Genomic DNA, 111,533 nt, shown 5'->3' with positions numbered 1-111,533 from the left:
CATCCGCGTGGAATCATAGACATTCATCTGACAGCCGTAGGTCTTGATGAAAACCTTGCGGCTGTTGGAGCCATCGCGGGGGCCGAGCTGCAAAGCGTCGGCCGCCGGGGCATCGAGGGTTAGGCTGTCCTTGGTCATGGGCCGCTATGTAGTGGCTTTTGCCGTCGGAGAAAATGGAAAAGTTGGAATCACCTGGAAATCAAGCGATCTCGCGGCCGAGCAGGCGGCTTGCGAGCATATTGCGGATGCGCCGCGCGATGGTGGCGCTGACTTCCTTGCGGTTGGTGCCAGCACGATAATCGACCGCCTCGCCAAAGCAGACGTCGACATCGATGGCACCACACTGGATGATGCCCTTCAAGTGCGGCACGAGCTCGATATCGCCGGGCCACGCCGTCAGCGGGCGATAATAGCGGCCCATGGCGGTGCCGTGGACGCGGGTATAGGCGACCGCGACCGGCTGGACATGCACGACGGCATCCGGCGCCTTCGGCAAGGCAGCGGCAGCGGCGCCGAACAGCGACGACTTAACTTCGAGCAGGCGATTACCGTCGGAAGTCGTGCCTTCGGGAAACAGCACCATGATCTCGCCATCGGCCATGCGGTCCGCGATCTCATTCACCTGATCGCCGGTCTTGCGCTTTTGCTCGCGCTCGACGAAGACGCTCTTCTGCCACTGCGCGAATTGACCGAAGATCGGCCAGTCCCGAACTTCCGATTTGGCGATGAAGGCAACATCGGCGACTGCCGATAGAACGAGAATATCCAGCCAGGATGAGTGATTGGCCGCCAGCATCAAGGGTCGGCTCGTCTCGATCTTGCCGATCACATGGATGCGCACGCCAAGCCAGTAGCAGACGATGCGATGCCAGTAGCGCGGCAGATAGCGCCTGAGCCTCCAGTCGAAACGCAGGCAAAGGATCTGCATCGGCAGCATCACCGCGCTGACGACGCCAATGACCACGGCGGCACAGCCGATGCGCAGCCAGGTCATCAAATCATTCGCTCCTGCATGAAAACCGTCACGTCAACCTTCGTCCTTCTTCAGCGGGATGCCGTAAAGCTCCAGCCGGTGGTCGACGAGTTTGAAGCCGTGTTCGCGGGCGATGCGCTCCTGCAGCGCCTCGATCTCCGGCGAATGGAATTCGATCACCTGACCGCTTTTCAGGTCGATCAGGTGATCGTGATGCTCTTCGGGTACGGTCTCGTAGCGGGAGCGGCCGTCGCGGAAATCGTGGCGGGCGAGAAGGCCGGCATCCTCGAACAGTTTTACCGTGCGATAGACCGTCGAGATGGAGATCTTCGCATCCACCTGAACGGAGCGGCGATAGAGCTCCTCGACATCGGGGTGATCGCCGGAGCTTTCGATGATGCGCGCAATGACCCGGCGCTGGTCCGTCATGCGCATACCGCGCTCGGCGCAGAGCTCCTCCAGGGATTTTACGGCATCATCCATCGATCGCTGTCTTCGGTCTGTCGGTTTGGTCTATTGGACTGTGACAACGGACTAGCGAAGAACGCGGCGCATGACAAGCGCCGTCGACTTCTGGCCGTTTTCACCGACATAATAGGCCTTGCGCTCGCCGACCGTTTCGAAACCGAGCTTGCGATAGAGGCCGAGGGCTGGCTGATTGCCGCCGTCGACCTCCAGAAACATGGTTTCGCCGCCGCGATTGCGGGCTTCGCGAAGAGCTGCCTGCATCAGCCGCCAGCCGAGACCGGAGCGCCCGAGCTTGGCGTTGACGGCGATCGTCAGGATTTCACCCTCACCCGCCACATGTCGCGCCAGCACGAAGCCTGGAAGCGCCTTTTTCAGGATGGCGTTGGTCTGGCGGGCGACGAAGCCGAAGGTGGTCTCCTGTCCGAGGAGTCCCTGAAATTCACTCTCGTCCCAAACCCTGGGGAACCGCTCCCCATGCAGAAGCGCCACCTCGGCGCAATCCTTGAGCTCCATCGGGACGATTTCGTATTCGGCTTTCAAAGTCAGGTAGGATTCGAGCATGTCTATTGCCTGGCAACTGCGTATCCGGCCTGCGGTCTGGCATCGGGTCCGCGAAGATAAAGCGGCTTCGGCTTTTCGCCGGCAGGCTTGCCAGCGCCCAGCCGGGCGACGATGGCAATCGGAAATGCGTCTGGCCGCTCCGCCGGCGGCGCGTCGCTTAACCGGGCGACAGCCGTTCCGGTGACGATGCCATCGAAGGAGCCGGCGATTGCCCGCGCTTCATCGATCGTCACGGCCCGAGCCTCGTCCAGCGGGCTGCCATTGGCATCGAACGTCTGGAGATAGATCTCCTCGCGCTTGGCATCGATGGCAGCCAGAACCGACTTACCCGGATTCTGTTGTCGCGCCGTTGCTGCCATGACCTCGAGGGTCGTGACGCCAACGGCTGGAACATTGAGGGAAAGTGCAAAACCGCGTGCGGCTGCGACGCCGATGCGGATGCCGGTGAAGGAACCGGGGCCGACGGTCACGACGACACGCTCGATCGCCGAAAGCGCTACACCGGCTTTCGCCAGCGTCGCGTCGACCACGTGCATCAAATGCTCGGCATGCCCCCGTCCGATCGTTTCCGTGACCTCCCCCATCACAGAATCACTGCCGCTATCATACACAGCGGCAGCGCAATCCACACCTGCCGTGTCGAGCGCCAGTACGATCATGTCAATTTTTCCGAAAGCCTAGATATTAAACGGCTTCGACTTCCTGCACTTCCGGGACGAAATGGCGCAGCAAGTTCTGCACACCATGCTTCAGCGTCGCAGTCGAAGACGGGCAGCCGGCGCAGGAACCCTTCATGTTCAGATAGACCTTGCCGTCACGGAAGCCGCGGAACGTGATATCGCCGCCATCCTGGGCAACGGCCGGACGGACGCGGGTATCCAGCAGCTCCTTGATGGTCAGCACGATCGCCTCGTCACCCTCATCGAAGAACTCACCGCCGGCATCCTGCACTTCCGAGGACACGGAAGAGGAGCCCATGACCGGCTTGCCGGACATGAAATGCTCCATGATCGAACCGAGGATGGCGGGCTTCAGGTGCTGCCATTCCTGACTCTCCTTGGAGACGGAGATGAAGTCGTAGCCGAAATAAACGCCGGTTACACCCGGGACTTCGAAAAGGCGGGCAGCAAGCGGCGAAGCCTCAGCCTCTTCGGCGCTGCGGAACTCGGCCGTGCCGCTTTCCATCACCACTTTGCCCGGCAGAAACTTGAGGGTGGCGGGGTTCGGCGTCGCTTCGGTCTGAATGAACATCTTGATCTCCATGCGGCGGGCAGACGCCCGGTCCCGACTTTAGAATATTTCAAAAGAAAATAGGCCTTTTGGCCATTCTATTCAAGAGAGTGTTTCTCAAGAAATGGCACACGCGATCAACTCAGCGCGTCGATTTCCTCATTGCTCAGCGTATCTGGCAGCACCGTCACCGGGATCGGGAAGGCAGCGGCGCGACCGGCGATGGACGAGACGAGCGGGCCTGGGCCTTCCTTGGCGGAACCTGCGGCCAGAACCAGAAGCGCGATATCGCGATCCTCTTCGATGACAGCATTGATCTGCTCGGCAGCCGCCCCCTCGCGAATGACGATTTCCGCATCGATGCCGATATTCTCGCGGATGGTCTGCGCCGCCTTTGCCGTCACCGCTTCGGCTTCTTCACGCGCTTCCGCCCGCATGATCTCCTCGACGCCGAGCCATTGCTGGAAGTCGCCGTCGGGGATCACATAGAGCAGCACGAGGCCACCATTGGAATTCTTGGCGCGCCGGCCGGCGTAATGGACGGCGCGCTGGCATTCAGGCGTATCGTCGATGATCGCCATGAACTTGCGGCGATGCCCTTCGAGCCGTGAGAGACGTTTTGAAACCATGCGGCGACTCTGACACCCGAAGGCGGCGTTTTGCAAGCCCCCGTTTTGCCAGCTGTGACTGTCTGGGCCTCGTAAACTTACGCGGTCATGAGCCTTGCGGAACCCGATACTCGAATAGAGCTTCCGAGTGTCTGCGGAATATCGGCGTGAAGGCTGGATCGCATGCCCATATCCTCGCCCTGGATGATATCGATCGACCCACCATGCGGCCAACCGAGATCACGCAGATAGCCCGCGAACGCTGCCGTTGCAGCCCCGGTTGCTGGGTCTTCATAGACGCCGCCAGAGGCAAACGGATTGCGCGTGTGGAACAATCGGGGCGTTTCAGCAAAGGCGAGTATGATTGTGACCCAACCCTCGCGGATCATCAGCGACCGCCCTGCGCTCAGATCATATTGCATCGAAGCAAGAGCGCTGCGAGAATTGAGGGTCAGTGCGAAATGCTGCGCGCCACCGTTTACGAGCGCGGGCGGGATCGTTGGATCAAGGTCATCAGCCGAATATCCGAACAACGCCATGACTTCGGATATCAGTTCGGGTGCCGGCGATTGACTGCTTGTCGGAGGCGATTGGAGCGCAGCCGTCAAAGCATCACTATTTCGATGCCCTTCGACCGTGATGTTCGCGTGGTTGAGCACCAGCGGAAAAATGCCATCACCTTCTCGCAAGGCAAGCGCTGCTCCGAGAGCGATCGTCGCGTGACCACAGAAGGGAACTTCCGACTCGGGCGAAAAATAGCGCACCCGCCAGGCCTCGCCATCACGGCATGCGAAAGCCGTTTCGGAGAAGCCCACGTCGGCAGCAATCTGCTGCATTTCAGCGGGATCGGGCAAGCTCTCCGTAATTAACACGCCAGCCGGATTGCCGCCGGTCTCACCTTGCGAAAAAGAGGCAATCCGCAAGATATTCAGTTTCGACACCATTTATCCTCCCGCAGAAATATTGCCTCTCGACCGAATCTACCGATCGCCGAAGATCAAAAAAGCCTCCTGTGGTACATCACCACAAGAGGCTCCTGTCTAGCAGATTTGCGTTCGCAGCTTCCGCCGCAAGGCATCAATAAATAAAGCCGATAATGTCGCGAACCTGCTTCATGGTGACGTCGGCACGGGCACGGGCACGGGCGCTGCCATCGCGCAGAACGGCGTCGATATGGCCGGGATCGGCCATCAGGCGGCGCATTTCCATCGTGATCGGCGAGAGCACATGCACGGCGAGATCGACCAGCGCCGGCTTGAAGACCGAGAACTGTTGGCCGCCGAATTCGGAGAGAACGTCGGCCTTCGACTTATCGGCGAGCGCCGCATAGATGCCGACCAGATTGTCCGCTTCCGGGCGGCCGGCGAGACCGGCGATTTCGCTCGGCAAGCCATCCGGATCGGTCTTGGCTTTGCGGATCTTCTTCGAGATGTTTTCCTCGTCGTCGAGCAGATTGATGCGCGAGAGGTCCGAAGCATCGGATTTCGACATCTTCTTGGTGCCGTCACGCAGAGACATGACGCGCGGCGCCGGGCCATCGATCAGCGGCTCGACCATCGGGAAATAGGCATGCACCGGCTCGTCGCCGACGGTGATATCGATGCCGTAGCCCGTGCGACGGATATGCTCCATGTAGTCCAGATTGAACTTCATGGCGATATCGCGGGTCAGCTCCAGATGCTGCTTCTGGTCGTCGCCGACCGGAACATGCGTGGCGCGGTAGAGCAGGATGTCGGCAGCCATCAGGCTCGGATAGGCGTAAAGGCCGAGCGAGGCCTGCTCGCGGTCCTTGCCGGCCTTGTCCTTGAACTGCGTCATGCGGTTCATCCAGCCGATACGGGCGACGCAGTTGAAGATCCAGGCAAGTTCGGCATGCCCCGGCACGGCCGACTGGTTGAAGACGATATGCTTTTCCGGGTCGATGCCGGCGGCAAGAAAGGCCGCGGTGATCGAGCGCGTCTGGTTCGGCATGTCCTCATGCACCAGCTGCGCCGTCAGCGCATGCATGTCGACGACGCAGTAGATGCAGTCATTGTTGGCCTGCAGGGCCACGAACTTGCGGATTGCGCCGAGATAGTTGCCGAGGTGGAGATTGCCTGTGGGCTGAACGCCGGAGAATACGAGCGGCTTGAATTCGGTCATGTCGTCCTCAAAAGGCTTGTGGAGGGCCCGGGCGAGCTCACGCTCGACCCTTGGTTTCGAGCGGCTTATGCACGGCGGATAGGTTGGGATCAAGAGGCTATGTGGGACGGCCTCAGGAAGAATGTTGAATCAAATCCCAGGTGTTGCCATAGGGATCGGCAAAGACCGCCACCGTGCCATAGACCTCGTGGCGCGGCTCTTCCATGAACCGCACGCCCTTTGCCTTCATCGCCGCATGATCGCGGGCGAAATCATCGGTCTTCAGGAAGAAGCCGACGCGGCCGCCCGTCTGGTTGCCGATCGCGGCACGCTGGCTTTCGCTTGCGGCTTGAGCGAGCAGGAGTGCCGCTCCCTCCCCGCCTTTCGGCTTGATGACCACCCAGCGCTTGCCCTCCGGCTGCACCTCGTCCTGGAGGCATTCGAAGTCGAGGCTATCGCAATAGAAGGCTTTGGCACGATCGCAATCATCGACAACGAGGGCAACGAGGAAGAGGGATTGGGACATGAGGGGCTCCGAGAGCAAATAGATTTTGAATATGCGGAGAGTGCGCACCCCCCTCTGTCCCTATCGGGACATCTCCCCCACAAGGGGGGAGATCGTTGGGAGTTTGCCGCAGATCCTGCAAAAACAATAGGCTCAGATTCCGCAGATACGACGCTAGTTGATTGCGAGAGGCTGCCACATGTTACCAATCTCCCCCCTTCTGGGGGAGATGTCACGACAGTGACAGAGGGGGGTACCGTAGTTGAGGCATAAGCCGTCCTCTGATTTGCCCCTACTCCCCATTCACCGTCTCCGCATCCGGTGCCGCCGATGCTGCCGGCTTGCGCTTCAATTTGCGGCGTATCATGCCCAAATCCACGCCGCCGATCAGGAAGGCGACAACGAAATACACCACCATCGCAATCAATATGAGCAAGCCCAGGACGCCGGTTTTGGTGAGCAGCGACGAGCTCCCTCCCAGAAGCGGCTCCCAGCGATCAGACAAATATACGATAACGCCGCCCATGACGGCGGAGGAGATGAGCAGCATCACAGTGCGGCGCGCCAGCGACCACTCCCAGGAAAGATGTCCCCGGCGATAAAGCGTGACGAAGAGCTGTACAGCGTTCAGCCAGCCGGCAACCGCCTCGGCGAGCGCAATGCCTCGTTCGGCCAGTACCGGGAAAAGCAGGATGGACAGCGCCGAATTGACGGCGACGGCGACCGCCGTGTAGCGCATTGGCGATTTCGTATCTTCGCGGGCATAAAAGCCGGGCTGCAGTGCCTTGATCAACACGAAAGCCGGCAGGCCAAGGCCGAAGATTGCGAGGATGGAGCCGACCAGCTTTGTATTTTCCGCGTTAAAGGCGCCGCGCTCGTAAAGCACGCGGATGATATCGTCAGAGAGAAGCCAGAGGGCAACAGCGGCCGGCAGGGTCAGGAACAGCACGAATTCGATCGAGCGGTTCTGGATATTGGCGGCTTCCTCGATATGGCCTGACTTCAGCGAGCGGGCCAGTTCCGGCAGAAGCACGATTCCAACCGCGACACCGACGACGCCGAGCGGCAGCTGGTAGATGCGGTCTGCATATTGCAGGGCGGCGATCGCGCCTTCCTTGCCCGAGGCGATCGCCTGGCCGATCACCAGATTGATCTGGGTGACGCCGCCGGTGATGGCAGCCGGGATGGCAAGAAGCAGGAGTCGTTTGACATTCGGCGTGAAGCGCGGAAAACGCAGGCCGATATTGATGCCGGCATGGCGCACGCCGATATAGACGACGGCGAGCTGCAGCACGCCCGCCACCAGCACCGACCAGGACAGGTACCACGCGGTGGTCAGCGGGTCGGCGCCGTAATAGATTGCGTAAAACAGGGCGCTGATCATCACCAGATTGAGGAAGATCGGAGCCACGGCGGCGGCGAAGAAATGATGCAGCGAATTCAGCATGCCGCTCATCATCGCCGTCAGCGACATCGACATCAGATAGGGGAACATGACGGCGGCCAACCGGACCGTCAGGTCGAATTTCTCGGCATCGTCGGCGAACCCGGGCGCGATGACCCAACGCACCAGGAGCGGCATGGCCAGTTCCATGACGATGGTGATCAGCAGCAGGACGGAGAAGAGAACGCCGAACACTTCCTCCGAAAAGCGCTTGGCGCCTTCGATGCCGTTCGCCTCGATCTCCTTGGCGAAGAGCGGCACGAAGGCAGCGTTGAAGGCGCCTTCAGCGAACAGCCGTCGGAAGAGGTTCGGAAAGCGGAAAGCGGCGTAGAAGACGTCGGCCATCGGCCCGGTGCCAAGCGCGGCCGCCATCAGCGTTTCGCGAGCAAAGCCGAAGATGCGGCTGCCGAGCGTCGCGCCACCGACCGTGATGAATTTCTTGACTAGGCTCATGCGGCGGAACCGGCTTTCTTCTCAGTGTCTGACTTTTCGACGGCGACGCCGCGCGTGGCGGCGGGTGCGATGATGCCGGAGGGCATGCGCTCGCGCATTTCATCCTCCTCGCCGGCCATGACGGCTTTCAGGCGTGCGGTGATATAGGCTCGCCTGTTCTCGTTGGAAATCTTCTGGCCCACCAGGTCGGCGACATAGAAGGTATCGATGACCTTTTCGCCGAAAGTGGTGATGCGGGCCGACTGAATATCGAGCGACAGGTCCGAAAGAACGGCCGTGATTTCCGATAGCAGGCCGGGGCGGTCGAGGCATTCGACCTCGATGACCGTGAACTTGTTGGAGAGGCTGTTGGTGATGATGACCGACGGCGGGATGACGAAAGCCTTGTTCTTGCGGCGGTTCTTCGTCCGCGTCGCGATGACCTCCGGCAACCGCTTGCGGCCGGCCAGCACGTCCTCGATCATCTTGCCGATGGTGCCGGCGCGGCGCAGTTCGTCGGCATCGTCGGGAAATTCGCGGCTGACATGGATGGTATCGAGCGCGCGACCGTCCGATGTCGTGAAGATCTGCGCATCGGCGATATTGGCGCCAGCGGCGGCACAGGCACCGGCGATCACGGTCAAAAGACGCGGATGGTCGGGCGAGAGCACGGTGATTTCGGTGATGGCGTGGAAGCTGTCGGTGCGTACCATCGTGGCGAGCACCTTGCCCGCCTTGTCAGATTCACGCATGAACTGCGTATGGCGGATCTGGTCTTCCAGCGGCACGGACAGCAGATAGGGCTGATAGTGCAGCTTGACATAGGCCTTGCGCTCTTTTGGATTCCAGTCCGCAAGTGCGTGTTCCAGCGCCTCGGCTGCAGCCTCCGCCCGCTCCTTGCGCGACACTTCGGAGAACCCGCCTGACAGCAGCAGCTCGGTTTCATAGTAGAGGGTGCGCAGCAGCTGGCCCTTCCAGCCGTTCCAGACACCGGGGCCGACGGCGCGGATATCGCAGACCGTCAGGATCAGCAGCATCTTCAACCGGTCGAGCGACTGCACCCGGTCGGCGAAATCGATAATGGTCTTGCGGTCGGTCAGATCGCGCGTCTGGGCGACCATCGACATGGTCAGGTGCTCGGCGATCAGCCAGACCACCAGCTCCGTCTGCTTCGGCGAGAGGCCGAAGCGCGGGCAGAGCTTGCGGGCGACCTTGGCGCCGGCCTCCGAGTGATCCTCCTCGCGGCCTTTGGCGATGTCGTGCAGGAGCACGGCGACATAGAGCGCATCGCGATCCTCGATGTTCGGCATCAGCTTGTTGGTGAGCGGATGGATATCTTCGGCCTTGCCCTTGTCGATTTCCGACAGCACCTCGACGGCGCGGATCAGATGCTCGTCCACCGTATAGTGGTGATACATGTTGAACTGCATCATCGAGACGATCTTGCCGAATTCCGGGATGAAACGGCCGAGCACGCCGGCCTCGTTCATGCGGCGCAGGATCAGCGCGGGATCGCGCTTCGAGGTCAGGATCGCCAGGAACAGTCGGTTCGCTTCCTCGTTCTCACGCAGATCGTTGTCGATCAGGTTCAGCGAGCGGGTGACGCGCTTCAGGGCATCCGGATGGAATTCCAGGCCGTTGATATCGGCGACGAAGAACAGCCGGATGAGGCTCACCGGATCGCGCTTGAAGACATCGGGATTGGCAAGAGCGATGCGGCCGCGGTCCTCGACGAATTCGACGGTGCCGGGGATCTTGCGCGAGCGGTTGGCAAAGCGGCTGATGACACCAGTGAGCCCCGGTGTCGCCTTGGCCTGCTGGTCCTCCAGTGCCGCGCAGAGAATGCGGGTGAGATCGCCCACATCCTTGGCGACGAGGAAATAGTGCTTCATGAAGCGCTCGACCGCCGAAAGGCCGGGGCGAGCATGATAGTCGAGGGCTGCCGCGATATCGCGCTGGATATCGAAGGAAAGCCGCTCTTCCGCCTTGCCCGTCAGGAAATGCATGTGGCAGCGCACGGCCCAGAGGAAATCCTCGGCCTTCTCGAAAAGACGGTATTCCTGCTTCGAGAGTACGCCGAGCTTCACCAGCTCGGCGGGATCGCGGACGTGATAATAATATTTCGAGATCCAGAACAGCGTATGCAGGTCGCGCAGGCCGCCCTTGCCTTCCTTGACGTTGGGCTCGACAAGGTAACGGGTATCGCCGGCCTTGCGGTGGCGCTCGTCACGCTCGGCGAGCTTGGCGGCGATGAATTCCGGGCCGGTATTGGTGACGATTTCCTTGTCGAAGCGCGCCTCCAATTCCTTGGCAAGCGGCGCGTTGCCACAAATATAGCGGGTCTCGAGAATGGCGGTGCGCACCGTCATGTCGGACTTGGCTTCACGGATGCACTCCTCAACCGTGCGTGTCGCGTGGCCGACTTTGAAGCCCATGTCCCAGAGCATGTAGAGAATGAATTCAACGGCCTTATGCGTCTCACTCTCAGGCTTGGGCCGGAAGAGGAAGAGCAGGTCGATATCGGAACCAGGCGCCAGCGTATCGCGACCGTAGCCGCCGACGGCTGTAACGGAGAAGGCGCCTGCCTGCTTCGGATAGACGTGACGAACAGTGAAATCGTAGAGGATGGTGATGATCTGGTCCTGCAGCCAGGAAATCCGATGCGCGCAATCGAGCCCGCTGCCATCGGCTATCAGCGACCGCCGCGCCTCTTCACGCCCTTCCTGGCTCGCCTTCTTCAACAGAACGAGCAGAGCGGAGCGTTCTTCATTCTTGTCCAGACCGCGTTTGGCAAGAGCCTCGCACTCCGCCCTCAGCGCGGATACATCGAGAATGGTCGAAAAATCGATATGATGCGTTTCCATGCTCTGCCGATCGGCTTTCTCTTCGCTGACCGCGGCCCGTTGCCGGCGCGCCTGTCTTTTCGTCTGCATGCGCTATAGCCTCTTTGGCCTACGATTGACACAGGCATTCTATGCCCGGTTCCTCGACGCCAGCCTCAGCCGACCATGGCGAATCGACGAACCTCAAGATTTTTATCGGGCCAAAGTTGACGAAGCGTGACGGCAATCGCCGCAGAAATCGGCAGTTTTAGGGCCTTGCCGGCTCAAGCGCCCGTCTGAGCTCGTTCAAACTATACAATATGTTTCGCGACTGGGCGCCGATCTGTGTCACCATCTCGCGCTCGCATTCCCAATAGCCAGCCTTTGCGATCTTCGAGCAGATGTCGGAAATGCGGCTGCAGGACAGCGTGATGTCGAGCAGGCCCCGATCGGATTCACAGTCCGGGGCTTCGCCCTCGCCGCAGATCTTGCCGCGCGCGGCGATTGGAGAGAAGCGCTCACCCAGAATGCGGACTTCGGCGAGAAGAACTTCGAGATACATCATGCTGTCCTTGGAATATCGCCTGTGTCAGCCGGTCTTGTTGAGGGTTTTCTTCAGCTCGTAAAGCACGTCAAGGGCGGCGCGCGGCGTGAGATCGTCGAGATCGAGAGTCTTCAGCCGTTCCTCGACCTTGGAGGGCTCCCGTTTGCCGATCACCTCTTCCCGGCGGACCGCCACCTGGAAGAGCGGCAGATCGTCAATGAGCTGGCTCGCCGGATTCTTGCGATCGGCATCTTCAAGCCGCGTCAGGACATCGCGGGCGCGCGCCACGACGGAAGCCGGCAGGCCGGCGAGACGCGCCACCTGAATGCCATAGGAGCGATCGGCAGCACCCGGCCCGACCTCGTGCAGGAAGATGACATCGCCATCCCATTCCTTGACGCGCATGGTGGCATTGGAAAGCCGCCCGAGCTTTTCCGAAAGTACGGTCAGCTCATGGAAATGCGTGGCGAAGAGGCCGCGGCATCGATTGGCTTCGTGCAGATGCTCGACGGCGGCCCAGGCAATGGACAGGCCGTCGAAAGTCGCGGTGCCCCGGCCGATCTCGTCGAGGATGACGAGGGAACGTTCGGTCGCCTGGTTGAGGATCGCCGCCGTCTCGACCATTTCGACCATGAAAGTGGAGCGTCCCCGCGCCAGATCGTCGGACGCGCCGACGCGCGAGAACAGCCGGTCGACAATGCCGATATGGGCCGACGCAGCAGGCACGAAGGAGCCCATTTGCGCGAGAATGGCGATCAAAGCATTCTGACGCAGGAAGGTGGATTTACCGCCCATGTTCGGACCGGTCAGAAGCCAGATGGCGCCATCCTTACCGTCGGACTTCGGCGAGAGGTCGCAATTGTTGGCGACGAAGGGTCCGCCGGCCTGACGGCGGAGCGCTTGCTCGACGACCGGATGGCGGCCGCCTTCGATGGCAAACATCCGGCTGCCATCGACGACAGGCCGGCAATAGGCCTGCTCTTCGGCCAGCAGCGCAAGCCCGGCTGCGACATCGATTACGGACAGCGCGCGAGCGCCAGCCTTGATCGCTTCGGCAGCGGCCACAACAGCCGCGACCATGCGGTCGAAGGCTTCCAGCTCGATCGCCAGCGCCTTGTCGGCGGCATTGGCGATGCGGCTTTCGAGGTCGGCAAGCTCGGTCGTCGTAAAGCGCATGGCGTTCGCCATGGTCTGGCGATGGATGAAGCGCGCCTTGGCTTCGCTCGTGTCCGTCATCGGACCGGCATTGCCGGCCGTGACCTCGATGAAATAGCCGAGCACATTGTTGTGCTTGATCTTCAGCGACTTGATGCCGGTTTCATCGGCATATTGCAGCTGCAGGCCGGCGATGACGCGGCGGGACTGATCGCGCAAGGCGCGTACTTCGTCGAGCTCGGCATTCGCACCCTCGCGCAGGAAGCCGCCATCACGCTTCAGCAGGGGCAGTTCTTCGGCAAGGGTTGCGGCAAGCATCGCTTCAAGATCGGCCGGCAAAGCCTGCAGGCTGGCCAAGGCAGCGGCAAGCTCTTCCGGCAGAAGTGCGGCACCGAGCATACGGGCGAGATCAGCGGCAGCGGCCAGTCCCTGTCGGATCGCCCAGAGATCGCGCGGGCCGCCGCGATCGAGCGCGAGGCGCGACAGGGCGCGCGGCATGTCGGGCACATGCTTCAATGCCGAACGCAGATCGCTCGAAAGCGATGGCTCCTCTGCGAGAAAACCGATCGAATCCAGGCGCTCGTTGATGCGAGCGGGATCAGTGAGCGGCGACATCAGCCGTTCGGCGAGAAGACGGGCGCCGCCGCCGGTCACGGTGCGATCGATCGCTTTCAGGAGCGAACCATTGCGATCGCCCGAAAGCGTGCGCACCAGTTCGAGATTGGCGCGGGTGGCGGGATCGATGAAAAGCGTCGAGGCGCCGCTTTCGCGCTCCGGCAGCCCGAGCGGCGGGCGCTCGGCAAGCTGGGTCTTTTCGACATAGGCGATCGCGGCAGCAGCGGCGGCAAGCTCGGCACGGCTGAAGGTGCCGAAACCATCGAGCGTCGACACGCCGAAATAGCGGGTAATCCGGCCTTCGGCGCTGGCGCTGTCGAAGAGGACAGCCGGCTGTGGGACGGCGGTGCGGCCGAGTATATCGAAAACCGGCTTCAGCTCGGGATCGTGGAACATCGTATCCGGCAGGATCAGCTCTCTCGGATCGATGCGCAGGATATCGGCGAGCAGCCTCGAGGCTTCCGTCTCGGCAAGGCGGAAGACGCCCGTCGAGATATCGATCCAGGCAAGCGCCAGCTGCGGCTCGGCGCCGCCGCGAATGCGGGTCAACGTCATCAGATAATTGGATTCCGAAGGCGAAAGCAGCTTTTCTTCGGTGATCGTGCCCGGCGTCACCAGACGCACGACATCGCGCCGCACCACCGATTTGCCACCGCGCTTCTTCGCCTCTGAAGGATCTTCCACCTGTTCGCAGACGGCGACACGGAAACCCAGGGAGATCAGCTTCTGCAGATAGTCGTCGGCGGCGTGAACAGGTACGCCGCACATCGGGATATCCTGCCCCATGTGCTGGCCGCGCTTCGTCAGCGTGATGCCGAGCGCGCGCGAGGCGTCGATGGCGTCCTCAAAAAACAATTCGTAGAAATCGCCCATGCGATAGAACAGCAGCGAACCGGGATTGTTCGCCTTGATCTCGATATATTGCTCCATCATCGGAGTGGCCGAGGCGCGGCTCTCCTCCGAGGCAAGCTCGGCGGCCGAGAAAGCATCGATGCTGGCGTTAATACGTTCGTTCACGGAGGTGCAGTTTTTCCAAAAAAATGAGGTGCCACCCTATCCGCGCGCCGCTATAGAAGACAACAGCTATCGGACAAGAGGGACCGGTCGCCCACAGGAGGTTTGGAGGAACAATGGCTGACAGCAAGAGCAAGTCGCGTCCGGGAGCCGGGATCACCGATCAGGAAGCACTGGACTTCCACAAGAACGGCCGCCCCGGCAAGCTTGAGATCAACCCGACCAAGCCGATGGCGACTCAGCGCGATCTTTCCCTTGCCTATTCGCCCGGCGTTGCCGTTCCGGTGAAAGCGATCGCGGCCGATCCGGCCACCGCCTATGACTATACCTCGCGCGGCAACATGGTCGCGGTCATCTCCAACGGCACGGCTATTCTCGGCCTCGGCAATCTCGGCGCACTCGCCTCAAAGCCGGTCATGGAAGGCAAGTCGGTTCTCTTCAAGCGCTTCGCCGACGTGGATTCGATCGACCTCGAGATCGATACCGAGAATGTCGACGAATTCATCAATTGCGTGCGCTATCTCGGCCCCTCCTTCGGCGGCATCAATCTGGAAGACATCAAGGCGCCCGACTGCTTTATCATCGAGCAGCGGCTGCGCGAGCTCATGGATATCCCGGTGTTCCATGATGACCAGCATGGCACCGCCATCATCGCCGCCGCCGGCCTCATCAACGCGCTCGAACTGACCGGCCGCGACCTGAAGACCACCAAGCTCGTCTGCAACGGCGCCGGTGCCGCCGCCATCGCCTGCATCGAACTCATCAAGGCCATGGGCTTCAACCCGGAAAACATCATCCTTTGCGATACCAAGGGCGTGATCTACCAGGGCCGCAGCGAGGGCATGAACCAGTGGAAGTCGGCGCATGCGGTCAAGACAGACAAGCGCACGCTGGCGGAAGCGATGAAGGGTGCCGACGTAGTTCTCGGCCTTTCGCAGAAAGATGCCTTCTCCGAAGACATGATCCGCTCCCTGGCGGACAAGCCGATCATCTTCGCCATGGCCAATCCCGATCCGGAAATCACGCCGGAAGAAGTTGCCCGCATCCGCGACGACGCCATCATGGCGACGGGCCGCTCGGATTATCCCAACCAGGTCAACAACGTTCTCGGCTTCCCTTATATCTTCCGCGGTGCGCTCGACGTTCGCGCCAGCACCATCAATGACGAGATGAAGATCGCCGCCGTCAACGCGCTGGCGAGCCTGGCGCGCGAGGACGTGCCTGACGACGTGGTCGCCGCCTACCAGGGCGCACGGCCGCGCTTTGGCGCGCAGTACATCATCCCCGTGCCCTTCGACCCGCGCCTGATCTCGGCCATTCCGGTGGCTGTCGCCAAGGCGGCGATCGAAAGCGGCGTCGCCCGTCGCGACATGCCCGATATGGACGCCTATGCGCGCGAACTGTCGGCCCGGCGCGATCCGATCGCCTCAACGCTGTCGCAGCTCTACGAGCGCGTACGCCGGCATCAGAAGCGCATCGTCTTTGCCGAGGCGGAAGAAGAGCAGGTCATGCGCGCCGCTCTCTCCTACGCCAACCAGGGGCTCGGCACGGCAATCCTGCTCGGCCGCGAAGACCTGATCGAAGCGACGGCCGAACGTGCCGGCATCGATCTCAACCGCCCAGGTCTCGAGATCGTCAATGCCCGCATCTCGAAGAGGGGCGATGCCTATATCGACTATCTCTATGCCCGGCTGCAGCGCCAGGGCTATCTGCATCGCGATGTGACGCGCCTGATCCACAATGACCGCAATCACTTCGCCGCCTGCATGGTGGCGCTGGGCGATGCCGATGGCATGGTGACGGGCGTGACGCGCAATTATTCGACGGCGCTGGGCGACGTGCGGCGCTGCATCGACGCCAAGCCCGGGCATCGGGTTATCGGCGTGTCGATCGTGCTTGCCCGCGGTCGCACCGTCTTCGTCGCCGATACCGCCGTGCACGACATGCCGTCCGCCGAGGAGCTGGCCGATATCGCCGAAGAGGCCGCCGGCTTCGCGCGGCGCATGGGCTATGAGCCGCGCGTCGCCATGCTTGCCTATTCCACCTTCGGCCATCCCTCGGGCGAACGTTCCGAGCGCGTGCGCGAGGCCGTAAACATCCTCGACAAGCGCTATGTGAATTTCGAATTCGACGGTGAAATGGCAGCCGACGTGGCGCTGAACCGCAAGGTCATGGAGAGCCTCTATCCGTTCTCGCGGCTTTCCGGACCGGCAAACGTGCTGATCATGCCGGCTTTCCACTCGGCGGCGATTTCCACCAAGATGCTGCAGGAGCTCGGTGGCTCCACGGTGATCGGGCCGCTGCTCGTCGGCCTCGACAAGCCGGTGCAGATCACCTCGATGGGCGCCAAGGATTCCGATATCGTCAACATGGCCGCCATCGCGGCCTATGGCGCGGGTTCGTGACCACTACCCCATAAGACTGAGCCGGCGACCCAACAAAGGTGATGGGCTGCCGTATCAATTCGGTGTAAAATGGGGGGATGAGTGAAGCTCAGGTCCTGTTTGGAGTGCTGCGCCATTCAGCGCAGCCTGACATTGTCGATGCTATCGAGCGGCTCGTTCTTGAGGCGCCCGACCGCAAGCTCAACCGTGTGAATGCACTCGCCTTCGCAGCCAGCCACGGCTTCGATGATGAACCGACCGTCAACGCCTTCCTGCACGCCTCGCGCCTCGGCCTGTTCGAGATGTCGTGGAATGTTCTTTGTCCCGGCTGCGGCGGGGTGCTGGATGCCAATACCTCGCTGAAAACGGTACAAAGCGAAACCTATAACTGCACGCTTTGCGCAGCCGGCTACGAGCCGACGCTCGACGAGATGGTCGAAGTCACCTTCACCGTCAGTCCGCGCGTGCGCCACATTGAAGCGCATAATCCGCACGACCTGCCGCCGCTCGAATATTTCCGCCAGATCTATTGGGGCTCGGGCATCGACCTTCCCGATGAGGGTTACGAAGAGAAGGTCGATCAGTTCGTGCTGGAATCCCTGGAACTGCCGCCCGGCGAGAAAGCGGTTATATCGCTTCAATTGCCGGCGGAATTCACCATCATCTTCGAGCCGGTCACGCATGCCGCGCAATTCCTCGATGTGAAGGGGGAGCCATCGAAGGAACGGCAAGCTCTCTCACTCGTTTTCGATCGCATGCACCGCCACAGCGAGGCCATCGAATTGCGACCCGGCCCTTTGCGCGTTCAAATGGAGAACCACACGGACCTTCGGGTGCTGCCATCGATCTGCGTGGCCAACGACGCTCTTCATACCCTGCTTGGACAACGCAGGCCATTTCTGACTGCCAAGCACCTGCTCTCCAACCAGACGTTCCGCGACATCTACCGCACCGATACGATCGACATCGACCAGAGGCTGAAAATCACCAGCCTCACCTTTCTGTTCACCGATCTGCGCGGTTCGACGGAATTATACGAAAGGGTCGGCGATCTCGCAGCCTTCGATCTGGTCAAGACGCATTTCGGCATCCTGCACGAAATCGTAGCGGCGGAAGCGGGTGCCGTCGTCAAAACCATCGGCGATGCCGTCATGGCCACCTTTCCGACGCCGGACCGCGCACTGATAGCGGCAATGCGGATGCGCGAGGCCATGCTCAGCCTCAACAATGAGCGCGGCAACGACGATCTTCTCCTGAAAATCGGCATTCACGAGGGGCCGTGCATCGCCGTAAGCCTGAATGAACGGCAGGATTATTTCGGGCAGACGGTCAATATCGCGTCCCGCGTCCAGCATCTCGCCACATCACGCGAAATATTCGCCACCAGCTCGGTGCTCGATCATCCTCGTGCTGCCGAGCTGATGACAAGGCGCGGCCTGACGCCGCAATCGCATCATGTCGCATTGCGCGGCATCACGGATGCGATCGATATTTTCGCGATCCCTTAGAGCGGTTCAGCTCTCCACGGAATCTCCGAACCGCTCTATCTCTTTGTTTTCACACAACTCGTCAGCTGGCAAAGCGACCGGCATCCGCGCCGTAATAATTCACGTAGCGGTTGGAGATACTGGCAATCGGCAGGACGATCAGAACATCCGTCGTATTGAACGCCTGATCGACCACGGCTGTCGAGCCGACCATGGCGCCGAGACGCAGATAGCCCTTGATCAAGGGCGGCAGCGACATCAGCGCCTTCTTCGGATTGACGGCCTCGACCGGCATCAAATCCATGTTGCGGGCGAGCGACGGCAGCGCGCCGACGGCCCATTCGTCCTTGGCAAGGACATTGTGGTAGAGGAAGGAAAGCGCCAGCGCATGCTGCTCCGGCAGAATGCCAGGGAAGGATGCGCAACCGAACATGGCGCCCATGCCATGCTTCAGCGCATAGGCCCAGTTGCCCTGCCAGAGCAGTTCCACCGTGCGCTTGTTGCGGTAATCCGGCAGCACGCAGGAACGGCCGAGCTCCATGAAGCGCTTGTCGGGATGACGGGCAAGCAGCGCATCAATGTCGAATTCCGACGAGGAATAGAAGCCGCCATTGGCCATGGCCACTTCCTGGCGCAGCAGGCGATAGGTACCGACGATCTGGTCTTCCGGATCGCCCTCGAGCGAACGGTCCAGCACCAGAAGATGGTCGCAAATGGCGTCCCAGCTATCAACATCGCGCTGACGACGCATGGCGTCGGCCGGCAGTTGCGCGTTCATCTCTTCGACGAAAACGCGGTAGCGGACGGCCTGAGCGGCATCGATTTCGCGCGCCGTGCGGGCAAGGCGCGTTTCTAGATTTCCGATGCGTCCGAGCACATCGCTGGCAACCGGCTCAACCGTTGCCTTTGAAGACTGAACCATTTCGCCCTGAGCTTCGCGATTCAAAATTTCGATGGACATGGCGATTCTCCCCCTACGGGCCGATATAGCGCCATAAACCAAATTCGTGCGACAGGAAAGTGACACGCAGCTTGGCTAAAAGCAAGAACCGTGCCCATTGCAATTTTTCGAATGGACGCGCCGTCCCCAACTTAGCGATGACAATTGCCGTAAGTTGAGCCATATCACCGGCCTCTATCGGGCATTGATGAGCCGGCTTTGCAATTTCCATCCGCAGATCACGGATAATTTCTAGGCGCGTTCGAAGACCGACCTCGACAGGCCGCGTAGCGCGGTCGTCAGCTTTTCGGGATCGACCGGCTTGACGATGACGGCATCAGCTCCGGCCAGCAATGCCTGACGACGGATCGAATCGCGGCTGTCTGCGGTGAGCACGATGATCGGAAGCGGCGGCAGGCCATGCCTGCGCTCATGAGCGCGCAATTGGGCAAGCACAGCCGCACCCGTACCACCCGGCATGTTGAAATCCGTCACCAGCACCTCCGGCCGCGCTTCGGCGTCTTCGGTGCGGGCTCGAAGGCCATCGAAATCCTCGACGAGGCGAACCCTGTGACCAGCCTTGGAGAGCATGGCCCGAACCAGCATCGCATTGACCGGATCATCTTCGCCGAGCAGAATATCGAGCGTGCGGTCTTCCTCCGCCTCAGGCGTCGTGATGCCGATCTCGGAAACGGCCTCGATCAAGGCTTCGCGCTTTTCCATGCCGCGCATGCGGCCTCTGAGCACATCGATCAGCGACTGTTCGCGCAGCGGCCGGATGAGCCAGGCGTCGAAAAGGTCGAGCGGATGGGTGTTGCGCTCCTCGGGATTGACCAGGAAGATCTTGCGCAGCCGAGGCACCGCAAGCGCATTTCCCTCGCTGAAGTACCAGGGTGCCATGCGATGGTCGACGATGAGATCCGTCCAGACCCCGCCCTCGCCCATCGGAAACGAAGGCAGCAGGTCGTCCATGTCGCCCGGGCCAATCAGCCGGCAATGGCCGCCAAGGGTCTGGATGGTTCGCATGATGGCCGTGCTTGCCGCCCCTTCGGGAGCCAGCAGCAGGATACGGGATCCCCTGAGCATGGTATTGCGCCGATCGTATCCTTCCTCCCCGGCACTCAGGCCGACCGGGAAGGAGATGACGAATTCGCTGCCCTTGCCGCGCTCGCTGGCAACGCTGAGCCCGCCGCCGAATTCGCGCAGGATGCGGGCGGAGATGGCAAGGCCAAGGCCGGTGCCGGCGCTTCTCTCCACCGTGGTACCGGCCTGCTCGAACTCGCCGAAGACGCGGGCCTGTTCTTCCTCGGTCATACCGGGACCACTATCGCGCACCGATATCGTCAAATCCCGGCCGTTGAGGTCGACGCTGACAAGAACACCGCCGGTCTGGGTGAACTTCACCGCATTGCCGATGACGTTGAACAGGATCTGGCGCAAACGGGCAGGATCGAATTCCATGCTCTCGGGAACATCGGCCGCAACGCTCGCGGCAATTTCGATGCCCTTCTCATGGGCTCGATGCGCGAGCATCTCGATGACGCCTTCCAGCAGCGGCCGCAAAGGCTCCGTGCGCGGATGCAACTGGAAGCGACCGACTTCGATCGTGGAGAAATCGAGGAGATCTTCGACCAGCTGCACCAGCGCGTGACCCGATTGGCGAATGCCGGTCAGGTAATTTGCCTGCTCCAGGGTCAATGGCGTCTGGGCAAGCAGATGGTTCATGCCGAGAATGCCCGACAGCGGCGTGCGGATCTCGTGGCTGACTGTGGCGAGCAGCCGTGATTTGGCGGCACTGTTGTATTCGGCTTTCAGCCGCGCGTCTTCGCGCAGGCGGGCCGTCTGTCGCTCCTCCGTCACGTCGCGCGCGATGCTCTGTATGCATAATTGCCCGGTCGTCGCATCGCGGAACATGACATCGTGCCAGGCGAAGATGCGCCGGCCCTCGGGCGTTGCAATTTCCGCATCCTGATGCTTCGCATCGGTGACGGCACGGAATACGAGGCCAGCCTCTTCCAGCGTCAGGCCCTCGGGGTGCGACCTGCCGGTCAATCTGCTGAAGGTAGCGTTGGCGTGCAGAATCCGGCGGTCGATGCTGCGCGTGACCGCGATGTCCCCGAGCGCATCGTGGACCGTGGCAAGGAGGCTAGTGCTTTCCTTGTGCTCCCATAGGCGATCGTGATCGCTCTCGCTGAAATCGGCGGCGGCAACCTCGGGCTCGCGGGCGGCGTTTCGGGCTTCGACAATGCCGACGGCTGCGAACGTAAGGGCTGCGAGGCCAAGAAAGCCTACAAGCACCAATGGACCTCCGGCAAAGCCGATCGCAAGAAAGGCGCCCCCCGCCGCAAGACCGCCGCCATTCAGCCAATGGCTTTGCAGCCACCAAGCTTGCGCAGGCAGCGCCGAGTGCTGGCTTGCCTCACGCGGCGCGGTCGATTTTGCAAGCAACGACTCGTCGGCGGCCGGCCCTTCGATCGGTCCCGTTTGGTCGTGAACTGCCGCCGCGGCAAGCTTTTCCTGCAAATCTGCCAGAGTGCTCATGCAGTCTGGCTAACATGGGCATTCTTCCTGATGCCTTCAGGGATTCGCTAGAATTTTAAGCTTTTGCCTTTTTCGGCATCAGAAGCTCGTCGAGAATGACGCAGCCCGCCCCGACCGTGATGAAACTGTCGGCAAGATTGAAAACGGCGAAAGACCATGTCTGCGTATGGAACAGGATATAATCGATCACGTGACCATAGAGGAAGCGGTCGAGCAGATTGCCGAGCGCGCCGGCAATGATGAGGGCAAAGCCCGTATGAGCAAGCCAGCGATGATCGGGCGTGCGCCGCCAGAGCCACAGCACGAAGGCGACGATAACGAGGCGCATCCCGACGATGAACCAGCCGTCCATGCCAGAGAGCATCGAGAAGGCGACCCCGAGATTGTAGGTGCGATAGAGCGCCAGCATCGGGATGACAGGCACCATTTCCTGCAGCGGCAACCAGTGATCGACCATGATCTTGATGGCCTGATCGAGAACAACGGCGACCACGATGAAAATCAGGATGGGCAGGGGCCGTGAAAACAGGGCTGGCTTTGCAGTCGGCTGTTCGTGGGTCTCGCTTTCGGTCATCTGGTCTCGCTAGATAAGTGTCAGAATCAGGTGAGTGTCAGGATATGGCGGCGGGCTTCGAACAGCATGACTGCCGTCGCAACCGCCAGATTGAGGCTATCGGCACGGCCGGCCTGCGGGATGCGGGCAAGCGCGTCGGCCTCTTTTGCCAGAGCATCCGGCAGGCCGGATTGCTCGTTGCCCATCAGGATGACGACGGGCTTCTTCTTGTAATCGATGGTGCGGTAATCGACGGCGCCGGCCAGATGGGTGGCGACGACGGCAACACCAGCCGTCTTCTTCCAGGCCAGAAACTCCTCCGGCGTCGCCTTGACGACCGGAACGGCAAAGACCGAGCCCATGGTGGCACGCACGGTTTCCAGCGAAAACGGATCCGTCGTCTCGCCGACGAGGATAACGCCGGAAGCGCCGGCCGCATCGGCGGTGCGGATGATGGTGCCGAGATTGCCGGGATCGCGCACGCGGTCGAGCGCCACCCAGGTTTCGCCTGCCTTCGGCCTGACGTCCCGAAGCGGCCGCCAGCGCTGCTCGAAGACTCCGACCACCATTTGAGGGTTGTCGCGACGGGTAATCGAGCCGATGACCTTTTCGCTGACCTCGAGCACCAGCCCGCCGGCGGCGACCGTCTTTGCGGCCACCTGCTCGACGAGCGGCTTGCCCTTGGCGGCCTTGGCGTAAACGAGCGTGCGGATCGTCCAGCCGAGTTCCAGCGCATCGATGACGAGCTTCAGCCCTTCGGCCAGGAAGGCGCCGCTTTCCTCGCGGGACTTCTTGACGGTCAGCGCCTTGATGTCCTTGACGATCGGATTGGCAAGCGAGGTGACCTCCTTGACCTGTCCGACCTTGCGCGGGCCGTCATTGCGGAAATCCTGGTTCATTTCGGCACCCAGCGGCTGAAGAGAGAAGTGGAAAGCGCCCTGCCCGGCGTGCGGCCATCAAGGCCAGCTTCGCGGATGACCAGTTCGCCGGATTCGACCACGCCGCCGGCGCCGCGCATGGTCTCGCGCATCAGCTCATGGATCGAGTAGAAGCTGGCGCGGATGGAATAGGCCGTGAGCACCAGGCCGAGCGCCTTCGGCGACAGGATCTCGCGGCAGATATCGAGCATCAGCGGCAGGTGCTCGAAAAGATGCCAGACCTCGCCATTCGGGCCGCGGCCGAACTTCGGCGGGTCGGTCAGGATAATATCGTATTTGCTGCCACGCCGCTCTTCGCGCAGGATGAACTTCATGGCATCCTCGCAGATCCAGCGGATCGGCAGCTTTTCCATGCGGCCCAGCGCCTGGTTTTCGCGTGCCCAGCCGATCGCCTTCTTGGAGGCATCTACATGGGTCACTTCTGCGCCGGCAGCCGCGGCGACGAGCGACGCCACACCGGTATAGCCGAAGAGGTTCAGGACCTTCAGCGGCCGTTTCGCCGCCTCGACCTGCTCCTTCATCCAGGCCCAATGCACGATCTGCTCCGGGAAGACGCCGACATGGCGAAACGCAGTGAAGCGGCCGAGAAAATCGACGCCGAGCAATTGCAGCGGCCAGGTCTCGCCAAGCGCTTCGCGCGGAAAGCGCCAGCGGCCCATGCCGTCCTCGTCCGTATCGCCGGTAAAGACGGCATCGGCATTGTCCCAGATATGCGCGGCAAGCGACGGCGGCCACAGCGCCTGTGCCTCAGGCCGAACGATGCGGTAGGGACCGTATTGTTCGAGCTTCAGGCCATTACCGCTGTCGATCAGGTGAAAATCGCCGGCGCCGAGCGACTCGAGGATCACGGGCACGCGCTCGGCCGGCCGCTCGCCGGTGCGGGCGATCAGCGGGCGTTCGGGCGCGGAGGCAGCAGATACTGCGGCACGCGGCTCGGCAACGCGCTCGCTATGATCGCGCGAAGGCTTGGCTGGCCTTGAGGCATGCGCAGGCTTTGCCGGCGACTTGCCGGGCATATCACGCCGGGGTTTTGCCCCTGGACCGCTCGCAGCCTTCTGGCCGGGCCGGCTTTCCCTATGTTTCACCATGCTTGTCTCAAAATTGATATGTGCGTGCAAATAGCATCTGGCCGCCACTTGGCAAAGCGCTTTCCGATCTGCGATGATCCATGCACAAAATGTCACATTGGGAGGATTGCGCATGGACATGACCGGTGAGGAGCGGATCGCAGCACCCAGAGATGCCGTTTGGGCCGCGCTGAACAATTCCGAAATCCTCAAGCAATGCATTCCCGGCTGCCAGAGCCTCGACTGGGTCTCCCCGACGGAGCTGACGGCAACCGTAAAGCTGAAGATCGGCCCCGTTTCGGCTTCCTTCAATGGCGAGGTCAAGCTTTCCAACATCAATGCGCCGGAAAGCTATACGATCTCGGGCGAAGGAAAGGGCGGCATTGCCGGCTTTGCCAAGGGCGGCGCGGATGTCGTGCTGAAGGAAGACGGCAACGAGACGATCCTGCAATATGAGGCAAAGGCGCAGGTCGGTGGCAAGATCGCGCAGCTCGGCTCCCGCCTGGTCGATTCCAGCGCCAAGAAGCTGGCTCAGCAGTTTTTTGCCGATTTCACCACTGCCATCAACGGCCAGGCGAGCGCCTGATTGTCAGCGGAATATTTCGGCCCCATATAGTCGATCATGACATCGACATTCGAGATCTGGGCCATCCGGCCTGCACGCGAACAGGACATGCAGCAGCTTGCGGAGATCTACCTCCACGTCCGTCGCGAAACATTCCTATGGGTCGATCCCGGCCATTTCGCCCTCGAGGATTTCGCCATTCATACCAATGGCGAACGCTTGTTCGTCTGCGAGGACGGGCATGGCGAGATTGTCGGCTTTGCCGCGATCTGGGAGCCGGATGACTTTGTCCATATGCTTTATGTTCTGCCGGCCTTCCAGGGACGCGGCGTCGGCAAGGCACTGCTTACCGGCCTGCCGGAATGGCCTCAGCGTCGCTACCGGCTGAAATGCCTGGTCAAAAACATCCGCGCCATGGCCTTCTATAGGAGGCTCGGCTTCGAGATCATCGGCGATGGCGCCTCGCCGGAGGGTGACTATAAAGAGATGCGGCTCGCCGACCTCTCCTCACTTTGACGGCAGCTGCCCGGCGATCTCTTCGGCGCGCGTGCGATGCTTATCGGCCTCGGCCTGCCAGCGCACCGCTTCCCGCGACTGATTGCGGGCACGTTTGCGATGCTTTCCCTGAGCAAACCAGGTGACGGCGGCACCGACGATCATGCCGAGGATCAGGGCGACAAACAGCAAAACGAACAGCGGCGCACTCAGCGACAGCACCTGATCTTCCGGCCGGAATGGATTGAGGGCCAATGTCACGGCTTGCCTGTTGGCGACGCAGAATATGATGAGGATGATGCCGAGCGGCAGCAATATCAGCAGATTGACGATCTTCTTGGCCATTGCGCAGCTCCTTTGTCCGCAGCCATGGATGCCTCGCACCCAAGCCGCCATCAGCCGCAGAATAGAAAAGAGGCGGCTGAATTCAAGTGCCACCGCGTCGCGGCACAATCATGTCCGATAACTATTTCCGTCGGCGCATTTGGGGAAACTCGGCCGGAATGGCCCGATCAGTTGTCGTCTTCCTCGTCGTCGCCGGCGCCCGGATTCAGGCGCTCGCGCAATTCCTTGCCCGTCTTGAAGAAGGGAACCCATTTTTCTTCGACGAAGACCGTATCGCCCGTGCGCGGGTTGCGACCAGAGCGCGAAGGCCGGTTCTTGACGGAAAACGCGCCAAAGCCGCGAAGCTCAACCCGGTTTCCCGCGGCGAGCGCATCGGTGATCTCATCCAGGACTGCATTGACGATATTTTCGACGTCGCGGTGATAGAGATGCGGGTTGCGGGCGGCAACAATCTGCACCAGTTCCGACTTGATCACAGCTATCCCCTTAAATCATTGATTTATCAATTGGCTGCACCCTGCCAAACAGAAAGCAGGCCGTCAAGAAACAACTTATCGGTCATGATTTTCTGGAGACTCTCTCCTTTAATAAAATCATCATAACCGAGACGATTTAGCAACCAGGAAGCGGCACCCGGCCAAAAGAAGGATGAAGTTTTGTCTTCCCGCTTCCAATCAACGATCGGCAGGTCCTTCTTGACCTTGCGCGTTTCGAGATAAGCGAGGATTTCGTCCTCGCCGCCGAGCGTGTCGATCAGCTTGTTCTGAAGCGCCTGGCGGCCGGTGAAGATGCTGCCGTCGGCAAGCTTCAGCACCTCGTCGCGCGGCAGCTTGCGGCGATCCGCCACCAGATCGACGAACCAGCCATAGCTATCCATGACCATGTTGCGGATCATGTTCTTGGCGTCTTCGCTTGCCGGATGGAAGGGCGAAGGCTCAGCCTTCAGCGGCGCCGACTTGATCTCGTCGAGGGACACGCCGACCTTGTCGAGCAGATCCTTGACTTGCGGATACTGGAAGATGACGCCGATCGACCCGGTGATCGAGGTATCACCTGCGACGATATCGTCGCCGGCTGTCGCGATCATGTAGCCGGCAGAGGCGGCGACGGTGCGGATGTCCGATACGACCGGCTTTTTGGCGGCGACGGCGCGGATCGCCTTGAAGATGCGCTCGCCGCCATAGGTCGTTCCGCCCGTCGACGAGATCGAGACGATCAGCGCTTTGACCTGGTCGTTGTCGCGGATCTTCTTCAGCCGCTCCAGGAGTTCCGTATCATCCTGAATGAGCCCGGAGATGGTGACGCGGGCGATTTGCGGACCACGCGTATCCGGCAGGTCGGCGGAAACAAAACGGTAAAGCGCGAAACCCAGTGCCACGAGGAGCAAAACGGCAACAATGCGCCAGAAACCAAGTTTGCGGCGCAATTGTCGCCGATCCGCGATTGCAGAACTGTCCATCACGCCTTATTTCTCCCTGCAACAAATTGAAAGCGCTACAAACCGGATGTATGACACCTTGAAACGGGCACAATCCTTAGAGAAAAGCGTTTCCCGTTTTCGATGTCGTCGGCGGGACGTCGCTCTGCTGGTTCATGAGATAGGACATCGCCCAACCTGATGAAACCGGCTTATGGCATATTTTTCTGCTAAATTTCGCCCACCGCAGAAAAAAATCCATATTGGCAAGCCAGTGCAATAATGCGAAACGATCCGATAGGCTTTTTGGCACAGCCTCGCATAGCGTGAATGCGGTTCTTCGGATCATAAAAGACGGACCTGTTGCATGCTCAATACGATCGAGTCCCCCGGCGAGACAATACGCTCGGTGCCGGAACGGAGCGCGTATAAAGACGCGATTTTCCACTCTAACCGCGTAAAGCGGCTCAGGGTGCTGCTGCCGCTTGCCGCCATCATCATCTCGCTCCTCTTTATTGTCGTCTCCGTCATCCGCGCCTATCTGCCGGCAGACATCCAGATCGAGGGCGCCAAGATCGAGGACGGCAAGGTCGTCATGGAACGCCCCGCCATTGCCGGCCGCAACAAGGACGGCATCAACTACTCGCTGCTTGCCGAAAAGGCGCTTCAGGATATCAAGAACCCCAACATGATCACGCTCAAGACCATCAAGGCATCGATGCCGGTCAATACCGACGTGATCGCCCACGTGACGGCCCAGAGCGCGGACTTCGATCGCCAAGCCGACACGCTGAAATTGACCGAGCCCTTCACCATCATTATGGACAATGGTCTGCACGCCGAATTCAAGACCGCCTTCCTTGATGTGAAGAAGGGTGACCTTTCCAGCCAGGACGAGGTTGCCATCACCCGAGGTGGTATGTCGGTTGTTGCGCGTTCGCTCAAGATGACGGATAAGGGTAGCGTAATCGAATTCGACGGGCAGGTTCGGATGAACATCGAACCTGCCGCTCTCCATAATTCAGATAGCCAACAGAAGCCGGGCGGTTCATGATAAAGTATTGGCCTAATTCAATTTTCAATTCCGGCTTGCGCAAGGCCGGCCTTCTCTGTGCTTTTGGCGCAGTCGCCTTCTTTGCAGCCGCGGATGCTGGTGCGCAGTCGACGACCAGCTCAATGCCGGGTCTTGCCCTCTCCAAGGATCAGCCGATCCAGATCGAAAGCGACAAGCTCGAGATCCACGACCAGGAGAGCCAGGCCGTCTTCACCGGCAACGTCAAGGTGGTCCAAGGCACCACGACCATGCAGGCCGGCAAGATGACGGTCTTCTACAAGAAGAAGCAGGCAGGGGATGCCAAGCAGCCCGACAATCCGGTCGCCAAGGCTGCCAAGGAGCAGAACCAGTCGCTCGTGTCGGGCGATGCCAACATCGACCACATTCTGGTCACCGACAAGGTTTACCTCGTTTCCGGAACGCAGACGGCGACGGCGGAGGACGGCTCCTTCGACATGGCCAACCAGCTTGCGATCCTCAAGGGCAAGAAAGTGGTTCTGACCGACGGACCGAATGTTTTCACGGGCTGCCAGCTCACCGTGCATATGGCGACGGGTGAAGCGCAGCTGGATTCCTGTGGCGGCCGCGTCCAGATTCAGCTCGATCCGAAGTCGCAGCAAGTGCAGCAGCAACAACAAAAGAAAAACTGATACTGGCCCCCTCGTGACGACATCGACCACTTCCACTTTGCCCGGCGTGCCCGGGCCGTCTTCTGCGGCATCCAGCGCACCGGCCGCGGATAAGGCACGCTATAAGGGCACGCTGATCGCCCGTGGCCTCACCAAGACCTACCGGACGCGACGTGTCGTCAACGGTGTTTCGCTGGTGGTGCGCCGCGGCGAGGCAGTCGGACTGCTCGGGCCGAACGGCGCCGGCAAGACGACGTGCTTCTACATGATCACCGGGCTGGTGCCGGTCGATGAAGGCACGATCGAGATCGACGGCAACAATGTTACCTCGATGCCGATGTATCGCCGCGCACGGCTCGGTGTCGGCTACCTGCCGCAGGAAGCCTCGATCTTCCGCGGCCTGACCGTCGAAGAAAACATCCGCGCCGTGCTCGAAGTCCACGAAAGGGACAAGACGAAGCGGGAGCGCAAGATCGACGAATTGCTGGAGGAATTCCACATTCGCAATCTGCGTAGCGTGCCGGCGATCGCACTCTCGGGCGGCGAACGGCGGCGCCTGGAAATCGCCCGCGCACTGGCGACCGACCCGACCTTCATGCTGCTCGACGAGCCTTTTGCCGGTGTCGACCCGATTTCGGTCGCGGACATTCAGAACCTCGTGCATCACCTGACGGCGCGCGGCATCGGCGTGTTGATCACGGACCACAATGTGCGCGAAACACTGGGCCTGATCGACCGTGCCTATATCATTCATGCGGGCGAAGTCCTGACCCACGGCAGGGCGAACGATATCGTCAGCAATCCTGAAGTACGCAAGCTGTATCTGGGTGACAATTTCAGCCTCTGATAGGCTGAAATCCCATCCTCTCATCCGCCAATATTAGCGGATGCTACCGCGTGCCGGAAATTTACTTCGGCATCACAGTTCCGCTTGACCAAATCCAATAAAAAAGCAATTTTTGGGCCAGTTGGAATTTCGCGAGAATTTTAGTGAAAAGAGGCGCGGATTCCCGAGGAGTTCAAGGGGAGTCCCGCGTCCGCCATGGCACTATCGGCCAATCTTTTCCTGCGCCAAAGCCAGAGCCTGGTGATGACACCGCAACTGATGCAATCCATCCAGTTGCTGCAGATGACCCATTTCGAGCTCACGCAGTTCATCGCGCAGGAAGTCGAAAAGAATCCGCTGCTGGAATTTGCGTCAAATGACGAGGATATAGGCAGCGGTGGCGATCGCGAGACCAAGGACGAGCGCTTCGAGACCATGGAAGAAGCCCATGGCGAGGATGGCTCCGAACGCAATGCCGGCGATCTTGCGAGCGACTGGTACGAGAGCGATAATACCGGCAACGCCAACCGGCTGAGCGACGAGCTCGACACCAACTTCAGCGACGTCTTTCCCGATGACGGCAACCCGCAGCGCGCCGATGCGCCGGAGCTGCTCAGCCAGTGGAAGTCCATGCCTGGCGGTGAGGCCGGCGAAGGCTACGATCTGGACGATTTCGTCGCAGGCCAGGTGTCGCTGCGCGATCATCTTAACGAACAGATCCCCTTCTCGCTTCCGGCCATGGGCGACCGGCTGATTGCCCAGCATCTCGTCGATCAGCTCGATGACTGTGGCTATCTGCGCGGCGAGCTCGGTGAGACGGCCGAACGCCTCGGTGCGACGCTTGCCGACGTCGAGCGTGTGCTGGAGGCTCTGCAGCAACTCGATCCGCCCGGCGTCTTTGCCCGTTCCCTCAGCGAATGCCTGGCAATCCAGCTCCGGCAGAAGGATCGCTTCGATCCCGCCATGGAGCGGTTGATAGAAAATCTCGAACTGTTGGCACGCCGCGATTTCGCCACGCTGAAGCGGCTCTGCGGCGTCGATGAGGAAGACCTGCTCGACATGATGGCGGAGATCCGCCAACTCAACCCCAAGCCCGGCAGCGGTTTCGAAACCGACATATCGGAGGCCATCATGCCCGATATCGTCGTGCGTCCCTCCGCGGACGGGAGCTGGCTGGTGGAGCTTAATCCCGATGCGCTGCCGCGGGTATTGGTGAGCCAGTCCTATTTCGCCTCCGTCTCCAAGACCAGCCAGGACCATGCCTTCCTGTCGGAATGCCTGCAGAATGCCAACTGGCTGACCCGCAGCCTGGACCAGCGCGCCAAGACGATCATGAAGGTGGCAAGCGAGATCGTGCGGCAACAGGACGCGTTCCTGCTGCATGGTGTCGACCATTTGCGGCCACTCAACCTGAAAACCGTGGCGGACGCCATCAAGATGCATGAATCGACGGTCAGCCGCGTGACCTCGAACAAGTACATGCTGACGCCGCGCGGGCTATTCGAACTCAAATATTTTTTCACGGTTTCGATCGGCGCCGTCGAGGGCGGCGACAGTCATTCGGCGGAGGCCGTGCGCCACAAGATCCGACTGCTGATCTCGAACGAGAGCCCGGATGCGGTCCTCTCCGACGACGATATCGTCGATACTCTGAAGAAGGGCGGCATAGAGCTTGCTCGCCGCACGGTTGCAAAGTACCGCGAAGCCATGAATATCCCCTCCTCCGTGCAACGGCGCCGGGAGAAGCGGGCTCTAGCCAAAGTTTCTGGTTTCTGACGGCCGACGTCCTTCAACCACAGGATGCTAAACCCCTAACGGTCCGTTAAGATGCAGTTGACTTTCGTATGAGGCAGGGCTAGAAGCCCGCCGCAATCGCTGCAGGACAGCACGCCCATGAAACTTATCCCCACCATCCAAAAGGCGGTCGATATACGCAATTTGCCTTTGACTGCGTGAAGTGCTTGGATGAGCTTGAGGCTTGGCGTAAACTGATACGCGCAATAACCACTACAAGAAGGGAAACTCCATGAGTGTGCGTGTCTCCGGTAAACATATGGAAATTGGTGACTCCTTCCGTCAGCGGATCGAGGACCAGATCGGTATGGCCGTGACCAAATACTTCGACGGGGGGTATTCGGGTCAGGTAACTGTGCACAAGTCCAGTTCGCGCTTTGCGGCCGATTGCAAGCTTCACCTCGACAGCGGTGTCGTGTTGCATGCTGCCGGCGAAGCCATGGACCCGCAACTTGCTTTCGACGCTGCGTCCGAGCGCATCGAAAAGCGCCTGCGTCGTTACAAGCGCAAACTCAAGGACCATCAGGCGGGCAACCATGTGAACGGGCAGGCGGAAGTCGCCTATACCGTCATGGACGGCGTTCCCGATGATGACGAAGAGATCCCTGCCGATTTCGCACCTGTCATCGTCGCAGAGAGCACGAAACAACTGAAGACCATGTCGGTTGCGACTGCCGTGATGGCACTCGACATGACCGACGAGCCGCTGCTGCTCTTCCGCAGCCCAGGCAACGAACACTTGAACATCGTCTACCGCCGTCAGGACGGCAACATTGGCTGGATCGACGCAGCCAATATCAAAGGCTGAGAATAGAAGATAAGCGGCGGCTGCGCATCATCGCAGCTGGCCGCCGCTTGCCCGTCATCGGTTCTCGGCGACACGAAGGATAAAGAGAATGGCATTGGCAGATTTGCTACAGCAAGATGCGATCATCCCCGCCTTGAAGGCAAATTCCAAAAAACAACTGCTTCAGGAGCTGGCCGCCAAAGCCTCCAAGCTCACCGGACTGCCCGAGCGCGAAATCTTCGACGTCGTGCTGCAGCGCGAGCGCCTCGGCTCCACCGGCGTCGGCAACGGCATCGCCATTCCGCACGGCAAGCTTGCCAGCATCAAGTCCATCGCCGGCATTTTCGCGCGCCTTGAAGCGCCTGTCGATTTCGAGGCACTGGACGATCAGCCCGTCGATCTCGTCTTCCTTCTGCTCGCGCCGGAAGGCGCCGGCGCGGACCACCTGAAGGCGCTTTCGCGCATCGCCCGCGTTCTGCGGGACCAGGATCTCGTCGCGAAGCTCCGCGCCACCGAATCCTCCTCCGCCATCTACGCCTTCCTCAATGAGGAGCAGGCATCCAACGCTGCCTAAAGCGCGTCGTAGCAAAACCGCTGCAGATTTTTGCGCGACATGCTTTGACGGACTGGATTACATCGGACCAAGGCAAAAATAAGAGCCGGATGATCTGAAAATCATCCGGCTCTTTTCTTTTGCGAGTGCCTTGAAAATCAGGCGTCTTTTTCGTCCAGCGGGCTGTTGGCGCCCTGCTCGGCATTTTCCACGATCTTCGGGCCACCTTTGGCGACGCCGACCATGGCCGGACGCAGAACGCGGTCGCCGATGACGAAGCCTGCCTGGACGACCTGGACGACCGTGTTGTTCGGCACCTCGGGATTGGGCACTTCGAACATGGCCTGATGGAAATTGGGATCGAACTTCTGTCCGATCGGCTCGAGCTGGCGCACGCCGTGACGCTCGAGAGCCGACAGCATGGAACGCTCGGTCATCTCGACGCCTTCGATCAGCGTCTTCAGGCCGGCATCGCCGCCAGCGCGGGATTCAGCCGGAATGGCGTCCAGCGTGCGGCGCAGATTGTCCGCCACCGAGAGCATGTCGCGGGCGAAGCTTGCCACGGAATAGGACTTTGCATCCTTCACGTCGCGCTCGGTGCGGCGACGGAGGTTGTCCATCTCGGCAGCGAGGCGAAGGTAGCGATCGCGCAGTTCGCCGTTCTCGGCCTTCAGCAGCTCAACCGGATCTGGCTGAGACGGCTCGGCTGCATCAACGGTTTCCGCTGCATCCTGCGCGAAATCCGCTGACGTATCAGCCGCCGTGGCGTCAGGTCCGGTTTTTGTTGTTTCGTCGGTCATGACGGTCTCCGAATTGCTTGGTCTTTGGATGTGCCCGATATCGAGGTTTGGCCGGAAAAAATCAAGGCTTTGTCGAGAAGAACAGCCAATTCCCAGCATTAGGGCGGCAGCGATATGCCCGGCTGCTCCCGGCTACGGTTCGAGACGTCGACTATTCAGCCCTCCTTCCCGGTGATATTCTGAAATGCATCTCAGCACAGCGTGGGGTGACATCAATGTCTAATGGCAAATCCCTTTCAGGCAAGTGTTTCTGTGGCGCAGTGGAAATTGCAGTCAACGGCGAGCCCATGGCGATGGGCTACTGTCATTGCGACTCCTGCCGGGAATGGTCGGCAGGGCCGGTCAATGCCTTCTCGCTCTGGCCGCCGGAAGCCGTCCACATCACCAAGGGCGCGGACAAGATCGGCAGCTATCAGAAAACCGAAAAGAGCGTGCGCAAGTGGTGCACGGTCTGCGGTGGCCATCTTCTGACCGAGCATCCGCCCTGGGGCGTCACCGACGTCTATGCCGCGGTCCTTCCCGGCCTCGATTTTCAGCCTGTCGTGCATGTCAATTACGAGACGACGGTGCTGCACCTGAAGGACGGGCTGCCGAAACAGAAGGATTTTCCGGCCGAGATGGGCGGATCGGGAACCTTGCTTCCCGATTGACCGCAGCCGTCAGATTCCCGCTCGTCAAATACCGGGCCGCGTCAGCCGCGAAATCAGCTGCGCGGTATAATCGACCATGGGCACGATGCGGGCATAGTTCAGCCGCGTCGGGCCGATGACGCCGACGGCACCGACGATGCGATCGTCCTCGTCGCGATAGGGCGCGACGATGAGCGAGGAGCCGGACAGCGAGAAAAGCTTGTTCTCCGAGCCGATGAAGATGCGCACGCCCGGCCCGCTCTCGGCGAGGTTGAGGATCTCGATCAGGCTGTCCTTTTTCTCCAGATCGTCGAAAAGCAGGCGCAGACGATCCAGATCCTCGGCGCCGCCTATCTCGGCGAGCAGGTTGGAGTGGCCGCGCACGATCAGCTGCGTCGGTTTGCCGTCGTCGTCCCCGCCGGACCAGACGGCAATGCCGCGCTCGACCAGCTGATGGGACAGGCTGTCCAGCTCCTGGCGCACATTTTCCTTGAGGCTCTGCAACTGCCGCCGCAATTCCGGCATCGTCTGCCCGGTCATGTGGGCATTGAGAAAATTGGCGGCTTCCATGAGCTGCGACGAGGTCGTGCCGGCCGGCAGCTCGATGATGCGGTTTTCGACCTGATCATGATCGCCGACGAGCACGGCAAGCGCCTTGGTCGGTTCCAGACGAATGAATTCCACGTGCTTCAGCACCGGATCGCTCTTGGAAGTGATGACGAGGCCGGCGCCGCGCGAAATGCCCGAGAGCACGCGGCTTGCCTCCGACATCATCGATTCCATCGGCTGGTCGCGATTGCTGCCGCGCACCTGCCGGTCAATATTGGCCCGATCCTCGGCAGAGAGATCGCCGACCTGCATGAAGGCATCGACGAAAAAGCGCAGACCCACCTGGGTCGGCAAGCGCCCGGCGCTCACATGTGGCGAATAGATCAGCCCGAGTTCTTCCAGATCGCTCATGACATTGCGCACCGAGGCCGGTGACAAGGACATGGGCAGCAACCGTGAGATATTGCGCGAACCAAGGGGCTCGCCAGTTTCAAGATAGCCTTCGACGATGCGTCGGAAAATCTCCTTGGAGCGTTCGTCCAGTGCAGCAATGACATCCGAGACCGACGATGTCGTGAATACCATTTCGCTGTCAGATCCATTCCGTTGAGCCTTAGCCAAAATATAATCATTCGGTTAGCAATGGCAAAAGGGAAAAATGTCACCGCTGCCGCCGAGCGGCTTTGTGGCCTGCTTTTCCTTTGCAAAAGCGGCCTGTGGGTCGTAGAAGCGGTCAACGAACTTTCAGGAGAGTGGAATGCGGCCTTCAGGCAGAAAAACCGACCAGATGCGCAAGGTATCGTTCGAGCGCAATTTTTCCAAGCACGCGGAAGGCTCCTGCCTGGTGAAGTTCGGCGATACACATGTGCTCTGCACGGCAAGCCTGGAAGACAAGACGCCGCCATGGCTGCGCAACAGCGGCAAGGGCTGGGTGACGGCCGAATACGGCATGTTGCCGCGCGCGACCGGCGAGCGCATGAAGCGTGAAGCTGCCGCCGGCAAGCAGGGCGGCCGCACGCAGGAAATCCAGCGCCTCATCGGCCGCTCGCTGCGCGCCGTCGTCGACCTCAAGGAATTGGGCGAACGCCAGATCACCGTCGACTGCGACGTCATCCAGGCCGATGGTGGCACGCGCACGGCCTCAATCACCGGTGGCTGGATCGCGCTTTATGACTGCCTGAAGTGGATGGAAAGCCGCAACATGGTGAAGGTCGAGCGCGTCCTGAAGGATCACATCGCCGCCATCTCCTGCGGCATCTTCGCCAACCAGCCGGTCATCGATCTCGACTATCTTGAGGACTCCTCCGCCGAAACTGACGCCAATTTCGTCATGACGGGCAAGGGCGGCATCGTCGAGATCCAGGGCACGGCTGAGGGCGCACCCTTCAGCGAAGAGGAATTCGCCACGCTGATGCACCTTGCCAAGAACGGCATTGCCGAACTGGTGGAGCTGCAGAAGCAGGCCATCGCCTGAGGATATTAACCAATGCGGAGCGTGCAGCCTGCCTCCCATCCGGCCTATCGGCCACCTTCTCCCCGTCGAGACGGGGGAGAAGGGGCAAGGCGCACCTTCTGTTATCCCTCTTCACTATGCTGGAACCGGAGGACGATCGATATCGAGGTCGTCCCCTCTCCCCGCCTGCGGGGAGAGGGTTAAGGTGAGGGGCTAATCCATTGACCAATGCGACACTCGCAGGCGTCCTAGAAACCGCACTCTATGCGGACGATCTCGATGCGGCTGAGGCCTTCTATGGCGGCATTCTCGGGCTGCAGAAGATTTCGCGTGGCGGCAACCGCCACGTCTTCTATCGCTGCGGGCCGGGCGTTCTCCTGATCTTCAACAGCGAGGAAACGGTCAAGCCGCACGAACCAGGCGCCCTGCCCGTGCCGCCACATGGCACCAAAGGACACGGTCACGTCTGCTTCCGGCTTGACAATGACGATATCGAGGCCATGGCACAGAAGCTGAAGGCTGCCGGCGTCGATATCGAAGCCGACTTTCACTGGCCGAATGGCGGCCGATCGATCTATTTCCGCGATCCGGCCGGCAACAGCCTGGAATGCGCCGAACCCCGCATCTGGGGCCTTTGACAGGACAGCATATGCGCAAGCTCGATACCAAGACCATCGTCGTCGCCAGCCACAATGCCGGCAAGATCCAGGAAATTCGCGATCTGATCGGCCCGCTCGGCTTTACGGCCAAGTCCGCAGCCGATCTCAACTTCATCGAACCGGACGAGACGGGCACGACTTTCGAGGAAAATGCGACGATCAAGGCGCTTGCCTCCGCCAATGCCTCCGGCCTGCCGGCGCTTTCTGACGATTCCGGCCTGGTCATCGATGCACTCGGCGGCGATCCCGGCGTCTATACGGCCAATTGGGCGGAGACGGCTAACGGCACGCGCGATTTCGCGATGGCGATGCAGAAGGTCGAGACCGCCCTGGAGAAGGCTGGCGCCACGTCGCCGGAGAACCGCACGGCACGCTTCGTCAGCGTACTCTGCCTTGCCTGGCCGGATGGACATACGGAGCTTTTCCGCGGCGAAGTGGAAGGCGCGGTCGTCTGGCCGCCGCGCGGCACCCAGGGTTTCGGCTACGATCCGGTCTTCCAGCCCAAGGGATACGAGACGACATTCGGCGAAATGAGCGCCGAACAGAAGCATGGGTGGAAGCCCGGCGACGAGCAGGCGCTTTCGCATCGCGCCCGCGCCTTCAAGACCTTTGTCGAAACCTGCCTGGAGGCGTAAGCTAACTCTGTGGAAATCTTGGATACCGAGGACCTGATGCGCAGTGCGCAATTGCTGCCCGATACCGGCGAACCTGGTTTCGGCGTCTACGTGCATTGGCCTTTCTGCGCGGCCAAGTGTCCTTATTGCGATTTCAACAGCCATGTCCGCCATCAACCTGTCGACCAAGAGCGTTTCGCTGCCGCCTTTCTGAAGGAAATGGCGACGATGCGGATGATCAGCGGCCCGAAGACGGTGACGAGCGTCTTCCTCGGCGGCGGCACGCCTTCGCTGATGAAGCCGGAAACCGTCGGCGCGGTGCTCGATGGTATTGCCAGGACATGGCATGTGCCTGATGGCATCGAGATCACCATGGAAGCCAATCCGTCCAGCGTCGAAGCCGAACGCTTTCGTGGCTATCGTGCCGCCGGCGTCAATCGTGTGTCGATGGGCGTGCAGGCGCTGAACGACCGCGATCTGAAGTTCCTCGGCCGGCTGCATAATGTCGAGGATGCGCTGAAGGCGATCAGGCTGGCGCGCGAGATTTTTCCGCGCATGTCCTTCGACCTGATCTATGCCCGCCCGAACCAGACCGTCGAGGAATGGGAGCGCGAGCTGAAGGAGGCGATTTCCTACGCGGTCGATCATCTCTCGCTCTATCAGCTGACGATCGAGGAAGGCACGCCGTTCTACGGCCTGCACAAGGCTGGCAAGCTGATCGTGCCCGACGGCGATCAATCGGCTCTGCTTTATGAAGCGACGCAGGAGATCACCGAGCGCGAGGGCATGCCAGCCTATGAGGTTTCCAATCACGCGCGTCCCGGCGCCGAGAGCCGGCACAACCTCACCTATTGGCGCTATGGCGACTATGCCGGCATTGGCCCCGGCGCCCATGGCCGTTTGACCCGTGGGCCGCAGAAGCTTGCGACCGCGACCGAGCGCAAGCCGGAAAGCTGGCTCGAGATGGTCGAGCGCGACGGCCACGGCATGATTGATCAGGAAATGCTCGGCTTCGACGAACAGGCCGACGAATTGCTGCTGATGGGCCTGCGGCTTCGCGAAGGCGTCGATCTCGCCCGCTGGCAACAGCTTTCCGGCCGCGATCCCGATCCGCAGCGCGAAGCCTTTTTACTGGAACACGGTTTCATAGAGCGGATCGGCAATTCCCGCCTGCGCTGTACGCCGGCGGGAATGCTGGTTCTCGATTCAGTGGTCGCCGATCTCGCTTGTTAACACCTCCCCCTCGAGGGGGGAGGTCGCCGTGAAGCGGCGGGTGGGGGTGATCCCCGAAGATCAATCGAGGCTTCAGTGTTTACCCAGATCACCCCGCCCCGGCACTACGTGCCGACCCTCCCCTTCAAGGGGAGGGTAAGTAAGCGTCCATCGATGGCGGCGAGGCCGACGGCGATCAGCGCCATGCCGATGAAATGCTTCGGCTGCAGGCTTTCGCCGAGAATGAGCGCGCCGAGCAGGATCGCGCTGACGGGGATCAGGAAGGTCACCAGCATCAGATTGGTGGCGCCGGCCGTTGCGAGGATGCGGAAGAACAGCACATAGGCAATGGCGGTCGACAGGATGGCCAGGCCCACCAGCGCCAGCCAGGCTTCGTTCGAGGGCATCGTCAGCGTCCATGGGCGATCGACGAAGAGTGCGATCGGCAGCAGCAGGATGGCCGAGCCGGTGACCTGGCCGGCGGCGGGAATGATCGGCGCCAACCCCATGCGGCGGAAACGGCGGCCGAATATGCCGGCCAGCGAATAGCTGAAGGCGGCACCCAGCACGGCAAGCTGTGCCAGCACGTTGGAACCGAGGCTTGCGAGCACCGACGGGCCGATCATCAGGGCCACGCCGACAAAGCCGACGATGACGCCGATCAGGCGATTGCCGCTCATCTTCTCATCCTCCGTCAGGAAATGCGCAACGACGACGGCGAAGAGCGGCGTCGTGGCGTTGAGGATCGAGGCAAGTCCGCTCGCGATATGGGTCTGTCCCCAGACGATCAGCAGGAACGGGATGACATTGTTGAGGAAGCCCATGGCGAAGAAGGCGAGCCAGGTCTTGCCGTCTTTCGGCATGGAATGTCCGGTTGCGCGCACGATGACATGAAGGGCAATGGCAGCGAGCACGACACGTGCGGTGACGATGGTAAAGGGTGGGAGTTCGCGCACCAGGATGCCATTGAACAGGAAGGAGCCACCCCAAAGAATGGACAGCCCCACCAGCATGCCCCACTCGACCGCGCCCATGGATTTCTGTGACATGAGACTATCCCCAGCATTTTTCTGATTGAGTTCTACTTACTGATGGAACGGCTTGAGATCATTGCCATCAATCAGAATTATTGCAATAATCTCGCTATACCAAGGCTCTGGCAAACGAGTCTTTTTCGAATCATGATTTAGTTGAACTCAATCATCATGGATCAACTGCCATCCCTTTCCGCGCTGCGCGCCTTCGAAGCTTCCGCCCGGCATCTCAGCATGACGCTGGCTGCAAACGAGCTGCATGTGACGCCGGGTGCCATCAGTCTGCAGATCCGCGACCTCGAAGCCTCGCTTGGCGTGCGCCTTTTCGAGCGGCGAGCCCGCAGCCTGGCGCTGACGAGTGAGGGGGCTGAATATTTCGCGACGATGCGAACGGCCTTCCGCCTCATTCGCGAGGCGACGGCGGCGCTTGTCATGCGCGCCAGGGATACGATGCTGACGCTGACCTGCACCGCCGGCTTTGCCACGCACTGGCTGGTGCCGCGGCTTCGGCGCTTCGAGGAGGCCCATCCTGATATCGATCTGCGCATCAGCGCCTCCTATCGCATGATGGATTTCCAGCGGGATGGGATCGACATCGCCATTCGCCACGGCCTGGGTGGCTACGAGGGGCTGGCAAGCGAGAGATTTCTCGATGACGAATATGTGCCGGTGTGCACGCCGGACATGGCAACGGCATTAGGTCCGTCTCCCGCGGTCGACGACCTGGCGGGTCTGACACTGATCCACGATGTCTATCGACGCGACTGGGAGCTTTGGCTGAAGGCCGTCGGGGCAACGCGGGTGGATGCCATGCACGGGCCGGTCTTCACCGACGGTATGGGCGCCTATCACGCCATGAAGGCAAGTCTTGGCATCGCGCTGATGCGCCGCTCCTTCGTGGAGCAGGAACTGGCTGAAGGCACGCTCGTGGCGCCCTTCCCGACCGGATTTGCGAGCGCGCTTGCCTATCACCTCGTCTATCAGCCGGGTGCACTGGAAAGACCGGCGATCGCAGCGCTGCGTGCCTGGCTGTTTTCGGAAGTATCCCGAACAACGCCGCCGGCCTAGATCAGCATCGGTTTTCAGAGATGACGGCGACGCCTCCGCCAGAGAGAGCCGGCACGTGCACTCAAAAGAAACGGCCGGCGATCAAGCCGGCCGTAAACTATGTGGTGAATGCCGATCGCTCGGCCTATTCGTTGATCAGACGCTTCAACAGCTCGATCTCGTGCGACAGCTTGCTGTCGCCGGAGATCAGTTCCTCGATCTTGCGCACGGCGTGCAGAACCGTGGTATGATCGCGTCCGCCGAAGCGACGGCCGATTTCCGGGAAGGAGCGCGGCGTCAGCGTCTTCGACAGGTACATGGCGATCTGACGCGGCTTGACGATGACGCGCGTGCGGCGGTTCGAGACCAGCTCCTGGCGCGAGACATTGTAGTGCCGTGCGACGATGCGCTGGATGTCCTCGATACGGACACGACGCGGCTCGCCGGAGCCGACCAGATGCGCCAGCAGCTCGTCGACGCGCTCGACCGTCAGGTTCGGCTCGAAAGAGCGGCGGAAGATGAGCTGGTTGAAGGCTCCTTCCAGCTCGCGGCCGCTGGCCGTCACGTTGCGGGCGACATGCGAGAGGATCTCCGCCGGAATTTCCAGCGACGGATCATCCTGACGGGCCGCATCGAGGCGACGCTTGAGGATCTCGAGGCGCATTTCATAGTCCGGCGCCTCGACTTCGATCGCCACGCCACCCTGCAGCCGCGAACGAACACGCGGGTCGAGCGATTCCAACTCCCAGGGAGCGCGATCGGCAGCGACGACGACCTGCTTGGCGCTGTCGAGCAGCATGTTCAGCAGGTGGCAGAATTCGTGCTGGATCATCTTGCCCTGCAGGAACTGCATGTCGTCGATGATGAGCAGGTCGATGTTACGGAGCGAGTCCTTCAGCGTCAGTGCGTCATTGTCGCGGATCGCGGTTGCGAAGCGCCACATGAAGTATTCCGCCGTCAGATAGACGACACGCAGGCCGCGCGGGTTCTGCACCGCTGCATTGGCGATCGCCTGCAGCAGATGCGTCTTGCCGAGGCCGACCGTCGCATGGACGAAGAGCGGGTTGAAACGCACAGCGCCGGAGCCGGCTTCGGCGATGGTCTTCGCCGCTGCCAAGCTGACACGGTTCGAGCTGCCTTCGACGAAAGTATCGAAGGTGAAGCGGGAATCGAGCGGAGAGCCGAACAGCGGTGCACCTGCCGTTGCAGGCCGTGCAGCCGCAGCCGCACTCACGGCCTGGGCAACGGCCTGGCCCGCCGGCTGGGCGACGGCGCGACGGATCGGTGCGACAGCCGCTTGATCGGGCACCGCCGGCTGCTCATCGGCGCATGGCTTCGCGCCTTGCCGGGTCGCGGTGCGCACCAGAATTTCGACTTTGAGGATCTCGGCATCCTCAGCCTGATACAGGCTGGTGATCAGATCGAGATAGCGATTGTTGATCCAGGACTTCAGAAAAGTCGTCGGGACCGTGAGACGAACAACGCTCTTCGATACCGAATGAAGCTTGAGCCGCGCAAACCAGCTGGCATAGACATCGGGTCCGACCTGAGCCTTCAAGCGCGCGCTGACGCGCTCGAACAAATTACTTTGCGCCACGTCACCCTTTTCCCCCGCCGCTTCTAAGCAAACCGCACCGAACGCCTGCGCATTGTCCCCATTTTCCAACGCACCCGTCGTCCTCGTATGTATCTGCATATAGTGCCGCCTTCCACAGTCTCTTTATAGGGCGAGAGCACTTCACTGCCGCCCTTGGTTCTTCGCCATGGCATGACGATCGCGCTCGTTGTCCCAAGCTGCGCCGCATACCGGTTCATCAGCCACGCCCGGCCAGCGGGCTTTACAGAAACACTGTGGCGAAAACCGCTCTTTAAAGCTGTCTCCGTCTCGGCGTCTGTAACCGGAGCATCAATCGGCCCTCGTATTCCGATTGAATGCCCCGACGGCTGTCAATTTTTCTCCCCTCCCCGCAGCCGCGCCAATTAAAATTGGGCTGCAAAGGACAGACAAGTTTCCTCGTTCCGCAAACGCTGCCGCTTGCGGTTTTTACTCGTCAACTGTTTGAAAACACGGAACTGAACTGCTCCGTTACAAGAGACAAAACCACCCACGCCGCCCTAAGTGACGGTGTTTGCCGAAGCTGTTTAAGGTGATATCCGCGCCCCTTGTTGAAATCCATTTAGGCAGGATCGAGGGCAGATATCAACGATGAATTTTACACAAAATTAAGAGGCAGCCATTGACTCGGGAGGCCATTTTTGACTGTCACAAGCCCTTCAAAAAAGAATCGCTGTTGAATCAAAGAGATTCCTGTCGAACGCGATTCTCACAGCTTTCAAAAGAAAAAAAATAAAAAATCCCTTGACTCAGTTGTGAGCCGGCAATGCGTCATGCAGATCACCAAGCGCTGGGATATCCTGCCGCAAGCCTTTGTTTCCAAAGGTATATTTCTGTCACGTCAATGACATGATCGGCCGGCCATTTTTGGCAATGCGGCATTTTTTTGGCCGAATCCAAAAAGCCCGGCGCGAGGGCCGGGCTTAACTCTAACGATTAAATCGTTAACGAAAGATTATGCAGTCGGGGCCGAAAGAGCCTTCACACGCTTGGCAAGACGCGAAACCTTGCGGGAAGCGGTGTTGGCGTGAAGCACGCCCTTGGTGGCTGCGCGAGCCAGTTCCGGCTGGGCAGCAACGAAAGCTGCCTTTGCGCGATCTGCATCACCCGATGCGATGGCTTCTTCGACCTGGCGAACGAACGTGCGAACGCGCGAGCGACGAGCCTTGTTGACATCGGTGCGGCGGGCGATCTTGCGGGTCGCTTTTTTCGCCGAAGTAGTATTGGCCATGTATGCCTCTCTTAGAATTCGAACAAAACTCCATCGTTGCAGCGCGGGCCCTGCGGCCACTTCATCCAGCAATGCGGGAGCAATTGCGGAAAACCAGAGCGGCTTTCCAAACTGTGGCGGGCATATAACCGGAATGAGCCGCGGCGTCAACGCGGATTCTCGCCAAACCCGCGTAATTCCTGAATCCAGGCCCTTAGCGGTTCTTGAAGGACGGCTTACGCTTCTCGACGAAGGCCGCCATGCCTTCCTTCTGGTCCTCTGTGGCGAACAGGCTATGGAACAGACGGCGCTCGAAACGCAGTCCCTCCTCGAGCGTGGTTTCGAAAGCGCGGTTGACCGCTTCCTTGGCCATCAGCACCGAGGGCCGCGATAGCGATGCGATCTTGGCGGCGGCAGCCAGCGCTTCGTCCAAGAGCTTGTCCGTCGGCACGACACGCGCCACCAGGCCCGAACGCTCCGCCTCTGCCGCATCCATCATCCGGCCGGTCAACACCAGATCCATCGCCTTCGCCTTGCCGACCGCGCGCGTGAGGCGCTGCGAACCGCCCATGCCCGGGATCACGCCGAGCGTGATTTCCGGCTGGCCGAATTTGGCGGTCTCCGAGGCGATGATGAAATCGCACATCATCGCCACCTCGCAGCCGCCGCCGAGCGCGAAGCCGCTGACCGCCGCAATAACAGGCTTGCGGGCATTGGCGATCTCGGCCCAGCCGCTGAAGAAGTCATTCTTATAAGCGTCGACGAAATCGAGCGCCTGCATTTCCTTGATATCGGCGCCGGCGGCAAAGGCCTTTTCCGAGCCGGTGAGCACGATCGCGCCGATGGCATCATCGAGATGAAAAGCAGCATAGGCCTGCTTCAGCTCAGAGAGGACCGTTGAATTCAGCGCATTCAGCGCCTGCGGTCGATTGATACGGACGAGGCCGACGGCCCCATGTGTTTCGACGATGAGGGTCTCGTAAGCCATTTGTCTCTCTCCCTTCAATCAGTTCTTGTCTTTCAATCAACTCTGGCAGGCGGCGCAATAGAAAGAAGAGCGCCCTGCCTGAACGATGCGGCTGACCGTACCGCCGCAACCGGGCGTACCACAAGGCTGGCTTTCGCGATCGTAGACGGAAAAGGAATGCTGGAAATAGCCGAGCGAACCATCGGTCTGGATATGATCGCGCAGCGACGAGCCGCCAGCAGCGATGGCATCGGCGATGACGGCACGGATGGCGTCGACCAGTGCCAGCAGCGCGCCCGTCGGCCCGCCGGCATCCGCAACAAGCGTGCCGGCGGCGCGTAGCGGCGACAGGTGCGAGCGCCACAGCGCCTCGCACACATATATATTGCCGAGACCGGCGATGTTCTTCTGGTCCAGCAGCGCACTCTTCAGCGGCTGCGCCTTGCCGGCGAAGCGCCTGGCAAGATAATCGGCATCGAGTTCGTTGCCCGTCGGTTCCGGGCCGAGGTCTCGGAAGAAGGGATGGCCGGCCATGTCGGCCCGCTTGACAACATCCATGAAGCCGAAGCGGCGCGGGTCATTATAGATGACGCGCGCATCGCCGCTTCCGCCTGTCAGATGGAAGACGACGTGATCGTGCTTCTCATCCTTCGAGCGAGGATGGTGGAACTCGCCAGGCATTTGCGCCTTCTGACCGGCTTCAACCCTGAACGAACCGGACATGCCGAGATGCGCAATGATCGTCTTGCCGTCATCGAGATCGATCAGCAGGTATTTGGCACGGCGCGACAGCGACGTGATGCCGCGGCCCGAAACGGCCTGCGCGAAATCGGCGGGGAAAGGAAAGCGCAGATCGTTGCGGCGCAGCTCCAATTCCCTGAGAACGGCACCTTCCATGGAAGGCGCCAGCCCGCGTCTGACGGTTTCGACCTCTGGTAATTCCGGCATGGCTATCCATCTTTATGTTTCAACCGTTTACGATCTGAGCTATAGCCCAAGGCAACGTGGCTGGTGATCTGGCTGATGAGATAGCGTGGCAAACGCGATTTCGCTATGGTCCGCCGCTGAATACTGCATAATTCCTTAGACCGGAATCGATTTAAGGAGAGAATTATGCAGCGAGTTTAAAGTGTTACATCGACCTTTGCGCGCCATAAATGACGCGCGGCGCTGTAATGTAACGGAGTTGAGCCGATGGCAGACAGCCGCACCTCCGCCGATGGCGGCATGGAAACATCCTATGGCTTCCGCGAAGTCGCCGACGGCGAAAAGCAGGGCCTCGTCAACGAGGTGTTCCACAAGGTCGCCAAGCGCTATGACGTCATGAATGACGTCATGTCCATGGGCATGCATCGCGCCTGGAAGGATGGAATGGTCGCAGCGCTCAACCCGCGTAAGGACCCCGCCTACAAGGTGCTCGACGTCGCCGGCGGCACGGGAGACATCGCCTTCCGCATCGTGGAGGCCTCCAACCGGCTTGCACATGCAACCGTGCTCGACATCAACGGCTCGATGCTCGGCGTCGGCGCCGAGCGCGCCGAGAAGAAGAAGCTCTCCGACAACCTCACCTTCGTCGAGGCGAACGCCGAGGAGCTGCCTTTCGAGCCGAACTCCTTCGACGCCTATACGATCGCCTTCGGCATCCGCAATGTGCCGCGCATCGATGTGGCGCTGAAGGAAGCCTATCGTGTGCTGAAGCGCGGCGGCCGCCTGCTCGTGCTCGAATTTTCCGAAGTCGATCTGCCTCTGCTCGACCGCGTCTATGACACATGGTCCTTCAACGCCATCCCGAAGTTCGGCAAGGCGATCACGGGCGACGCAGAGCCCTATCAGTATCTGGTGGAATCGATCCGCAAATTCCCGAATCAGCAGGACTTCGCGACGATGATCCGCGAGGCCGGTTTCTCGCGCGTGAGCTTTACCAACTATACCGGCGGCATCGCTGCGCTGCACTCCGGCTGGAAGCTCTGAAGCATGATATCGAGCCATCTGACCCGGCTTGCGGCCTCCGCTTACCGAGACCTTGAGGCGCTATGACCGCTTTCAGCGCATATTTCGGCCTTGTCCGGGTCGGCTGGGTGCTCGTGCGCGAAGGCGTGGTCATGGCGCTGCCGTCCGAAGGGCTGCCGCCCTCCGTCAGCCTTGCCAAATCCTTCGTCAGCATCTTCGCTCGCCGGAAGGCGAAGAGCCAGGCGCGCAGCGACCGGCTTGCCAAGGCGGTCGAACGGCTCGGCCCGTCCTATGTGAAGATCGGCCAGTTCCTGGCAACGCGGCCCGACGTCGTCGGCGTCGATATGGCCAACGACCTGTCGCAGCTGCAGGACCGTATGGCCTTCTTTCCGCATGAAACGGCAACGGCGGCGATCGAATCGTCACTTGGCCGGCGGATCGACGACCTCTATGCCAGCTTCGGCGAGCCGATTGCCGCCGCCTCGATCGCACAGGTGCATCCGGCGGAGATCGACACGACCGAAGGGCGCAAGCGCGTTGCGGTCAAAGTGGTCCGGCCAGGCGTGCGCCAGCGCTTCTCCAACGATATCAAGGCAATGTATCTCGTGGCGGGGATGCAGGAACGCTTCATGCCCTCCAGCCGGCGCCTGCGCCCGGTGGAAGTGACGAAGACGCTGGAGCAGACCACCAAGGTCGAGATGGATCTGCGGCTGGAAGCGGCGGCACTTTCGGAAATCGCCGAGAATACCGAGAAGGATCCGGGCTTCCGCGTCCCCAAGGTGGATTGGGAACGCACCGGCCGCGACGTCATCACCATGGAGTGGATCGACGGCGTGAAGATGTCCGACGTCGAGGGGCTGAAGGCCGCCGGACACGATCTCAATACGCTTGCCGATACGCTGATCCAGTCCTTCCTGCGCCACACGCTGCGCGACGGCTTCTTCCATGCCGACATGCATCCCGGCAATCTCTTCGTCGATCCCGCCGGCATGATCGTCGCGGTCGACATGGGCATCGTCGGCCGCCTGGGCAGGAAGGAGCGCCGCTTCCTCGCCGAAATCCTCTACGGCTTCATCACCCGCGATTATATCCGGGTGGCCGAGGTGCATTTCGAGGCCGGCTACGTGCCCGCTCACCACAATACGGAGAGCTTTGCGCAGGCCATCCGCGCGATCGGCGAGCCGATCCACGGCCAGCCGGCCGAAACCATCTCCATGGGCAAGCTTCTGACCCTGCTTTTCGAAGTGACCGAGCTCTTCGACATGGAGACGCGACCCGAGCTGGTGATGCTGCAGAAGACCATGGTCGTGGTCGAGGGTGTGTCGCGCATGCTCAATCCGCGCTTCAACATGTGGAAAGCATCAGAACCAGTCGTGGGTGACTGGATCCGCACCAATCTCGGCCCGAAGCGGATCATGACCGATCTGAAGGACGGGTTGAAGGCTGCCGTGAAGCTTGCTGAAGCGGCACCCGAAATCGCTGCCAAGACGGAGAAATTCCATCACGAGCTTCTGCACATGAGCGAAAACGGCCTGCGCTTCGATCCGCAGACGGCGGAAGCGATCGGCAAGTCGGAAGCCAAGCACAGCCGCTCCGGCCGCCTTGCGCTGTGGGTGATCGCGCTAACGCTGCTCTATATCGCCTGGCATCTGAGCTAAGCTGCAAGGCCTACATCCCCGTTTTCTCCTCCCTGAGATGATGCCCACGCAAACACAGAGTTGCGTGTCGGCCTGACTCGCCTCAAAATTCAGCTCCATGCCGCCTATTGAGGTGTTCGCCATTTGGGATATCCCATTGGCGATAAGGCTCGCATAGCCTTGCGAAAAAGGAGAACAAAAGACATGGAGCGTCAGAGAGCCGGCATCGAACTCACCGGGCAACCCCTCGGGTTCAGCGATCTGGTGCGGATCGGGGCGGGTGTTGCCCTGCCCTCGGCATCGGAAACCGGCATGGCTCGGGTGCGGCTGGCGCGTAGCGTTCTTGAAAGCACGATCCAATCCTGCATGCCGGTCTATGGCTCCACCACCGGCGTCGGCGCCATGAAGGATGTCGAATGGTCTCCGGAAGATCTCGATGCCTTCAATCTCGGGCTCGTGCGCGCCCATCATTTCGGCACCGGTGCCCCCTTTTCAATGTCAGTCGTGCGCAACGCCATGGCGATCCGCGTCAATACGGCTCTGACCGGCCTGGTCGGATGCTCGCAGGAGCTGATCGAAGCCTATCTGCAGCTGCTAGGCTCCGACGTCATTCCCGTGGTGCGCCGCACCGGCTCGATCGGCTGCGCCGATATCGGCCTGATGGGCCAGATCGGCGCGGTTCTGACCGGCGTCGGCGAAGCCGTCTATCGCGGCCGCCGCATGCAGGCCGCCGATGCCTTCGATGCGGCAGGCATCGCCCCCGTTAGAATGATGCCGCGCGATAGCCTGGCCTCGCTCAGCGTCAATGCCGTCAGCTTCGCCGCTGCCGCGGAGACAACCCGCAATGCCGCCGCCTCGATCCGTGTCCTGCTTGCGACCGGCATGATGGCGGCCGGCGCGCTCGGCACCTCGCGCGACCCCTGGATTTCGGTGCGCCATGTCGGCACTCCCCGCGAGGCCCTGATCGGCGCGTGGCTCTGCAATGCCTCGGATGAATGGCCCTGGCCGGTCGCGACCCATGTGCAGGACCCGCTGAGCCTGCGCATGATCGCTCAGGTCTTCGGCGCCGTCATCGAGAACCTCCTGACGGCGGGCCACAAGATCCTCGCCGCCACCGGCCGCTCCGACGACAATCCCGTCATCGTCGACGGACGTGTCATGACATCGGGCGGCTCTCTTCCGCTCGATGTCACCATTCTGCTTGAGGGTGCACTCATCTGTATGGCGCATGCCGCGCGCAACTCGTTCAATCGCTGCGTCCTGCTCGGCAACGGGCAGCGTCGCGGCCTGCCGGTCAACCTCGTGCCGGATGGCAGGATCGCGACCGGTTTCGGCCCGATCATCAAGCTTGCCGGCGAGATCTTCTCGCGCGTGCTCTCCATGTCCAATCCGGTTTCCGCGCAGTCGCTCGTGGTGGCAGCAGGGATGGAGGACGAGGCCGCCTTCCTGCCGCTGGTCATTGAGCGTTTCGAAAGGCAGATGCGGGCGCTCAAGCGCCTGGCGGCGCTGGAAGCGCTGTTGTCGGCGCAGGCGATGGACATTCTCGGCGACAAGCCGGAGGGCGTGGCGCGCATGCTCTATGACGTCGTACGCAAACATGCGGATTTCTATGTCGTCGACCGCCCGCTTTCGGCCGAAGTCGAGGCCATCGAAGAGGAACTGGCGTCCGAGGCCTTCATCTCGGAAATGATCGCCCACAAGCCGATCCTTGCCTATGATGACTTCTTCGCGCTCGGCTCGCTGGAGCGGGTCGAGGAGCGACTTTATCGCGACACCGTTGCTATCTGAACCAACCGACTTGAACCAACCGACCGGCGGAGAGAATGCACATGGCCGATTTCGATCTTGTTCTGCAAGGCACCGTGGTTCTGCCCGAACGCATCGTGGAAGCCGGCTATGTCGCCGTGCGTGACGGCAAGATCGCCGAGATCGGCATCGGCGTGCCGCCGGCCGCCCGCGAACGGCATCTGCTCGGCAAGGCGCTGATCCTGCCAGGCGCAATCGATGCGCAGGTGCATTCGCTATCGCAGAAGGATCAGGAAGACTTCATCTGGTCGACGCGTTCGGCCGCCGCCGGAGGTGTCACCACCATCGTCGACATGCCCTATGACGAAGGCAATCTCGTCTGCTCGGCAGCATCGGTGAAGAAGAAGATCGACCACGCCGCGCCGCAATCGCGCGTCGACTTTGCCCTCTATGGCACGATCGACCCGGAAGAAGGCCCGGCACGCATCGCCGAAATGGTCGAGGCCGGCGTTGCCGCCTTCAAATTCTCCACCTTCGGCACCGATCCCAAGCGTTTCCCGCGCATTCCGCCTGCCCTGCTCGATGCCTGCTTCGCCGCAATCGCGCCGACCGGCCTGACCGCCGGCGTCCACAACGAAGACGACGAAGCCGTTCGCACTTATACGGAGCAGGTGAAGGCGAGCGGCGTCACCGACTATCGCGCTCACGGCCTGTCCCGTCCGCCGATCACCGAGCTGCTCGCCATGCACACGATCTTCGAGACGGGCGCGGATACCGGCTGTCCGGCCCATGTCGTGCATTGCTCGCTCGGCCGCGGCTACGACATCGCCCGTGCCTATCGCCGCGATGGCTTCGAAGCCACGGTCGAATGCTGCATCCATTACCTGACGCTCGACGAGGAAAACGATGTGCGGCGTCTGGGCGGCAAGGCGAAAATTAATCCGCCGATCCGGCCGCGCGCCGAAGTGGAAACCTTGTGGCGCAAGGTGGCGGAGGGCAATGTCTGGCTCGTCTCGACCGACCACGTCAGCTGGTCGGAAAACCGCAAAACCAATCCGGACATGCTGGCGAATGCTTCCGGCGTGCCGGGCCTGGAGGTCATGGTGCCGCTCTTCGTCAAGGGTGCCCTGGAACGCGGCGTACCACTCACCTGGGCCGCGAAGCTGATGGCGGAAAACCCGGCTAAGCATTTTCGCCTCGACCATATCAAGGGTGCGCTGACACCAGGCAAAGACGCCGATATCGTCGTGCTGGAGCCGCGCGAAATGGTTTATGACGCAGCCGCAAGCGGCAACAACGTCGTCGGCTGGAGCCCCTATAACGGCATCCGCCTACCCTGGACTGTGTCGGCCGCCTACCTTAGAGGCAAGCAGATTACAGAGGGACAGAAGGTGCTGGCCGAACCCGGCTCCGGCAGCTTCGTGCGTCCCTTGCCTCGCCAAGTTCTTGCCGGAGATGCAACCCGATGACCGATCCCAAGCGCCACAACCTGCCCGTCAACGCCGATCGTATCGCTGAGGACATCGATGCGCTTGCCGGCATTACCGAGCCGGGCCATCCCTGGACGCGCCGCGCCTTCTCGCCGCTCTTCCTCGAAGGGCGAGCCTATATCGAGGCGCGGATGAAGGCAGCCGGTCTTGAGACGCGCATGGATGCTGCCGGCAATCTGATCGGCCGCCGCGCCGGTGCCAAGCCCGGCCTCGGCACAATCCTTGTCGGCTCGCATTCCGACACTGTTCCCGATGGCGGCCGCTTCGATGGCATTGCCGGCACGATTGCAGCACTTGAAGTGGTGCGCTCCTTGAAGGATCGCGGCATCGAGCTCGATCATGATCTGGAGATCGTCGATTTCCTCGCCGAGGAAGTCAGTATCTTCGGCGTCTCCTGCATCGGCAGCCGCGGCATGACCGGGCAGATCCCCGAGGCCTGGCTTTCCCGCATGAGCGGCGACCGCACGCTGTCGCAGGGCATTGCCGAAGTCGGCGGTGATCCCTCCGTGCTGCTTGCCCAGAAGCGTCCTGATCTCGCCGGCTTCCTGGAGCTGCATATCGAGCAGGGTCCGGTGCTTGAGGCCGAGAACAAGGATATCGGCATCGTCACCGCGATCGCCGGCATCACCCGCATCGAAATCACCGTTGAAGGCCGCGCCGACCATGCGGGCACGACGCCGATGGATCGACGCGCCGACGCGCTGGTGGCCGCTTCTCAGCTCGTGCTGGATATCCGGCAGAGGGCGGCTGAGCAGGCGAAGACGCCGGGCCATTTTGCTGCCACCGTCGGCGAATTCCGCATCGAGCCGAATGCCGCCAATGTCGTGCCCTCGAAGGTCGTGCTGCTGATTGATGGGCGCGCCGAAATCCGTGGCGACATGGAAGAGTTCCTCGCTTGGATCGACGGTGAGGTGAAGACCATCGCCGCCGACTATGGCGTCACGATCAACGCGCCGGTGCGCGTCTCCGACAATATGCCGACGCCGGGCGCTCCCGTGCTGCTCGAAACGCTGGAGCGCGCCTGCGAGACTGTTGGCGCCAAGCATCGCCGCATGGCCTCCGGCGCCGGCCACGACACGGCCTGGATCGCCAAGGTCGCGCCAGCCGCCATGATCTTCGTGCCCTGCAAGGAGGGCCGCAGCCATTGCGCCGAGGAATGGGCCGAGAATGACGACATCGCCATGGGCGCCGCCGTGCTCTTCGAAGCGGTGCGCGACATGGACAAGAACCTCAAACAGAACCGGGAGTAGCCAATGGGACGCGTACTCGTTGCCAAGGATGTGGAAGCGGCCGTCAAGGGCGGCTCCGTTTACGCCGCAGGCGGTGGCGGCTGGGCCGATCATGGACGCATGCTCGGCTATGCGGCCGTCAATGTCGGCAAGCCGGAGCTGGTGTCGATCGACGAACTCAACGACAATGACTGGATCGCGACGGCTGCCGCCATCGGCGCGCCGGCCTCCACGACCCCATGGGAAATGCAAGGCATCGACTACGTCAAGGCCGCACAGCTGCTGCAGGACGAGCTTGGCGAGCAGCTTTCCGGCCTGATCATCGGCCAGAACGGCAAGTCCTCGACGCTGAACGGCTGGCTGCCATCGGCCATCCTTGGAACGAAGGTGGTGGACGCCGTCGGCGATATTCGTGCCCATCCAACGGGCGACATGGGCTCGATCGGCATGGCCGGCTCGCCAGAACAGATGATCCAGACCGCCGTCGGCGGCAACCGCGCCGAAAACCGCTATATCGAGCTGGTCGTGAAGGGCGCGACGGCGAAGATTTCGCCGATCCTGCGCGCGGCCTCCGACCAGTCCGGCGGTTTCATCGCCTCCTGCCGCAATCCCTTGCGCGCTTCTTACGTTCGCACCCACGCGGCGCTCGGCGGCATCTCAATGGCGCTTTCGCTCGGCGAAGCAATCATCGAGGCGGAAAAGAAGGGTGGCAGTGCCGTCATCGACGCCATCTGCAAGACGACGGGCGGTCATATCCTGGCCGAAGGGACGATCACCAGGAAGGATGTCGTCTACACGAAGGAAGCCTTCGACATCGGCACCGTCACCGTCGGCAGCAGCGATAAGGCCGTCATCATGCATGTGATGAACGAGTATATGGCGGTCGAGGATACAGGCGGCAAGCGCCTGGCAACCTTCCCCTCCGTCATCACGACACTGTCGCCGGAAGGCGAGCCCTTGAGTGTCGGCCAGCTGCATGAGGGCATGAACGTCTTCATCCTGCATGTGCCGATGGACATCATTCCGCTCTCGGCCAGCGTGCTTGATCCCACCGTCTATCCCTCCGTGGAAAAGGCCATGGGGATCGAGATCGCCAAATTCGCTCTGGCCGGCAAGAAAGGCTGAAAAGCGCGGGAGGCGCAGATGGCGCGTGACGCAGGTCTCGAAGAATTGCTGAGAGAAGAGTTCGGACCACGGCCCGGGCTTAGCGAAAAAGCGATGTTCGGCGGCTGGGCCTTTCTGCTCAACGGCCATCTGCTGTGCGGCGCGCGCGAAGACGGGATGCTGATCCGCCTCGGCAAGGGCAACGATAGCTGGGCGGTTCAGCAGCACGACGTCAACCGCATGCAGATGGGCGGCCGGACAATGCAGGGCTGGGTGCGCGCCGGGCCAGAGGCCTATGGCAACGACGTGCTGCGCAAGCGGCTGCTTCTGGCCGCGCTGGACTTCGTCGAAGGCCTGCCGCCGAAATAGCCGGGCCGCCGAAACAACAAAGAAATCAGGGAAGGGAAATCCATGCCGAAAGCCAATCCACGTCACCCGAAATTCCCCATTCCGGGCGGCCCGGAGCTGCGTGCCAAGGGCTGGCGGCAGGAGGCCCTGCTGCGCCTGCTCGAAAACGTGCTCTCGGTCGGCGAAGATCCCGACAATCTCGTCGTCTATGCCGCTCTCGGCAAGGCCGCCCGCAACTGGGCGGCGCACAAGGGCATCGTCAAGGCGCTGACCGAAATGGATGAGAACCAGACCCTGCTCATCCAGTCCGGCAAGCCGATCGGCCTCATCCGCACACATGACAAGGCGCCGCTCGTCATCATGGCGAACTGCAACATCGTGGGGCAATGGGCAAAGGCCGAGGTGTTCTACGAGCTGCAGCGCAAGGGGCTGATCTGCTGGGGCGGGCTTACAGCCGGCGCCTGGCAATATATCGGCAGCCAGGGCGTGATCCAGGGAACCTACGAGATCTTCATGCGCATCGCCGAGCGCCGGTTCGGCGGCGATCTCTTCGGCCGTTTCGTGCTGACGGCCGGTCTCGGCGGCATGGGCGGCGCGCAGCCGCTCGCCGGCCGCATGGCGGGAGCCGCGATCCTCTGCGTCGATATCGATGCGGAGCGCGCCAGGAAGCGCCAGGAAATCGGCTATCTGCAGGAGATCGCCCCGGATCTCGATTCCGCGCTGGCGATGATCGACGCGGCGGTCAAGGAGAAGCGGGCACTGTCCGTCGGCCTCGTCGGCAATGCAGCCGAGATCTATCCCGAGATCGCGCGGCGCGGCATCGTGCCCGATATCGTCACCGACCAGACTTCCGCCCACGATCTCGTCTATGGCTACGTGCCGAAGGGCATGAATTTGCAACAGGTCAAAGACCTTCGCGACGATGGCCAGGGCCAGCTGATGGCCGCCAGCCGCGCCTCGATCGTCGAGCATGTGAAGGCCATGCTGGATTTCCAGAAAAAGGGCTCCGAAGTCTTCGACAACGGCAACCTCATCCGCACGCAGGCGAAGGAAGGCGGCGTCACTAACGCCTTCGATATCCCGATCTTCACCGAAGCCTATTTGCGGCCGCTCTTCTGCCGCGCCATCGGCCCCTTCCGCTGGATGGCGCTTTCCGGCGAGGAGAGCGATATCGCCCACATCGACGATCTGCTGCTGGAGATGTTCCCGGACAACAAGATCATCACCAACTGGATCAAACTCGCCCGCGAGCACGTGCCCTTCGAAGGCCTGCCGGCCCGTATCGCATGGCTCGGTCATGGCGAGCGCACCGCACTTGCCCGCCGCGTCAACGAGCTTGTGGCAAGCGGTGAACTCAAAGGTCCGATCGCCTTTTCGCGCGACCATCTCGATGCCGGCGCCATGGCGCATCCGAACATCATGACCGAGCGCATGAAGGACGGCTCCGACGCCATCGCCGATTGGCCGCTGATCGACGCCATGATGCTCTGCTCGTCCATGGCCGACCTCGTCGTCGTTCATTCCGGCGGCGGCGGCTATGCCGGCTACATGACGAGCTGCGGCGTCACCGTGGTTGCCGATGGCACCCAAGCCGCCGACGAACGGCTCGACCATGCGCTGACCAACGACACGGCACTCGGCGTCATGCGCTATGCCGATGCCGGCTACGAGGAAGCGCTTGATGAAGTTGCGAAAAAGGATGTGCCCTATATCCGTTTGGGATAGGCGCGTCTGTTCTTAGCGACATTCAGAGACTATGGTCCCGGGCAACTTTAGATGAATTGAGAGTTGCCCGTGATCCCCTGGACGTTGCTTGATACTGCGAAAATCCCTGGCGGCGGCGAGCTGCGCCTGAAGCAGCGCGGCCAGGAATTTTCCATCATGCTCGGCACCAACGAGCTGATGAACAGCCGGCTCAGCGGCTCCGAGCGGGCGCTGGCGACGCTTTCCTGCGAGAAGATCAAGGACCGGAAGGCGCCGCATCTGCTGATCGGCGGCCTTGGCATGGGCTTTACCCTGCGCGCGGCTCTCGGCGAACTCGGGGCGGACGCCAAGGTCACGGTTGCGGAGCTGGTTCCGGCGGTCGTTTCCTGGGCACGCGGGCCGATGGCAACGGTCTTCGACGGCTGCCTCGACGATCCCCGCGTCGCGATCCACGAAGGCGATGTGCGTCCACTCATCCGCGTCCGCAAGACTGCCTATGACGCCATCCTGCTCGATGTCGACAACGGTCCCGACGGCATCACCTCGGAGGCCAATGACGGCCTCTACGATTATCAGGGCCTGAAGGCCGCGCGCGATGCACTACGCCCCGGCGGCATCCTTGCGGTCTGGTCGTCAGGACCGGACGAGCGCTTTACGAGACGCCTGCGCGACAGCGGTTTCGCCGCCGAGGTGGTCAATACGCGCGCCAATGGCAAGACAGGCGCGCGTCATGTCATCTGGCTTGCGACAAAATCAGGATCGTGACGCCCCGAATTGAAATGGCGCTCCTGATGCTATATATCAATGTCATATCTCAAGGGAGTTATGGCATGGACACCGCAAAAATCTTCTGGTCCGGCCGCTCGCAGGCCGTGCGTTTGCCGAAGGACTTCCGCCTCGATGGCGAGGAAGTGCGCATCCGACGGCAGGGAAAAGCAATTATTCTGGAGCCGATCGCCGAAGATTGGGGTTGGTTGGAAGCTGTTACGGGGCCGCTCGATCAAGACTTTGAAGACGCAGTGGCCGAACAGCCCGCCGAGCAGCAACGTCCAGAGCTGGATATCTTCAAGTGAAGTATCTGCTCGATAGCAATGCCGTCATCGCCTTGATGAAAGGTCACTCCAGCTTCGTCAGCGAGCTTCGCAGACATAAGCCGCAAGATTTCGCGGTTCCGTCTATCGTTGCACACGAACTGTTTTATGGCGCTTACAAGGGTCAGCGTGTTGCCGAGAACCTTGGTCGTGTCGAAGCCCTGCAATTCGAAACGCTGGACTTCGATAAGGAAGATGCCCGCGCGGCAGGCGAAATACGTGCCAATTTGGCTACTCTCGGCACCCCGATTGGCGCCTATGACGTCCTGATCGCGGGCCAGGCGATGGCCCGCGATCTGATCCTGATAACGCGGAATGTCAGAGAGTTCGAACGTGTTCCCAAGCTGCGATTTGAGGACTGGGAGTCCTTGGCAAACGGCTAAAGATAGCGTGTTTCCTCCGGTGCTCGATCGAAGCGGTCGTCGCGGCCGTCGAAGTATCCCACCGGAAGTGCTGCTAGTTCCTCATCGGTGGCATCATCCAGGCAGCTGATGCTGATCGCATAGAACTTGCCGCCGAGTACGGGATTTTCACCCCAGTTGAAAGAGCTGATGCCGCAAGTCTTGCAGAAGAGGTGATGCAGGATGCGCGGGCCGAATTGATATTCGCCGATCCTGTCGTCACCCGACGTCAGGCGGAAATCGGCAGGCGTGGCGACGGCCAGCCAATTGCGCTTCTTCTTGCAGATCGAGCAATTGCATTTGAAGGTGCCGCCCTGCAGATCGAGATCGGCTTCATAACTGACGGCGCCGCAATGGCAGCTTCCGTGATAGGTCTTCTTCATCACTCTCATCCTTCCCTTGAGGTGGCTTCTGCGTAAGCGACGTATTTGTCGAGGGCCTGCTCCCAGCCGCCGGTCTGCAATCTCAGCTCGGTATCGTCAGGCAATTCGACCTTGCGGAAGACGAGGCGCGTCTTCTCGCCAAGCTCATGGAACTCCACGGTAACCTGCATCGGGTGTTCGGGCTTTCCTTCCTGGTTTTCCCAGGCGAAGGTGAAGACAAGGCGCTCCGGCGGGACAATTTCGAGATAGCGTCCGTGGCTCCAATATTCCCTGCCTTCTGCCGTGAGAATGCAGTGCCGCCAGGTGCCGCCTTCACGCAAATCCACAGAGACGGACGAGGCGGTCGTGGTCTGCGGCCCCCACCAGCGCATCAGGTGTTGGGGCTCCGTCCAGAGACGAAAGAGTAAACCTCGTGGCGCGGCAATGTCTCTGGTCAGCACGATCTCACGCGGCTGGCGCACGCTGCCGCCGTCAGTTGCTGGGCTCATCCGTTCCTCCCTTTTGCAATAGCGCCGCGTAGGCTTCCAGGCGATCGAGATTGTCGTTCCAGAATTGCCGGTAGCTCTCCAGCCAGTCATCCACCTGCCGCAGCGGCTTCAGCTCCAGCCGGCAGGGCCGCCATTGCGCCTCCCTCCCCTTCGAGATCAGGCCGGCTTTCTCCAAGACCTTCAGATGCTTGGAAACGGCAACCAGCGACATGTCGAAGGGTTCGGCCAGCTCGGAGACGGACGCCTCGCCAGTCGCCAGCCGCGCCAGGATGGCCCGGCGGGTCGGATCGGCCAGGGCCGAGAGGGTCATGCTCAATGTGTCCATGCTATTTAATAAACCATAAAGTTAATTAACTTATTGGTTTAATATAGGTGGTGAGCGAGCGATGTCAAGAAGGGCCAGACGGCGTGCAATCTCAGGAAACGATGTTGGAGACTTCGATCAGGTTTTGATCGGGATCGCGGAAATAGACCGAGAGAATGGGGCCGGTCGCGCCGGTACGGCGAACGGGGCCTTCCATGATCGCAACGCCCTCGGCCTTGAGGTGAGCGATGACATCGTCCAGCGGCGTCGTGCTGATGAAGCAAAGGTCGGCCGAACCGGGCGTGGGTCTATCAGCCTTGGGCTCGAACTCATGCCCGGCGCGGTGCAGGTTGATTTTCTGGTTGCCGAAGGTCAAGGCCTTGCGGCCCTCGCCAAAGGTTCCGACACCCATGCCGAGGACGCGGGCATAGAAATCGCAGCTCTCCTCGATGCTCGCGACCGTGAGCACCAGATGATCGAGATGGTCGATACGGATCATGGCGGCCTCCGGCTTCAACGACGCGCCAGCCTGGCGACGGCAAGGGCACTGGCGAGACATAGTGCCAGCATGACGAGGATGAAGGCAACGACGGCATTCCAGCCATCGGCAAGCCAGAAATAGCCGCCGACCGAGCCCGCTATGCTGGAGCCGAGATAATAGGCGAGCAGGTAGAGCGAGGAGGCGTGGCCCTTGAAGCCATGGGCCAGCCGCCCCACCAGCGCACTGGCGGCGGAATGGGCCATGAAGAAGCCAATCGTCACCAGAACGATGCCAAGAATGATCAGCGGCAGCGAGCTGGAAAGCGTGACCGCTGCACCGAGTGCTGCGATCAGCACGCCAATCGGCAGCACGATGAAATGGCCGATGCGGTCGCCGAGAAGACCGGCTGCCCAGGAGGCGACGATGCCGAAGAGATAGGCGGTGAAGATCAGGCCCAATTCGGTCTGGTTGAGATCATAGGGATCGGCGACCAGACGGAAGCCGGCATAATTATAGACCGTGACGAAGGAACCCATGACGAGGAAGCCAATGGCAAAGAGCAGCGGCAGCGCCGCATTGCCGAAATGGCCACCCCAGGCCTTTATGTGGAAGGCGGCATCGAAGCCCTTGCGCGGGGTGAAATTGCGCGACGGCGGCAGGAGGTAGAGGAAGCCGATGGCGGCGATCAGGCCGAGAATGCCGACCGTTGCCAGCGCCGGCCGCCAGCTCAGATATTCGGCGATCGTACCTGTCACAACGCGACCGGCCATGCCGCCGAAGGCATTGCCGGCAATATAGAGGCCCATGGCGCCGCCAAGGCCGCGCGGCTCGATCTCCTCGGCCAGATAAGTCATCGCGACGGCCGGGACCCCGCCCAGTAGGAACCCCTCAAGGGCGCGAACGGCGAGGAGCATGTGCCAGCTCGGCGACACCGCGCAGACAATCGTACAGATGGCCGCGCCGAGCAGCGAAATGAACATCAGGCTGCGGCGGCCGAGGCTTTCGGAAACGGCAGCGGCGCCGAAGATCGCGAAGGCCAGGAAACCGGTGGAAAGCGACAGCGACAGCGAGCTTGCGGCAGGCGTGACACCGAAATCCTCGGAAAAGATCGGCATCAGCGGCTGCACGCAATAAAGCAGCGAGAAAGTCGCAAAGCCCGAGAGAAACAACGCAATGGTCGCGCGGCGGAATGCGGGCGTGCCGCGTGTCAGGAATTGACGAGGCTCCGCCAACAGCTCGCTCTTCACGAGCGTCAATTCGGGGCCTGATGGAACTTCGGAAGCAGCGATTTCCTGCTTGCCAGCGGCGCGAGACATGGGGCACCCAACCTTTCTTGCCCCGAAATCTAGCCAGATCAGCTCCATTAGTCCAATATATGGAACAGGCGATCTCAATAGCTTTTGGAGATAGCGATGGAGCTGCGTCATATCCGCTATTTTCTGGCACTCGCGGAGGTGGGAAACTTCACCCGCGCGGCTGCCAATCTCGGTATCGGCCAGCCGCCGCTCAGCCAGCAGATCGGGGACCTTGAAAACGAGGTAGGCGCACAACTGTTCCATCGCGTGCCGCACGGTGCGGAGCTGACGGCGGCCGGAGAGGCCTTTCTGGCCGAGGCGAGAACGGCCATTGATGCGGCGGAAAAGGCGAAACTTGCCGCCCAGCGCGCCAATCGCGGCGAAATCGGTCGTCTCTCGCTCGGCTTCACCGCCTCCTCCGCCTTCAACACCATCGTCACAGCAACCATTCGCGAGTTTCGGGGGCATTGGCCGGAAGTGCGGCTGTCGCTGACCGAAATGAACACCAACGCACTGATGGAACGGCTGATGCGTGGCGAAATCGATGCGGCTTTCATTCGCCCGGGCCTGGAAGATCCGCGGGATGTGCGCCTGAAGCGCTTTGCCGACGAGCCGATGCTGATCGCGCTGCCGGCCCATCATCCATTGGCGAAAAAGGAGCCCGTGCCGATTGCGGCGCTTGCGGGCGAGCCCTTCATCCTCTTCCCGCGCATGGTGGGGCTCAGCCTCTATGACGATATCGTTGGTGCCTGCCGCGAGGCGGGCTTCGACCTCGTCGTGACGCAGGAGGCGCCGCAGATCCCATCCGTCGTCAATCTCGTCGCCGCCAATCTCGGCGTTTCCATCGTTCCGGCTTCGATCGCACAGATCAAGCTCGATGGCGTCGCCTACCGGCCGATTGATGGACCGCCGGTCGTGGCGCGTCTCGGCCTTGCTAGCCTCAAGGCGCAGAGATCGCCCGTCATCGCCAATCTGATGAGCCTGATTGCATAGAGCGTTTCCTTACGCACTTCGGACGGAAAACCGCTACGCACTTTTCCTGGAAATGCTTTAATTATGCGCCGCGTTCCCAATAGGGCGGATCGCCGAATGCCTTCTTCAGATGATCGGCGATGGCCCGAAGTTTGGCCGAGGGATTGCGTCCTTCCGGATGGGCCATGAAGATGAACTCCGGCTCCGGCCGATAGCCGACATCGATCTCGACAAGCCGCCCTTCCCTCACGGAAGGCCCCGCGATGAAGGCCGGCAGCAAAGCAACGCCGAGCCCGGCGATCGCTGCATCGTGAAGGACATCGCCGTTGTTGACGCCCAGTGCCAGCTTCGCACGGATGACGACAGCACCGTCCGGCCCATCGAAACGCCAGTCCGCGACGCCACGATTGGTGTAGAAGATGCCGCGATGATCTTCGAGATCGGATAGCGAAGTGGGCCCGCCGTGGCGACTGAGATAGTCCGGCGAAGCCACGAGAAGGCGGCGACTGCGCGCGAGCTTCCAGGCAACTAAACGCGAGTCGGCGATCAGGCCATGGCGGATGATCGCATCATAGCCATCCGAGGCGGCATCGACGCGGCGGTCGTCAAGATCGAGTGTCAGCTCGATCTCCGGATGCTCGGCGAGAAACGGATAAAGAGCAGGCCCCAGATGCAGGCGGCCGAAGGTGACGGGTGCCGCGATGCGCAACGGCCCCATCAGCGTGCCGCGCCGCTCGGCGAGATCGGCAGCCGCCTCGCGAACCTCCTGCGCGATGCGGGTCGCGCGCTGCAGAAAGGCGGCGCCATCTTCCGTCAGCGTCAGCTTGCGGGTGGTGCGATGAAGCAGGGTTGCCCCCAACGCCTTCTCCATGTCCGACAGTCGTTCGCTGACGACGGATTTCGACAGGCGCAGGCGTCGCGCGGCCTCGCTGATCGAGCCGGCCTCGGCTACAGTCACGAATGTCACGATCCCTTCGATTTTCAACATCGTTCGGCAATTCCGAATTCGAATTCCATTATCTGCAGACTAATCCGAACGATCGGAAAAGGCCATCTTCCACGTATCGGACAAACCGAAAGACACGTCCTCACACAGGAGATGGAACAATGAACCGCTTGAATGGAAAAGTCGCAATCGTTACCGGCGCCAGTTCCGGTATTGGCCGCACCACGGCAAAGCTTTTCGCCGCCGAAGGCGCCAGGGTTGTCGTCGGCGCTCGCCGCGCCGCAGAACTGGAAAGCCTTGCCGCCGAAATCAAGGCCGCCGGCGGTGAAGCAGCCGTCCTGGCCGGCGATGTGCGCTCGGAAGACTATCACAAGGCGCTGGTCGCCCTTGCGGTCGAGCGCTACGGCAAGCTCGACATTGCCTTCAACAATGCCGGCACGCTCGGCGAGGCAGGCCCCAGCACCGAGGTCTCCGAGGCAGGCTTTGCCGAGGCACTGGCGATCAACCTCACTGCGTCGTTCCTGGCTGCCAAGCACCAAATTGGCGAAATGATCAAGCATGGCGGCGGCTCGGTGATTTTCACCTCGACCTTTGTCGGCCATACCGTGAGCTTCCCCGGCGTTGCCGCCTATGCCGCCAGCAAATCCGGCCTGATCGGCCTGACGCAAACACTCGCCGCCGAATTTGGCCCGCAGAATGTGCGCGTCAATGCCATACTGCCGGGTGCGGTCGACACCGATATGTATCGCGACATGAACGATACGGCCGAAAAGCAGGCTTTCATAACCAATCTGCATGCGCTGAAGCGCGTCGCCGGCCCCGAGGAGATCGCTCGCTCGGTCCTCTATCTCGCTTCAGATGATGCAAGCTTCGTCAGCGGCACGGCTTCGCTGGTCGATGGCGGCCTGTCGATCACGCGGACCTGACGGCGCCTTTTCACGGCGCAATTATCGTCGCCGGCATGCTTTGAATGGATAAGAACGGGCCGCAGGCGCTATATCCCTTGCGGCCCTTTCACTCAGAACATCGTATTGTTGTTCTTCGATGTCTCGGGGATCGGCTGCACCGAGTCCCAGTGTTCCTGGATCTTGTTGTCCTCGACGCGGAAAATATCGACGATGGCGCTGCCGCGGTCGCCCGGTTGGCGAATGGCATGGACGCGCAGGATCACAAAGTCGCCGTCGACCATCACGCGCTTGATCTCGCTCTTCGACTGCGGATAGTTCTTCTTCAGATATTCGAGGAAACCGCGCAGGCCTTCGGGACCATCGGCGGCCATCGGATTGTGCTGGATGTATTTGCCGAGATATTTGGAAGCCGCGGCGAAATCCTTGTCGTTCAGCGCCTTCTGGTAGAAATCCAGAACGATTTCCTTGTTCTTCTGCTCTTGCGGCGAATAGGCGCGCTCGGCAAAAGCCGGCATAGCAGCGGCCATGATTGGCAGGGCGATGACAGCGACTTTCATCAGTTTCAAGGCGTCACTCCTTTGGTCGTTAACGTGTTCACTTTTGTCGAGGGTGAAGACGCCCGCAAATGACAAGTCGGTGATGCCGACGTGATCATTGGCTGCAAATGGCGGAAAATCCCATCACTTGCGCCGCAATCACCGACACGCCGAGTTCGAAGGAAGCACGCGGCGATTGCCTATGACACACCAAAGGCTTAGGCTTGTGGGCAAAAGAACAGACGACGGGTTCAGGCATGGTTCTCGCAGGAAAGCGCATTCTCCTCATCATCTCCGGCGGCATCGCGGCCTATAAAAGCCTCGACCTCATTCGCCGGCTGCGCGAGCGCGATGCGAGCGTGCGGCCGGTCATGACGGCTGGCGCACAGCAGTTCATCACGCCGCTTGCCGTCGGCGCGCTTGCCGCCGACCATGTCTTCACCGATCTGTTTTCGCGAGAGGACGAACAGGATGTCGGCCACATCAGGCTGGCGCGCGACTGCGACCTCGTGCTGATCGCGCCTGCGACTGCCGACCTGCTCGCCAAGATGGCGAACGGGCTGGCCGACGATCTTGCCTCGACCATATTGCTGGCGACGAACAAACCTGTTCTCGCCGCCCCCGCCATGAACCCGAAAATGTGGTCGCATCCGGCCACCAAACGCAACATCGAGACGCTGCGTGGCGATGGCATCGCCTTCGTCGGGCCGATGACAGGCGAAATGGCCGAGAGCGGCGAAAGCGGCGCGGGCCGCATGGCAGAACCGCTCGATATCGTCGCAGCCATCGAGAGACGTCTGGATGACGGCGCCAAGCCGCTTGCCGGCAAGAAGGCGATCGTCAGCTCCGGGCCGACGCACGAGCCGATCGACCCGGTACGCTACATTGCCAACCGCTCGTCCGGACGGCAGGGCCATGCGATTGCCTCTGCACTTGCGGCACTCGGTGCCGATGTCACCCTCGTTTCCGGCCCCGTCACCATACCCGATCCAGTCGGTCTCAATGTCATTCATGTCGAGCGTGCCGATGAGATGCGTGATGCCGTTCTGGCTGCTCTGCCGGCGGATATCGCCGTCATGGTAGCAGCAGTTGCCGACTGGCGCGTCGCTTCCGCCTCAGATCAGAAGATCAAGAAGCATCCGGGCGAGTCGATCCCAACGTTGGCGCTCACCGAGAACCCCGATATCTTGAAGACCGTCGGCCATCACACGCAGCGGCCGAAACTCGTCATCGGCTTTGCCGCCGAGACGCAGGATGTCGAGAGCAATGCCCGCGCGAAGCTGGAACGCAAGGGTGCTGACTTCATCGTCGCCAACGACGTGTCACCGGCAACCGGCATCATGGGCGGCACGCACAACCGCGTGAAGATCATCAGCCATCACGGCGTCGAGCAGTGGCCCGACCTCGACAAGGATGAAGTAGCCGTGCGGCTGGCGGCGCTGATTTCAGAACAATTCAAGCAGGGATAGCAGCAGGCGTCGGGGTCTCTCCGGCTGCACGCTCTTCCGGCTCGAAGGGCGAGACGTGCACGCCTGCCTCGTCGATCAGGACGGCACTGCCGTCGGGGATCTCACGCCAGGCATCGACATCGTCGTTCAGCGGCTCCGAGACGAGGCAATATCCGGAGCCGACCGGCGATGCGTAGAGCGTCGGCGCCTTGCGGTCGGTCGCATAGCGGATGGCATAGAGCAATTTGCCGTCGGAAAAGGCTGCCGTGAAACGCACCAGCACCGAGCCGACCAAATGAACCGACAGGCCCTCGACGAAACCGATGGTCTCGGCGATCGCCGCAATCGGATTCGTTGCCAGGCCGAACTGCGTCGCCAGCAGGAACAACAGCTCGGAATCGGTGGTACCACTGCGGGCGTGGAACAGCCGGTCATCAAGCATGGCTTCCATCGGCCGGCGCAAACGGTCGAAATTGGAAATCTGGCCATTGTGCTGGAACGACCAGTTCTCGAAGACGAAGGGATGGCAATTGTCGCGGCGCGTGCCGCCGCCGGTCGCGGCACGGACGTGGGCGAGGAACAGCGGCGAGCGGATCTGCCGCGCCAGGCTCTTCAGATTGCAATCGGACCAGGCGGGCAGGATGTCGCGATAACGGCCGGGCTCCGGCCGATCACCATACCAGGCGATGCCAAAACCATCGCCGTTGGTTGCCGTCTTCGCGCGCGTGGCGCAATGGGATTGTTCGATCAGAGAGTGGGCGGGCGAAGACACCAGCTCCTCCAGATAGAGGGGGTCTCCACGATAGGCTGCCCAGCGACACATGCGTCTTTATACTCCGATTCCCGCTGTCTTCCTGTCCCGCGGGAGAATGGCAAATCTTGGACAATTGTTTATGCAGAATGGGTAATAAAGTCTTAATTTTTCATCCTATGATCTGCAACATGACAGATATTTGACGCCTCGTCCGATCACGTTTCGCGTCGCAACATTTTCTTCGTGAAGCCGCTGCGGCAGGGCTTTTACGGGAGATAGGGCAGCGCAAGAGATTTCGATGCGACAAGAAGTGTGAAGCTCCCATAGATCGAACCCCTTGCATCGGCTCGAATTTGAGCTACCTTTGGCTTGTCTGAAACGTAACGAAAGGAAGGTGATCCAATGTCTAGTGGGATTTCGGTCTTGGTATTTGGCATGGAAATGGTTGTGAACGTTGCGAGGCAGCCCTCGCTCTGACCAACACCTTCCCGAAGCGTTCGCCGCTTCAGGCCAGTTACGGGCCAAAGCTCATGGGGGGTCGCTTAAGGCGGCCCCTTTTGCATTTGTAGGCGTCATTATGGGGGCGATTGCCGCCGATCCCTCGCAAGCAATTTCATTTTTTTCCTTGCCGAACGGGAAGAGCGCCTTAGCTAAGGCAGCATGTCTTCTCAGGAACAGCCCGAACAGGGCGAAGCCGAACCGAGGCCGCTGAAAGAGCCGGCCCTTACCGCACTCTCATTGTATCCTCATGACTGGGCCTTGTTCCTCGATATCGACGGAACCCTGCTCGATCTCGCCGAAACGCCGGAAGCGATCGTCGTTCCGGACTATCTGCCCGGCACTCTGCATGCGCTCTCCCGCCAGCTCGGCGGCGCGCTGGCCTTGGTGACCGGCCGGGCCATCGAATTCGTCGATCCCCTTTTTGCGCCGTTTCGTTTTCCCGTCGCCGGCCTGCATGGTGCGGAACGACGCGATGCGGCCGGGCGGCTGCGGCGCGCTCATATCCCACCCGCCTTCCAGGAAATGAAACAGCTGATCCGGAATGAGGCTCTGGCTTGGCCGGGCGCCATCGTCGAGGACAAGGGGGCTGCGGTCGCCGTTCACTTTCGGCATGCATCCGCCTACGAGGCCGAGATCGGCGAGGCCATGCAGCGCCATCTGGAGGAAGCCGGGCCGGACTGGACCCTTCAGTGCGGCAAGATGGTGGTCGAAATCTGCCCGTCCCACGCCAGCAAGGGACATGCCGTCGAGGCGTTTCTTGCCGAAGAGCCCTTCGAGGGCCGCCGCCCGGTTACGATCGGCGACGACGTGACCGACGAGACGATGTTTGCCGCCGCCAACCGTCTCGGCGGCCAATCCGTGCGCATCGGAGAGGGCAACGGAAAAACGCTGGCGCGTGCATCCATTGCCTCGCCCGCGCGTTTAAGAGACGTGCTGGCAGCGCTCGTCAAGTAATCCGTCGATCACTTCGGCGCCCCACCAGCTGCTTATTTCCCCGTAATTCCGAACGGAACGGCGCTGCGCACTTTTCCTGGAATTGCTTCAGCCTTCTCGAAAGGAAGAATTCGTGAGCCGTCTCATCATCGTTTCCAATCGCGTTTCCGTGCCCGATCACAAGGGTGCTGCAGCCGCGGGCGGCCTTGCCGTGGCGCTGCAGGCAGCCCTTGCCGAGCGCGGTGGCATTTGGATGGGCTGGTCCGGCAAATCGAGCGGCGATGTCGAGCCCGAGCCGCTGCAGATGACGCAGGACGGCAACATCACCTATGCGCTGACCGACCTCACTCAAACCGATGTCGAGGAATATTACCAGGGCTTTGCCAACCGCGTGCTCTGGCCCATCTGCCATTACAGGCTCGATCTTGCCGAATATGCCCGCAAGGAAATGACCGGCTATTTCCGCGTCAACCGCTTCTTTGCCCACCGGCTTGCCCCCCTGATCGAGCCTGACGACATCATCTGGGTGCATGACTACCACCTTATTCCACTGGCGGCGGAGCTGCGGCAGATGGGCTTGAAGAACCGTATCGGCTTCTTCCTGCACATTCCGTGGCCGCCGGCAGACGTCGTGCTCGCCATGCCGGTGCACGAGGAGATCATGCGGGGCCTCTCCTCCTATGACCTGCTCGGCTTCCAGACCGATCACGATCTCGAAAACTTCGCGGGCTGCCTGAAGCGCGAAGGCATGGGCATCGAGAAAAGCCCCGGCCATTTCAGCGCTCATGGCCATGATTTTCGCGGCGGCGCATACTCGATCGGCATCGAGACGGCGGGCTTTGCCGAATTCGCCCGCAGGGCCGCGTCGCACAGTATGGTGCAGAGGGTGCGCAAAAGCATCGAAGGCCGCGACCTGATCCTTGGCGTCGACCGGCTCGACTACTCCAAGGGTATCACCCAGCGTATCGATGCCTTCGAACGCTTCATCACCAACAATCCTGCTCACCAGCGCAGCGTCACCTATCTGCAGATCACCCCGAAATCGCGGTCGGAGGTGCCGGAATACGAGGCGATGCAGCACGCCGTCGCCGAACAGGCCGGCCGGGTCAACGGCGCGATCGGCACGGTCGACTGGGTGCCGATCCGCTACATCAACCGCTCAATCAGCCGTCCGATACTGGCCGGTCTCTACAGGCTCGCGAAAGTCGGGCTGGTAACGCCACTGCGCGACGGTATGAACCTCGTCGCCAAGGAATATGTCGCTGCACAGGACCCCGACAATCCCGGCGTGCTGGTACTGTCGCGCTTTGCCGGCGCGGCGCGAAAGCTGAAGGGCGCGCTGCTGGTCAACCCCTATGATGTCGACGGCACCGCCAATGCGCTGGCGCGCGCCGTCAACATGCCGCTGCAGGAGCGACAGGAGCGCTGGCGCGGCATGATGGACTATCTGCTGGAGCACGATGTATCGCACTGGTGCGAGACCTTTCTCAACGATCTCACCTCAGAATAGGTCACAGCTGCTCGACGGCGGCCTCAGTGAGCAGCCATTGCGCCAACTGCTCGGCATGCGGATTCGGCGCCGATGGCGGCAGCAGCCAGTAGCCGCGCTCCGGCGCCTCCAGCACAGGGCCTGCCGTCACCAGTGTGCGGGCGGCCAGCAGGGAATCGACGAGGCCCACCCAGCCGATGGCGACGCCCTGCTCGCTCAGGGCTGCCTGCACGACGAGCGAATAGGTATTGAAGCGCAGGTCACCGCGGCCGGCATAAGCATCCCGGGCAATGCCAAAGCCAGAGAGATAGCTTTCCCAGTCGAACCAGGGCGACGGCATCTCCGAATCGAGATGGACCAGCGTGATGCCGGCAAGCTGCGAGGGATCGGCGAACAGGCCGTGGCGCTCCGCAAAACCCCTGGTGCAGATCGGTACGACCTTCTCCGGCAGAAGCAATGTGGCGGCCGGACCGAATTCGCTGCGAGTGCCGAAGAAGACGGTGATATCGCCGCTCTCCGGCGCACCGCGATCCAGCCGCTGCGTGGCGACGATCTGAATATCCACTTCCGGATGAAGAAGCCGGAATGCGTGCATGCGCGGGATCAGCCAGAGAGCGGAAAAGGCATAATCCGTGCGCAGACGAACGGACGGGCGCTCCGCCTCGATACGGAAGCTGCGCACCAGGTTGTCGACGCTGCCGACGGACTTTTCGACGATCTCGAACAGTCGCTGCCCTTCCGGCGAGAGCGCGACGCCGCGATGCTGCCGGCGAAACAGGGGCACGCCCATCTGCTCCTCGATGCGGCGGATCTGATAGCTGACGGCCGGTTGCGTCAGGCCGAGCGTTGTAGCGGCGGCGGACAGGCTGCCGGAGCGGCCCACTTCCAGGAAGATCCGCAGCCAGCCCAGATCGACGAGACGTTCAGCCATAAAATTTCCTTTTGGCATCTATCGAAAAATGCATGCTTCACAGCGATAACTCTAGTGATGTTCAATAAAATAATCCAATAACAAGAGGGAACATCGTCATGCGCATGTCTGCAATGGGTCGGCTCGCCGCCGGCGCTCTTCTTTCCGTCCTTTCCTTTGCCGGTATCGCCCGAGCCGATGGCGACAACTGCAGGACGATTCACCTGTCCGACCCCGGCTGGACCGACATCACCTCGACTAATGGCGTAACCGGCGTGCTCTTGACCGCGCTTGGCTACGAGCCCGACATCAAGACGCTCTCCGTGCCCATCGGCTACCAGGCGATGAAGACGGGCGAGATCGACGTGTTCCTCGGCAACTGGATGCCGGCGCAGAAGGCCTTCGTCGATGATCTCGACAAGGCGAAGGCAGCCGAGGTGTTGAACCGCAATCTTGAGGGCGCGAAGTTCACGCTCGCCGTCCCGACCTATGTCGCCGACAAGGGCATCAAGGATTTTTCCGATCTGCAGAAGCATGGCGATGATTTCGACCGCAAGATCTACGGCATCGAGCCGGGTGCGCCGGCCAATGCCAATATCCAGAAGATGATCGATGCCAACGACTTCGGTCTCAAGGGCTGGGAACTGGTGGAATCGAGCGAGCAGGCGATGTTGTCGCAGGTGGAGCGAGCCTCGAAGGACAAGCAGGCGATCGTCTTCCTCGCCTGGGCGCCGCATCCGATGAACGAGCATTTCAAGATTGCCTATCTCTCCGGCGGCGACGCCTATTTCGGCGCGAATTACGGTGGCGCCGAAGTCTACACGCTGGCGCGCACCGGCTGGGCAGCTCAATGCCCGAATGCCGCCAAGCTCTTCCATAACCTGACCTTCGACATCGGCATGGAGAATTCGCTAATGGGCTCGATCCTCGGCGGCGACAGCGCCAAGGACGCGGCAACCGCCTGGCTGAAGGCGCATCCGGATGCCTTGACGCCCTGGCTTGCCGGCGTCACCACTATCGACGGCAAGCCCGGCCTCGACGCCGTCAAAGCCGCCATCGGCCTCTGATCTTCAAGAAAGACACCCGCATGTCCCGCCCGAATATCCTCATCCTCATGGTCGATCAGTTCAACGGGACATTCTTTCCCGATGGCCCGGCCGAGTTCCTGCACGCTCCGGTGCTGAAGGCTCTGGCGAAGCGCTCGGTGCGCTTTGCCAACAGCTATACGGCAAGCCCGCTCTGCGCACCGGCGCGCGCTTCCTTCATGTCCGGGCAGCTGCCGAGCCGCACCCGCGTCTACGACAACGCGGCAGAGTTCTGCTCGGACATTCCGACCTTCGCGCATCACCTGCGCGCCGCCGGCTACCAGACGGCGCTGTCCGGCAAGATGCATTTCGTCGGCCCGGACCAGATGCACGGCTTCGAGGAGCGGCTGACCACAGACATCTATCCTGCCGATTTCGGCTGGACGCCTGACTATACCAAGCCCGGTGAACGCATCGACTGGTGGTATCACAATCTCGGCTCGGTGACCGGCGCCGGTATTGCCGAGATCACCAACCAGATGGAATATGACGACGAGGTTGCCTATCACGCCAATCGCAAACTCTACGATCTCTCGCGCCGGCATGACGAGCGGCCGTGGTGCCTGACCGTCAGTTTCACGCATCCGCACGACCCCTATGTCGCGCGCCGCCGCTTCTGGGACCTCTATGAGGATTGCCCGGCACTCGACCCTGAAGTCGGCGAAATCCCCTTCGACCAGCAGGACCCTCATTCGCAGCGGCTGATGAAGGCCTGCGATCACACTGCCTTCGACATCACGCCGGAACAGATCCGCCGGGCGCGGCGCGGCTATTTCGCCAACATCTCCTATGTCGACGAGAAGATCGGCGAGATCCTGGAAACGCTCGAGCGCGGCCGCATGGCCGACAACACCATCATCCTCTTCGTCTCGGACCATGGCGACATGCTCGGCGAGCGTGGTCTCTGGTTCAAGATGAACTTCTTCGAGGGTTCGGCCCGCGTGCCGCTGATGATCGCGGCTCCCGGCTGGCAGCCAAAGCGGATCGACCAGCCGGTATCGACGCTCGACGTCACGCCGACGCTGGCGGCACTCGCCGGCATCGACATTGCCTCGCTGCGCCGCTGGACCGACGGCGAAGACTTGACGCCGCTCGCTCTTGGAACCGGAGGCCGCAGCCCCGTGCCGATGGAATATGCAGCGGAAGGCTCCGAAGCGCCGCTCGTGGCCTTGCGCGACGGCAACTACAAGCTGACGCTTTGCGAGCTGGACCCACCCCTGCTTTTCGACATCGATGCGGACCCGAAGGAGCTGAACAATCTGGCGCAAGATCCCGCCTACGCAGACACGTTGAAGCGCCTGACGGCACAGGCCATGGAGCGCTGGAACCTTGCGAACTTCGACGCTGCGGTGCGCGAAAGCCAGGCGCGGCGATGGGTTGTTTACACCGCGCTCCGCAATGGTGCCTATTATCCTTGGGATTACCAGCCTTTGCAGAAGGCATCGGAACGCTACATGCGCAACCACATGGACCTCAACGTGCTTGAGGAGAACCAGCGCTATCCCCGAGGCGAATAGGATTTCGGTAGCCCAGCACCAGCCGAGGCGATATGGTCGCGCCGGTTACAAGGGAGAAATATCCATGAAAATCAGCGCAAGAAACCGCCTCAAGGGCAAGGTCGTCGAAATCACCAAGGGTGCGACGACGGCGCATGTCCGCATCGACATCGGCAACGGCTCGATTGTCACCTCCTCGATCACCAACGAGGCTGTCGATGAGCTGGGCCTGACGGTCGGCGCCTCGGCCTATGCCGTCATCAAGGCATCCGACGTCATGGTCGCCGTCGACTAAAGCAATTCCAGGAAAAGTGCGAAGCGGTATGAGGCAATCTAAGCGTCTCGCTTCTGGCAGTAATGCGCCGCCTCGCCGTCGCCGCTCTGGAAATCTCCAGGCTGCGGCGGCGCGATCGGCTTGAACAGGGTGCGATCCGGCTTCAGATCGAGCAAGGGCGTGCCATCCAGGCAATCCAGGCCGCGCACCAGTAGCATGGCACCCTCGACAGCTTCCAGCTTGACGATGGATGTGCCGATGGGATTGGGCCGCACTGGCGAGCGCAGCGAGAAGGTGCCGTGTACCTTGCCGCTGCTGGCCGGGCTCTGCAGCACGAGATCCCGGCGAGACCGATCCAGCCAATAGAGAACCTCCAGCCGCTCGAAAACTTCAACGCCTTTCAACGCCGCCACCCAGGGCTCGAAGATCTCGATCCGGCAGATCGGACCGTCGTGGCGACCCTGCCGCGGCGTTTCCATGCGCGATGTCCAGGGTGTCGAAATGCGGCCGATGAAGGTAAGGCCGGCATCCGAGGCTGCGGGTGGCTCGACAGCCACTTCGTTTTCGCGAATTTCGTTTTCCCGAACCATCAATGCCTTCCTTGTCGGCGTGGTTACTTCATGCCCTTCAGCAATACCGCCAGCTGATCGTCGGTCAGATCGACCTGATAGAACAGCTTGTAGAACTCCTTCACATCGTCGGAAAAATCGCTGCGGAAGAGCTTCGGATAGAGCAGTTTCTCCATCCAGCGCACCCCGAGCAAACGGTTGATGCCGGGCGGGGAGTCGAACCAGCCGAAGGGCAAGGAGGGCGGCACGAAGATCTTGCCGTCCTTGACGGCCTTGATGCCGGCCCATTGCGGATCGCTCTTCACCGAGGCGGCGAAAGCCGGGCTCTCGGCGATGATGATATCCGGATTCCAGCCGACGACCTGCTGAACGGTCACCTTGGCGAGGCCGCCCTTGCCGGCAGCGGCAGCGACATTCATCGTGCCCACGGCATCGAGAATTTCGAGGTTGATCGAGCCGGAGAGCCCGGTTTCGAGGCCATCGGCACCGCGGCCGTAATAGACGCGCGGGCGCGGGTCGTTCGGCAGCGTCGCCAACTTCTCGTTGAGGTCCTTGATCGCCGAATCGGCATAGTCGGCCAGCTTGTTGGCGCGATCCTCGACACCGATCAGGGCGCCGACATCGCGAAGCGTATCGGCAGTGCGGGCAAAGCTGCCGTCGATGAGGATATAGGGAATGCCCGTCTCGCTCTGCACCTTGTCTGCCAGCGCCTTGTAGGTGGGATCGACCGTGCCGGCATCGAGGATGATGTCGGGCTTGGCGTCCGTGACCGCCTTCGAGCCGATCGTGCCGTCCTTGCCCGTCAGGCGCCCGATTGTCGGCAGCGCCCGCACCGACGGCATCAGATAGGCCTTGGCGGCATCATCCGGCGCATGAACCCAGCCCACCAGTTTTTCCGGTGCCAGCACATAGACCAGCACAGTTGCCGGCGGCCCGGCCACCAGAATGCGGTTAATCTTGTCCGGCACGGAAACCGTGCGTCCGGCCGCATCGGTGATGATTCGCGCCTCGGCTGCGACCGGCATCAGGCCAACGAAGGCCAGAGCAAGAACCGCAAGAAATTTCATCATCAAAGCTGCTCGTTCTGATCGAGGGGACCCCGGGGCGGCACTATGGCATAGCGCTATATCGGATGGAACATCGCGATGGCACTATTCCAAAATGAAACGCATCCGAACCGATCACGTCGTCTTGAGGCGCGATCGAGCCGCTTTCATTACATCGCATGTAATTGAGAGCGACATCCGCCTTGGAGTATCTAAAGACCATCTTCTTGCAGGAAGAGCTTTTAGCCCTTCAACGAAAGAGAGCTTTTGCCTGGCATGGCGTCAACGGCCACGACATCATTCCAAAGGCAGGCTCAGGAGAAATCCATGACGACGATGTCATTCACCAAGACAGAAGCCCCGCAATGGCTGCTCGCCTTCTGGCGCGAAATCGACGACAAGACCTTCGGCGAAGGTTTTGATTGCCTGGCGGAAGACGCCACATGCAATCTCGGTATTGCCGATTGGAAGGGTCGCGAGACCATTCGCCAGAACCTGCGCGCCTTCATCGACACCGGTTTCACGGCATTGCATGATGTCACCGAATATTGGGACGCCGGATCGTTGAAAGTGTTCCGTGGGACCGTGACCATGACGCCCAATGATCGCACCCAGGCGGTGGTCAAGCCGGTCATGACGCACTTTTTCTACATGGATGAGGCAAACCCGACGAAAGTGCGCCATTGGTACGGTTCGGTCGGGCCTGTTGCCTTCTCATAAGAAAAGACGTTGGCGGGGCTGCCGAACACAGCCCCGCCATATCAAACGAACGAAGCGAGGCGTTGCAGGATGAGCTCTTCCTCCGCAGAACTGAGATTGCCGAACGAGCTGGGCCCGCACCTGCGTGCATGGCGCGACACGCGCGGCAAGAGCCAGCTCGAGCTTTCTCTCGACACCGGCATCTCCCAACGCCAGATCAGCTTTATCGAAAGCGGCAGAAGCACGCCCGGTCGCCAGAATGTGTTGCGTCTCGCCGATGCCCTCGATGTGCCATTCCGCGAGCGCAACACGCTGCTGCTCGCCGCCGGCTATGCGCCGATCTATTCCGAAGGAAGTTTTGACGATCAGGAGATGCAGGGCGTTACCAATGCGCTGAAGCGTATGCTGCGCCAGCACGAACCATTTCCAGCCATCGTCATGGACCGCTACTGGAATGTGCTGATGACCAATGATGCGACGCTTCGCTTCTTCGGTCACTTCACCGATATGGCCGCCCGCCCGAAACCGCGCAATCTCCTGCATCTCATGTTCGACCCTTCGGGCATGCGACCCTTCATTGCGGATTGGGAGAAGACCGCCGAAAGCCTTCTGTGGCGCGTGTTCCGCGAGTCCGTCGGCCGCGTCATTGATGTGCGGACGAAGGAGCTGATCGACAGCCTGCTTGCCTATCCGGATGTGAAACCCGAATGGCAGACATCGCCGGCAATCGAGAATGCGCCGATCATCCCTCTGTCCTTCGTGAAGGACGGGCATGTTCTGAGATTTTTCTCGCTGGTGACGACGGTCGGAACACCGCAGATGATCACGACGCAGGAGCTGCGGGTCGAATGCATGTTTCCGCTGGATGACGCCACAGAGGCTCGCTACGCAGAACTGATGAATGCATGAGAGCAGAACTTGAAGGCCACAGGCTGATCGCCTGCGGCTGCAGCGGCTCCAGAATCATGCCGCCTTGACGGCGTGATATTCCTTGATCGCGACCATCTTGATAGCCGGGTAACGTTCTGCCTCGTAGCGCAGCGAGAAGCCGTCCTGGGCGAGGAAGACCGGATCGCCGTCGAGGTCGCGTGCGATATCGCCGCGGCGCGCGGTGACGAATTTTTCGAGATCGGCGGACTGATCGGCCGAGATCCAGCGGCAGACGGAGAAGCGCGACATTTCGAAGGAAACCGGCAGGCCGTATTCGGCCATCAACCGCTCCTTCAAGACGTCAAGCTGCAGGGCGCCGACGACGCCCACGATGGCGGGCGAGCCATCTTCGGGCGAGAAGAGCTGCACGACGCCTTCTTCAGCCATCTGCTGCAACGCCTCTTTCAGCTTCTTCGCCTTCATCGCGTCTTCGAGGCGCACACGGCGAAGGATTTCCGGCGAGAAGTTCGGCACGCCCTGGAAGACCAGGGATTCACCTTCCGTCAGCGTATCGCCGATGCGCAGCGTCCCGTGGTTCGGAATGCCGACGACATCGCCGGCATAGGCGGTATCGGCAAGCTGGCGCTGCGAGGCGAAGAAGAATTGCGGCGCGGTCAGGCCGAGCTGCTTGCCGGTGCGCGACAACCGGGCCTTCATGCCGCGCTCCAGCTTGCCAGAGCAGATGCGGGCAAAGGCGATGCGGTCGCGATGGTTCGGGTCCATGTTCGCCTGGATCTTGAAGACGAAGGCCGTCATTTTGTCGTCGGTGGCGTGCACCGTCCTGATGTCGGCAACCTGATCGCGTGGCGGCGGCGCGAAGTCGCCGAGCGCGTTGATGAGATCGCGGACACCGAAATTGCGCAGCGCCGAGCCGAAGAAGACCGGCGTCATATGGCCTTCGAGGAAGGATTCCCGGTCGAAGGGACGGCAGGCCTCGATCGCCAGTTCCGTCTCGTCGATAAAGGCCTGGCGCTCGTTTTCCGGCAACCGGTCAGCGACTGCCTGCGGGCCATTGACCGGGGTCGCGGTGACCTCGGTGTCGGAACCACGAACAGTATTGGATGCCAGATGATAGGAGCCGCAGAAGGTCTTGGAGCGGCCGATCGGCCAGGTGATCGGCGCGGTGTCGAGAGCCAGCTTCTCTTCGACCTCATCGAGAATCTCGAAGGGGTCACGGCTTTCGCGGTCCATCTTGTTGATGAAGGTGATGATCGGGATGTCGCGCATTCGGCAGACTTCGAACAGCTTCAGCGTCCGCGGCTCGATACCTTTGGCGGCGTCGATGACCATGACCGCGGCGTCGACCGCCGTCAGCGTGCGATAGGTGTCGTCGGCAAAGTCCTCGTGGCCGGGCGTATCGAGAATGTTGAAGACGTTGCCTTCATATTCGAAGGTCATGACCGAAGTCACGACCGAGATGCCGCGCTCGCGCTCGATCTTCATCCAGTCGGAGCGCGTTTGCATACGATCCTTCTTCGCCTTGACTTCCCCGGCAAGCTGAATGGCGCCGCCGAACAGCAGCAGCTTTTCAGTGAGCGTCGTCTTGCCCGCATCCGGGTGGGCGATAATAGCGAATGTGCGGCGGCGGGAAACCGCCTCGACGAGACTTTCAGCCATGCGTGTGAATCCTGTGAATTGCGGCCGTATCTAGCGACTCAAAGCCCTAAATGCAATTGACTCCGGCTTTCGAACGCAAACTATTGCCGCATGACCATTCACACCGACATCACTCCGACGCTGAACCTCATTCGCCTGCCGCATGGCGAGGGCCTGGAGCTGCCCGCCTACGAGACCAAGGGCGCGGCCGGTATGGACCTGCGCGCCGCCGTTGATGACGGTGCGACGCTGATCATCGCACCGTGGACTCGGGTTCTCGTTCCAACGGGCTTTGTTTTCGAAGTTCCCGAAGGCTTCGAGGCACAGATCCGCCCGCGTTCCGGGCTTGCCTTCAAGCATGGCATCACCTGCCTGAACTCGCCCGGCACCGTCGACAGCGACTATCGAGGCGAAGTGAAGGTACTGCTGGCCAACCTCAGCGAGGAGCCGTTCGAGATCACCCGTGGCATGCGCATCGCGCAGATGGTCATCGCGCCGGTCATGCAGGTGCGTATCGCCGAGATTGCGGAGATCAGCGAAACCACGCGCGGCGCAGGCGGTTTCGGCTCGACCGGCGTGTGATGTCGGATATTGCCCAGACGCATGGCCTGACCCTGCGGCAGGACTATTTCGGCGATCCTGTTGCGTGGAAGGGTCTTGTCGACCTGCTGGAGGATACGTTCTCCATCGACGTCGGCATTCAGGACCGATTTGGCGGCCCTGATCCAAGCAGCACACCGTTTGGCTACTTCGATGGCGACGGCCGTTGCGTCGCCAATTTCACCGCCTTCTCCATGCCGCTGATCATCAACGGCAAGCCGGTCAAAGCCGCAGGATATCAATCCGGCGCGGTGCTGCCGGAATGGCGTGGGCGCGGGCTCTATCGCGACCTCATACAGCGTGCCTTTGCCCGAACCGAGGCCGAAGGCTACGAGTTCGATCTCCTGCTCACCGACAAGCCGGCGCTATACGAGCGTTACGGCTTTCGTATCCTGCCGCAGCACCTCTTCGTCGCGAAGATGCCGAAGCTACAGCAATCCGGCTTAACTGCCCGGCAGCTTTCTCTCGAGTCACCGGACGATCTGCGACAGATCAAAAGCTTGCTGCAAAACCGGCAGCCGGTCTCCGCCCAGTTTGCCGTTGCCAGGCAGATGGAGATGTTCCTGCTGAATGCCTCCTTCAATTCCGCGATCCGCCTGACGGCGCTCGGGGATGAAGCGGTCATTGCATGGACGTTCGACGGCGCGACGTTCTGGCTTCTCGATGTGGCAGGGACGGTCATTCCCTCGCTGGCGACCATCGTCTCCGCGCTTGATATCGAACCCGATCGTATCGAGATATGCTTTTCTCCGGACCGACTGGATTGCCAGACATCGCTGCAGCCTTATGAGGGCCACACGATGCTGATGGCGCGCGGCAAAGCGGCGGATGATATTCTCGGGCCGCTCATGCTCTCGCCTATGGCGGAATTTTAACGGGAAAGCGGCGGCAAGCGACGCTTGACCGGTGTTGCCTTGATCATCGATGTGTTCGTCTCCGCCCTCTCGGTGATCTTATCCAATATCCCATCAAGTTCGCCCATCGAACGCACCACCAATCGACCGATAAAGCAATCGTCACCGGTGACCTTGTCGCATTCTATGAACTCCGGCGTCTCCTGAATGATGTGCTCGACGACATGCAACTGGCCAGGCAAGGGCCGGATGCGGACGATCGCCTGCAGGGGATAGCCGATCGCCTCCGGCGCGATATCCACGGTGAAGGCCGAGATGATGCCACGTTCCTCCAGTCGGCGTAACCGCTCCGCTGCACTCGGAGATGACAAGCCGGCCGCTTCCGCCAGCTCCTTCAGCGAGATACGGGCATTGCGCGCCAGTGCCTCCAGCATCCGCTGGTCGATCTCATCGAGACCCAGGCTCGCGTTAGGAACACTCATAATTCAACCTCATTTATTTAGGTCAACCGACGTCTTCACCTTACTAAATCTATATCGCCAGCTCTGATGCCGCAATATGATTGGCTTAGATAGACGGGAGCCAAGGCAATGAACGAGATTAAACGCGGCACGGTGGAAATGACGGCGGCGATGCTGATTTCAGGCACGATCGGCTGGTTCGTGCTGATGTCCGGGCAGGCCGTGACCGGCGTCGTCTTCTGGCGCTGCCTCTTCGGCGCGTTGACGTTGCTTGTGGTCTGCGCGGCCATGGGCCTGCTGCGTCCAGGCATCCTCACCCTGAAGACATTTTCCATCGCCGTCGCTGGCGGGATTGCCATTGTGCTCAACTGGCTGCTGCTTTTCGCGGCCTATTCCCACGCCTCCATTTCCATCGCCACGACAGTCTACAACACGCAGCCTTTCATGCTGCTGGGGCTCGGTGCGCTGTTCCTCGGCGAGCGGATCACCTTCACCAAGCTTTTCTGGCTCGGCCTCGCCTTTGCCGGCATGATTATCATCGTCGAAGGCAAGCCTGCAGAAGCGGTAGGGGCGGGAAGCTACGCGATCGGCATCTTGCTTTCTTTGGGTGCGGCCTTCTTCTATGCGCTGGCGGCAATCGCCGCCAAATGGCTGAAGGGCACGCCGCCGCACCTGATTGCGCTCATCCAGGTGTCGACCGGGATCCTGATGCTGGTGCCCTTCACCAATTTCTCGGCCACTCCGCACGATGTCGGCGGCTGGTCGATCCTCGTCACCATGGGCATCGTGCATACCGGCCTGATGTATGTGCTGCTCTACGGTGCCATCCAGAAGCTGCCGACGCACCTAACCGGGGCGCTGTCCTTCGTCTATCCGATCGCCGCCATCGTGGTCGATCGCTTCGCTTTCGGCCACGTGCTTGGTGCCGCACAAATCATCGGCGCGATCATCATTCTCGCGGCTGCGGCCAGCATGAATCTGGGCTGGACGATCCCCCTGCCCCGGAATAGAAACGATCATCTTTCCAAGGGGACCGCCGAATGATCACCTGCTACCTGCGCTACGTCATCGACCCTTACAAGCTTGCCCAGTTCGAACACTACGCCAAGCTCTGGATCCCGCTGGTCAACCGGATGGGCGGCACGCATCACGGCTATTTCATGCCGCATGAAGGCGCCAGCAACATCGCCTTGGCGCTCTTCAGCTTTCCAAGCCTTACCGCCTACGAGGAATATCGGCTGAAAATACCCGAAGACGCGGAGTGCCAGGCAGCTCTTGCCTATGGCGAGGAAACGCGCTGCATCATCAGCTATGAGCGCAGCTTCATGCGGCCAGTGTTCTAACATCCTTACGCAATTCCGAACGGAAAACCGCTGCACACTTTCCCTGGAATTGCTTTGAATTTACTTAGCCGGCTGCGGGCAAGCCTGCGGCTGGCCATCAAGCCCCTCGGCCATCTTCTCGAAGGTCGCGCCCGATCCAGCCTTAACGCCGCCGATGCGCAGCACATAGAGGCTGTCGAAATCCTTGCCATGCCATTTCGGCACCGCTTTTTCATCGCCGCCATTCTCGCTCATCAGCTCGCGGGCGAGATCGACGATCTGTTTATGCTCCCAGGCGACGAAGATCAGCTTGCCGGCATAGGCAGGCTTCTTCAGCTCGGCTTTCAGATCATCGATATCCTCGTAACCGAAGCTGGTGTCGACCGGCAGCCCGAGTGCGATGGCTGTGGGTTCGATGGTCGCGAGCGGCCGGATGTAATCATAGGAAGCGCCGGAATCTTTCTTTCGCTTCGACGGATCCGGCGCGAAGATCGCCGCCGGTCTGCCGAAGAGCTTGGTCAGCACCGGAGGTAGCGCCAGCGACCGGTTGAGCCCCTGGCAGCTCAGCTGGCCGAGACCCGCTTCCGGCTTTTCGCCATGGCGCATGAAGACGATCGTCTGCGTTTCCGTCTCTGCTGCCGAAGCCAGCGGCGAGACGCTTGCGAACGAGGCGAGCGTCAGAAGACTGGCGGTGACGGTTCGCGACACACTTTTCATCAGCGCTGCGCTTCGAAAGCCATTCGTACGGCGAGCCCAGCCAGCACCGTGCCCATCAACCAACGCTGCACCAATGCGAAGGACGGGCGGCGGGTGAGAAACATCGCGATCCAGCCGGCGCTCAGCGCGAAGATGGCATTGAACGTCACGCTGATGATGATCTGCGAAAAGCCGAGAACGAGCGACTGGGTGAAGACGCTGCCGGCGGCGGGATCGATAAACTGCGGCAGCAGCGACAGATAAAGGATCGCCACTTTCGGATTGAGCAGGCTCGTCACCAGTCCCATCGTGAAGAGCCGGCGCGTGCTATCCTTCGGCAGCTCGCGCAGCTGAAAGGCAGAGCGGCCGCCGGGCTTCAACGCATTCCAGGCGAGCCACGCGAGATAGGCCGCACCCGCCAGCCGCAGCGCATCATAGGCGAAGGGCACGGCAAAGACGAAGGCGGTGATGCCGAGGGCGGCCGACAGCATGTAGAAGACGAAGCCGCAGGCGACACCGCCGAGCGAGATCAATCCGGCCGCTGGTCCCTGCGAGATCGAGCGCGACACGAGGTAGATCATGTTCGGCCCGGGCGTCAGCACCATGCCGAGAGCGATCAGGGCAAAGGTGATCATGCTGGTCAGATGCGGCATGGAGGCTCCGGCGAGGAAAGGGCTTCAGAAGGAGATTTCGGTGGATGCAACCAGCTTGATTTCATGCGGCCCGGCGTCGAAGCCGTCAAGCAGCATATTGTGATGGGTGACAATCTCTTCGAAGCTCAGCCGGCCCATATCTGCGGTCGTGTGACCGTCCGATATCAGCGAGACGTCGAAACCGAGCGAAACAGCGCGCCGCACGGTCGTGTCGACGCAGAACTGCGTCATGCAGCCGCCGACGATGAGATGGGTGACGCCACGGGCCTTGAGCCGCGCCTCCAGATCCGTCTCGAAGAAGGAATCGCAGCTCGCCTTGTGGACGACGACATCGCCGGCCTCGGGGGCGATGTCCCGGCGCAGCTGCCAGCCTTCGCTACGCTTTGCCAGGCGGTGCCCCGGTGTGCCATCATGCTGGACGATGAAGGCCGGAATGCCGGCCGCACGCGCCTTGTGCTTCAGCGCCGCCAGCCTGGCGACGACCACCTCCAGTGCGGCATCTATCGCCGGCTGACGCTCCGGTGTGCCGAGGCCTGTCAGGATGGAATTCTGAAGATCGATCAGAAGCAATGCAGAAGACATGAGATCCTTGGGCAAAGCAGTTTCGACGCGCCGTTAACGCCTTGGTAATATGTTCGCATCATCGGCGCAATTGCTTGAAAACGCAAAGGTGGTGCGCTAGAGCGAATACCATCTCAGGAGGAAGATCCCATGACGCTCGCGGCCCTGCTTGCCTATTGCGGCGCTCTCTTCATCGCCGCAGCGATCCCCGGCCCGGGCATTACGGCGATCGTTGCGCGCGCTCTCGGCTCGGGCTTTCGAGAGACCTTCTTCATGGGCCTCGGCCTCGTGCTCGGCGACACGATCTACCTGACGGCCGTCATCCTCGGGCTTGCCTTCGTAGCGCAGACCTTCACCGAGGTCTTCATCGTCATCAAGATCGCCGGTGCGCTCTATCTCGGCCATATCGCCTGGAAGCTCTGGACGGCGGGTCTGCTCCCCGCCGATATCGCCGCGAAGAAATCGAACAGCGCCGGCATGTCCTTCCTCTCCGGCCTGCTTGTCACGCTCGGCAACCCCAAGACCATGCTTTTCTATGTCGCGCTGGTGCCGACCCTGATCGATATCGGCAGCATCGGCCTGCGCGAATATGCGACGCTGGTTGCGGCGACCTTCGTCGTCCTTCTGATCGTTCTCGTGCCCTATATGCTATTGGCGTCACGGGCGCGCACCTTTCTCAAGAAGCCGAGGGCGCTGCAGATCCTGAATCGGGTCGCCGCTAGCATCCTCGCCGCCACCGCCGCCTTCATCGCCGCGCGCGCCGCCTGAAAAAAACATCCTTAAAGAAGGCAATTGGGAGATTCTTTTCTCACTCGCTTCGTGCAGGGAACGGGTGCGCACTCTGGTTTCCGCGGGCGTTTGATCCTATTGTCATTGCATAATTCCAATATAGGGAGAGCTACCCATGTCCGACACCCGCAAACCCGGCCGCGGCCGCGTCTATGCTTCGATCACCGAGACCATCGGCGATACGCCGATCGTCCGTCTCGACAAGCTGGCGAAGGAGAAGGGCGTCAAGGCCAACCTCTTGGCAAAGCTCGAATTCTTCAATCCGATCGCCTCCGTGAAGGACCGTATCGGCGTCGCCATGATCGAGAGCCTGGAGGCCCAGGGCAAGATCGCTCCCGGCCGGTCTGTGCTGATCGAGCCGACCTCCGGCAATACGGGCATCGCGCTCGCCTTTGCCGCTGCCGCCAAGGGCTATCGGCTGATCCTCACCATGCCGGAGACCATGTCGATCGAGCGCCGCAAGATGCTGGCGCTGCTCGGTGCCGAGCTGGTGCTGACCGAGGGACCGAAGGGCATGAAGGGCGCGATCGCCAAGGCTGAAGAGCTGGCCGCGTCGCTGCCGGATGCGATCATTCCGCAGCAGTTCGAAAATCCCGCCAACCCGGAAATCCATCGCAAGACGACGGCCGAGGAAATCTGGAACGACACTGAGGGCAAGGTCGATATCTTCGTATCCGGCATCGGCACCGGCGGCACGATCACCGGTGTCGGCCAGGTGCTGAAGGCGCGCAAGCCCGACATCAAGGTTATCGCCGTCGAGCCGACGGATTCGCCTGTTCTCTCAGGCGGCAATCCCGGCCCGCACAAGATCCAGGGCATCGGCGCCGGCTTCGCGCCAAAGGTTCTCGACACCCACGTCTATGACGAGGTGGTGACCGTCAGCAATGACGAGGCGTTCCAGCAGGCGCGGCTTGTCGCCAAGCTCGAAGGCGTGCCGGTCGGTATTTCCTCTGGTGCCGCCCTGACGGCAGCCATCAAGATCGGCCAGCGTCCCGAAAACGAAGGCAAGACTATCGTCGTCATCATCCCCTCCTTTGCCGAACGGTATCTCTCGACGGCGCTGTTCGAAGGGCTGGGCGGCTGAGACAGCCTGCCATTAGCTTGACCCGAGAAGGGGTGCTTCGGCACCCCTTTTCATTTAGGCGGGTTGGAGACGATCGGGCGCGACCAAAGTCTCGAATTTTCAGGCGTGCGCGGCCAGCCGCTCTCCGGCGATACGATAGGAGATGGCTTCGGCAAGGTGGATGCGCCCGACGGTCGGTTTATCGTCGAGATCGGCAAGGGTGCGCGCGACCTTGAGAATGCGATGATAGCCGCGGGCGGAGAATTTCATCTTCTCGGCCGCGTCACGCAGCAATTGCAGACCGGCGGCATCCGGTTCGGCGATGGTTTCGATCATCGCGGTCGAGCAGCGGGCGTTGGTGCTGACATCCTTCATTCCGGCCCTGTCGAAACGCTCACGTTGCCGTTCGCGGGCACGGGCGACGCGGAGCGCGACATCGGCACTGCTTTCCGAGGCTGTCGGCCGGATGAGATCCGCGGCAGAGACCGCAGGCACGTCGATGCGAATGTCGATACGATCGAGCAGCGGGCCGGAAATGCGGCCCTGATAATCCGAGGCGCAGCGCGGTCCGCGGGCGCAGCTATGCCCTGGTTCGCCGGCCATACCGCAACGGCACGGGTTCATCGCCGCCACCAATTGGATACCGGCCGGATAGGCGACGCGATGGTTTGCTCTCGCAATGACACATTCGCCGGTTTCCAGCGGCTGGCGCAGCGCATCGAGCGCCTGCGGCGAAAATTCCGGCAGCTCGTCGAGGAAAAGAATGCCGTGATGGGCGAGCGACACTTCGCCGGGTCTGGCGCGGAGGCCGCCGCCGACGAGCGCCGCCATGGTGGCCGAGTGATGTGGCGCGCGATAGGGACGCCGATCGGAGAGCTTGCCGCCGGAAAGCTGGCCGGCGATCGAATGGATCATCGAGACCTCAAGCAACTCGTTGGTCGACAAAGGCGGCAGGATCGACGGCAGGCGCGAGGCGAGCATGGACTTGCCGGAGCCGGGAGGCCCGACGAACAACAGATTATGGCCGCCGGCGGCCGCCACCTCCAGCGCACGCTTGGCGCTTTCCTGCCCCTTAATGTCGGCGAGATCGGGCAGATTGGCGGCGCTCGCGCGGACTGACGGCTCCGGTCGCGATAGGACCTGCGTGCCGCGGAAATGATTGGCGAGCGCGATCAGGCTGCGCGGCGCCAGAATATCGATCTCCTTGCCGGCCCAGGCGGCCTCCGGCCCGCTTTCGGCCGGGCAGATCAGCCCCTTGCCCATGGCATTGGCGGCAATCGCTGCGGGAAGCGCGCCGGCAACGGGCGCGATCGTGCCATCGAGATTAAGTTCACCGATGACGGTATAGGACGACAGGGCATCAGCGGGGATTGCACCGAGCGCCGCCATCAGGCCGAGCGCGATTGCAAGATCGAAGTGACTACCCTCCTTGGGCAGATCGGCCGGCGCGAGATTGACCGTGACCTTCTTCGGCGGCAACGCAAGGCCCGAGGCGTGCAGCGCCGCCTGAACCCGCTCCCGGCTCTCGGCGACAGCCTTGTCGGGCAGGCCGACGATATGCATCAGCACCTTACCCGGTGCAATCATCACTTGCACTTCGACCGGTACGCCTTCGATCCCCTGAAACGCCACCGTACTGACGCGCGCTACCATCCCCTATCCCCTGTCACCGAACCCGTTTGCCGTTACGTGCCCCGATCAGCAAACTTCGGGTTGCAATCTGGCATAAGACAAGGAATGAAACAAGAACAATAAACGAACAAAACTTCACCCAGACATGTCGAAGTCATCGACATGTCTGGGTGAATATGATCGTTCAGCTGAAAGCGTGACGGGAACTGCCGATCAGGCCCGCTTGGATTCGATCGCATCCCAGAGCAGGCTGGCGATATCGGCGCCGCCGAAGCGCCTGACCTCGCGGATGCCGGTCGGCGAGGTCACGTTGATCTCGGTCATATAGTCGCCGATGACATCGATGCCGACGAGCAGGAAGCCGCGGGCCTTGAGCGCCGGGCCGATGCGGGCGCAGATTTCCTTCTCGCGCGCCGTCAGCTCCGTGGCTTCGGCACGGCCGCCGACATGCATGTTGGAGCGGGCATCATGCTCGGCCGGCACGCGGTTGATCGCGCCGACGGGCTCGCCGTCGACCAGGATGATGCGCTTGTCGCCCTTGCGCACATCAGGCAGATATTGCTGGGCAATGAAGGGCTCGCGGAAGAGCTGGCCGAACATTTCGAGCAGAGACGAGAGATTGCGATCATCGCGCGTCGAATGGAACACGCCCGCGCCGCCATTGCCGTAAAGCGGCTTCAGGATGATATCGCCCATCTCCTCACGGAAACGACGGATTTCACCGGCATCACGCGTAATCAGCGTCTTCGGCATGAGATCGGCAAATTCGGTGACGAAAATCTTTTCCGGCGAATTGCGCACCCAGGCCGGATCATTGACGACGAGCGTCTTCGGGTGGATGCGCTCGAGCAGATGCGTCGAGGTGATATAGGCCATGTCGAAGGGCGGGTCCTGGCGCAGCAGCACGACGTCCATGGTCGAAAGGTCGACGCGCTCGGGCTCGCCGAGCTCGAAATGATCGCCCTTGACGTCGCGCAGGATCATCGGCTCGACTGACGCATAGACCTTGCCGTCGCGCATGCTCAGCCGTTCCGGCGTATAGTGGAAGAGCTTGTAGCCCCGGTTCTGCGCCTCGAGGCTCATGGCGAAAGTCGAGTCGCCCGCGATGTTGATGCTCCGGACATGGTCCATCTGGACCGCAACGTTCTTGATACCAGCCATAGTCAGCCCTCGCTCGGATTTGCGGACAGATGTAGGTCGGCCCGCCTGCAAACGCAACGGCTATTCAAGGACTTCCGTCAAGGTGGTCCCGCTTAGGCAGCAAGGCCCTGCGTGCTGCCCTGCCGGACGAAGTTGCGCAGGCGGTAAGCCATCGTCAACGGCTTCGGGAACGGCTTGCGCAAAAAGGCGACCTTGCGCAGATAGCGGTCGATGCGCCATGTCGCCCAGGTGCCGCCGGCGAAATAGGCGACATCACCGGCATGCAGCGTGCGCTCGACACCGTCTTCCGTGGTGATATGCACCTCGCCTTCGAGGATCATCACTGTTTCATCCCAGCCGAAATACCAGCGGAACTCGCCGGCCGTGCAATCCCACAGCGCGGTCACCGCGGCATCGTCCTGCCCGCGCGAATGCTCGGCAATGCGGGCAACGGGATCGCCCGACAATATCCAGGAGCGTTCGATCGGCGACGGCTTCATTTCCATGTCGCCACTGGCGCCTGCCACAAAGCTTTTCGACTGCGGCATCGCGACAACGACCGGTACGGCACGCGCGGCAAAAGCCGCCATGCTCGCCAACATCAGTTTCAAGACCATGCAATCCCCCAAATTCCATGCGCGTCTGCGTTGTCATCGCATGGAAGGGGTAACGGCGCAGTTCATGAAACTGAGCGCATTTTAACGATTGCAGCGATTAAAGCGCATCGCGATCTTTCAGATTCGCTTTTCGCGCTTTAAGTCTTTGATTTCGTGCACGTCGTTGTCGCAAAGCCGCCGCAAACTTTTGCGCGACATGCACTAGGCAGAAAAACCTTCGATTGTGCAGACGATCATGTCGTGATCGGACAGCGGCTTGCCCTCTCCATTGAGGGAGGAAACAAGGTGGCTTACGCCGATCTTCAGGCCGCGGGTGATGAACCAGTCGAGCTTCATGGTGCGATCGGGAAAGCGCGTGATCAGGCTCGGGCGGGTGCTGGTCTGGTCGAGCGGGCCGCCGTGGCATTCGAAGCCGCGGCTCTCGGCCATGGCAAACAGCGTATCGGTCGAGAAATCGCCGCCGGTGTGGTTGCCGGTGTTGAGATCGCCGCCGATCAGGATCGGAAGGCCCGGCGCAAAGGCTTCGACGGCATCGATCAAAGCCGTCAACTGGCGCTCGCGATAGGCAGCGGTCGCCACACTTTCGAGGTGAACGGAAACGGCGACCATGGGACCAGCCTGCGTCTCGACGATAGCGCCGATGGCACAACGATCGCCGATGCGCGGCTGCTCATTGCTGTCATTGAACCAGACGGCTTCGCCCGGCAGGCGGATCATGAAGGCGTCCTTCAAGGCAACGGCAGCCATCAGAGCATTGCCGTGAAAACCGTTTTCGTTGAAGTCGTCCCTGCAATAGGAGCGCTCGATCTCCGAGCCGAGGCTGAGTTCGAGGAACTCGACGCCATAGGCGTAGTTCATGCCGAGTTCGCCAGCGATGATGTCCGTCGGGTCGCGCTGTTCGGTGCGGGCCATGCCGTAATCCATCTCCGACAAAAGGACCAGCGGCGCGCCGGTTTCCCGCAGCTTGGCGGCACTTTCCTCGGCGAACAGGCAGCGCTCGAGATTCCAGGCGGCGACCGTGAAGGGGAAGGACAGGGTTTCGGCCGTGGCGTTCGCGCCACCGATGCGCACCGCATTCAGGCAGGCGAGCGACACAAGTTTTTCGGCATGAATGGCCGGGGTCTTTTCGAGAGAGACAAAACTTTCGCGCTCTTCCTGCGAGGGAACGGCAAAGGCTGAAACGGTGTTGCGGATCATAATGGGGCCTGTCGAAACGAAATGGGGAGCGCCGATAGGATAATCACCGGCGCTGGTCGCCCGGCAATAGGCTGATTTTGTGACGGCGCTGTAACGCCGTGCTCAAAACGCATCCGGAAAATGCTGCGGCCAGCGGCCGGGCAGCATGGCGACGATATCATAGCGTTGCGACAGGCGGGCAAAATCCGGCTGTCTGGCAAGCCAGAGATCGCTGGCGGCGCGGATGCGTCTTTGCGACGAGAAGGAAACGGCATCGATCGCCTCCTGCGCATCCCGTCGCGATTTGACTTCGACGAAGACGGCGAGATCGCCCTTGCGGGCGACGATATCGATTTCACCAAGCTTGGTGCGATGGCGGATCGCCAGGATGCGATAGCCCTTGAGCATCAGGAAGACGGCAGCGAAATACTCAGCCGCATGGCCGCGACGCCAGGCTTTTCGCCGCTTCAGCTTGTCGCCTGCCTCAGGCTTCATATCAGCCATGGCGCTCCTTGATGTCGAGCAGGCGCTGGTAGAGCTCCTTGCGCGGCAGGCCGGTCAGGCGCGCAGCTTCGGTTGCCGCCTTGGCGGTCGGCATCGTTCCCGAGAGATCGGCGAGAATGGCGTCGACATCGGCCTCCGCCGCAACACTTTCCGCCGGCGGGCCGACGAGCCAGACGATTTCGCCCTTCACATTATCGACCGCATCATAGAATGCAGCAAGTTCGGATAACGTGCCGCGGCGGAATTCCTCGAAGGTCTTCGTCAGTTCACGGCAGACGGCGCCGACGCGCTCGCCGCCGAGCACATCAGCGGCGGCAGCAAGGGTGGCGGCAATGCGATGCGGCGATTCAAAGAAGATGAGTGTGGCGGGCACGGCTGCCAGCTCGGCCAGGCGGTCGCGCCGGCCCTTGTCCTTGGCGGGCAGGAAACCGGCGAAGAAGAAGGCGTCGTTGGGCAGGCCAGAGCCGACGAGCGCCGCAAGCGGCGCCGAAGCGCCGGGAATGGGAACGACCTTATACCCCGCCTCGATTGCCTGCACCGCCAGCCGATAGCCGGGGTCGGAGACGAGCGGCGTGCCGGCATCGGAGACCAGCGCCACCGACCGCCCGGCTTCCAAAGCCTGCAGCAGCCGGGGACCTGCCTCATCGGCATTGTGCTCGTGATAGGCGTAGGGCTTGTTCTGGATGCCGTAACGATCGAGCAGGACGCGGGTCACGCGCGTGTCCTCGCAGGCCAGCACATCGGCGCCGGCCAACGTCTCGAGCGCCCGCAGCGTGATATCACCGAGATTGCCGATCGGTGTCGCGACGAGATAGAGCGCCGGTTCGAGAGGGCGGGCCGGAATCTGGGTGTTGTGCAGGCGGAAACTGCGCGTCCCGCCGCCTGATTGGTCTTCGCTCATGCCTGTCCTGAATTCGCTTCGTATTCACAGCCTTTATGGGCGAGGCCGCTACAGACGGCAAGAGCGGTGCAATTCCTGTGGAGCATTGCCGCCGAAATGGCGAATTGGCGCTGGGCAAATCGTCTATGCCTCTTGCATTCGGATGGAGAAGTCTGCCAAGTTGCCTGTCCAATCTTTCGGGCCTCGTCCGAAAACATGTCGCTCGGGCGCCTCGGGCCGCCCGGCAAGTCACGGTCGAAAGCGGTAGCATCCATGCGTATAACAATTGAGCGGTCGAACCTCCTGAAGTCGCTGAACCACGTGCATCGCGTGGTCGAGCGTCGCAACACGATCCCGATCCTGTCCAACGTTCTGCTGAAGGCCGATGGTACGAGCCTCGACATGAAGGCAACCGACCTCGACCTCGAAATCACCGAGGCGACGCCCGCCAACGTCGAACAGGCGGGTGCGACCACGGTTCCAGCACATCTGCTCTACGACATCGTGCGCAAGCTGTCCGACGGATCGGAAGTGCTGCTCGCCACCAACACCGACGGCAGCTCGATGACCGTCGCTTCGGGCCGCTCGAAATTCTCGCTGCAGTGCCTGCCGGAATCGGATTTTCCGGATCTGACCGCCGGCAGCTTCAGCCATTCTTTCAAGCTGAAGGCGGCCGATCTGAAGATGCTGATCGACCGCACGCAGTTTGCGATCTCCACCGAGGAGACGCGCTACTACCTCAACGGCATCTTCTTCCACACGATCGAAAGCGGCGGCGACCTGAAGCTCAGGGCTGTCGCCACGGACGGCCATCGCCTTGCCCGCGCCGATGTCAGTGCGCCCTCGGGCTCCGAAGGCATGCCTGGCATCATCATCCCGCGCAAGACGGTCGGCGAACTGCAGAAGTTGGTCGATGCGCCAGACACGATGGTCACCGTCGAAGTCTCCGACGCCAAGATCCGCTTGACAATCGGCTCGATCGTCATGACGTCGAAGTTGATCGACGGCACCTTCCCGGACTATCAGCGCGTCATTCCAGCCAACAACGACAAGGAAATGCGGGTCGATTGCCAGACCTTCGCCCAGGCCGTCGACCGCGTATCGACGATCTCTTCGGAGCGTGGCCGCGCCGTGAAACTGGCTCTATCCGATGGCCAGCTACTGCTGACCGTCAACAATCCGGATTCGGGAAGCGCGACCGAAGAAGTTGCCGTCGGTTACGAGATGGACCCGATGGAAATCGGCTTCAACGCCAAGTACCTCCTCGACATCACCGCGCAGCTTTCGGGCGATTCCGCCGTGTTCCTGCTGGCCGATGCCGGCTCGCCGACGCTCATTCGCGACACGGCCGGCGACGATGCGCTTTATGTGCTGATGCCGATGCGCGTGTAGCGAAACCAAAGCGCCCTTCATGCGTTTATATAACGCAAGGGCGCTTTTATTTGGTCCTTTGTCGATTGCGACATTTTCTCTTGTTATTGCGCCATTCCGTTGCAAGATCCTAGAGAAGCAATATGTAAGTCGCGACGGTAACATTTGATGGGGGGAGAGCATGGCGCTGCGTCTCAAGGAACGGTTAGGCAAGAAGTTCGACGAGGAGATCCGCTTCTTCAAGGGCATGATGCAAGGGCCGAAGACGGTGGGGTCGATCGTTCCTACTTCGTCGATCACAGCCCGCAAGATGGCTGGTGTCATCAACACGCAATCCGGCCTGCCCGTGCTGGAGCTTGGGCCGGGAACCGGCGCCATCACCAAGGCGATCCTTGCACGCGGCGTCGAGCCGCAAAACCTCGTCGCAATCGAATATTCCACCGACTTCTACAATCATCTCGTCCGCCGTTATCCGGGCGTCAACTTCATCAATGGCGATGCCTTCGATCTCGATACGACGCTTGGCGTGCTGCGAGGACAGACCTTCGATTCCGTCGTCTCAGGCATTCCTCTCCTCAATTTCCCGATGAAGGCGCGCGTCGCGTTGCTGGAAAGCCTGCTGGACCGCATGCCGCCCGGCCGGCCGGTGGTGCAGATTTCCTACGGGCCGGTCTCGCCGATCATCGCCAAGCCGGATCGCTATCATATCCGCCACTACGACTTCATCGTCCGCAATATTCCGCCGGCCCAACTCTGGGTCTATAGCCGCGGCTGAGACAATCGCTGAGAGATCCATGTACGCTCTTTATATTACGCACCCGCAGGTGCGCATCGACCCGAATGTGCCGGTGCCGCAATGGGGCTTGTCCGAACTAGGCGCCGAGCGGGCGCGACTGGCGGCGAGCCGCCCCTGGGCCGGCAAGCTTGGCCTCATTGTCTCCAGCGGCGAGCGCAAGGCGATCGAAACGGCCGAGGCTTTGGCGACGGCAGGCAATGCGTCGATCGAGATCATCGAAGCTACGCATGAAAACGACCGCAGCGCTACGGGCTTCCTGGCGCCGCCGGAGTTCGAGAAAGCGGCGGACTGGTTCTTCGCCAACCCGCATGAAAGCTTCAAGGGCTGGGAGCGTGCGATCGACGCGCAGACTAGGATCGTTTCCAATGTCGAGGCCGTTCTTGCGCGGCACGATCCGAAAGTGCCGATTGCTTTCGTCGGCCATGGCGGCGTCGGCACGCTGCTGAAATGCCATTTGCAGGGAAAGCCGATCGCGCGGCAGGGCGATCAACCGCCGGGTGGCGGCAATCTTTTCTGTTTCGATCTTGCGAAGCGCGCCGTCTCATGCGACTGGACACCCATGGAAGATTGGATGGGATGGGCTTGATATGACCGCACGCGACCGCTTGATCGTTGGACTGGATGTTCCAAACCTTCAGGAGGCCGAGAAAGTGGTCGGCGCCCTCGGCGACGATATCCTCTATTACAAAATCGGCTACCAGCTCGCCTTTGCCGGCGGGCTGGAATTCGCCCGCGATCTCGCCGCCAGCGGCAAGAAGATCTTCCTCGACATGAAGCTGCTCGACATCGACAACACGGTGGCCTCCGGCGTCGAGAACATCGTCAAGATGGGCATGTCGATGCTGACGCTGCACGCCTATCCGAAAGCAATGAAGGCAGCCGTCGAGGCGGCCAAGGGCTCGGACCTCTGCCTGCTCGGCGTCACCGTGCTGACCTCGATGGACGAAGGGGATCTCATCGCCGCCGGTTATGAATATGATCCGCATACGCTGGTGCTGCGCCGGGCCGAACAGGCGCATCTCGCCGGCATGGGCGGCATCGTCTGCTCAGCGGAAGAGGCCGCCGCCGTCCGCAAGATCATCGGCCCGGATATGGCGCTGGTGACCCCCGGCATCCGTCCGGCCGGCAGCGACAAGGGCGACCAGAAGCGCGTGATGACGCCGGCCGACGCCATCAAGGCCGGCTCCAGCCATCTCGTCGTCGCCCGGCCGATCGTCAAAGCGGCCGATCCGAAGGAGGCCGCCCGCGCCATCCTCGCCGAGATAGACGCCGCGCTCTAAACTACGACAACAATCAGGGAGGTAGATATGGCAAAGGGATATTGGATCGCGCGCGTGGATGTCCGCGACCCCGAGCGCTACAAGGATTATGTCGCCGCCGCGAAGCCTGCCTTCGAGAAATACGGCGCGAATTTCCTTGCGCGCGGCGGAGCGTTTACCCCGCTTGAGGGACAGGCACGCGGCCGCAATGTCGTCATCGAATTTCCGTCGCTGCAGCATGCGGTCGATTGCTACAACTCGCCGGAATACCAGATCGCGGCCAAAATCCGCCAGCAGGTGGCGGACGCTGAAATGGTCGTCGTCGAAGGGGTTTAAACCCTTTGAAAAGCCGGCGCTGCAATGCAGCGCGATAGCCCTTCACCTCGGCGCGCGGATGGGCTAAGACGAAACCAGATCAGCCCAATCAAAGCCTTTCGAGGAGCCTGCCATGACCCTGTCCAACCTCCCGCCGCTCGTGACCGTGTTCGGAGGATCGGGCTTCATCGGGCGGCATGTCGTGCGTGCGCTTGCCAAGCGCGGCTATCGCATCCGTGTCGCCGTTCGCCGTCCCGATCTTGCCGGTTTCCTGCAGCCGCTCGGCAATCTCGGCCAGATTTCGATCGTTCAGGCCAATGTGCGCTACCGCAACTCCATCGACCGCGCCGTCGAAGGCGCACAGCATGTCGTCAACTGCGTCGGCATTCTCGCCGAAAGCGGCCGCAATACCTTCGATGCGGTACAGGAATTCGGCGCCAAGGCCATCGCAGAAGCCGCGCGTGGCGTCGGCGCTTCGCTGACGCATCTTTCCGCACTCAGCGCCGATGCCAAGTCGCCTTCGGCCTATGCCCGCACCAAGGCGCGCGCCGAAGCGGCCATCCTGTCGATCAAGCCGGACGCAGTTATCCTGCGTCCCTCGATCGTCTTCGGGCCGGAAGACGAGTTCTTCAACAAGTTTGCCGACATGTCGCGCACCGCGCCCTTCCTGCCGTTGATCGGCGGCGGCAAGACGAAGTTCCAGCCTGTCTACGTCGAGGATATCGCCGAGACGGTCGCCCGCAGCGTCGACGGCAAACTGAAAGCCGGCACGACCTATGAGCTCGGCGGCCCGGAAGTGCTGTCCTTCCGCGAATGTCTGGAGACGACGCTCTCCGTCATCAACCGCAAGAAGGCGCTCGTCTCCATCCCCTTCGGCTTGGCGTCGCTGATCGGCTCCGTCGCGTCGCTGGTGCCGCTCATCAAGCCGCCGATCACGGCCGATCAGGTAACGCTGCTCAAGAGCGATAATGTCGTTTCCAAGCAGGCGGAAGCGGAAGGGCGCACCTTGAAGGGCATCGGCCTATTGCCGACGCTGCTCGTCTCCGTGCTGCCGTCTTATCTGGTGCGCTACCGTCCGCAGGGTCAGTTCACAGGCTCCGGCAAAGCCGCCTGACGATTCGGCTGTTCCACGAAATTCATGCGCCGCCCGGTTTCTCCGAGCGGCGTTTTTTATTGCCCTACGAAGACAGAATCGTACTTTAAGGCGCTGGCAAAGCCCCGCCATTCACAGCTTGGCGTTGCTCAAAAGACGCACTCCGGAAATAGTAGCATTAACGTCAAATTTAATATGAACATTTATTGCTATTGCTCATCTCACTGACTAACACAGCCGCGCGTCTCAGGCTTGGACAACAAACCGGTCCGTGGCGCGCTTCACACTTCTGCGGAAAGGCATTCTTCGATGGGCAAGTCTATCGCGCTTCTGTTTGCGTGCGCGGCACTGGTGATTCTCGCAGGCTCCTTCGTGGCTCGCGGCAGCATCGCCTCTATCAAGGGCGAATGTGCGCCGACCTACGGCGTCGATCCCTGCACGACGGGTTCCATCGACGCGTCTTCCCCGAACTGATCGGGCATGAAAAAGGCCGGTTTTCACCGGCCTTCACTTTTTCCTGAATTACAGCACGGACGATCGGACTCAGCCGAAATAGAGTCCGACAAGACCGATCGTGCCGACGGCAATGCGCCACCATGCGAAGGGGGCGTAGCCACGGCGGGATACGAAGTCGAGCAGCGCGCGCACCACGAGCAGCGCCGAGATGAAAGCCATGACGAAGCCGATGACGATCAGCAGCCCTTGGTCCATGCTGAGGTCGTGGCGGCTCTTCCACAAATCCAGCGTGAAGGCACCGACCATTGTCGGCATGGCCAGGAAGAAGGAAAATTCGGCGGCCGAACGCTTGTCGGCGCCGAGCAGCAGAGCACCGACGATGGTGGAACCGGAGCGTGACGTTCCCGGAATCATCGCCAGGCACTGGAAGAAGCCGATCTTGACCGCCATCGGCCAGGAAAATTCATAGGCGCTGGTATATTTCGGCTTGAACTGGATCTTGTCGACAACGAGCAGGACGATGCCGCCGAGAATCAGCGAGATGCAGATGACCTGCGGCGAGTTGAACAGCACGGTCTTGATGAAATCATGTGCCAGCGCGCCGATGACGGCAGCGGGCAGGAAGCCGAACAGGACGGCAAGCACGAAGTGACGGGCCTTGACGCTGACGGGGAGCGCCTTGGCGATCTGGACGAGGCGATTGAAATAGACGAGCAGAATGGCGAGAATCGCGCCGAGCTGGATCAAAACTTCAAAAGTGCCGGCCGACTTGAAGCCGAGAAAATGTCCGAGCAATATCAGATGGCCCGTCGAGGAGACCGGAATGAACTCCGTAAGCCCCTCCACAAGGCCTAAAACCAACGCGATAATAATTTGTTCAGCCATATCGTGTCCTTTGTCTAACGGCAGGGCGGCCCGATTCGCTTGTGCAAACTAGGCCAAGATCCTATAGCTTCAACCGATGACAAATGACTAGGGCCGCAAAATCGCGACCCAAAAGACTCCATAGCATCAATCAGAAACACCCGAGTACCAATGCCGACGCTGTATCATCACCCAATGTCATCTTCCTCCCGGTTCGTTCGTCTGATCCTGACGGAATATGGCTACCAGACGGAGCTGATCGAGGAACAGACCTGGGAAAAGCGACGCGATTTCCTGGCGCTGAACCCCGCCGGCACGCTGCCCGTCTATGTCGATGACAGCATGCGGGCGCTCTGTGGCGCCTCTGTCATTTCCGAATATCTCGACGAGACGCATGGCGTCCTGAAACGCGACCGCCGGCTTCTGGCCGAAGATCCGTTCCAGCGCGCCGAAATCCGCCGGCTGACGGAATGGTTCATGCAAAAGATGGAGCAGGATGTGACGCGGCCGCTGACGCGCGAGCGCGTCTTCAAGCTGCAGATGACCGCTGAACAAGGTGGCGGCGCGCCCGATTCCAAGGTCATGCGCATGGCGCGCGGCAATATCCGCCAGCACATGAAGTATCTCTCCTGGCTCGCCGGTTCGCGGCAGTGGCTGGCCGGCGAGCGGCTGAGCTACGCCGATCTCGCGGCCGCGGCCTCGGTTTCCGTGCTAGACTATCTGGGCGAGATCGACTGGACGGAATCGCCGGTCGCCAAGGAATGGTATCAGCGGCTGAAATCGCGCCCCTCCTTCCGGCCGATCCTGGCGGAACGCGTGCGTGGTGTCACCCCGGTCTCGCACTATGCCGATCTGGATTTCTAGAGCACTTTCGCTTTTCTTCGAACGGCGAAGCGCTCTATCTTTTTTTCACGCAATTCCGGACGGAAAACTGCTAACGCACTTTTCCTGGAATTGCTCTGACGAGGGCTCAATATGCCCGATGATCGCGAAACGGAAAAAGCCGGCAAGCAACGACGTGCGCTGACCGTGTTCCTGCGGGAAGAAGCACGTGCCCAGGGTTTCGATCTCTGTCGCATCACCAGGCCGGACGCCATTCCGGAGGCGGCCATCCGGCTCGGACAGTTTCTCGACAAGGGCCATCACGGCACCATGGGCTGGATGGAGGAAACGCGTGACCGGCGGGGCGATCCGCGCGTGCTCTGGAGCGAGACGCGCTCCATCGCCGTCTTCGGCCTTAATTACTGCCCCGACGAAGATCCGCGCGGCATTCTGGAGAAAAAGGACAAGGCGGCGATCTCCGTCTACGCCCGAAACCGCGACTATCATGATGTCATCAAGGGACGGCTGAAGGAGATTGCTACGCGTTTCGCGGCTCGCTCCAAGGAGGACGTCAAGGTTTTCGTCGATACGGCGCCGGTCATGGAGAAGCCACTGGCGGCAGCGGCTGGCCTCGGTTGGCAGGGCAAGCATACCAATCTCGTCAGCCGCGCCTTCGGCTCCTGGCTCTTTCTCGGCTCGATGTTCACCACGGCCGATCTTGAGCCGGACGAGGCCGAGGTTGATCATTGCGGCTCGTGCAGGGCCTGTCTCGACGCCTGCCCGACCGCTGCCTTCCCAGCCCCCTATCAGCTCGATGCGCGGCGCTGCATCTCCTATCTGACCATCGAGCACAAGGGTCCGATCGATCCTGAGTTCCGGTCGTTGATCGGCAACCGCATCTATGGCTGCGACGACTGTCTTGCTGCCTGCCCCTGGAACAAGTTCGCAAGCACCGCCTCGGAAATGAAGCTGGTGGCACGCGAGGATCTCAAGGAACCGTCGATCGCCTTTCTGCTTGATCTGGACGACGCGGCGTTTCGCACATTCTTCAGCGGTTCGCCGGTCAAGCGCATCGGTCGCGATCGTTTCATCCGCAATGTGCTGATCGCTGCCGGCAATTCGGGCGAGCGCTCCCTTATAGAGAGATGTTGCGAACTGGCTGGAGATCCCTCGCCGGTCGTGCGCGGCATGGCGATCTGGGCGCTGTCACGGCTAATGACGGCTGGCGAGTTCAGCGCATTTGCGGCACAAAGACATGAGGAGGCGGACGAAGAGGTTCGCGCCGAATGGAAACTGGCAGGGGTATTATGATGCATGTGATGATTTTCGGCTGCGGCTATTCCGGAACGGCCATCGCCAAGGCTTTTGCCGGCACAGGCGTTCGTATCACGGGCACGACCCGCTCTGCCGATAAAGCGGAACTCTTGACTAGGGAAGGCATCGAAGCCTTCGTCTTCGACGGCGAGACGCTCGATCCGGCTCTCTCCGAGGCGATGCAAACAGCGACGCATCTGGTGCAATCGATCGCGCCGGGCAAATCGGGCGATCCGCTGCTGCGGCTGGCGCAGCTCAATCTCAAGGCGCTGATGCCGAAGCTGGAATGGGGCTGCTATCTCTCGACCGTCGGCGTCTATGGCGACCACAAGGGCGCCTGGGTCAGCGAACAGACATCACTGCATCCGATCGCCGATCGTTCCGTCGAGCGCGTCGAAGCGGAAGACGGCTGGCTGCGCGTCGGCGTAAGGCTTGATCTTCCCGTCGCCGTTCTCAGGCTCTCCGGTATTTATGGTCCAGGCCGCAATGCCTTCTGCAATCTGGAAAAGGGTACAGCGCGACGGCTCATCAAGGCGAACCAGGTGTTCAACCGCATCCGCGTCGAGGATATCGGCGCCTGCGCCCGCTTCCTGTCCGATCGCAAGCTTGGCGGCATATATAATGTCACCGACGACGAGCCTGCGCCGCCGCAGGATGTCGTTGCCGAAGCTGCGCGGCTGATGGGTGTCGAGCCGCCGCCGGAACAGCCCTTCGAAACGGCCGAACTGACGCCGATGGCACGCTCCTTCTACGGCGAGAACAAGCGCGTTTCGAACGCGAAGCTGCGGGCGCTCGGCTTTCCCTTTCGCTACCCTGAGTATCGTCTGTCGCTCGCCGAACTCTGGTCCTCGGGGCACTGGCGCGGCTGAGAAACCGCTTGATACGTCGCGCGAAATCGCACGAAAATTCCTACTTAGCCGGCTGGCCTAGTTCAATTTACTCCGCATTTAAGGTTAACGACCTCTAAATTGGCCCAAATGCGGCAGCGATTATGGCAAAGGCAGAAAATTATTTTTCCGATTTTCGTGATCCCCGGCGTCGGCGCGTCGGCGCGAGAAAATTCATTCCATTTTTAACTGATTTTATTAGGTTTTTTCCACAATCAAGCAAATCCGCTGATTAGTCATAGTATTTGCCTGGTATCACAAATGTTACATCATGTAACATTCCGTGATCACCGCTGGCACTTTTTCGCCATTTTTGGCCTGATTTAAGCCCCGCCGCCTACCCAAGGCGCAAGTTCAATAGCTTGAGGGAAAAATCGGTTTGAAGAAAATCGCACGTTCTTTGGCAATCGCCGCAACTATATCCGCCTCCATTGCTGTCGTTTCGACACCGGCATTTGCATCCGCTGGCTGCGGAGGCGCTTCATGGTACGGGGGAAGCTCCCGAACTGCTTCCGGGGAACGTATGAGTTCCAGAAATCTTACTGCAGCCCACCGCTCGCTCGCCTTCGGCACGCGTCTCAGGGTCACCAACAAGCACAATGGCCGCAGCGTCGTCGTCCGTATCAACGACCGTGGGCCTTTCATTCGCGGACGTGTTCTCGATCTCTCCCGCGCAGCTGCTCAGAACATCGGCATGGTCGCTTCGGGTACCGCCAAGGTCTGTTACGAGGTCGTCGCCTCGAAGTAATCGCCGAGAGCCGTAACCATCCGGCATATCGGCATGACGCTTGCTCTCTCGGCCAATCGCGGCTACCACGCGATTGAGACGTCTCAAAATCCGCCGCCTTGGGCACTATTTACGGGGATTGGCGAGCCGTCAGCGATTTTTGGTAGGGCGCAGAGTCCCAAGATGAGCTCCAACGGGTTCCGGGATATGCGCGAGCAGGAGAGTGTGAATGCGTCTGGGCGGCCGATTGCAGGGGGCCATCGAAGTTCTTGCCGATATCGAAGCGCGCAAGCGACCGGTGGCCGATGCCCTGAAGGATTGGGGTCTTGCCCATCGCTTCGCCGGCTCCGGCGACAGGGCCGCGATCGGCAACATCGTCTATGACGCCCTGCGCATGCGGCTTTCGCATGCCTGGCTGATGGAAGACGACAGCGCGTCCGCGCTTGCCCATGCCGTACTCTTCCGCCAATGGGGCCTGACGCCGGAGGCGCTGGCTGCCGAGCTGGACGGCGACAAATTCGCACCCGAGGCGCCAAGCGCCGAAACACTGGCCGCTTTTGGAGCCCGCAAACTCGAAGATGCCCCTCTCCATATCCAGGGCGATATTCCCGAATGGGTCGCGCCCTCCTTCAGCCAAGCCTTCGGCGACAGTTGGCTCTCGGAAGCGCAAGCTCTTTCCGAACGTCCGACGCTCGACCTTCGCGCCAATGCGCTGAAGGCCGACCGCGCCAAAGTCGTGAAGGCGCTGGAGCGCGCCGGCGGGCAGGCATCAAAAATCGCACGGTTCTGCATCCGCATTCCTGCCGGCGAAGGCGCGTCCCGCCTGCCGAACGTCACGGCCGAGCTCTCCTTCCAGAAGGGCTGGTTCGAGGTGCAGGATGAAGGCTCGCAGATCGTTGCCGATCTGGTTCTGCCTGAAGAAGGCGACCAGGTGCTCGATTATTGCGCCGGCGGTGGCGGCAAGACGCTCGCCATGTCGGCCGCGATGCACAACAAGGGCCAGGTCCATGCCTATGACAGCGACCGGCGGCGGCTGGCGCCGATCATCGAACGGCTGAAGCGGGCCGGCACCCGCAATGTCCAAGTCCATGACGAGCGCAATGGCCTGCTCCAGCTGCGCGGCAAGTTCGACAAGGTTCTGGTCGACGCTCCCTGCACCGGCACCGGCACTTGGCGGCGCCGCCCCGATACCAAGTGGCGGCTGACGCAGAAGAACCTCGACGAACGCACCAGCCAGCAACAGGAAGCCCTTGCCCAGGCCGGCGAGTTCGTCCGCCCCGGCGGCGCGCTGCTCTATGTCACCTGCTCGGTGCTGCCGGAGGAGAATGAGGCGCAGGTGAACCGTTTCGCCGCCCAGAATCCGGATTTCGAAGTAGTGGAAACCCTGAGCTCCTGGGGGAAGCTGTTCGGCAAGGATGCCCCGCTGCCCCGCTCCTCGGATGGCAAGACCATTACGCTGACGCCAGCCACCACAGATACCGACGGCTTCTTCTTTAGCCGCCTGCAACGGAAGATGTGAGCTGAACTTCATTCGCTGGCGGCGGAATCAGCGCTCCAGAAATGACCGATGCGGTCCGGTGCGATCGAGCTGGCGATCATGGCTAACCGGTCTTACTGCCATCACCCTCCTTCGACTGCCCTGCCAACACCTTGCCAGGCAGCTTACATCCGCGCGTTTGCAGGTGAATCCGTTTCACTCGCAGCGCCTGGCTCCGCTCTCCCCCGACTTAAAATTATTCTAAACTAGAGCGTTTGACACAAGTTTGTTTTTCATACATGACACAAATTGCCAAGTTTTGACGGTGCCCCCGCTGTCACAGGAGAGGAACATGAAACTGAAAAACAGAATTGGCGCCGCGCTCGCGGTGGCCGTTGTCACGACCGCCGCATTCAGCCTGCCGGCTCTCGCAGCCGCTCCCGAGCCGGCGGCCGTTCTCAAGCATTATGCGGAACTGGCACATGCCAAATATCAGGACTCGCTGACGACGGCGAAGGCACTCGACAAGGCGATTGACGCCCTCATCGCCAATCCAAGCGACAAGACGCTGAAGGCGGCGCGTGCGGCCTGGATCAAGGCCCGTGTTCCCTATGCGCAGACGGAAGCCTATCGCTTCGGCAACCCGATCGTTGACGACTGGGAAGGCAAGGTCAATTCCTGGCCGCTGGACGAAGGCCTGATCGACTATGTCGACGCCTCCTACGGCACCGAAAGCGACGAGAACGCGCTCTATGTCGCCAATGTCATCGCCAACAAGACGATCAAGATCAACGGCAAGGATGTCGACGCCTCGCACCTGACGCCGGAATTCCTCTCGGGCACGCTGCATCAGGCCGGCGGTGTCGAGGCTAACGTCGCGACAGGCTACCACGCCATCGAATTCCTGCTCTGGGGCCAGGATCTGCATGGCACCGGACCGGGCGCCGGCGAACGCCCTGCTACCGACTACGATCTGAAGAATTGCACTCACGGCAATTGTGACCGCCGTGCCGAATATCTGAAGTCCGCCTCGACGCTGCTCGTTTCCGATTTGCAGGACATGACCGACAAGTGGGCGCCGGAAGGCGAAGCGACCAAGCATGTCGAAGCCGATCCGAAGGCCGGCCTTACCGCTATCCTGACCGGCATGGGTTCGCTCTCCTATGGTGAGCTTGCAGGCGAGCGCATGAAGCTCGGCCTGCTGCTGCACGATCCGGAAGAAGAACAGGATTGCTTCTCCGATAACACCTACAACGAGCACAATGGCGACGCAGTCGGCATCGCTGCGGCCTACACCGGCAACTATACCCGCGTCGACGGCACCAAGATGAAGGGTCCGTCACTCCACGATCTGGTCAAGGCCAAGGATCCGGCGCTCGACAAGGAGATGGAAGGCAAGCTCGACACCACGCTTGCTGCCATGAAGGCGCTGGTGCATCGCGGCGAGACGGTCGAGAAGTACGACCAGATGATCGGCGAGGGCAACAAGGAAGGCAACGCCACCGTACAGAAGGCCATCGACGGCCTGCTCGACCAGACGAAGAGCATCCAGCGCGTCATCGCCGCTCTCGATCTTGGCACGATCAAGCTCGAAGGTTCGGACAGCCTGGACAACCCGAACGCCGTCTTCACCAAGAAGTAATAGGGGATGGCGGCAGCGCAACAAGGCGCTGCCGCCGCGATACCCATGACACGCATCCCGGCCAATCGCGCCTTTTTGCCCGCTCTTGCCGCGGGTTTTTTGGTTTTCTCCATCACCCTGGCCGGCGCCGACATTCTGAACTTTCCGGCCACGCGCACCGATCTTCCCGCCGATCAGCTGAACCGCGTCCGCGATGTGACCCGCGCAACCAGCAATTTCCTGAAGGCGGAACCTTATGAGACGATGCAGGGCGGTGCGCTGACATCGATCGACAAGGTCACGCGCGATATCTTCTCCCAGCCCTCGGCCAAATTGGACCAGGAGCAAGGGCAGGATTTTCATCTGGGTAACGCGCTCTTTCGCAAGCTTTGGGTTTCCGCCCCCTCCTCCACCCAGGCCTCCGATGGGCTGGGGCCGCTGTTCAATGCTCGCTCCTGCCAGAGCTGCCATATCCGCGACGGACGCGGTCATCCGCCTGAAGAAGCGGGAGCTGCCGCAACCTCGATGGTCCTGCGCCTTGCACGGTCGGCGGTGACGCCGGAAGAGGAGCAGGCCGTCAAGGATTTTCACGCGCTCAATTTCGCGGATTCCACCTATGGGGCGCAGCTGCAGGATCTTGCCGTTCCCGGCCTTGCCGCCGAAGGCAAGGTAACCGTCAGTTATAGCGAGGAGACGGTGACGCTTGCCGGCGGGGAAACTGTGACCCTGCGCAAGCCGCATTATGGCGTCAGCGATCTCGCCTACGGGCCGATGGATTCAGGCACCACGCTTTCGCCGCGCATCGCGCCGCCGATGATCGGCCTCGGTCTGATCGAAGCCATTCCGGATGCCGATATTCTCGCCAATGCCGACCCGGACGACAAGAAAGGCACCGGCATTCGTGGCCGCCCCGCCATCGTCCGCGATCACCGTACGGGTGAGATCGCGCTCGGCCGCTTCGGCTGGAAGGCCCAGAATGCGACCGTGCGCGACCAGGCGGCCGATGCCTTTTCCGCCGATATCGGCATCTCGACGCCGGACCGGCCCAATCCGTACGGCGACTGCACGCCCAAGGAAGCCCGCTGCCTGACCATGCCGAATGGCGTGCAGAAGCGCCTGGGCGACACAGAGGCGCCGGACCCTGTGCTCCCTCTCGTCACCTTCTATTCCGAAAATCTTGCCGTGCCCGCCCGCCGCATGACGAGTGAGCCTGCCGTGCTGCACGGCAAGGAGATGTTCTACCGCTCCGGCTGCGCTGCCTGTCACACGCCGAAATTCGTGACGCGCGACGGCCTGAAGGGTAGCGACGGCAAGGATTCGCCGCAGGCTTTTCAGCTGATCTGGCCCTATTCCGATTTCCTGCTGCACGACATGGGCGATGGCCTTTCGGATGGGCAGCAGGTGGGCGTGGCATCCGGTCGCGATTGGCGCACGCCGCCGCTCTGGGGTATAGGCCTGACACAGACGGTCAGCGGCCGGCAGGCCTATCTGCATGACGGTCGCGCCGGCACCTTGACCGAAGCCATCCTCTGGCATGGAGGAGAGGCGGAAAAAGCCCGCAATGCATTCGCCGGTCTTTCGAAGGATGATCGGCAAGCCCTCATCAACTTTCTGGAGTCACTTTGATGCGCCACTGGAAAAGCCCGGAGCATTTCTGCTTTGAACGGAGCCACGGAAATGCTCCGTCCCGTTGTTTTCACGCAATTCCGGACGCAAAACCGCTGCGCACTTTTGCTGGAATTGCTCTGGCCGCCAGCCTTGTCTTGACCGTGGCGGCCCTGCCCGCCCATGCCGAGGATGTGAGGACCAATGGCGCCGGCCTGAACGAGGCGGCGGTGCCAGCGACCCTGCAGAAGGCGGTGGATGACGTGATCCGCCCCGGCTACCGCGCCATGCACGATTCCGCCTCGAAGCTGACGGCGGCGATGAAGGCGCTTTGCGCCGACCCCAGCGCCACGACGCTTTCCGACGCCAAATCGGCCTTCGGCGATACGGTGAAGAGCTGGTCGCACATCGAGATCGTCGACACCGGTCCGATCATCGACAAGAACCGCTTCGAGCACATCCTCTTCTATCCCGACCGCAAGGGCGTCGGCCTCAAGCAGGTGCAGGCGCTGATCGCCAAGGCCGACGAACATGATACGACCGTCGAAGCCGTCGCCGGCAAGAGCGTGGCGCTGATGAGCATGACGGCGCTGGAATATGTGCTCTTCGGCAACGGCTCCGACGTTCTCGGCAAGGACAAGCAGAGCTTCCGCTGCCGCTATGGCGCGGCTGTCGCCGGCAATATCGAAAACACCGCCAAGGAAATCGCCGACGAATGGGATGCACCCGACGGCGTGCAGAAATCCTGGAAGTTTCCGGGCAAGACCAGCGACGATTTCATGGACAACAAGGAGGCCGTCACCGCGCTGCTCGGCATCCTTGTCCATAGCGCCGCGAATATGCGCGACCAGCGGCTGGAAACCTTCTACAAGGGCGACCCGACAGCGGCGCGGCCGAAGATGGCGATCTACTGGCGCTCGGCCAACACCTGGACGTCGTTCACCGGCAATGTCGAGGGTATCAAGATGCTGTGGGAGAAGGCAGACATGGCAAGCCTGCTGCCATCAGACAAGCGTGATGTCGCCACCAAGATCGACAGGCTGCTGAACGAGCTGGCAACCACTGCGCCAACGATCAACACGGATATCGAGGCCGCCATCGGCAACGATGCGGAACGCGCCAAGATCGACAAGCTGCTTTCCGTCAGCCGCGACCTCGCCACCAGCTTCAGCGACCAGTACGGCGGCGCGATCGGCCTTTCGGCCGGCTTCTCCTTCGCGGACGGGGACTAAGCACCATGCGCAGCGGCCTGATCGATCGGAGAGCTTTCGTCAAAGCCGCGGGGCTGACCTTCCTGGCAGCCCTGAAGCCCGGTGCCCTGATGGCGCTGGAGCGGGCCGATGCGGTCTATGCCTCGGGCATCCGCGCTGCCGACGGCTCCTTCGCCGTGGCGACGATGACAGAACAGGGCCGTATCGTCGATCAAGTGGCGCTGCCCGCCCGCGCCCATGGCATGGCCTTCTCAAAGGCAACAGGCAAAACTGTCGCCTTCGCGCGCCGGCCCGGCACCTATGCGATGATCTTCGACCCCTGGAACAAGACCGAGCCCATCGTCATATCGGCCAGAGAAGGCCGACATTTCTACGGGCACGGCACATTTTCGCCCGATGGCAGGCTGCTCTATGCCAGCGAGAACGATTTCGACGGCAATCGCGGCATCATCGGGCTCTACGATGCCGGCAACCGCTTTACCCGCATCGGCGAATACGACACCTATGGCGTCGGCCCGCACGACATGACGGTTTCCGACGACGGCCGGTTCCTGATCGTCGCCAATGGCGGCATCGAGACCCATCCGGATTTCGGCCGCACCAAGCTCAATCTCGATCACATGGAACCGTCGCTGACGCTGATCGATGCGGCAAGCGGCCAGCTGCTCGAAAAGCATACGCTGCCGGCGCAATATGCCCAGGTCTCCACACGGCATGTCGATATCGACGCCAGCGGCCGCGTCTGGTTCGCCTGCCAATACGAAGGTCACCGCAACGACCTGCCGCCGCTTGTCGGCCATTTCGCCAAAGGCGAGGACCTTATCTTTGTCACCCTGCCCGACGACACGACCCGGGCGCTCGGCAACTACGTCGGCGCCATCGCCGTCAATCGCGCCGAAAATCTTGTCGGCGTGACATCGCCGATCGAAGGGACTTCGGTGACGCTGGATGCAAAGACTGGCAAGGTGCTGAAGGTGGAAAGCGTCGCCGATGCGGCCGGCATCGCGCCAGCCCGGCATGGCTTTGCCGTTTCCTCCTATGATGGAAATTTCCTGGGAGAGCACAGCGATGTCGCCTGGGACCAGCACATCGTGCGGATCAAGCGGCCTGTGGCTCGGCAAGGATAGTGTTCTTGCCAAACATGGAAGAGAATTGGGTTTAGCTGACTTCCGATACCCCCCTCTGTCCCTTTCGGGACATCTCCCCCACAAGGGGGGAGATTGGTAATCCGTGGCACCTGCTCGCCTTAAACAAATCTTGTGTCCGCTGACTCAAAGCTTGATGCTGACCGATATACGGCAGCACGCTTCAAACGATCTCCTCCCTTGTGGGGGAGATGTCACGAAAGTGACAGAGGGGGGTACCGCACTCTCCGCTAACTCACACTCTAGGTCGATCGCAACACCCCATCACCGCCGAGCAAATTCCGCCTGTTCTGCCGTGACCGCTGCGGCCGCCACCTTGGCGGCCAGGCGCAGCCAATCGGCACCACGCGCATCGAGATCAGCCAAAATGCCTGATACGAGCGAGGCATCGTTGGCATGGCAATTGGCGATCTCGAAGCCCATCAGCTCAAGCATGTCAGGCGACAGCAGCACCTCGGCATCGCCGTCGACTTCGATCTTGCGGCTGTTCGGCGACAGACGGCGCACCAGCAGGCTGCCATCCACCTGATAGCGCGGATCGGCTGAGCGCGCCCGTCCCCCGGCGATAATGCCGGTGCGGATCGTCTTGTCCGACGGATCGTGCTTGAGTGACCAACCGGATTGCAGCAATGCCTTGACCTCGCGCAGGGCCGGGCCGCCGCGCCAATCGACATAGGCGACGAAGCGCGGGCGGCCGAGGCTGCCGGTGCCGGCAAGGCGCGGCTTCGGCTCGAATGCGGTTGCCGGATCGGGCAAGGCCGTTTGCAGCGCCTTGAGGTAACGCTCGGCCACCGGTGCAGTTGCCGGCGGCAGGGTGCGGTATTTCTCCCAGAAGGCCTTGCGCTCGGCATTCTCAAGCAAGACTGCATTGCGCAGCCATTTGTAATCGCGTTCGAGAATGACGGGAGATGGCTCACGCAACCCACGGCGATAGCCGGCGAGAATATTGTCGGCAACAACGCGCAGCGTCGGGCCGTCCTCGCTGCGCGCCAGGATAGCACTCGTGGCAAGGCGTACCAGATCGAGCGCATAGGGCATGACGGCGGCCTCGTCGAAGTCATTAGCGCCCCAGACGAGCCGCCCTTCCTCGTCGCGCCAGGTGCCGAAATTTTCGAGATGCGTATCGCCGATCGCCAAAAGCTGCGGCGCATTCTTAAGCTGAGGGCAGATGTCGAGGATCGTTTCCGCCCAGCGCCAATAGGTTCCGCGCAGGAAGGAGAAGCTGTCGGCCTTCATCAGCTTGTGCTTCTTTGTCAGCCCCACTTCCACCAGATCGGCGCCAAGCTGCGCTCGCATCCAGGTCTCATAGGCCGCTACCGATTGCTGGATCGTCGTCATCTGCGCCCTCACCACAAGCTTCATCGCTTCGGATAGCATGGCGATTCGATCGTGGAAATTCGATGTCGGGAGCGCAGGCCGGGACGCCTCCGCTTTTCCACCGGATTACCCTTGTCCAAACCGCCTCTCCGTGCCAATTTCGCACCCGCGAAAGGGGACGGCATGACAGGGGCAGACGAGACGGGGACCAGCGGCGATTTTCGGACCCGCATCAGGACCAGCTTCGAGCGGCAGGCGGCCATGGCAACGATCGGCGCGGAGCTGACGCGCGTCGAGCACGGCACGGTCGAGATCGAGTTGCCCTTCGATATCAAGCTGACGCAACAGCATGGCATATTGCACGCCGGCATCATCGCTGCCGCGCTGGATTCGGCCTGCGGCTTTGCCGCCTACAGCGTCATCGATCCCTCTGCATCGATCCTCACGATCGAATTCAAGATCAATCTGATGTCGCCGGGGCGCGGCGAGCGCTTCCTGTTTCGCGGCGATGTCACCAAGCCCGGCACGACGATCATCGTCGCAGACGGGCGCGGCTATGCCATCGGCGACGGGCCGGCCAAGCTGATTGCTTCGATGACGGGAACGATGATGGTCATCCGGGGCAGAGAGGGAATTAGCGGATGAAATTCGAATTGAAGCGGGTATCGGGCAAATCGATCCTGTTCGTGATGGCCGCCGAGGCCGAATATGGACCTTTCCTGCGCTCGCGCATCGATCCGCTGATGACGGGCGTCGGCCCTGTCGAGGCGGCAATCGCGCTCACCCGCGCCTTCGCCCATCTTGAATCCCAGGGCGATCTTCCAGATCTCGTGGTGTCGCTCGGCTCGGCCGGCTCCGCCAAGCTGGAGCAGACGGAAGTCTATCAGGTCACCTCGGTTTCCTACCGCGACATGGATGCATCGCCGCTCGGCTTCGAAAAGGGCCGCACCCCCTTCCTCGATCTGCCGGCAACCATCGATCTGCCGCTGCGCATCCCGACCATTGCCGAGGGCAGCCTTTCGACGGGCGCCAACATCGTTTCCGGCACGGATGCCTATCAGCGCATCGGCACCGATATGGTCGACATGGAAACCTTCGCGGTGCTGCGCGCCTGCCAGACTTACGGCCTGCCGCTCATCGGCCTGCGCGGGATTTCCGACGGCCAGGTCGAGCTGCAGCGCATTTCCGACTGGACGGAATATCTGCACGTGATCGACCGCAAACTCTCCTATGCTGTCGACGGCCTGTTTACCGCGCTGGAAGACGGCGTATTCTGGTTCTGATCGGCCGAAAGCCACCGGCACAATTCCAGGAAACGTGTAGAGCGGTTTTTCGTCCGGAATTGCGCAAAAAGACACGGAATGTAGGACAATCGGGACAATAAAATCGGCTTGCGCTTGATTTGCCCGATTGCCAGGGAAAGCGCTTTTCATTAAAGGCTCGCCATGACCCAGACAGCACATCCAGACACCGTTCTCATCGTCGATTTTGGCAGCCAGGTGACGCAGCTCATTGCGCGGCGTGTGCGCGAAGCAGGCGTCTACTGCGAAATCGTTCCCTTCCAATCCGCCGAAGCCGGCTTCAAGCGACTGCAGCCGAAGGCCGTGATCCTCTCCGGCAGCCCGGCCTCGACCGTGGACGAAGGTTCGCCGCGAGCGCCTCAGATCATCTTCGACAGCGGTATCCCGGTCTTTGGCATCTGCTACGGCCAGCAGACCATGTGCATGCAGCTCGGCGGCAAGGTCGAAAGCGGCCATCACCGCGAATTCGGCCGCGCCTTCCTCGAAGTCGACAAGGATTGCGCCCTTTTCGAAGGACTTTGGTCGAACGGTTCGCGCCATCAGGTCTGGATGAGCCACGGCGACCGCGTTACCGCGCTGCCTGATGGCTTCGAAGTGGTTGCCACCTCCTCGAACGCGCCTTACGCCTTCATCGCCGACGAAAAGCGCAAGTACTACGGCGTGCAGTTCCACCCGGAAGTCGTGCATACGCCCGACGGTGCCAAGCTGATCGGCAACTTCATTCACAACATCGCCGGCATCAAGGGCGACTGGTCGATGTCGGCCTATCGCGCCAAGGCGGTACAGGCAATCCGCGACCAGGTCGGCGACAAGCGCGTCATCTGCGCGCTGTCCGGCGGCGTCGATTCCTCCGTTGCCGCGCTTTTGATCCACGAGGCCGTCGGCGACCAGCTGACCTGCATCCTCGTCGACCACGGCCTGATGCGCAAGGACGAGGCGGCAAACGTCGTCGCCATGTTCCGCGAGCACTACAATCTGCATCTCCTGCATGTCGACGCTTCCGACCGTTTCATCGGCGAGCTGGAGGGTGTTTCCGACCCCGAGACGAAGCGCAAGATCATCGGCCGTCTGTTCATCGAAACCTTCGAGGAAGAGGCCAAGAAGCTTGGCGGCGCCGATTTCCTCGGCCAGGGCACGCTCTATCCCGACGTCATCGAGAGCGTTTCCTTCACCGGCGGCCCCTCGGTCACCATCAAGTCGCACCACAATGTCGGCGGTCTGCCGGAGCGCATGAAGATGCAGCTCGTCGAGCCTCTGCGCGAACTCTTCAAGGACGAAGTGCGCGCGCTCGGCAAGGAGCTCGGCCTGCCCGACAGCTTCATCGGCCGCCATCCCTTCCCAGGTCCCGGCCTTGCCATTCGCTGCCCGGGCGGCATCACCCGCGAGAAGCTGGAAATTCTGCGTGAAGCTGATGCCATATATCTCGACGAGATTCGCAAGGCCGGCCTCTATGACGCCATCTGGCAAGCATTCGCCGTGCTGCTGCCGGTCCAGACCGTCGGCGTCATGGGTGACGGCCGCACCTACGAATTCGTCTGTGCGCTGCGCGCCGTCACCTCCGTCGACGGCATGACGGCGGATTTCTATCACTACGACATGGAATTC

The 111,533-nt window shown here is 61.2% G+C and carries 116 protein-coding genes (2 of these 116 cut by a window edge); 62 read left to right on the top strand and 54 right to left on the bottom strand.

Translation table 11 applies throughout. The features are described from left to right. The 14 genes from miaB to mutS all read right to left on the bottom strand — a co-directional run. Window positions 1-138 carry the beginning of a tRNA (N6-isopentenyl adenosine(37)-C2)-methylthiotransferase MiaB gene (miaB, locus tag GA0061103_RS22195; protein WP_092715013.1) on the bottom strand. 1,275 nt of this gene lie to the left of the window's left edge, so 138 of the gene's 1,413 nt are visible here — the first part of the coding sequence; its start codon is at window positions 136-138; the stop codon falls past the left edge of the window. Window positions 139-199: 61 nt separating this feature from the next. Continuing rightward, window positions 200-997 (bottom strand): lyso-ornithine lipid O-acyltransferase, encoded by a 798-nt coding sequence (gene olsA / locus GA0061103_RS22190; RefSeq protein ID WP_092715012.1) that lies wholly within the window; start codon window positions 995-997, stop codon window positions 200-202. A gap of 30 nt (window positions 998-1,027) precedes the next feature. Further along, the gene (locus tag GA0061103_RS22185; protein ID WP_092715010.1) at window positions 1,028-1,456 is read right to left on the bottom strand and encodes a Fur family transcriptional regulator; all 429 of its coding nucleotides are present in this window, start codon (window positions 1,454-1,456) and stop codon (window positions 1,028-1,030) included. A 51-nt stretch (window positions 1,457-1,507) separates the two neighbouring features. Further along, window positions 1,508-2,002: a GNAT family N-acetyltransferase gene (locus tag GA0061103_RS22180; RefSeq protein ID WP_092715008.1), complete on the bottom strand. Its 495-nt coding sequence runs from the start codon at window positions 2,000-2,002 to the stop codon at window positions 1,508-1,510. Between the two features lie 2 nt (window positions 2,003-2,004). Then, entirely contained in the window at window positions 2,005-2,661 is a 657-nt protein-coding gene (tsaB, locus tag GA0061103_RS22175) for a tRNA (adenosine(37)-N6)-threonylcarbamoyltransferase complex dimerization subunit type 1 TsaB (protein ID WP_092715006.1), read from the bottom strand. A gap of 25 nt (window positions 2,662-2,686) precedes the next feature. Then, window positions 2,687-3,253, bottom strand: a complete 567-nt coding sequence (locus GA0061103_RS22170; protein WP_092715004.1) for a NifU family protein — start codon at window positions 3,251-3,253, stop codon at window positions 2,687-2,689. Between the two features lie 116 nt (window positions 3,254-3,369). Then, on the bottom strand, window positions 3,370-3,861 hold the full coding sequence (locus GA0061103_RS22165; RefSeq protein ID WP_092715002.1) for a universal stress protein: 492 nt from the start codon (window positions 3,859-3,861) through the stop codon (window positions 3,370-3,372). 77 nt (window positions 3,862-3,938) lie between these two features. Next, a complete protein-coding gene (locus tag GA0061103_RS22160) occupies window positions 3,939-4,772 on the bottom strand; it encodes a PhzF family phenazine biosynthesis protein (protein WP_167376630.1) in 834 nt (277 codons plus the stop codon). 145 nt (window positions 4,773-4,917) lie between these two features. Next, window positions 4,918-5,982, bottom strand: a complete 1,065-nt coding sequence (gene trpS / locus GA0061103_RS22155; RefSeq protein WP_092714998.1) for a tryptophan--tRNA ligase — start codon at window positions 5,980-5,982, stop codon at window positions 4,918-4,920. Between the two features lie 112 nt (window positions 5,983-6,094). Continuing rightward, window positions 6,095-6,487: a VOC family protein gene (locus GA0061103_RS22150; RefSeq protein ID WP_092715199.1), complete on the bottom strand. Its 393-nt coding sequence runs from the start codon at window positions 6,485-6,487 to the stop codon at window positions 6,095-6,097. Window positions 6,488-6,758: 271 nt separating this feature from the next. After that, entirely contained in the window at window positions 6,759-8,363 is a 1,605-nt protein-coding gene (murJ, locus tag GA0061103_RS22145) for a murein biosynthesis integral membrane protein MurJ (RefSeq protein WP_092714996.1), read from the bottom strand. Continuing rightward, on the bottom strand, window positions 8,360-11,275 hold the full coding sequence (locus tag GA0061103_RS22140; RefSeq protein WP_092714994.1) for a [protein-PII] uridylyltransferase: 2,916 nt from the start codon (window positions 11,273-11,275) through the stop codon (window positions 8,360-8,362). The genes murJ and GA0061103_RS22140 overlap by 4 nt, the downstream gene beginning before the upstream one ends. Before the next feature lie 157 nt (window positions 11,276-11,432). Continuing rightward, the gene (locus GA0061103_RS22135; RefSeq protein WP_244575268.1) at window positions 11,433-11,729 is read right to left on the bottom strand and encodes a hypothetical protein; all 297 of its coding nucleotides are present in this window, start codon (window positions 11,727-11,729) and stop codon (window positions 11,433-11,435) included. Window positions 11,730-11,753: 24 nt separating this feature from the next. Next, the gene (gene mutS / locus GA0061103_RS22130; RefSeq protein ID WP_425349532.1) at window positions 11,754-14,411 is read right to left on the bottom strand and encodes a DNA mismatch repair protein MutS; all 2,658 of its coding nucleotides are present in this window, start codon (window positions 14,409-14,411) and stop codon (window positions 11,754-11,756) included. Between the two features lie 197 nt (window positions 14,412-14,608). On the opposite strand from mutS, the gene GA0061103_RS22125 reads away from it, so the two are divergent. Both GA0061103_RS22125 and GA0061103_RS22120 read left to right on the top strand, forming a co-directional pair. Next, window positions 14,609-16,897 (top strand): NADP-dependent malic enzyme, encoded by a 2,289-nt coding sequence (locus GA0061103_RS22125; protein WP_092714988.1) that lies wholly within the window; start codon window positions 14,609-14,611, stop codon window positions 16,895-16,897. A 77-nt stretch (window positions 16,898-16,974) separates the two neighbouring features. Then, window positions 16,975-18,384: an adenylate/guanylate cyclase domain-containing protein gene (locus tag GA0061103_RS22120; RefSeq protein ID WP_092714986.1), complete on the top strand. Its 1,410-nt coding sequence runs from the start codon at window positions 16,975-16,977 to the stop codon at window positions 18,382-18,384. Between the two features lie 61 nt (window positions 18,385-18,445). Here GA0061103_RS22120 and olsB read toward each other — a convergent pair whose 3' ends face one another. Genes olsB through GA0061103_RS22090 form a run of 6 tightly spaced genes read right to left on the bottom strand, consistent with a single transcriptional unit; the run spans window position 18,446 to window position 24,420 of the window. Then, on the bottom strand, window positions 18,446-19,324 hold the full coding sequence (gene olsB, locus GA0061103_RS22115; RefSeq protein WP_092714984.1) for a l-ornithine N(alpha)-acyltransferase: 879 nt from the start codon (window positions 19,322-19,324) through the stop codon (window positions 18,446-18,448). 13 nt (window positions 19,325-19,337) lie between these two features. Beyond that, a complete protein-coding gene (locus GA0061103_RS22110; protein ID WP_092714982.1) occupies window positions 19,338-19,535 on the bottom strand; it encodes a hypothetical protein in 198 nt (65 codons plus the stop codon). Between the two features lie 20 nt (window positions 19,536-19,555). After that, window positions 19,556-21,844, bottom strand: coding sequence for a hybrid sensor histidine kinase/response regulator (locus GA0061103_RS22105; RefSeq protein WP_092714980.1), 2,289 nt, complete (start codon window positions 21,842-21,844; stop codon window positions 19,556-19,558). Window positions 21,845-21,899: 55 nt separating this feature from the next. Next, window positions 21,900-22,418, bottom strand: a complete 519-nt coding sequence (gene lspA / locus GA0061103_RS22100; protein WP_092714978.1) for a signal peptidase II — start codon at window positions 22,416-22,418, stop codon at window positions 21,900-21,902. A gap of 26 nt (window positions 22,419-22,444) precedes the next feature. Further along, window positions 22,445-23,296, bottom strand: a complete 852-nt coding sequence (locus GA0061103_RS22095) for a TrmH family RNA methyltransferase (RefSeq protein WP_092714976.1) — start codon at window positions 23,294-23,296, stop codon at window positions 22,445-22,447. Further along, complete coding sequence (locus tag GA0061103_RS22090) at window positions 23,293-24,420, bottom strand: class I SAM-dependent methyltransferase (protein ID WP_208603556.1); 1,128 nt, start codon at window positions 24,418-24,420, stop codon at window positions 23,293-23,295. The genes GA0061103_RS22095 and GA0061103_RS22090 overlap by 4 nt, the downstream gene beginning before the upstream one ends. Before the next feature lie 115 nt (window positions 24,421-24,535). Between GA0061103_RS22090 and GA0061103_RS22085 the strand changes: the two genes are divergently transcribed. Together GA0061103_RS22085 and GA0061103_RS22080 are read left to right on the top strand one after the other, a co-directional pair. Next, a complete protein-coding gene (locus GA0061103_RS22085) occupies window positions 24,536-24,988 on the top strand; it encodes an SRPBCC family protein (RefSeq protein ID WP_092714973.1) in 453 nt (150 codons plus the stop codon). A 36-nt stretch (window positions 24,989-25,024) separates the two neighbouring features. Continuing rightward, complete coding sequence (locus tag GA0061103_RS22080; RefSeq protein ID WP_092714971.1) at window positions 25,025-25,483, top strand: GNAT family N-acetyltransferase; 459 nt, start codon at window positions 25,025-25,027, stop codon at window positions 25,481-25,483. Here the strand turns inward: GA0061103_RS22080 and GA0061103_RS22075 are convergent. The 3 genes from GA0061103_RS22075 to sppA all read right to left on the bottom strand — a co-directional run bounded on the left by GA0061103_RS22075 (window position 25,475) and on the right by sppA (window position 27,266). Next, window positions 25,475-25,807 (bottom strand): LapA family protein, encoded by a 333-nt coding sequence (locus GA0061103_RS22075; protein ID WP_092714969.1) that lies wholly within the window; start codon window positions 25,805-25,807, stop codon window positions 25,475-25,477. The two genes, GA0061103_RS22080 and GA0061103_RS22075, sit on opposite strands and share 9 nt — an antisense overlap. 167 nt (window positions 25,808-25,974) lie before the next feature. After that, window positions 25,975-26,283 (bottom strand): integration host factor subunit beta, encoded by a 309-nt coding sequence (locus GA0061103_RS22070; protein ID WP_015338608.1) that lies wholly within the window; start codon window positions 26,281-26,283, stop codon window positions 25,975-25,977. A gap of 26 nt (window positions 26,284-26,309) precedes the next feature. After that, a complete protein-coding gene (gene sppA, locus GA0061103_RS22065; RefSeq protein ID WP_092714967.1) occupies window positions 26,310-27,266 on the bottom strand; it encodes a signal peptide peptidase SppA in 957 nt (318 codons plus the stop codon). 325 nt (window positions 27,267-27,591) lie between these two features. Here sppA and lptC point away from each other — a divergent pair, with 325 nt between their 5' ends. The 6 genes from lptC to ptsN all read left to right on the top strand — a co-directional run bounded on the left by lptC (window position 27,592) and on the right by ptsN (window position 32,888). Continuing rightward, window positions 27,592-28,278: an LPS export ABC transporter periplasmic protein LptC gene (lptC, locus tag GA0061103_RS22060; protein WP_092714965.1), complete on the top strand. Its 687-nt coding sequence runs from the start codon at window positions 27,592-27,594 to the stop codon at window positions 28,276-28,278. Beyond that, window positions 28,275-28,928, top strand: coding sequence for an LptA/OstA family protein (locus GA0061103_RS22055; protein ID WP_092714963.1), 654 nt, complete (start codon window positions 28,275-28,277; stop codon window positions 28,926-28,928). Before lptC ends, GA0061103_RS22055 begins: the two co-directional genes overlap by 4 nt. A gap of 37 nt (window positions 28,929-28,965) precedes the next feature. Then, window positions 28,966-29,754, top strand: coding sequence for an LPS export ABC transporter ATP-binding protein (gene lptB / locus GA0061103_RS22050; protein ID WP_208409503.1), 789 nt, complete (start codon window positions 28,966-28,968; stop codon window positions 29,752-29,754). Between the two features lie 195 nt (window positions 29,755-29,949). Next, window positions 29,950-31,509 (top strand): RNA polymerase factor sigma-54, encoded by a 1,560-nt coding sequence (gene rpoN / locus GA0061103_RS22045; protein WP_092714959.1) that lies wholly within the window; start codon window positions 29,950-29,952, stop codon window positions 31,507-31,509. 250 nt (window positions 31,510-31,759) lie between these two features. Beyond that, complete coding sequence (gene hpf / locus GA0061103_RS22040) at window positions 31,760-32,335, top strand: ribosome hibernation-promoting factor, HPF/YfiA family (RefSeq protein WP_092714957.1); 576 nt, start codon at window positions 31,760-31,762, stop codon at window positions 32,333-32,335. Window positions 32,336-32,423: 88 nt separating this feature from the next. Next, entirely contained in the window at window positions 32,424-32,888 is a 465-nt protein-coding gene (gene ptsN / locus GA0061103_RS22035) for a PTS IIA-like nitrogen regulatory protein PtsN (RefSeq protein ID WP_092714955.1), read from the top strand. Between the two features lie 137 nt (window positions 32,889-33,025). Here the strand turns inward: ptsN and grpE are convergent, their stop codons facing one another. Beyond that, complete coding sequence (gene grpE / locus GA0061103_RS22030; protein ID WP_092714953.1) at window positions 33,026-33,667, bottom strand: nucleotide exchange factor GrpE; 642 nt, start codon at window positions 33,665-33,667, stop codon at window positions 33,026-33,028. Window positions 33,668-33,882: 215 nt separating this feature from the next. Between grpE and GA0061103_RS22025 the strand changes: the two genes are divergently transcribed. Next, the gene (locus GA0061103_RS22025; RefSeq protein WP_092714951.1) at window positions 33,883-34,317 is read left to right on the top strand and encodes a GFA family protein; all 435 of its coding nucleotides are present in this window, start codon (window positions 33,883-33,885) and stop codon (window positions 34,315-34,317) included. Window positions 34,318-34,341: 24 nt separating this feature from the next. Here GA0061103_RS22025 and hrcA read toward each other — a convergent pair whose 3' ends face one another. Continuing rightward, complete coding sequence (hrcA, locus tag GA0061103_RS22020) at window positions 34,342-35,430, bottom strand: heat-inducible transcriptional repressor HrcA (protein WP_092714949.1); 1,089 nt, start codon at window positions 35,428-35,430, stop codon at window positions 34,342-34,344. 172 nt (window positions 35,431-35,602) lie between these two features. Between hrcA and rph the strand changes: the two genes are divergently transcribed. From rph to hemW, 4 genes are all read left to right on the top strand, one after another. Continuing rightward, window positions 35,603-36,319: a ribonuclease PH gene (rph, locus tag GA0061103_RS22015; protein WP_075855433.1), complete on the top strand. Its 717-nt coding sequence runs from the start codon at window positions 35,603-35,605 to the stop codon at window positions 36,317-36,319. Window positions 36,320-36,519: 200 nt separating this feature from the next. Further along, on the top strand, window positions 36,520-36,936 hold the full coding sequence (locus GA0061103_RS22010; protein WP_092714948.1) for a VOC family protein: 417 nt from the start codon (window positions 36,520-36,522) through the stop codon (window positions 36,934-36,936). 11 nt (window positions 36,937-36,947) lie between these two features. Next, window positions 36,948-37,592 (top strand): RdgB/HAM1 family non-canonical purine NTP pyrophosphatase, encoded by a 645-nt coding sequence (rdgB, locus tag GA0061103_RS22005; protein WP_092714946.1) that lies wholly within the window; start codon window positions 36,948-36,950, stop codon window positions 37,590-37,592. Window positions 37,593-37,628: 36 nt separating this feature from the next. Continuing rightward, window positions 37,629-38,804, top strand: coding sequence for a radical SAM family heme chaperone HemW (hemW, locus tag GA0061103_RS22000; RefSeq protein WP_092715197.1), 1,176 nt, complete (start codon window positions 37,629-37,631; stop codon window positions 38,802-38,804). A 104-nt stretch (window positions 38,805-38,908) separates the two neighbouring features. Here the strand turns inward: hemW and GA0061103_RS21995 are convergent, their stop codons facing one another. Beyond that, complete coding sequence (locus GA0061103_RS21995) at window positions 38,909-39,832, bottom strand: DMT family transporter (protein WP_092714944.1); 924 nt, start codon at window positions 39,830-39,832, stop codon at window positions 38,909-38,911. 156 nt (window positions 39,833-39,988) lie between these two features. Between GA0061103_RS21995 and gcvA the strand changes: the two genes are divergently transcribed. Continuing rightward, window positions 39,989-40,885 (top strand): transcriptional regulator GcvA, encoded by an 897-nt coding sequence (gcvA, locus tag GA0061103_RS21990; protein WP_208603550.1) that lies wholly within the window; start codon window positions 39,989-39,991, stop codon window positions 40,883-40,885. A 124-nt stretch (window positions 40,886-41,009) separates the two neighbouring features. On the opposite strand, the gene dnaA is transcribed toward gcvA, so the two are convergent. The 4 genes from dnaA to mutM all read right to left on the bottom strand — a co-directional run bounded on the left by dnaA (window position 41,010) and on the right by mutM (window position 45,604). Beyond that, window positions 41,010-42,560, bottom strand: a complete 1,551-nt coding sequence (dnaA, locus tag GA0061103_RS21985; RefSeq protein ID WP_092714942.1) for a chromosomal replication initiator protein DnaA — start codon at window positions 42,558-42,560, stop codon at window positions 41,010-41,012. A gap of 874 nt (window positions 42,561-43,434) precedes the next feature. After that, entirely contained in the window at window positions 43,435-43,710 is a 276-nt protein-coding gene (gene rpsT / locus GA0061103_RS21980) for a 30S ribosomal protein S20 (protein ID WP_004108374.1), read from the bottom strand. Window positions 43,711-43,903: 193 nt separating this feature from the next. After that, window positions 43,904-44,677 carry an enoyl-CoA hydratase gene (locus GA0061103_RS21975; RefSeq protein WP_092714940.1) on the bottom strand — a complete coding sequence of 258 codons (774 nt, stop codon included), beginning with the start codon at window positions 44,675-44,677 and terminating at the stop codon, window positions 43,904-43,906. 36 nt (window positions 44,678-44,713) lie between these two features. Next, window positions 44,714-45,604: a bifunctional DNA-formamidopyrimidine glycosylase/DNA-(apurinic or apyrimidinic site) lyase gene (gene mutM / locus GA0061103_RS21970; RefSeq protein WP_092714938.1), complete on the bottom strand. Its 891-nt coding sequence runs from the start codon at window positions 45,602-45,604 to the stop codon at window positions 44,714-44,716. A gap of 246 nt (window positions 45,605-45,850) precedes the next feature. Between mutM and ubiE the strand changes: the two genes are divergently transcribed. The 11 genes from ubiE to GA0061103_RS21915 all read left to right on the top strand — a co-directional run bounded on the left by ubiE (window position 45,851) and on the right by GA0061103_RS21915 (window position 57,338). After that, entirely contained in the window at window positions 45,851-46,627 is a 777-nt protein-coding gene (gene ubiE / locus GA0061103_RS21965) for a bifunctional demethylmenaquinone methyltransferase/2-methoxy-6-polyprenyl-1,4-benzoquinol methylase UbiE (RefSeq protein WP_092714936.1), read from the top strand. 62 nt (window positions 46,628-46,689) lie between these two features. Beyond that, window positions 46,690-48,264: a 2-polyprenylphenol 6-hydroxylase gene (ubiB, locus tag GA0061103_RS21960; protein ID WP_092714935.1), complete on the top strand. Its 1,575-nt coding sequence runs from the start codon at window positions 46,690-46,692 to the stop codon at window positions 48,262-48,264. 183 nt (window positions 48,265-48,447) lie between these two features. Continuing rightward, window positions 48,448-50,031: an aromatic amino acid lyase gene (locus tag GA0061103_RS21955; protein ID WP_092714933.1), complete on the top strand. Its 1,584-nt coding sequence runs from the start codon at window positions 48,448-48,450 to the stop codon at window positions 50,029-50,031. Between the two features lie 41 nt (window positions 50,032-50,072). After that, window positions 50,073-51,458: a dihydroorotase gene (locus GA0061103_RS21950; RefSeq protein WP_092714931.1), complete on the top strand. Its 1,386-nt coding sequence runs from the start codon at window positions 50,073-50,075 to the stop codon at window positions 51,456-51,458. Next, the gene (locus GA0061103_RS21945; protein WP_092714930.1) at window positions 51,455-52,729 is read left to right on the top strand and encodes a Zn-dependent hydrolase; all 1,275 of its coding nucleotides are present in this window, start codon (window positions 51,455-51,457) and stop codon (window positions 52,727-52,729) included. Before GA0061103_RS21950 ends, GA0061103_RS21945 begins: the two co-directional genes overlap by 4 nt. 3 nt (window positions 52,730-52,732) lie before the next feature. Continuing rightward, a complete protein-coding gene (locus tag GA0061103_RS21940; protein ID WP_092714928.1) occupies window positions 52,733-53,833 on the top strand; it encodes a thiohydantoin desulfurase in 1,101 nt (366 codons plus the stop codon). Between the two features lie 18 nt (window positions 53,834-53,851). Then, window positions 53,852-54,181 carry a TfoX/Sxy family protein gene (locus tag GA0061103_RS21935; protein ID WP_092714926.1) on the top strand — a complete coding sequence of 110 codons (330 nt, stop codon included), beginning with the start codon at window positions 53,852-53,854 and terminating at the stop codon, window positions 54,179-54,181. A 42-nt stretch (window positions 54,182-54,223) separates the two neighbouring features. Further along, the gene (locus GA0061103_RS21930; RefSeq protein ID WP_092714924.1) at window positions 54,224-55,885 is read left to right on the top strand and encodes a thiourocanate hydratase; all 1,662 of its coding nucleotides are present in this window, start codon (window positions 54,224-54,226) and stop codon (window positions 55,883-55,885) included. 69 nt (window positions 55,886-55,954) lie between these two features. Then, window positions 55,955-56,629: a spermidine synthase gene (locus GA0061103_RS21925; RefSeq protein WP_092714922.1), complete on the top strand. Its 675-nt coding sequence runs from the start codon at window positions 55,955-55,957 to the stop codon at window positions 56,627-56,629. 65 nt (window positions 56,630-56,694) lie between these two features. Then, a complete protein-coding gene (locus tag GA0061103_RS21920; RefSeq protein WP_092714921.1) occupies window positions 56,695-56,937 on the top strand; it encodes an antitoxin in 243 nt (80 codons plus the stop codon). Continuing rightward, window positions 56,934-57,338, top strand: a complete 405-nt coding sequence (locus GA0061103_RS21915; protein ID WP_092714919.1) for a type II toxin-antitoxin system VapC family toxin — start codon at window positions 56,934-56,936, stop codon at window positions 57,336-57,338. Before GA0061103_RS21920 ends, GA0061103_RS21915 begins: the two co-directional genes overlap by 4 nt. On the opposite strand, the gene GA0061103_RS21910 is transcribed toward GA0061103_RS21915, so the two are convergent. The 5 genes from GA0061103_RS21910 to GA0061103_RS21890 form a co-directional block, all read right to left on the bottom strand. Further along, window positions 57,335-57,739 carry a GFA family protein gene (locus GA0061103_RS21910; RefSeq protein ID WP_092714917.1) on the bottom strand — a complete coding sequence of 135 codons (405 nt, stop codon included), beginning with the start codon at window positions 57,737-57,739 and terminating at the stop codon, window positions 57,335-57,337. The two genes, GA0061103_RS21915 and GA0061103_RS21910, sit on opposite strands and share 4 nt — an antisense overlap. A gap of 5 nt (window positions 57,740-57,744) precedes the next feature. After that, complete coding sequence (locus GA0061103_RS21905; RefSeq protein WP_092714915.1) at window positions 57,745-58,227, bottom strand: SRPBCC family protein; 483 nt, start codon at window positions 58,225-58,227, stop codon at window positions 57,745-57,747. Next, a complete protein-coding gene (locus GA0061103_RS21900) occupies window positions 58,211-58,552 on the bottom strand; it encodes an ArsR/SmtB family transcription factor (RefSeq protein ID WP_092714913.1) in 342 nt (113 codons plus the stop codon). The genes GA0061103_RS21905 and GA0061103_RS21900 overlap by 17 nt, the downstream gene beginning before the upstream one ends. 91 nt (window positions 58,553-58,643) lie before the next feature. Next, window positions 58,644-59,030: a VOC family protein gene (locus GA0061103_RS21895; RefSeq protein ID WP_092714911.1), complete on the bottom strand. Its 387-nt coding sequence runs from the start codon at window positions 59,028-59,030 to the stop codon at window positions 58,644-58,646. A gap of 14 nt (window positions 59,031-59,044) precedes the next feature. Then, window positions 59,045-60,328, bottom strand: coding sequence for an MFS transporter (locus GA0061103_RS21890; protein WP_092714909.1), 1,284 nt, complete (start codon window positions 60,326-60,328; stop codon window positions 59,045-59,047). A gap of 96 nt (window positions 60,329-60,424) precedes the next feature. On the opposite strand from GA0061103_RS21890, the gene GA0061103_RS21885 reads away from it, so the two are divergent. Then, complete coding sequence (locus GA0061103_RS21885; RefSeq protein ID WP_092714907.1) at window positions 60,425-61,300, top strand: LysR family transcriptional regulator; 876 nt, start codon at window positions 60,425-60,427, stop codon at window positions 61,298-61,300. Window positions 61,301-61,361: 61 nt separating this feature from the next. Here GA0061103_RS21885 and GA0061103_RS21880 read toward each other — a convergent pair whose 3' ends face one another. After that, window positions 61,362-62,267, bottom strand: coding sequence for a LysR family transcriptional regulator (locus GA0061103_RS21880; protein ID WP_092714906.1), 906 nt, complete (start codon window positions 62,265-62,267; stop codon window positions 61,362-61,364). Window positions 62,268-62,386: 119 nt separating this feature from the next. Between GA0061103_RS21880 and GA0061103_RS21875 the strand changes: the two genes are divergently transcribed. Continuing rightward, entirely contained in the window at window positions 62,387-63,151 is a 765-nt protein-coding gene (locus GA0061103_RS21875) for an SDR family oxidoreductase (protein ID WP_092714904.1), read from the top strand. Window positions 63,152-63,243: 92 nt separating this feature from the next. Here the strand turns inward: GA0061103_RS21875 and GA0061103_RS21870 are convergent, their stop codons facing one another. Beyond that, the gene (locus GA0061103_RS21870) at window positions 63,244-63,690 is read right to left on the bottom strand and encodes a nuclear transport factor 2 family protein (RefSeq protein WP_208603555.1); all 447 of its coding nucleotides are present in this window, start codon (window positions 63,688-63,690) and stop codon (window positions 63,244-63,246) included. Window positions 63,691-63,926: 236 nt separating this feature from the next. Here GA0061103_RS21870 and coaBC point away from each other — a divergent pair, with 236 nt between their 5' ends. After that, window positions 63,927-65,138 carry a bifunctional phosphopantothenoylcysteine decarboxylase/phosphopantothenate--cysteine ligase CoaBC gene (gene coaBC, locus GA0061103_RS21865; protein ID WP_092714900.1) on the top strand — a complete coding sequence of 404 codons (1,212 nt, stop codon included), beginning with the start codon at window positions 63,927-63,929 and terminating at the stop codon, window positions 65,136-65,138. On the opposite strand, the gene GA0061103_RS21860 is transcribed toward coaBC, so the two are convergent. Further along, a complete protein-coding gene (locus tag GA0061103_RS21860) occupies window positions 65,125-65,940 on the bottom strand; it encodes a class II glutamine amidotransferase (RefSeq protein WP_092714898.1) in 816 nt (271 codons plus the stop codon). The genes coaBC and GA0061103_RS21860 overlap by 14 nt on opposite strands. Before the next feature lie 591 nt (window positions 65,941-66,531). On the opposite strand from GA0061103_RS21860, the gene otsB reads away from it, so the two are divergent. Both otsB and otsA read left to right on the top strand, forming a co-directional pair. Then, window positions 66,532-67,326 (top strand): trehalose-phosphatase, encoded by a 795-nt coding sequence (gene otsB, locus GA0061103_RS21855; RefSeq protein WP_092714896.1) that lies wholly within the window; start codon window positions 66,532-66,534, stop codon window positions 67,324-67,326. Window positions 67,327-67,438: 112 nt separating this feature from the next. Then, window positions 67,439-68,815, top strand: a complete 1,377-nt coding sequence (gene otsA, locus GA0061103_RS21850) for an alpha,alpha-trehalose-phosphate synthase (UDP-forming) (RefSeq protein WP_092714895.1) — start codon at window positions 67,439-67,441, stop codon at window positions 68,813-68,815. 1 nt (window position 68,816) lies between these two features. Here the strand turns inward: otsA and GA0061103_RS21845 are convergent, their stop codons facing one another. After that, complete coding sequence (locus GA0061103_RS21845) at window positions 68,817-69,725, bottom strand: choline sulfate utilization transcriptional regulator (protein WP_092714893.1); 909 nt, start codon at window positions 69,723-69,725, stop codon at window positions 68,817-68,819. A gap of 98 nt (window positions 69,726-69,823) precedes the next feature. On the opposite strand from GA0061103_RS21845, the gene GA0061103_RS21840 reads away from it, so the two are divergent. From GA0061103_RS21840 to GA0061103_RS21830, 3 genes are all read left to right on the top strand, one after another. Beyond that, window positions 69,824-70,771, top strand: a complete 948-nt coding sequence (locus tag GA0061103_RS21840) for a choline ABC transporter substrate-binding protein (RefSeq protein ID WP_245304840.1) — start codon at window positions 69,824-69,826, stop codon at window positions 70,769-70,771. 20 nt (window positions 70,772-70,791) lie between these two features. After that, window positions 70,792-72,306 (top strand): choline-sulfatase, encoded by a 1,515-nt coding sequence (gene betC / locus GA0061103_RS21835; protein ID WP_092714891.1) that lies wholly within the window; start codon window positions 70,792-70,794, stop codon window positions 72,304-72,306. 64 nt (window positions 72,307-72,370) lie between these two features. Next, a complete protein-coding gene (locus tag GA0061103_RS21830) occupies window positions 72,371-72,580 on the top strand; it encodes a TOBE domain-containing protein (protein ID WP_004108310.1) in 210 nt (69 codons plus the stop codon). 38 nt (window positions 72,581-72,618) lie between these two features. Here the strand turns inward: GA0061103_RS21830 and tsaA are convergent, their stop codons facing one another. Further along, window positions 72,619-73,149, bottom strand: coding sequence for a tRNA (N6-threonylcarbamoyladenosine(37)-N6)-methyltransferase TrmO (gene tsaA, locus GA0061103_RS21825; RefSeq protein WP_092714889.1), 531 nt, complete (start codon window positions 73,147-73,149; stop codon window positions 72,619-72,621). A gap of 23 nt (window positions 73,150-73,172) precedes the next feature. Continuing rightward, window positions 73,173-74,198, bottom strand: coding sequence for an iron ABC transporter substrate-binding protein (locus tag GA0061103_RS21820; protein ID WP_092714887.1), 1,026 nt, complete (start codon window positions 74,196-74,198; stop codon window positions 73,173-73,175). Window positions 74,199-74,501: 303 nt separating this feature from the next. Here GA0061103_RS21820 and GA0061103_RS21815 point away from each other — a divergent pair, with 303 nt between their 5' ends. Beyond that, the gene (locus tag GA0061103_RS21815; protein ID WP_092714885.1) at window positions 74,502-74,894 is read left to right on the top strand and encodes a nuclear transport factor 2 family protein; all 393 of its coding nucleotides are present in this window, start codon (window positions 74,502-74,504) and stop codon (window positions 74,892-74,894) included. A gap of 69 nt (window positions 74,895-74,963) precedes the next feature. Further along, window positions 74,964-75,782, top strand: coding sequence for a helix-turn-helix domain-containing protein (locus GA0061103_RS21810; protein ID WP_092714883.1), 819 nt, complete (start codon window positions 74,964-74,966; stop codon window positions 75,780-75,782). A 54-nt stretch (window positions 75,783-75,836) separates the two neighbouring features. On the opposite strand, the gene GA0061103_RS21805 is transcribed toward GA0061103_RS21810, so the two are convergent. After that, the gene (locus GA0061103_RS21805; RefSeq protein ID WP_092714881.1) at window positions 75,837-77,420 is read right to left on the bottom strand and encodes a peptide chain release factor 3; all 1,584 of its coding nucleotides are present in this window, start codon (window positions 77,418-77,420) and stop codon (window positions 75,837-75,839) included. Between the two features lie 90 nt (window positions 77,421-77,510). On the opposite strand from GA0061103_RS21805, the gene dut reads away from it, so the two are divergent. Together dut and GA0061103_RS21795 are read left to right on the top strand one after the other, a co-directional pair. Continuing rightward, window positions 77,511-77,981 (top strand): dUTP diphosphatase, encoded by a 471-nt coding sequence (dut, locus tag GA0061103_RS21800; RefSeq protein WP_092714879.1) that lies wholly within the window; start codon window positions 77,511-77,513, stop codon window positions 77,979-77,981. Continuing rightward, complete coding sequence (locus GA0061103_RS21795; RefSeq protein WP_092714878.1) at window positions 77,981-78,874, top strand: GNAT family N-acetyltransferase; 894 nt, start codon at window positions 77,981-77,983, stop codon at window positions 78,872-78,874. The genes dut and GA0061103_RS21795 overlap by 1 nt, the downstream gene beginning before the upstream one ends. Here GA0061103_RS21795 and GA0061103_RS21790 read toward each other — a convergent pair. Beyond that, window positions 78,871-79,335: an Lrp/AsnC family transcriptional regulator gene (locus tag GA0061103_RS21790; protein ID WP_092714876.1), complete on the bottom strand. Its 465-nt coding sequence runs from the start codon at window positions 79,333-79,335 to the stop codon at window positions 78,871-78,873. The two genes, GA0061103_RS21795 and GA0061103_RS21790, sit on opposite strands and share 4 nt — an antisense overlap. A 108-nt stretch (window positions 79,336-79,443) precedes the next feature. On the opposite strand from GA0061103_RS21790, the gene GA0061103_RS21785 reads away from it, so the two are divergent. Then, window positions 79,444-80,358, top strand: a complete 915-nt coding sequence (locus tag GA0061103_RS21785; RefSeq protein ID WP_092714874.1) for a DMT family transporter — start codon at window positions 79,444-79,446, stop codon at window positions 80,356-80,358. Next, window positions 80,355-80,657 (top strand): NIPSNAP family protein, encoded by a 303-nt coding sequence (locus GA0061103_RS21780; RefSeq protein ID WP_092714872.1) that lies wholly within the window; start codon window positions 80,355-80,357, stop codon window positions 80,655-80,657. The genes GA0061103_RS21785 and GA0061103_RS21780 overlap by 4 nt, the downstream gene beginning before the upstream one ends. A gap of 60 nt (window positions 80,658-80,717) precedes the next feature. Here the strand turns inward: GA0061103_RS21780 and GA0061103_RS21775 are convergent, their stop codons facing one another. The 3 genes from GA0061103_RS21775 to GA0061103_RS21765 are packed head-to-tail and all read right to left on the bottom strand — an operon-like array spanning window position 80,718 to window position 82,567. Continuing rightward, on the bottom strand, window positions 80,718-81,353 hold the full coding sequence (locus tag GA0061103_RS21775; protein ID WP_092714870.1) for a hypothetical protein: 636 nt from the start codon (window positions 81,351-81,353) through the stop codon (window positions 80,718-80,720). Next, on the bottom strand, window positions 81,353-81,985 hold the full coding sequence (locus tag GA0061103_RS21770; protein ID WP_092714868.1) for a LysE family translocator: 633 nt from the start codon (window positions 81,983-81,985) through the stop codon (window positions 81,353-81,355). Before GA0061103_RS21770 ends, GA0061103_RS21775 begins: the two co-directional genes overlap by 1 nt. A gap of 24 nt (window positions 81,986-82,009) precedes the next feature. Continuing rightward, window positions 82,010-82,567: a cysteine hydrolase family protein gene (locus GA0061103_RS21765; RefSeq protein WP_092715191.1), complete on the bottom strand. Its 558-nt coding sequence runs from the start codon at window positions 82,565-82,567 to the stop codon at window positions 82,010-82,012. 129 nt (window positions 82,568-82,696) lie between these two features. Here GA0061103_RS21765 and GA0061103_RS21760 point away from each other — a divergent pair, with 129 nt between their 5' ends. Continuing rightward, a complete protein-coding gene (locus GA0061103_RS21760; protein WP_092714866.1) occupies window positions 82,697-83,314 on the top strand; it encodes a LysE family translocator in 618 nt (205 codons plus the stop codon). Between the two features lie 136 nt (window positions 83,315-83,450). Next, window positions 83,451-84,419 (top strand): cysteine synthase A, encoded by a 969-nt coding sequence (gene cysK, locus GA0061103_RS21755; RefSeq protein WP_092714864.1) that lies wholly within the window; start codon window positions 83,451-83,453, stop codon window positions 84,417-84,419. A gap of 99 nt (window positions 84,420-84,518) precedes the next feature. Here the strand turns inward: cysK and GA0061103_RS21750 are convergent, their stop codons facing one another. The 6 genes from GA0061103_RS21750 to rsmI all read right to left on the bottom strand — a co-directional run bounded on the left by GA0061103_RS21750 (window position 84,519) and on the right by rsmI (window position 90,368). Next, a complete protein-coding gene (locus tag GA0061103_RS21750; protein WP_092714862.1) occupies window positions 84,519-86,051 on the bottom strand; it encodes a YifB family Mg chelatase-like AAA ATPase in 1,533 nt (510 codons plus the stop codon). 192 nt (window positions 86,052-86,243) lie between these two features. Beyond that, window positions 86,244-87,191 carry a glutathione synthase gene (gshB, locus tag GA0061103_RS21745; RefSeq protein WP_092714860.1) on the bottom strand — a complete coding sequence of 316 codons (948 nt, stop codon included), beginning with the start codon at window positions 87,189-87,191 and terminating at the stop codon, window positions 86,244-86,246. 92 nt (window positions 87,192-87,283) lie between these two features. Then, on the bottom strand, window positions 87,284-87,787 hold the full coding sequence (locus GA0061103_RS21740; RefSeq protein WP_092714858.1) for a cupin domain-containing protein: 504 nt from the start codon (window positions 87,785-87,787) through the stop codon (window positions 87,284-87,286). Between the two features lie 201 nt (window positions 87,788-87,988). After that, entirely contained in the window at window positions 87,989-88,984 is a 996-nt protein-coding gene (locus GA0061103_RS21735) for an endonuclease/exonuclease/phosphatase family protein (RefSeq protein ID WP_092714856.1), read from the bottom strand. A gap of 102 nt (window positions 88,985-89,086) precedes the next feature. Continuing rightward, window positions 89,087-89,458 carry a YraN family protein gene (locus GA0061103_RS21730; RefSeq protein ID WP_092715189.1) on the bottom strand — a complete coding sequence of 124 codons (372 nt, stop codon included), beginning with the start codon at window positions 89,456-89,458 and terminating at the stop codon, window positions 89,087-89,089. A 1-nt stretch (window position 89,459) separates the two neighbouring features. Further along, on the bottom strand, window positions 89,460-90,368 hold the full coding sequence (gene rsmI / locus GA0061103_RS21725) for a 16S rRNA (cytidine(1402)-2'-O)-methyltransferase (protein ID WP_092714854.1): 909 nt from the start codon (window positions 90,366-90,368) through the stop codon (window positions 89,460-89,462). 252 nt (window positions 90,369-90,620) lie between these two features. Between rsmI and dnaN the strand changes: the two genes are divergently transcribed. The 7 genes from dnaN to GA0061103_RS35095 all read left to right on the top strand — a co-directional run bounded on the left by dnaN (window position 90,621) and on the right by GA0061103_RS35095 (window position 95,655). Next, window positions 90,621-91,739 (top strand): DNA polymerase III subunit beta, encoded by a 1,119-nt coding sequence (dnaN, locus tag GA0061103_RS21720; RefSeq protein WP_092714852.1) that lies wholly within the window; start codon window positions 90,621-90,623, stop codon window positions 91,737-91,739. Between the two features lie 160 nt (window positions 91,740-91,899). Then, window positions 91,900-92,493: a phospholipid N-methyltransferase PmtA gene (gene pmtA / locus GA0061103_RS21715; protein WP_092714850.1), complete on the top strand. Its 594-nt coding sequence runs from the start codon at window positions 91,900-91,902 to the stop codon at window positions 92,491-92,493. A gap of 19 nt (window positions 92,494-92,512) precedes the next feature. Beyond that, window positions 92,513-93,100 (top strand): histidine phosphatase family protein, encoded by a 588-nt coding sequence (locus tag GA0061103_RS21710; protein ID WP_092714849.1) that lies wholly within the window; start codon window positions 92,513-92,515, stop codon window positions 93,098-93,100. A 1-nt stretch (window position 93,101) separates the two neighbouring features. Then, window positions 93,102-93,794 (top strand): orotidine-5'-phosphate decarboxylase, encoded by a 693-nt coding sequence (gene pyrF, locus GA0061103_RS21705; RefSeq protein WP_092714847.1) that lies wholly within the window; start codon window positions 93,102-93,104, stop codon window positions 93,792-93,794. A gap of 27 nt (window positions 93,795-93,821) precedes the next feature. Beyond that, a complete protein-coding gene (locus GA0061103_RS21700) occupies window positions 93,822-94,109 on the top strand; it encodes a DUF1330 domain-containing protein (protein WP_015338538.1) in 288 nt (95 codons plus the stop codon). A gap of 112 nt (window positions 94,110-94,221) precedes the next feature. Beyond that, complete coding sequence (locus GA0061103_RS21695) at window positions 94,222-95,202, top strand: complex I NDUFA9 subunit family protein (RefSeq protein ID WP_092714845.1); 981 nt, start codon at window positions 94,222-94,224, stop codon at window positions 95,200-95,202. A gap of 288 nt (window positions 95,203-95,490) precedes the next feature. Then, window positions 95,491-95,655: a hypothetical protein gene (locus GA0061103_RS35095; protein WP_047628464.1), complete on the top strand. Its 165-nt coding sequence runs from the start codon at window positions 95,491-95,493 to the stop codon at window positions 95,653-95,655. A gap of 69 nt (window positions 95,656-95,724) precedes the next feature. Here GA0061103_RS35095 and GA0061103_RS21685 read toward each other — a convergent pair whose 3' ends face one another. Next, entirely contained in the window at window positions 95,725-96,522 is a 798-nt protein-coding gene (locus tag GA0061103_RS21685; RefSeq protein WP_092714843.1) for an undecaprenyl-diphosphate phosphatase, read from the bottom strand. 150 nt (window positions 96,523-96,672) lie between these two features. Here GA0061103_RS21685 and GA0061103_RS21680 point away from each other — a divergent pair, with 150 nt between their 5' ends. The 9 genes from GA0061103_RS21680 to GA0061103_RS21640 all read left to right on the top strand — a co-directional run bounded on the left by GA0061103_RS21680 (window position 96,673) and on the right by GA0061103_RS21640 (window position 107,292). Next, window positions 96,673-97,365 carry a glutathione S-transferase family protein gene (locus GA0061103_RS21680; RefSeq protein ID WP_015338534.1) on the top strand — a complete coding sequence of 231 codons (693 nt, stop codon included), beginning with the start codon at window positions 96,673-96,675 and terminating at the stop codon, window positions 97,363-97,365. A 111-nt stretch (window positions 97,366-97,476) separates the two neighbouring features. Beyond that, the gene (gene queG / locus GA0061103_RS21675; protein ID WP_092714841.1) at window positions 97,477-98,634 is read left to right on the top strand and encodes a tRNA epoxyqueuosine(34) reductase QueG; all 1,158 of its coding nucleotides are present in this window, start codon (window positions 97,477-97,479) and stop codon (window positions 98,632-98,634) included. Then, complete coding sequence (locus GA0061103_RS21670) at window positions 98,634-99,506, top strand: SDR family oxidoreductase (RefSeq protein WP_092715187.1); 873 nt, start codon at window positions 98,634-98,636, stop codon at window positions 99,504-99,506. Before queG ends, GA0061103_RS21670 begins: the two co-directional genes overlap by 1 nt. A 397-nt stretch (window positions 99,507-99,903) precedes the next feature. Further along, window positions 99,904-100,272 carry a septal ring lytic transglycosylase RlpA family protein gene (locus tag GA0061103_RS21665; protein ID WP_069611070.1) on the top strand — a complete coding sequence of 123 codons (369 nt, stop codon included), beginning with the start codon at window positions 99,904-99,906 and terminating at the stop codon, window positions 100,270-100,272. Window positions 100,273-100,480: 208 nt separating this feature from the next. Continuing rightward, window positions 100,481-101,770 (top strand): RsmB/NOP family class I SAM-dependent RNA methyltransferase, encoded by a 1,290-nt coding sequence (locus GA0061103_RS21660; RefSeq protein WP_092714839.1) that lies wholly within the window; start codon window positions 100,481-100,483, stop codon window positions 101,768-101,770. Window positions 101,771-102,080: 310 nt separating this feature from the next. Beyond that, a complete protein-coding gene (locus GA0061103_RS21655) occupies window positions 102,081-103,370 on the top strand; it encodes an imelysin family protein (protein WP_092714837.1) in 1,290 nt (429 codons plus the stop codon). A 45-nt stretch (window positions 103,371-103,415) separates the two neighbouring features. After that, entirely contained in the window at window positions 103,416-104,975 is a 1,560-nt protein-coding gene (locus GA0061103_RS21650) for a di-heme oxidoreductase family protein (RefSeq protein WP_092715185.1), read from the top strand. 113 nt (window positions 104,976-105,088) lie between these two features. Next, entirely contained in the window at window positions 105,089-106,186 is a 1,098-nt protein-coding gene (locus tag GA0061103_RS21645; protein WP_425349531.1) for an imelysin family protein, read from the top strand. Window positions 106,187-106,191: 5 nt separating this feature from the next. Further along, entirely contained in the window at window positions 106,192-107,292 is a 1,101-nt protein-coding gene (locus tag GA0061103_RS21640) for a DUF1513 domain-containing protein (RefSeq protein WP_092714835.1), read from the top strand. A 282-nt stretch (window positions 107,293-107,574) separates the two neighbouring features. On the opposite strand, the gene GA0061103_RS21635 is transcribed toward GA0061103_RS21640, so the two are convergent. Beyond that, a complete protein-coding gene (locus GA0061103_RS21635) occupies window positions 107,575-108,648 on the bottom strand; it encodes a DUF2252 family protein (protein ID WP_092715181.1) in 1,074 nt (357 codons plus the stop codon). A 162-nt stretch (window positions 108,649-108,810) separates the two neighbouring features. On the opposite strand from GA0061103_RS21635, the gene GA0061103_RS21630 reads away from it, so the two are divergent. From GA0061103_RS21630 to guaA, 3 genes are all read left to right on the top strand, one after another. Next, on the top strand, window positions 108,811-109,272 hold the full coding sequence (locus GA0061103_RS21630; RefSeq protein ID WP_075856633.1) for a PaaI family thioesterase: 462 nt from the start codon (window positions 108,811-108,813) through the stop codon (window positions 109,270-109,272). Then, window positions 109,269-109,910: a 5'-methylthioadenosine/S-adenosylhomocysteine nucleosidase gene (locus GA0061103_RS21625; RefSeq protein WP_092714833.1), complete on the top strand. Its 642-nt coding sequence runs from the start codon at window positions 109,269-109,271 to the stop codon at window positions 109,908-109,910. The genes GA0061103_RS21630 and GA0061103_RS21625 overlap by 4 nt, the downstream gene beginning before the upstream one ends. 162 nt (window positions 109,911-110,072) lie before the next feature. Then, window positions 110,073-111,533, top strand: the 5' portion of a protein-coding gene (guaA, locus tag GA0061103_RS21620) for a glutamine-hydrolyzing GMP synthase (RefSeq protein WP_075856636.1). It continues 102 nt past the right edge of the window; only the first 1,461 of its 1,563 coding nucleotides appear in the window; the start codon lies at window positions 110,073-110,075; the stop codon falls past the right edge of the window.

This window comes from Martinezella multihospitum (assembly GCF_900094585.1).
Classification (GTDB): Bacteria; Pseudomonadota; Alphaproteobacteria; order Rhizobiales; family Rhizobiaceae; genus Rhizobium; species Rhizobium multihospitium.
Note: the sequence above shows the minus strand (reverse complement) of the source record. Positions and strands in the feature narration are given on the sequence as shown.

Coding starts and splice junctions, on each gene's coding strand:
- GA0061103_RS22185 (WP_092715010.1), bottom strand. CDS start 1,456: ATGGATGATGCCGTAAAATCCCTGGAGGAGCTCTGCGCCGAGCGCGGT.
- GA0061103_RS22180 (WP_092715008.1), bottom strand. CDS start 2,002: ATGCTCGAATCCTACCTGACTTTGAAAGCCGAATACGAAATCGTCCCG.
- tsaB (WP_092715006.1), bottom strand. CDS start 2,661: ATGATCGTACTGGCGCTCGACACGGCAGGTGTGGATTGCGCTGCCGCT.
- GA0061103_RS22170 (WP_092715004.1), bottom strand. CDS start 3,253: ATGTTCATTCAGACCGAAGCGACGCCGAACCCCGCCACCCTCAAGTTT.
- GA0061103_RS22165 (WP_092715002.1), bottom strand. CDS start 3,861: ATGGTTTCAAAACGTCTCTCACGGCTCGAAGGGCATCGCCGCAAGTTC.
- trpS (WP_092714998.1), bottom strand. CDS start 5,982: ATGACCGAATTCAAGCCGCTCGTATTCTCCGGCGTTCAGCCCACAGGC.
- GA0061103_RS22150 (WP_092715199.1), bottom strand. CDS start 6,487: ATGTCCCAATCCCTCTTCCTCGTTGCCCTCGTTGTCGATGATTGCGAT.
- murJ (WP_092714996.1), bottom strand. CDS start 8,363: ATGAGCCTAGTCAAGAAATTCATCACGGTCGGTGGCGCGACGCTCGGC.
- GA0061103_RS22140 (WP_092714994.1), bottom strand. CDS start 11,275: ATGCAGACGAAAAGACAGGCGCGCCGGCAACGGGCCGCGGTCAGCGAA.
- GA0061103_RS22135 (WP_244575268.1), bottom strand. CDS start 11,729: ATGATGTATCTCGAAGTTCTTCTCGCCGAAGTCCGCATTCTGGGTGAG.
- mutS (WP_425349532.1), bottom strand. CDS start 14,411: ATGATGGAGCAATATATCGAGATCAAGGCGAACAATCCCGGTTCGCTG.
- GA0061103_RS22125 (WP_092714988.1), top strand. CDS start 14,609: ATGGCTGACAGCAAGAGCAAGTCGCGTCCGGGAGCCGGGATCACCGAT.
- GA0061103_RS22120 (WP_092714986.1), top strand. CDS start 16,975: ATGAGTGAAGCTCAGGTCCTGTTTGGAGTGCTGCGCCATTCAGCGCAG.
- olsB (WP_092714984.1), bottom strand. CDS start 19,324: ATGTCCATCGAAATTTTGAATCGCGAAGCTCAGGGCGAAATGGTTCAG.
- GA0061103_RS22110 (WP_092714982.1), bottom strand. CDS start 19,535: ATGGAAATTGCAAAGCCGGCTCATCAATGCCCGATAGAGGCCGGTGAT.
- GA0061103_RS22105 (WP_092714980.1), bottom strand. CDS start 21,844: ATGAGCACTCTGGCAGATTTGCAGGAAAAGCTTGCCGCGGCGGCAGTT.
- lspA (WP_092714978.1), bottom strand. CDS start 22,418: ATGACCGAAAGCGAGACCCACGAACAGCCGACTGCAAAGCCAGCCCTG.
- GA0061103_RS22095 (WP_092714976.1), bottom strand. CDS start 23,296: ATGAACCAGGATTTCCGCAATGACGGCCCGCGCAAGGTCGGACAGGTC.
- GA0061103_RS22085 (WP_092714973.1), top strand. CDS start 24,536: ATGGACATGACCGGTGAGGAGCGGATCGCAGCACCCAGAGATGCCGTT.
- GA0061103_RS22080 (WP_092714971.1), top strand. CDS start 25,025: ATGACATCGACATTCGAGATCTGGGCCATCCGGCCTGCACGCGAACAG.
- GA0061103_RS22075 (WP_092714969.1), bottom strand. CDS start 25,807: ATGGCCAAGAAGATCGTCAATCTGCTGATATTGCTGCCGCTCGGCATC.
- sppA (WP_092714967.1), bottom strand. CDS start 27,266: ATGGACAGTTCTGCAATCGCGGATCGGCGACAATTGCGCCGCAAACTT.
- lptC (WP_092714965.1), top strand. CDS start 27,592: ATGCTCAATACGATCGAGTCCCCCGGCGAGACAATACGCTCGGTGCCG.
- GA0061103_RS22055 (WP_092714963.1), top strand. CDS start 28,275: ATGATAAAGTATTGGCCTAATTCAATTTTCAATTCCGGCTTGCGCAAG.
- rpoN (WP_092714959.1), top strand. CDS start 29,950: ATGGCACTATCGGCCAATCTTTTCCTGCGCCAAAGCCAGAGCCTGGTG.
- hpf (WP_092714957.1), top strand. CDS start 31,760: ATGAGTGTGCGTGTCTCCGGTAAACATATGGAAATTGGTGACTCCTTC.
- ptsN (WP_092714955.1), top strand. CDS start 32,424: ATGGCATTGGCAGATTTGCTACAGCAAGATGCGATCATCCCCGCCTTG.
- grpE (WP_092714953.1), bottom strand. CDS start 33,667: ATGACCGACGAAACAACAAAAACCGGACCTGACGCCACGGCGGCTGAT.
- GA0061103_RS22025 (WP_092714951.1), top strand. CDS start 33,883: ATGTCTAATGGCAAATCCCTTTCAGGCAAGTGTTTCTGTGGCGCAGTG.
- hrcA (WP_092714949.1), bottom strand. CDS start 35,430: ATGGTATTCACGACATCGTCGGTCTCGGATGTCATTGCTGCACTGGAC.
- rph (WP_075855433.1), top strand. CDS start 35,603: ATGCGGCCTTCAGGCAGAAAAACCGACCAGATGCGCAAGGTATCGTTC.
- rdgB (WP_092714946.1), top strand. CDS start 36,948: ATGCGCAAGCTCGATACCAAGACCATCGTCGTCGCCAGCCACAATGCC.
- hemW (WP_092715197.1), top strand. CDS start 37,629: ATGCGCAGTGCGCAATTGCTGCCCGATACCGGCGAACCTGGTTTCGGC.
- GA0061103_RS21995 (WP_092714944.1), bottom strand. CDS start 39,832: ATGTCACAGAAATCCATGGGCGCGGTCGAGTGGGGCATGCTGGTGGGG.
- gcvA (WP_208603550.1), top strand. CDS start 39,989: ATGGATCAACTGCCATCCCTTTCCGCGCTGCGCGCCTTCGAAGCTTCC.
- dnaA (WP_092714942.1), bottom strand. CDS start 42,560: ATGCAGATACATACGAGGACGACGGGTGCGTTGGAAAATGGGGACAAT.
- rpsT (WP_004108374.1), bottom strand. CDS start 43,710: ATGGCCAATACTACTTCGGCGAAAAAAGCGACCCGCAAGATCGCCCGC.
- GA0061103_RS21975 (WP_092714940.1), bottom strand. CDS start 44,677: ATGGCTTACGAGACCCTCATCGTCGAAACACATGGGGCCGTCGGCCTC.
- mutM (WP_092714938.1), bottom strand. CDS start 45,604: ATGCCGGAATTACCAGAGGTCGAAACCGTCAGACGCGGGCTGGCGCCT.
- ubiE (WP_092714936.1), top strand. CDS start 45,851: ATGGCAGACAGCCGCACCTCCGCCGATGGCGGCATGGAAACATCCTAT.
- ubiB (WP_092714935.1), top strand. CDS start 46,690: ATGACCGCTTTCAGCGCATATTTCGGCCTTGTCCGGGTCGGCTGGGTG.
- GA0061103_RS21955 (WP_092714933.1), top strand. CDS start 48,448: ATGGAGCGTCAGAGAGCCGGCATCGAACTCACCGGGCAACCCCTCGGG.
- GA0061103_RS21950 (WP_092714931.1), top strand. CDS start 50,073: ATGGCCGATTTCGATCTTGTTCTGCAAGGCACCGTGGTTCTGCCCGAA.
- GA0061103_RS21945 (WP_092714930.1), top strand. CDS start 51,455: ATGACCGATCCCAAGCGCCACAACCTGCCCGTCAACGCCGATCGTATC.
- GA0061103_RS21940 (WP_092714928.1), top strand. CDS start 52,733: ATGGGACGCGTACTCGTTGCCAAGGATGTGGAAGCGGCCGTCAAGGGC.
- GA0061103_RS21935 (WP_092714926.1), top strand. CDS start 53,852: ATGGCGCGTGACGCAGGTCTCGAAGAATTGCTGAGAGAAGAGTTCGGA.
- GA0061103_RS21930 (WP_092714924.1), top strand. CDS start 54,224: ATGCCGAAAGCCAATCCACGTCACCCGAAATTCCCCATTCCGGGCGGC.
- GA0061103_RS21920 (WP_092714921.1), top strand. CDS start 56,695: ATGGACACCGCAAAAATCTTCTGGTCCGGCCGCTCGCAGGCCGTGCGT.
- GA0061103_RS21910 (WP_092714917.1), bottom strand. CDS start 57,739: ATGAAGAAGACCTATCACGGAAGCTGCCATTGCGGCGCCGTCAGTTAT.
- GA0061103_RS21905 (WP_092714915.1), bottom strand. CDS start 58,227: ATGAGCCCAGCAACTGACGGCGGCAGCGTGCGCCAGCCGCGTGAGATC.
- GA0061103_RS21900 (WP_092714913.1), bottom strand. CDS start 58,552: ATGGACACATTGAGCATGACCCTCTCGGCCCTGGCCGATCCGACCCGC.
- GA0061103_RS21895 (WP_092714911.1), bottom strand. CDS start 59,030: ATGATCCGTATCGACCATCTCGATCATCTGGTGCTCACGGTCGCGAGC.
- GA0061103_RS21890 (WP_092714909.1), bottom strand. CDS start 60,328: ATGTCTCGCGCCGCTGGCAAGCAGGAAATCGCTGCTTCCGAAGTTCCA.
- GA0061103_RS21885 (WP_092714907.1), top strand. CDS start 60,425: ATGGAGCTGCGTCATATCCGCTATTTTCTGGCACTCGCGGAGGTGGGA.
- GA0061103_RS21880 (WP_092714906.1), bottom strand. CDS start 62,267: ATGTTGAAAATCGAAGGGATCGTGACATTCGTGACTGTAGCCGAGGCC.
- GA0061103_RS21875 (WP_092714904.1), top strand. CDS start 62,387: ATGAACCGCTTGAATGGAAAAGTCGCAATCGTTACCGGCGCCAGTTCC.
- GA0061103_RS21870 (WP_208603555.1), bottom strand. CDS start 63,690: ATGAAAGTCGCTGTCATCGCCCTGCCAATCATGGCCGCTGCTATGCCG.
- coaBC (WP_092714900.1), top strand. CDS start 63,927: ATGGTTCTCGCAGGAAAGCGCATTCTCCTCATCATCTCCGGCGGCATC.
- GA0061103_RS21860 (WP_092714898.1), bottom strand. CDS start 65,940: ATGTGTCGCTGGGCAGCCTATCGTGGAGACCCCCTCTATCTGGAGGAG.
- otsB (WP_092714896.1), top strand. CDS start 66,532: ATGTCTTCTCAGGAACAGCCCGAACAGGGCGAAGCCGAACCGAGGCCG.
- GA0061103_RS21845 (WP_092714893.1), bottom strand. CDS start 69,725: ATGGCTGAACGTCTCGTCGATCTGGGCTGGCTGCGGATCTTCCTGGAA.
- GA0061103_RS21840 (WP_245304840.1), top strand. CDS start 69,824: ATGCGCATGTCTGCAATGGGTCGGCTCGCCGCCGGCGCTCTTCTTTCC.
- betC (WP_092714891.1), top strand. CDS start 70,792: ATGTCCCGCCCGAATATCCTCATCCTCATGGTCGATCAGTTCAACGGG.
- GA0061103_RS21830 (WP_004108310.1), top strand. CDS start 72,371: ATGAAAATCAGCGCAAGAAACCGCCTCAAGGGCAAGGTCGTCGAAATC.
- tsaA (WP_092714889.1), bottom strand. CDS start 73,149: ATGGTTCGGGAAAACGAAATTCGCGAAAACGAAGTGGCTGTCGAGCCA.
- GA0061103_RS21820 (WP_092714887.1), bottom strand. CDS start 74,198: ATGATGAAATTTCTTGCGGTTCTTGCTCTGGCCTTCGTTGGCCTGATG.
- GA0061103_RS21815 (WP_092714885.1), top strand. CDS start 74,502: ATGACGACGATGTCATTCACCAAGACAGAAGCCCCGCAATGGCTGCTC.
- GA0061103_RS21810 (WP_092714883.1), top strand. CDS start 74,964: ATGAGCTCTTCCTCCGCAGAACTGAGATTGCCGAACGAGCTGGGCCCG.
- GA0061103_RS21805 (WP_092714881.1), bottom strand. CDS start 77,420: ATGGCTGAAAGTCTCGTCGAGGCGGTTTCCCGCCGCCGCACATTCGCT.
- dut (WP_092714879.1), top strand. CDS start 77,511: ATGACCATTCACACCGACATCACTCCGACGCTGAACCTCATTCGCCTG.
- GA0061103_RS21795 (WP_092714878.1), top strand. CDS start 77,981: ATGTCGGATATTGCCCAGACGCATGGCCTGACCCTGCGGCAGGACTAT.
- GA0061103_RS21790 (WP_092714876.1), bottom strand. CDS start 79,335: ATGAGTGTTCCTAACGCGAGCCTGGGTCTCGATGAGATCGACCAGCGG.
- GA0061103_RS21785 (WP_092714874.1), top strand. CDS start 79,444: ATGAACGAGATTAAACGCGGCACGGTGGAAATGACGGCGGCGATGCTG.
- GA0061103_RS21780 (WP_092714872.1), top strand. CDS start 80,355: ATGATCACCTGCTACCTGCGCTACGTCATCGACCCTTACAAGCTTGCC.
- GA0061103_RS21775 (WP_092714870.1), bottom strand. CDS start 81,353: ATGAAAAGTGTGTCGCGAACCGTCACCGCCAGTCTTCTGACGCTCGCC.
- GA0061103_RS21770 (WP_092714868.1), bottom strand. CDS start 81,985: ATGCCGCATCTGACCAGCATGATCACCTTTGCCCTGATCGCTCTCGGC.
- GA0061103_RS21765 (WP_092715191.1), bottom strand. CDS start 82,567: ATGTCTTCTGCATTGCTTCTGATCGATCTTCAGAATTCCATCCTGACA.
- GA0061103_RS21760 (WP_092714866.1), top strand. CDS start 82,697: ATGACGCTCGCGGCCCTGCTTGCCTATTGCGGCGCTCTCTTCATCGCC.
- cysK (WP_092714864.1), top strand. CDS start 83,451: ATGTCCGACACCCGCAAACCCGGCCGCGGCCGCGTCTATGCTTCGATC.
- GA0061103_RS21750 (WP_092714862.1), bottom strand. CDS start 86,051: ATGGTAGCGCGCGTCAGTACGGTGGCGTTTCAGGGGATCGAAGGCGTA.
- gshB (WP_092714860.1), bottom strand. CDS start 87,191: ATGGCTGGTATCAAGAACGTTGCGGTCCAGATGGACCATGTCCGGAGC.
- GA0061103_RS21740 (WP_092714858.1), bottom strand. CDS start 87,787: ATGGTCTTGAAACTGATGTTGGCGAGCATGGCGGCTTTTGCCGCGCGT.
- GA0061103_RS21735 (WP_092714856.1), bottom strand. CDS start 88,984: ATGATCCGCAACACCGTTTCAGCCTTTGCCGTTCCCTCGCAGGAAGAG.
- GA0061103_RS21730 (WP_092715189.1), bottom strand. CDS start 89,458: ATGAAGCCTGAGGCAGGCGACAAGCTGAAGCGGCGAAAAGCCTGGCGT.
- rsmI (WP_092714854.1), bottom strand. CDS start 90,368: ATGAGCGAAGACCAATCAGGCGGCGGGACGCGCAGTTTCCGCCTGCAC.
- dnaN (WP_092714852.1), top strand. CDS start 90,621: ATGCGTATAACAATTGAGCGGTCGAACCTCCTGAAGTCGCTGAACCAC.
- pmtA (WP_092714850.1), top strand. CDS start 91,900: ATGGCGCTGCGTCTCAAGGAACGGTTAGGCAAGAAGTTCGACGAGGAG.
- GA0061103_RS21710 (WP_092714849.1), top strand. CDS start 92,513: ATGTACGCTCTTTATATTACGCACCCGCAGGTGCGCATCGACCCGAAT.
- pyrF (WP_092714847.1), top strand. CDS start 93,102: ATGACCGCACGCGACCGCTTGATCGTTGGACTGGATGTTCCAAACCTT.
- GA0061103_RS21700 (WP_015338538.1), top strand. CDS start 93,822: ATGGCAAAGGGATATTGGATCGCGCGCGTGGATGTCCGCGACCCCGAG.
- GA0061103_RS21695 (WP_092714845.1), top strand. CDS start 94,222: ATGACCCTGTCCAACCTCCCGCCGCTCGTGACCGTGTTCGGAGGATCG.
- GA0061103_RS35095 (WP_047628464.1), top strand. CDS start 95,491: ATGGGCAAGTCTATCGCGCTTCTGTTTGCGTGCGCGGCACTGGTGATT.
- GA0061103_RS21685 (WP_092714843.1), bottom strand. CDS start 96,522: ATGGCTGAACAAATTATTATCGCGTTGGTTTTAGGCCTTGTGGAGGGG.
- GA0061103_RS21680 (WP_015338534.1), top strand. CDS start 96,673: ATGCCGACGCTGTATCATCACCCAATGTCATCTTCCTCCCGGTTCGTT.
- queG (WP_092714841.1), top strand. CDS start 97,477: ATGCCCGATGATCGCGAAACGGAAAAAGCCGGCAAGCAACGACGTGCG.
- GA0061103_RS21670 (WP_092715187.1), top strand. CDS start 98,634: ATGCATGTGATGATTTTCGGCTGCGGCTATTCCGGAACGGCCATCGCC.
- GA0061103_RS21660 (WP_092714839.1), top strand. CDS start 100,481: ATGCGTCTGGGCGGCCGATTGCAGGGGGCCATCGAAGTTCTTGCCGAT.
- GA0061103_RS21655 (WP_092714837.1), top strand. CDS start 102,081: ATGAAACTGAAAAACAGAATTGGCGCCGCGCTCGCGGTGGCCGTTGTC.
- GA0061103_RS21650 (WP_092715185.1), top strand. CDS start 103,416: ATGACACGCATCCCGGCCAATCGCGCCTTTTTGCCCGCTCTTGCCGCG.
- GA0061103_RS21640 (WP_092714835.1), top strand. CDS start 106,192: ATGCGCAGCGGCCTGATCGATCGGAGAGCTTTCGTCAAAGCCGCGGGG.
- GA0061103_RS21635 (WP_092715181.1), bottom strand. CDS start 108,648: ATGACGACGATCCAGCAATCGGTAGCGGCCTATGAGACCTGGATGCGA.
- GA0061103_RS21630 (WP_075856633.1), top strand. CDS start 108,811: ATGACAGGGGCAGACGAGACGGGGACCAGCGGCGATTTTCGGACCCGC.
- GA0061103_RS21625 (WP_092714833.1), top strand. CDS start 109,269: ATGAAATTCGAATTGAAGCGGGTATCGGGCAAATCGATCCTGTTCGTG.